General features: G+C 68.6%; 102 protein-coding genes, 1 tRNA gene, 1 other RNA gene and 1 pseudogene (1 of these 105 cut by a window edge). 63 read left to right on the top strand and 42 right to left on the bottom strand.

The features are described from left to right. Window positions 1–199 precede the first annotated feature (199 nt). From zapE to J2850_RS04035, 6 genes are all read left to right on the top strand, one after another. Window positions 200–1,372 carry a cell division protein ZapE gene (gene zapE / locus J2850_RS04060; protein WP_209979003.1) on the top strand — a complete coding sequence of 391 codons (1,173 nt, stop codon included), beginning with the start codon at window positions 200–202 and terminating at the stop codon, window positions 1,370–1,372. 145 nt (window positions 1,373–1,517) lie between these two features. After that, window positions 1,518–5,075 carry a type I restriction-modification system endonuclease gene (hsdR, locus tag J2850_RS04055; RefSeq protein WP_209979001.1) on the top strand — a complete coding sequence of 1,186 codons (3,558 nt, stop codon included), beginning with the start codon at window positions 1,518–1,520 and terminating at the stop codon, window positions 5,073–5,075. Next, window positions 5,075–5,677, top strand: a complete 603-nt coding sequence (locus J2850_RS04050; protein WP_209978999.1) for a hypothetical protein — start codon at window positions 5,075–5,077, stop codon at window positions 5,675–5,677. Before hsdR ends, J2850_RS04050 begins: the two co-directional genes overlap by 1 nt. Window positions 5,678–5,696: 19 nt before the next feature. Continuing rightward, a complete protein-coding gene (locus J2850_RS04045; RefSeq protein WP_209978997.1) occupies window positions 5,697–7,148 on the top strand; it encodes a class I SAM-dependent DNA methyltransferase in 1,452 nt (483 codons plus the stop codon). Beyond that, window positions 7,145–8,650: a restriction endonuclease subunit S gene (locus tag J2850_RS04040; protein WP_209978995.1), complete on the top strand. Its 1,506-nt coding sequence runs from the start codon at window positions 7,145–7,147 to the stop codon at window positions 8,648–8,650. The genes J2850_RS04045 and J2850_RS04040 overlap by 4 nt, the downstream gene beginning before the upstream one ends. A 57-nt stretch (window positions 8,651–8,707) precedes the next feature. Continuing rightward, window positions 8,708–9,757 carry a restriction endonuclease gene (locus J2850_RS04035; protein ID WP_209978993.1) on the top strand — a complete coding sequence of 350 codons (1,050 nt, stop codon included), beginning with the start codon at window positions 8,708–8,710 and terminating at the stop codon, window positions 9,755–9,757. Between the two features lie 37 nt (window positions 9,758–9,794). Here the strand turns inward: J2850_RS04035 and J2850_RS04030 are convergent, their stop codons facing one another. Beyond that, window positions 9,795–11,897, bottom strand: a complete 2,103-nt coding sequence (locus J2850_RS04030; RefSeq protein ID WP_209978991.1) for a methyl-accepting chemotaxis protein — start codon at window positions 11,895–11,897, stop codon at window positions 9,795–9,797. A 750-nt stretch (window positions 11,898–12,647) separates the two neighbouring features. Between J2850_RS04030 and J2850_RS04025 the strand changes: the two genes are divergently transcribed. Beyond that, the gene (locus J2850_RS04025; protein WP_209978989.1) at window positions 12,648–13,361 is read left to right on the top strand and encodes a response regulator; all 714 of its coding nucleotides are present in this window, start codon (window positions 12,648–12,650) and stop codon (window positions 13,359–13,361) included. Window positions 13,362–13,373: 12 nt separating this feature from the next. Here the strand turns inward: J2850_RS04025 and lipA are convergent, their stop codons facing one another. From lipA to J2850_RS03990, 7 genes are all read right to left on the bottom strand, one after another. Beyond that, complete coding sequence (lipA, locus tag J2850_RS04020; RefSeq protein ID WP_209978987.1) at window positions 13,374–14,285, bottom strand: lipoyl synthase; 912 nt, start codon at window positions 14,283–14,285, stop codon at window positions 13,374–13,376. Continuing rightward, complete coding sequence (locus J2850_RS04015; RefSeq protein ID WP_246512784.1) at window positions 14,285–15,400, bottom strand: 2,3-butanediol dehydrogenase; 1,116 nt, start codon at window positions 15,398–15,400, stop codon at window positions 14,285–14,287. Before J2850_RS04015 ends, lipA begins: the two co-directional genes overlap by 1 nt. A 62-nt stretch (window positions 15,401–15,462) precedes the next feature. Continuing rightward, window positions 15,463–16,248 (bottom strand): glucose 1-dehydrogenase, encoded by a 786-nt coding sequence (locus tag J2850_RS04010; RefSeq protein WP_209978985.1) that lies wholly within the window; start codon window positions 16,246–16,248, stop codon window positions 15,463–15,465. 90 nt (window positions 16,249–16,338) lie between these two features. Then, a complete protein-coding gene (locus tag J2850_RS04005) occupies window positions 16,339–17,475 on the bottom strand; it encodes an acetoin dehydrogenase dihydrolipoyllysine-residue acetyltransferase subunit (protein WP_209978983.1) in 1,137 nt (378 codons plus the stop codon). Between the two features lie 163 nt (window positions 17,476–17,638). Continuing rightward, entirely contained in the window at window positions 17,639–18,673 is a 1,035-nt protein-coding gene (locus tag J2850_RS04000; RefSeq protein ID WP_209978981.1) for an alpha-ketoacid dehydrogenase subunit beta, read from the bottom strand. Between the two features lie 37 nt (window positions 18,674–18,710). Next, window positions 18,711–19,706: a thiamine pyrophosphate-dependent dehydrogenase E1 component subunit alpha gene (locus J2850_RS03995; RefSeq protein ID WP_417281578.1), complete on the bottom strand. Its 996-nt coding sequence runs from the start codon at window positions 19,704–19,706 to the stop codon at window positions 18,711–18,713. 32 nt (window positions 19,707–19,738) lie between these two features. Then, window positions 19,739–20,815, bottom strand: a complete 1,077-nt coding sequence (locus tag J2850_RS03990; RefSeq protein ID WP_209978979.1) for an ATP-NAD kinase family protein — start codon at window positions 20,813–20,815, stop codon at window positions 19,739–19,741. A gap of 339 nt (window positions 20,816–21,154) precedes the next feature. On the opposite strand from J2850_RS03990, the gene J2850_RS03985 reads away from it, so the two are divergent. Beyond that, window positions 21,155–22,558: an FAD-linked oxidase C-terminal domain-containing protein gene (locus J2850_RS03985; protein WP_209978977.1), complete on the top strand. Its 1,404-nt coding sequence runs from the start codon at window positions 21,155–21,157 to the stop codon at window positions 22,556–22,558. Between the two features lie 15 nt (window positions 22,559–22,573). Here J2850_RS03985 and J2850_RS03980 read toward each other — a convergent pair whose 3' ends face one another. Then, window positions 22,574–23,053 (bottom strand): YaiI/YqxD family protein, encoded by a 480-nt coding sequence (locus J2850_RS03980; RefSeq protein WP_211113759.1) that lies wholly within the window; start codon window positions 23,051–23,053, stop codon window positions 22,574–22,576. Window positions 23,054–23,216: 163 nt separating this feature from the next. Here J2850_RS03980 and ettA point away from each other — a divergent pair, with 163 nt between their 5' ends. Continuing rightward, window positions 23,217–24,893: an energy-dependent translational throttle protein EttA gene (gene ettA, locus J2850_RS03975; RefSeq protein ID WP_209978975.1), complete on the top strand. Its 1,677-nt coding sequence runs from the start codon at window positions 23,217–23,219 to the stop codon at window positions 24,891–24,893. 117 nt (window positions 24,894–25,010) lie between these two features. Here ettA and J2850_RS03970 read toward each other — a convergent pair whose 3' ends face one another. From J2850_RS03970 to J2850_RS03955, 4 genes are all read right to left on the bottom strand, one after another. Further along, a complete protein-coding gene (locus tag J2850_RS03970) occupies window positions 25,011–26,168 on the bottom strand; it encodes a YsnF/AvaK domain-containing protein (RefSeq protein ID WP_209978973.1) in 1,158 nt (385 codons plus the stop codon). Between the two features lie 4 nt (window positions 26,169–26,172). Beyond that, a complete protein-coding gene (locus J2850_RS03965) occupies window positions 26,173–26,601 on the bottom strand; it encodes a YsnF/AvaK domain-containing protein (RefSeq protein ID WP_209978971.1) in 429 nt (142 codons plus the stop codon). A 17-nt stretch (window positions 26,602–26,618) separates the two neighbouring features. Then, window positions 26,619–26,759, bottom strand: a complete 141-nt coding sequence (locus tag J2850_RS03960) for a hypothetical protein (protein WP_209978969.1) — start codon at window positions 26,757–26,759, stop codon at window positions 26,619–26,621. A gap of 169 nt (window positions 26,760–26,928) precedes the next feature. Next, window positions 26,929–28,437, bottom strand: coding sequence for a pentapeptide repeat-containing protein (locus tag J2850_RS03955; RefSeq protein WP_209978968.1), 1,509 nt, complete (start codon window positions 28,435–28,437; stop codon window positions 26,929–26,931). Window positions 28,438–28,630: 193 nt separating this feature from the next. Between J2850_RS03955 and J2850_RS03950 the strand changes: the two genes are divergently transcribed. After that, window positions 28,631–29,893 (top strand): MFS transporter, encoded by a 1,263-nt coding sequence (locus J2850_RS03950; RefSeq protein WP_209978966.1) that lies wholly within the window; start codon window positions 28,631–28,633, stop codon window positions 29,891–29,893. 129 nt (window positions 29,894–30,022) lie between these two features. On the opposite strand, the gene J2850_RS03945 is transcribed toward J2850_RS03950, so the two are convergent. Beyond that, on the bottom strand, window positions 30,023–30,700 hold the full coding sequence (locus J2850_RS03945) for an MlaC/ttg2D family ABC transporter substrate-binding protein (RefSeq protein WP_246512782.1): 678 nt from the start codon (window positions 30,698–30,700) through the stop codon (window positions 30,023–30,025). Between the two features lie 103 nt (window positions 30,701–30,803). After that, window positions 30,804–31,589: an MlaA family lipoprotein gene (locus J2850_RS03940; protein WP_209978964.1), complete on the bottom strand. Its 786-nt coding sequence runs from the start codon at window positions 31,587–31,589 to the stop codon at window positions 30,804–30,806. A gap of 408 nt (window positions 31,590–31,997) precedes the next feature. Between J2850_RS03940 and J2850_RS03935 the strand changes: the two genes are divergently transcribed. The 9 genes from J2850_RS03935 (at window position 31,998) to J2850_RS03895 (ending at window position 40,959) form a co-directional block, all read left to right on the top strand. Next, window positions 31,998–32,981, top strand: a complete 984-nt coding sequence (locus J2850_RS03935; protein WP_209978962.1) for an ArsR/SmtB family transcription factor — start codon at window positions 31,998–32,000, stop codon at window positions 32,979–32,981. Further along, on the top strand, window positions 32,978–33,880 hold the full coding sequence (gene metF, locus J2850_RS03930; RefSeq protein ID WP_209978959.1) for a methylenetetrahydrofolate reductase [NAD(P)H]: 903 nt from the start codon (window positions 32,978–32,980) through the stop codon (window positions 33,878–33,880). Before J2850_RS03935 ends, metF begins: the two co-directional genes overlap by 4 nt. Window positions 33,881–33,942: 62 nt before the next feature. Beyond that, window positions 33,943–34,413 (top strand): DUF29 domain-containing protein, encoded by a 471-nt coding sequence (locus J2850_RS03925; protein WP_209978957.1) that lies wholly within the window; start codon window positions 33,943–33,945, stop codon window positions 34,411–34,413. Between the two features lie 51 nt (window positions 34,414–34,464). Beyond that, window positions 34,465–37,956, top strand: a complete 3,492-nt coding sequence (metH, locus tag J2850_RS03920) for a methionine synthase (protein WP_209978956.1) — start codon at window positions 34,465–34,467, stop codon at window positions 37,954–37,956. A 67-nt stretch (window positions 37,957–38,023) separates the two neighbouring features. Further along, on the top strand, window positions 38,024–38,356 hold the full coding sequence (locus J2850_RS03915; protein ID WP_209978954.1) for a nucleotidyltransferase domain-containing protein: 333 nt from the start codon (window positions 38,024–38,026) through the stop codon (window positions 38,354–38,356). Between the two features lie 12 nt (window positions 38,357–38,368). Beyond that, a complete protein-coding gene (locus tag J2850_RS03910; protein WP_209978952.1) occupies window positions 38,369–38,749 on the top strand; it encodes a HEPN domain-containing protein in 381 nt (126 codons plus the stop codon). After that, window positions 38,746–39,246, top strand: a complete 501-nt coding sequence (locus J2850_RS03905; RefSeq protein WP_209978950.1) for a thioesterase family protein — start codon at window positions 38,746–38,748, stop codon at window positions 39,244–39,246. The genes J2850_RS03910 and J2850_RS03905 overlap by 4 nt, the downstream gene beginning before the upstream one ends. Window positions 39,247–39,292: 46 nt before the next feature. Next, window positions 39,293–39,832 carry a pentapeptide repeat-containing protein gene (locus J2850_RS03900; protein ID WP_209978948.1) on the top strand — a complete coding sequence of 180 codons (540 nt, stop codon included), beginning with the start codon at window positions 39,293–39,295 and terminating at the stop codon, window positions 39,830–39,832. A gap of 110 nt (window positions 39,833–39,942) precedes the next feature. Continuing rightward, window positions 39,943–40,959: a GGDEF domain-containing protein gene (locus J2850_RS03895; protein ID WP_209978946.1), complete on the top strand. Its 1,017-nt coding sequence runs from the start codon at window positions 39,943–39,945 to the stop codon at window positions 40,957–40,959. A gap of 22 nt (window positions 40,960–40,981) precedes the next feature. Here the strand turns inward: J2850_RS03895 and J2850_RS03890 are convergent, their stop codons facing one another. Next, window positions 40,982–42,085, bottom strand: coding sequence for an NAD(P)H-dependent flavin oxidoreductase (locus J2850_RS03890; protein ID WP_209978944.1), 1,104 nt, complete (start codon window positions 42,083–42,085; stop codon window positions 40,982–40,984). 243 nt (window positions 42,086–42,328) lie between these two features. On the opposite strand from J2850_RS03890, the gene J2850_RS03885 reads away from it, so the two are divergent. Next, complete coding sequence (locus J2850_RS03885) at window positions 42,329–42,838, top strand: hypothetical protein (protein WP_209978943.1); 510 nt, start codon at window positions 42,329–42,331, stop codon at window positions 42,836–42,838. Between the two features lie 244 nt (window positions 42,839–43,082). On the opposite strand, the gene cysC is transcribed toward J2850_RS03885, so the two are convergent. The 3 genes from cysC to J2850_RS03870 are packed head-to-tail and all read right to left on the bottom strand — an operon-like array spanning window position 43,083 to window position 46,451. Beyond that, complete coding sequence (gene cysC / locus J2850_RS03880; RefSeq protein WP_209978941.1) at window positions 43,083–44,948, bottom strand: adenylyl-sulfate kinase; 1,866 nt, start codon at window positions 44,946–44,948, stop codon at window positions 43,083–43,085. A gap of 1 nt (window position 44,949) precedes the next feature. Beyond that, a complete protein-coding gene (gene cysD / locus J2850_RS03875; RefSeq protein ID WP_209978939.1) occupies window positions 44,950–45,747 on the bottom strand; it encodes a sulfate adenylyltransferase subunit CysD in 798 nt (265 codons plus the stop codon). Continuing rightward, window positions 45,747–46,451 carry a phosphoadenylyl-sulfate reductase gene (locus J2850_RS03870; protein ID WP_209978937.1) on the bottom strand — a complete coding sequence of 235 codons (705 nt, stop codon included), beginning with the start codon at window positions 46,449–46,451 and terminating at the stop codon, window positions 45,747–45,749. The genes cysD and J2850_RS03870 overlap by 1 nt, the downstream gene beginning before the upstream one ends. A 266-nt stretch (window positions 46,452–46,717) precedes the next feature. Between J2850_RS03870 and J2850_RS03865 the strand changes: the two genes are divergently transcribed. The 5 genes from J2850_RS03865 to J2850_RS03845 all read left to right on the top strand — a co-directional run bounded on the left by J2850_RS03865 (window position 46,718) and on the right by J2850_RS03845 (window position 51,082). Continuing rightward, window positions 46,718–47,275, top strand: coding sequence for a precorrin-2 dehydrogenase/sirohydrochlorin ferrochelatase family protein (locus J2850_RS03865; RefSeq protein ID WP_209978935.1), 558 nt, complete (start codon window positions 46,718–46,720; stop codon window positions 47,273–47,275). A 145-nt stretch (window positions 47,276–47,420) separates the two neighbouring features. After that, entirely contained in the window at window positions 47,421–47,738 is a 318-nt protein-coding gene (locus J2850_RS03860) for a DUF2849 domain-containing protein (protein WP_246512780.1), read from the top strand. 46 nt (window positions 47,739–47,784) lie between these two features. After that, the gene (locus J2850_RS03855) at window positions 47,785–49,476 is read left to right on the top strand and encodes a nitrite/sulfite reductase (protein ID WP_209978931.1); all 1,692 of its coding nucleotides are present in this window, start codon (window positions 47,785–47,787) and stop codon (window positions 49,474–49,476) included. After that, window positions 49,463–49,963 carry a DUF934 domain-containing protein gene (locus J2850_RS03850; RefSeq protein WP_209978929.1) on the top strand — a complete coding sequence of 167 codons (501 nt, stop codon included), beginning with the start codon at window positions 49,463–49,465 and terminating at the stop codon, window positions 49,961–49,963. Before J2850_RS03855 ends, J2850_RS03850 begins: the two co-directional genes overlap by 14 nt. Window positions 49,964–50,194: 231 nt before the next feature. Beyond that, complete coding sequence (locus J2850_RS03845) at window positions 50,195–51,082, top strand: tellurite resistance TerB family protein (RefSeq protein WP_209978927.1); 888 nt, start codon at window positions 50,195–50,197, stop codon at window positions 51,080–51,082. Window positions 51,083–51,116: 34 nt separating this feature from the next. Here the strand turns inward: J2850_RS03845 and mepK are convergent, their stop codons facing one another. After that, entirely contained in the window at window positions 51,117–51,752 is a 636-nt protein-coding gene (gene mepK, locus J2850_RS03840) for a peptidoglycan L,D-endopeptidase MepK (protein WP_246512778.1), read from the bottom strand. Window positions 51,753–52,318: 566 nt separating this feature from the next. Here mepK and J2850_RS03835 point away from each other — a divergent pair. Next, window positions 52,319–53,602, top strand: a complete 1,284-nt coding sequence (locus J2850_RS03835) for a pentapeptide repeat-containing protein (RefSeq protein ID WP_307353910.1) — start codon at window positions 52,319–52,321, stop codon at window positions 53,600–53,602. 103 nt (window positions 53,603–53,705) lie between these two features. Here J2850_RS03835 and J2850_RS03830 read toward each other — a convergent pair whose 3' ends face one another. From J2850_RS03830 to J2850_RS03820, 3 genes are read right to left on the bottom strand one after another with little or no spacing between them, the layout of a single operon-like run. Then, the gene (locus tag J2850_RS03830) at window positions 53,706–55,424 is read right to left on the bottom strand and encodes a sensor histidine kinase (RefSeq protein WP_209978923.1); all 1,719 of its coding nucleotides are present in this window, start codon (window positions 55,422–55,424) and stop codon (window positions 53,706–53,708) included. 30 nt (window positions 55,425–55,454) lie between these two features. Next, window positions 55,455–56,051 carry a response regulator transcription factor gene (locus J2850_RS03825; RefSeq protein WP_209978921.1) on the bottom strand — a complete coding sequence of 199 codons (597 nt, stop codon included), beginning with the start codon at window positions 56,049–56,051 and terminating at the stop codon, window positions 55,455–55,457. Continuing rightward, the gene (locus tag J2850_RS03820; protein ID WP_246512776.1) at window positions 56,048–58,132 is read right to left on the bottom strand and encodes a PAS domain S-box protein; all 2,085 of its coding nucleotides are present in this window, start codon (window positions 58,130–58,132) and stop codon (window positions 56,048–56,050) included. Before J2850_RS03820 ends, J2850_RS03825 begins: the two co-directional genes overlap by 4 nt. 267 nt (window positions 58,133–58,399) lie before the next feature. Between J2850_RS03820 and J2850_RS03815 the strand changes: the two genes are divergently transcribed. From J2850_RS03815 to J2850_RS03770, 10 genes are all read left to right on the top strand, one after another. Next, window positions 58,400–59,416 (top strand): TRAP transporter substrate-binding protein, encoded by a 1,017-nt coding sequence (locus tag J2850_RS03815; protein WP_209978917.1) that lies wholly within the window; start codon window positions 58,400–58,402, stop codon window positions 59,414–59,416. 201 nt (window positions 59,417–59,617) lie between these two features. Continuing rightward, window positions 59,618–60,187 carry a TRAP transporter small permease gene (locus J2850_RS03810; protein WP_209978916.1) on the top strand — a complete coding sequence of 190 codons (570 nt, stop codon included), beginning with the start codon at window positions 59,618–59,620 and terminating at the stop codon, window positions 60,185–60,187. Continuing rightward, window positions 60,184–61,482, top strand: a complete 1,299-nt coding sequence (locus J2850_RS03805; RefSeq protein ID WP_209978914.1) for a TRAP transporter large permease — start codon at window positions 60,184–60,186, stop codon at window positions 61,480–61,482. The genes J2850_RS03810 and J2850_RS03805 overlap by 4 nt, the downstream gene beginning before the upstream one ends. A gap of 174 nt (window positions 61,483–61,656) precedes the next feature. Continuing rightward, on the top strand, window positions 61,657–63,708 hold the full coding sequence (locus tag J2850_RS03800) for a molybdopterin oxidoreductase family protein (RefSeq protein ID WP_209978912.1): 2,052 nt from the start codon (window positions 61,657–61,659) through the stop codon (window positions 63,706–63,708). A gap of 254 nt (window positions 63,709–63,962) precedes the next feature. After that, the gene (gene recJ / locus J2850_RS03795) at window positions 63,963–65,759 is read left to right on the top strand and encodes a single-stranded-DNA-specific exonuclease RecJ (RefSeq protein ID WP_209978909.1); all 1,797 of its coding nucleotides are present in this window, start codon (window positions 63,963–63,965) and stop codon (window positions 65,757–65,759) included. Between the two features lie 107 nt (window positions 65,760–65,866). Then, window positions 65,867–65,942, top strand: a tRNA-Glu gene (locus J2850_RS03790). Window positions 65,943–66,083: 141 nt separating this feature from the next. Then, the gene (dusA, locus tag J2850_RS03785; RefSeq protein ID WP_209978907.1) at window positions 66,084–67,091 is read left to right on the top strand and encodes a tRNA dihydrouridine(20/20a) synthase DusA; all 1,008 of its coding nucleotides are present in this window, start codon (window positions 66,084–66,086) and stop codon (window positions 67,089–67,091) included. Between the two features lie 391 nt (window positions 67,092–67,482). Beyond that, the gene (gene thrC / locus J2850_RS03780; protein WP_209978905.1) at window positions 67,483–68,904 is read left to right on the top strand and encodes a threonine synthase; all 1,422 of its coding nucleotides are present in this window, start codon (window positions 67,483–67,485) and stop codon (window positions 68,902–68,904) included. Beyond that, window positions 68,901–70,160 carry a M16 family metallopeptidase gene (locus tag J2850_RS03775; RefSeq protein WP_209978903.1) on the top strand — a complete coding sequence of 420 codons (1,260 nt, stop codon included), beginning with the start codon at window positions 68,901–68,903 and terminating at the stop codon, window positions 70,158–70,160. The genes thrC and J2850_RS03775 overlap by 4 nt, the downstream gene beginning before the upstream one ends. A gap of 82 nt (window positions 70,161–70,242) precedes the next feature. Continuing rightward, window positions 70,243–70,833: a GNAT family N-acetyltransferase gene (locus J2850_RS03770; protein ID WP_209978902.1), complete on the top strand. Its 591-nt coding sequence runs from the start codon at window positions 70,243–70,245 to the stop codon at window positions 70,831–70,833. 4 nt (window positions 70,834–70,837) lie between these two features. On the opposite strand, the gene J2850_RS03765 is transcribed toward J2850_RS03770, so the two are convergent. From J2850_RS03765 to J2850_RS03735, 7 genes are all read right to left on the bottom strand, one after another. Further along, on the bottom strand, window positions 70,838–71,116 hold the full coding sequence (locus tag J2850_RS03765; protein ID WP_209978900.1) for a hypothetical protein: 279 nt from the start codon (window positions 71,114–71,116) through the stop codon (window positions 70,838–70,840). Window positions 71,117–71,201: 85 nt separating this feature from the next. Then, on the bottom strand, window positions 71,202–72,521 hold the full coding sequence (locus J2850_RS03760; RefSeq protein ID WP_209978899.1) for a peptidoglycan -binding protein: 1,320 nt from the start codon (window positions 72,519–72,521) through the stop codon (window positions 71,202–71,204). A 30-nt stretch (window positions 72,522–72,551) separates the two neighbouring features. Continuing rightward, on the bottom strand, window positions 72,552–73,691 hold the full coding sequence (locus J2850_RS03755; RefSeq protein WP_370878904.1) for a DNA repair protein RecN: 1,140 nt from the start codon (window positions 73,689–73,691) through the stop codon (window positions 72,552–72,554). Between the two features lie 91 nt (window positions 73,692–73,782). Then, window positions 73,783–74,088 carry an OmpA family protein gene (locus tag J2850_RS31645; protein ID WP_246512775.1) on the bottom strand — a complete coding sequence of 102 codons (306 nt, stop codon included), beginning with the start codon at window positions 74,086–74,088 and terminating at the stop codon, window positions 73,783–73,785. A 642-nt stretch (window positions 74,089–74,730) separates the two neighbouring features. After that, entirely contained in the window at window positions 74,731–75,528 is a 798-nt protein-coding gene (locus J2850_RS03745) for an inositol monophosphatase family protein (protein WP_209978893.1), read from the bottom strand. A gap of 99 nt (window positions 75,529–75,627) precedes the next feature. Further along, window positions 75,628–76,194: an elongation factor P gene (gene efp, locus J2850_RS03740; RefSeq protein ID WP_209978891.1), complete on the bottom strand. Its 567-nt coding sequence runs from the start codon at window positions 76,192–76,194 to the stop codon at window positions 75,628–75,630. Between the two features lie 106 nt (window positions 76,195–76,300). Continuing rightward, on the bottom strand, window positions 76,301–77,083 hold the full coding sequence (locus tag J2850_RS03735) for a calcium-binding protein (protein ID WP_209978890.1): 783 nt from the start codon (window positions 77,081–77,083) through the stop codon (window positions 76,301–76,303). A gap of 175 nt (window positions 77,084–77,258) precedes the next feature. Here J2850_RS03735 and epmA point away from each other — a divergent pair, with 175 nt between their 5' ends. Further along, window positions 77,259–78,329: an EF-P lysine aminoacylase EpmA gene (gene epmA, locus J2850_RS03730; protein WP_209978888.1), complete on the top strand. Its 1,071-nt coding sequence runs from the start codon at window positions 77,259–77,261 to the stop codon at window positions 78,327–78,329. Window positions 78,330–78,400: 71 nt separating this feature from the next. On the opposite strand, the gene J2850_RS03725 is transcribed toward epmA, so the two are convergent. The 6 genes from J2850_RS03725 to J2850_RS03700 all read right to left on the bottom strand — a co-directional run bounded on the left by J2850_RS03725 (window position 78,401) and on the right by J2850_RS03700 (window position 83,339). Next, entirely contained in the window at window positions 78,401–79,729 is a 1,329-nt protein-coding gene (locus J2850_RS03725; RefSeq protein ID WP_209978886.1) for an OmpP1/FadL family transporter, read from the bottom strand. Window positions 79,730–79,940: 211 nt separating this feature from the next. Further along, on the bottom strand, window positions 79,941–80,747 hold the full coding sequence (locus J2850_RS03720; RefSeq protein WP_209978885.1) for a TSUP family transporter: 807 nt from the start codon (window positions 80,745–80,747) through the stop codon (window positions 79,941–79,943). A 34-nt stretch (window positions 80,748–80,781) separates the two neighbouring features. After that, window positions 80,782–81,456: a thiamine phosphate synthase gene (gene thiE / locus J2850_RS03715; protein ID WP_209978883.1), complete on the bottom strand. Its 675-nt coding sequence runs from the start codon at window positions 81,454–81,456 to the stop codon at window positions 80,782–80,784. A gap of 3 nt (window positions 81,457–81,459) precedes the next feature. Then, a complete protein-coding gene (locus J2850_RS03710; RefSeq protein WP_209978881.1) occupies window positions 81,460–82,389 on the bottom strand; it encodes a class I fructose-bisphosphate aldolase in 930 nt (309 codons plus the stop codon). Between the two features lie 166 nt (window positions 82,390–82,555). Further along, the gene (locus J2850_RS03705; protein ID WP_209979399.1) at window positions 82,556–82,801 is read right to left on the bottom strand and encodes a hypothetical protein; all 246 of its coding nucleotides are present in this window, start codon (window positions 82,799–82,801) and stop codon (window positions 82,556–82,558) included. A gap of 112 nt (window positions 82,802–82,913) precedes the next feature. Continuing rightward, complete coding sequence (locus J2850_RS03700; protein ID WP_209978880.1) at window positions 82,914–83,339, bottom strand: hypothetical protein; 426 nt, start codon at window positions 83,337–83,339, stop codon at window positions 82,914–82,916. Window positions 83,340–83,557: 218 nt separating this feature from the next. On the opposite strand from J2850_RS03700, the gene J2850_RS03695 reads away from it, so the two are divergent. Beyond that, window positions 83,558–83,902 carry a type II toxin-antitoxin system HicB family antitoxin gene (locus J2850_RS03695; RefSeq protein WP_209978878.1) on the top strand — a complete coding sequence of 115 codons (345 nt, stop codon included), beginning with the start codon at window positions 83,558–83,560 and terminating at the stop codon, window positions 83,900–83,902. Between the two features lie 119 nt (window positions 83,903–84,021). On the opposite strand, the gene gap is transcribed toward J2850_RS03695, so the two are convergent. Further along, window positions 84,022–85,029, bottom strand: a complete 1,008-nt coding sequence (gene gap / locus J2850_RS03690; RefSeq protein ID WP_209978876.1) for a type I glyceraldehyde-3-phosphate dehydrogenase — start codon at window positions 85,027–85,029, stop codon at window positions 84,022–84,024. Between the two features lie 59 nt (window positions 85,030–85,088). Then, complete coding sequence (tkt, locus tag J2850_RS03685) at window positions 85,089–87,083, bottom strand: transketolase (protein ID WP_209978874.1); 1,995 nt, start codon at window positions 87,081–87,083, stop codon at window positions 85,089–85,091. A gap of 423 nt (window positions 87,084–87,506) precedes the next feature. Here tkt and J2850_RS03680 point away from each other — a divergent pair, with 423 nt between their 5' ends. From J2850_RS03680 to ftsH, 19 genes and pseudogenes are all read left to right on the top strand, one after another. Then, window positions 87,507–87,731, top strand: a complete 225-nt coding sequence (locus J2850_RS03680; protein ID WP_209978872.1) for a hypothetical protein — start codon at window positions 87,507–87,509, stop codon at window positions 87,729–87,731. Between the two features lie 4 nt (window positions 87,732–87,735). Continuing rightward, window positions 87,736–88,044, top strand: coding sequence for a cell division protein ZapA (locus J2850_RS03675; protein ID WP_209978870.1), 309 nt, complete (start codon window positions 87,736–87,738; stop codon window positions 88,042–88,044). Window positions 88,045–88,058: 14 nt separating this feature from the next. After that, window positions 88,059–88,222, top strand: a non-coding RNA gene (ssrS, locus tag J2850_RS03670) — 6S RNA. A 35-nt stretch (window positions 88,223–88,257) separates the two neighbouring features. Continuing rightward, window positions 88,258–88,842, top strand: coding sequence for a 5-formyltetrahydrofolate cyclo-ligase (locus J2850_RS03665; protein WP_209978867.1), 585 nt, complete (start codon window positions 88,258–88,260; stop codon window positions 88,840–88,842). A gap of 22 nt (window positions 88,843–88,864) precedes the next feature. Continuing rightward, entirely contained in the window at window positions 88,865–89,689 is an 825-nt protein-coding gene (locus tag J2850_RS03660; protein ID WP_209978865.1) for a TIGR00282 family metallophosphoesterase, read from the top strand. 167 nt (window positions 89,690–89,856) lie between these two features. Beyond that, entirely contained in the window at window positions 89,857–90,609 is a 753-nt protein-coding gene (locus J2850_RS03655) for a YebC/PmpR family DNA-binding transcriptional regulator (RefSeq protein WP_209978863.1), read from the top strand. Between the two features lie 90 nt (window positions 90,610–90,699). Continuing rightward, window positions 90,700–91,242: pseudogene (ruvC, locus tag J2850_RS31640) on the top strand (crossover junction endodeoxyribonuclease RuvC); the annotation flags it as partial. Between the two features lie 30 nt (window positions 91,243–91,272). Next, entirely contained in the window at window positions 91,273–91,740 is a 468-nt protein-coding gene (locus J2850_RS31635; RefSeq protein WP_417281581.1) for an endonuclease domain-containing protein, read from the top strand. Between the two features lie 3 nt (window positions 91,741–91,743). After that, entirely contained in the window at window positions 91,744–92,370 is a 627-nt protein-coding gene (ruvA, locus tag J2850_RS03645) for a Holliday junction branch migration protein RuvA (RefSeq protein ID WP_209978861.1), read from the top strand. Next, window positions 92,367–93,452 carry a Holliday junction branch migration DNA helicase RuvB gene (gene ruvB / locus J2850_RS03640; RefSeq protein WP_209978859.1) on the top strand — a complete coding sequence of 362 codons (1,086 nt, stop codon included), beginning with the start codon at window positions 92,367–92,369 and terminating at the stop codon, window positions 93,450–93,452. The genes ruvA and ruvB overlap by 4 nt, the downstream gene beginning before the upstream one ends. Beyond that, on the top strand, window positions 93,445–93,927 hold the full coding sequence (ybgC, locus tag J2850_RS03635) for a tol-pal system-associated acyl-CoA thioesterase (protein ID WP_209978856.1): 483 nt from the start codon (window positions 93,445–93,447) through the stop codon (window positions 93,925–93,927). The genes ruvB and ybgC overlap by 8 nt, the downstream gene beginning before the upstream one ends. 72 nt (window positions 93,928–93,999) lie before the next feature. Then, the gene (tolQ, locus tag J2850_RS03630) at window positions 94,000–94,731 is read left to right on the top strand and encodes a protein TolQ (RefSeq protein WP_209978854.1); all 732 of its coding nucleotides are present in this window, start codon (window positions 94,000–94,002) and stop codon (window positions 94,729–94,731) included. Window positions 94,732–94,734: 3 nt separating this feature from the next. Then, window positions 94,735–95,214 carry an ExbD/TolR family protein gene (locus J2850_RS03625; protein ID WP_209978852.1) on the top strand — a complete coding sequence of 160 codons (480 nt, stop codon included), beginning with the start codon at window positions 94,735–94,737 and terminating at the stop codon, window positions 95,212–95,214. A 16-nt stretch (window positions 95,215–95,230) separates the two neighbouring features. Next, window positions 95,231–96,436, top strand: coding sequence for a hypothetical protein (locus J2850_RS03620; RefSeq protein WP_209978850.1), 1,206 nt, complete (start codon window positions 95,231–95,233; stop codon window positions 96,434–96,436). A gap of 2 nt (window positions 96,437–96,438) precedes the next feature. Next, window positions 96,439–97,794: a Tol-Pal system beta propeller repeat protein TolB gene (gene tolB, locus J2850_RS03615; protein WP_209978848.1), complete on the top strand. Its 1,356-nt coding sequence runs from the start codon at window positions 96,439–96,441 to the stop codon at window positions 97,792–97,794. Window positions 97,795–97,944: 150 nt separating this feature from the next. Beyond that, on the top strand, window positions 97,945–98,415 hold the full coding sequence (gene pal / locus J2850_RS03610) for a peptidoglycan-associated lipoprotein Pal (RefSeq protein ID WP_209978846.1): 471 nt from the start codon (window positions 97,945–97,947) through the stop codon (window positions 98,413–98,415). 300 nt (window positions 98,416–98,715) lie between these two features. Continuing rightward, window positions 98,716–99,624 (top strand): tol-pal system protein YbgF, encoded by a 909-nt coding sequence (gene ybgF, locus J2850_RS03605; protein ID WP_209978844.1) that lies wholly within the window; start codon window positions 98,716–98,718, stop codon window positions 99,622–99,624. Beyond that, the gene (gene tilS, locus J2850_RS03600) at window positions 99,612–100,982 is read left to right on the top strand and encodes a tRNA lysidine(34) synthetase TilS (RefSeq protein ID WP_246512773.1); all 1,371 of its coding nucleotides are present in this window, start codon (window positions 99,612–99,614) and stop codon (window positions 100,980–100,982) included. The genes ybgF and tilS overlap by 13 nt, the downstream gene beginning before the upstream one ends. 82 nt (window positions 100,983–101,064) lie before the next feature. Then, on the top strand, window positions 101,065–103,005 hold the full coding sequence (gene ftsH, locus J2850_RS03595) for an ATP-dependent zinc metalloprotease FtsH (protein WP_209978842.1): 1,941 nt from the start codon (window positions 101,065–101,067) through the stop codon (window positions 103,003–103,005). Between the two features lie 147 nt (window positions 103,006–103,152). On the opposite strand, the gene J2850_RS03590 is transcribed toward ftsH, so the two are convergent. Continuing rightward, window positions 103,153–104,196: a hypothetical protein gene (locus tag J2850_RS03590; protein WP_246512771.1), complete on the bottom strand. Its 1,044-nt coding sequence runs from the start codon at window positions 104,194–104,196 to the stop codon at window positions 103,153–103,155. Between the two features lie 261 nt (window positions 104,197–104,457). Next, window positions 104,458–105,306 (bottom strand): enoyl-ACP reductase FabI, encoded by an 849-nt coding sequence (fabI, locus tag J2850_RS03585; protein WP_209978838.1) that lies wholly within the window; start codon window positions 105,304–105,306, stop codon window positions 104,458–104,460. 118 nt (window positions 105,307–105,424) lie between these two features. On the opposite strand from fabI, the gene J2850_RS03580 reads away from it, so the two are divergent. Beyond that, window positions 105,425–106,795 carry a YihY family inner membrane protein gene (locus tag J2850_RS03580; protein ID WP_211113756.1) on the top strand — a complete coding sequence of 457 codons (1,371 nt, stop codon included), beginning with the start codon at window positions 105,425–105,427 and terminating at the stop codon, window positions 106,793–106,795. A gap of 15 nt (window positions 106,796–106,810) precedes the next feature. On the opposite strand, the gene J2850_RS03575 is transcribed toward J2850_RS03580, so the two are convergent. Then, window positions 106,811–107,779: a DnaJ C-terminal domain-containing protein gene (locus J2850_RS03575; RefSeq protein ID WP_209978836.1), complete on the bottom strand. Its 969-nt coding sequence runs from the start codon at window positions 107,777–107,779 to the stop codon at window positions 106,811–106,813. A gap of 51 nt (window positions 107,780–107,830) precedes the next feature. Then, the gene (locus J2850_RS03570) at window positions 107,831–108,304 is read right to left on the bottom strand and encodes an RT0821/Lpp0805 family surface protein (protein ID WP_209978834.1); all 474 of its coding nucleotides are present in this window, start codon (window positions 108,302–108,304) and stop codon (window positions 107,831–107,833) included. Between the two features lie 171 nt (window positions 108,305–108,475). Between J2850_RS03570 and pdxH the strand changes: the two genes are divergently transcribed. The 5 genes from pdxH to J2850_RS03545 form a co-directional block, all read left to right on the top strand. Continuing rightward, on the top strand, window positions 108,476–109,093 hold the full coding sequence (gene pdxH / locus J2850_RS03565; RefSeq protein ID WP_209978831.1) for a pyridoxamine 5'-phosphate oxidase: 618 nt from the start codon (window positions 108,476–108,478) through the stop codon (window positions 109,091–109,093). A 13-nt stretch (window positions 109,094–109,106) separates the two neighbouring features. Beyond that, window positions 109,107–110,024, top strand: a complete 918-nt coding sequence (locus J2850_RS03560; RefSeq protein WP_209978828.1) for a cation diffusion facilitator family transporter — start codon at window positions 109,107–109,109, stop codon at window positions 110,022–110,024. A 234-nt stretch (window positions 110,025–110,258) separates the two neighbouring features. Beyond that, window positions 110,259–111,650, top strand: a complete 1,392-nt coding sequence (locus J2850_RS03555) for a methyl-accepting chemotaxis protein (RefSeq protein WP_209978826.1) — start codon at window positions 110,259–110,261, stop codon at window positions 111,648–111,650. A gap of 120 nt (window positions 111,651–111,770) precedes the next feature. Further along, on the top strand, window positions 111,771–112,595 hold the full coding sequence (locus J2850_RS03550) for an MBL fold metallo-hydrolase (protein ID WP_209978823.1): 825 nt from the start codon (window positions 111,771–111,773) through the stop codon (window positions 112,593–112,595). A 40-nt stretch (window positions 112,596–112,635) separates the two neighbouring features. Continuing rightward, on the top strand, window positions 112,636–113,451 hold the 5' portion of the coding sequence (locus J2850_RS03545; protein WP_209978821.1) for an SLC13 family permease. It continues 411 nt past the right edge of the window; only the first 816 of its 1,227 coding nucleotides appear in the window; it begins with the start codon at window positions 112,636–112,638; the stop codon falls past the right edge of the window.

Here is a 113,451-nt window from a genome sequence, read left to right as displayed (position 1 = left end):
GGAAAGTGCAACCAATCGACGCGGGCTGTCGCCGGCCTTGATCCGCCGACCTTGAACCGCCGCCCTCGACTCGCCGGCCATGCTTCCCGCTTCCCGCTGCCACCAGCCATGCCCGCCACGGCCCTCACGGCCGTTGTCGACCGGAGCCTCATCCGCTAGGTAAGGACCTCCTCCCCGCCAGCCGGACGATGCATTCGCCATGACCGAAGGACCGCTTTCGCTCTACCGCGCCCGCCGCGGCACCGGCTCGCTTCGCCCCGATCCCGACCAGGAGTTGGCGGCGGAGAAGTTCCAGAGCCTGTACCAGGCGCTGAAGGGCTATCGTCCGCAGCACACCGGCGACGGCAAGGGCTCCGGCGGCGGCTGGCTGGAGCGCTTCGGGCTGGGCCGGCTCCGTGCGGCGCCGCCGCCGCCCGACATCGCGTCCACCGCGCCGCAGGGGCTCTACCTCTACGGCAGCGTCGGCCGCGGCAAGTCGATGCTGATGGACCTGTTCTACGAGACGGCGCCGGTCGACCGGAAGCGCCGCGTCCACTTCCACGAATTCATGCTGGAGGTCCACCAGCGCATCCACGACTACCGCCAGACCGGCAAGGGGAAGGGCGACGGGCCGGACGAGGCGCTGCCGGAACTGGCCCGGGCGCTGGCCGACGAGGCGTGGCTGCTGTGCTTCGACGAGTTCCACGTCACCAACATCGTCGACGCGATGATCCTCGGCCGGCTGTTCACCAACCTGTTCGACCTCGGCGTCGTGGTGGTCGCGACCTCCAACTGGCCGCCGGACATGCTGTACAAGGACGGCCTGCAGCGCGAGCTGTTCCTGCCCTTCATCGCGCTCCTGAAGGAGAAGCTCGACATCCTGTCGCTGGACGGCCCGATCGATTACCGGCTCGACCGGCTGAAGGGCGTTCCGATCTACCATCACCCCCTCGGCCCGGCCGCCACGGCGGCGCTGGACGAGGCGTTCAAGGCCCTCACGGGCGGCGCTGCGGGCGAGCCGACCACGCTGACGGTGCAGGGCCGCAAGCTGGAGATCGCCCGCGCCGCCAAATGCGTGGCCCGCGTCGATTTCTGGGACCTCTGCGGCAAGCCGCTGGGAGCCGCCGACTATCTGGCGCTGGCCACCCACTTCCACACCGTGCTGATCGACAACGTGCCGACCATGAAGGACGACCTGCGCAATGAGGCCAAGCGCTTCATGACGCTGATCGACGCGCTGTACGAGCACAAGGTCAACGTCGTCATCGCCGCCGAAGGCCCCCCGGAACGGCTCTATCCGGAGGGCACCCACGCCTTCGAGTTCGAGCGGACGGTGAGCCGCCTAATGGAGATGCAGAGCGAGGACTACCTGAACCGGCAGCATTTGACGTGACGCGCACCGGCGCTCGTCAGGGCGGGGCAGAAGGCGGAAGCCGCGCGGCGACCGTTGCGGTGCCGTTACGATCCAACCCCAGGTCGTTCCCGCAAGGTGACAGGGCTCTCCATGACGTGTAAGCTTGAGCGCTTGCATGAGGTGAATGGTGAGCCGGTCAGCCAACTTCAGCTTCCTCGCGAAACACAGCGTCCAGCTTGAACGGCTTGGTGCGCTCGGTGAGCGCTTCTTCGCCGAGGACGCCAACACCGCGATCCTCAAGATGCGGCAATTCGCCGAGCTGCTGGCCCAACTGACGGCCGCCAAGCTCGGCATGTGGACCTCGCCGGAGGAGACGCAGGACCAGTTGCTCCGCCGCCTGCGCGACCGTGGCGCCCTGCCGCGCGAGGTCGGCGACCTGTTCCACTACATCCGCAAGACCGGCAACGCCGCCAACCACGACCTTGCCGGCGATCAGGCGATGGCGCTGTCCTGCCTGAAGCATGGCCGCACGCTGGGCGTCTGGTTCCATCGTACCGTGACCGGCGACCGCGTCTTCAACCCCGGCCCCTTCGTGCCGCCGCGCGACCCCCGCGCCGAAAGCGCCGCGCTGAAGGCGGAGCTGGACCGGCTGCGCGGGGAACTCCAGGCGCAGCAGTCGGCCCATGACCGTTTGGCAGCCGAGGCGCAGGCCGAAGCCGAGCGCCGCCTGACCGCGGAGGAGCGCGCCGCAAAGGCCGAGGCCGACCGGCTGGAGTGGGAGCGGTTGGCCCAGCAGGTCGAGGCCGACCGCGCCCGCCTGGAAGCCGAGCTGCTGACCAGCGTCCAGGCACAGGCCGCCGCCATGCCGGCGCACGCCATCCAGCAGACCGTCGAGCTGGCGCAGGAGGTCGGGCAGGGCATTGACCTCGACGAGCGCGAAACCCGCCGCCTGATCGATGCCCAGCTTCGCGAAGCCGGCTGGGAGGCCGACAGCGAGGCGCTGAGCTACGCCGCCGGCACCCGCCCCCAGAAGGGCCGCAACCTCGCCATTGCGGAATGGCCCACGGCGGACGGTCGGGCCGATTACGCCCTGTTCGTCGGCCTGACCATCGTCGGCATGGTCGAGGCGAAACGCCGCAACACAAACGCCTCCGAATACATCGAGCGGGCGGCCCGCTACAGCCGCGGATATGGCCGCCGCGCCGACGAAGCGCCGCCGGCCGAAGGGCCGTGGGGGGAGGGCGACGCACGTTATCCGGTGCCCTTCCTGTTCTCGACCAACGGCCGTCCCTTCCTGCGCCAGTTCGAGGAGCTGTCGGGCGTCTGGTTCCGCGACGCCCGCCATCCTCACAACCATGCCAAGGCGCTCGACGGCTGGTACAGCCCGGCCGGCCTGCTGGAGTCGCTGCGCAACGATCCGCGGGCCGCGCAGGACCGGCTTGTCCGCGACCCCTTCGGCTACAATTTCCCGCTGCGCGACTATCAGGAGCGGGCCATCCGCGCGGTGGAGGCCGCCATCGGCGCCGGCCGGCGCGACATCCTGGTCGCCATGGCCACCGGCACCGGCAAGACCAAGACCTGCATCGCGCTGGTCTATCGCCTGCTGAAGGCGCAGCGCTTCCGCCGCATCCTGTTCCTGGTCGACCGCACCGCTCTGGGCGAGCAGGCCGGCAACGCGTTCAAGGAAACGCGGATGGAGCAGCAACAGGTCTTCGCCGACATCTTCCAGGTCAAGGAGCTGGGCGACAGCATCCCGGACGCGGAAACCAAGCTGCACATCGCCACCGTCCAATCCCTGGTCCGCCGCATCCTGGGCAGCGACGCCCCGCCGCCGATCGACGAGTATGACTGCATCGTCGTCGACGAATGCCACCGCGGCTATCTGCTCGACCGTGAAATGGGCGACGAGGAGCTGAGCTTCCGCGACCAGGGCGACTACATCTCCAAGTACCGGCGCGTGCTCGACCGCTTCGACGCCGTGAAGATCGGCCTGACCGCCACCCCGGCCCTGCACACCGTCGACATCTTCGGCGAGCCGGTGATCCACTACACCTACCAGGAGGCCGTCATCGACGGCTGGCTGGTCGATCATGAGCCGCCCATCCGCGCCCACACCGCGCTCAGCCAGGAGGGCATCCATTGGGACGCCGGGGCGGCGGTGGACGTGCTGGACACCCGCACCGGCCAACTGGACCTGGTCCATCTGCCGGACGAGGTCCGCTATGACGTCCAGGACTTCAACCGCCGCGTCCTGACGCGCGACTTCAACCGGGTCATCGCCGAATGGCTGGCCGGGCACATCGACCCCAGCCTGCCCGGCAAGACGCTGGTCTTCTGCGCGACCGACCTGCACGCCGAAACCGTGGTGGCCGCCCTGCGGACCGCCTTCGCCGACCGCTACGGCGGGATCGACAACGACGCCGTCGCCAAGATCACCGGCCGCTCGGACGATCCGATGCGGCAAATCCGCCGCTTCAAGAACGAGGAGCTGCCGAAGGTCGCCGTCACCGTCGACCTGCTGACGACCGGCATCGACGTGCCGGAAATCGTCAACCTCGTCTTCATCCGCCGGGTCAACAGCCGCATCCTGTACGAGCAGATGATCGGCCGCGGCACCCGCCTGTGCGAGGATCTGTTCGGCCCCGGCCGGCACAAGACCGCCTTCCGCATCTTCGACGCCGTCGGCATCTATGCGGCGATGGAGGGCTTGTCGCAGATGAAGCCGGTGGTGACCAACCCGAACATCACCTTCGCCACACTGATGGAGGAACTGGCCGGGGCGACCGGCACGCCCCTGCCGGCGCAGGCGCCACCGGCCCCGGTGCTTCCACTGACTCCACTGACCGGCTTCGCGGAGGAGGGGCAGGCCCCGTTCCTCGGTCCGGATGCCCAGCCGGCACCCGCGCCGGAGGACCCGCAGGCGGCCGAGCGGCGCCGGCAGCAGGCGCGCTGGCTGGTCGGCCAGATCGTCGCCAAGCTGCACCGCAAGCGCCGCAGGCTGACCGAGGCGGGCGAGCGCCGCTTCCGCGACCTTGCCGGCACCGACTCCGAAACCTTCGTCCGTCGCCTGCGTGACGCGGCACCGGAGGAGGCCGCCCGCATCCTGATCGACCACCGGGCGCTGATGGAACTGCTGGACACCCGCATCGGCGACGACCCGATCCATGTCCCGCTTTATGACGGTGCCGACGAGTTCCGGCACGAGGAAACCGGCTACGGCGCCAACATCACCCGGCCGGAGGACTACATCGCCAGCTTCCGCCGCTATCTCGCCGAGACCATGAACCGGGTGCCGGCGCTGAACGCCGTCGCCAACGCCCCGCGCGAGCTGACCCGCGCCCAACTGCGCGAAGTCCGCCTGCTGCTGGAACGCGACGGCTTCGGCGAGGCGGAGTTGCGGGCGGCCTTCCGCGACATGGACAATGCCGATATCGCCGCGTCGGTGATCGGCTATATCCGCCGGGCGGCGCTGGGCGACGCGCTGGTGCCCTATGACGAGCGGGTGGACCGGGCGATGCGCCGGGTGCTATCCAGCCGGCCCTGGACGAAGGCGCAGCGCGACTGGCTGGAACGGATCGCCCGGCATATGAAGAAGGAGGTCGTTATTGACCGCGACACCCTCGACCAAGGCGAGTTCCGCCAGCAGGGTGGCGGGTTCGCGCGGCTGGACCGGGTGTTCGAGGGGCGGTTGTCTAATGTTATGCAAGAAATAGGCGAATTTATCTGGCAAGAGGTTATTTGATGACAAGGAGATCAATAGGCACAGATGGTATTGGGAAAGCAATTCTGGTTGGAGCGAAAGGCGCATTCAAAGATTATCGCAAAATGAGCGGCGGGCATTGGCTTGATGCGGCGCCGGAGTCTTATATCCAGTCATCAATAGCAAATGAAATATCCAGAATGCAATTTCACGGCAAGGGTGTGTACGTAACTCTTGAGGCGTCTACTAAAAGAATTTTAGAAGACTGCAATTTAAAAATTGATAAAAGACGTGTGAAAATGCGTGAAAGACAGAGATTCGATATATTGGTGTGGTCAGAGGATTACTACCCAAGAGCAGTTATCGAAATAAAGAAATGTTGGCATCAGAGTCAATGTATTTCCGACATAAAACGAATCCGCCAATGGTTAAAGGGAGATAACCCCCTTTTAGAGGTAGGTTATATAGTTGCGTATAGCTCGGCAAAGGGAAAGAACGCGCAAGACACACTCACCTCGCGTTTTAAGAAAATCGCTGAGGCTGCAGATGCCATCTGGGCACCATCTGAAGACTATGAAATGGATGACGAGGGGTGGACTTGGGGTGTGGCGTGTATAAGCATGTTTCCTTCCGCCAAAGCCTAAGCCTGACAAAAAGAGAATCATGAACGCTACCAACGACATCGTCTCCAAGCTCTGGGGGCTGTGCCATATCCTGCGGGATGACGGCATCACCTATCACCAGTATGTGACCGAGCTGACCTACCTGATCTTCCTCAAGATGGCGGAGGAGACGGGGGCGGAGGAGCAGTTGCCGCCCGGCTACCGCTGGGGCGATGTCCGCGGCAAGCAGGGCGTCGAGCAGTTGACCTTCTACAAGGAAATGCTGATCCACCTCGGCACCTACGGCTCCGCGCAGGTCCAGTCGATCTTCCAGAACGCCCAGACCAGCCTGCGCCAGCCGCGCATCCTCAAGGCGCTGGTCGAGGCGATCGAGGGGCTGGACTGGTACTCCGCCCGCCAGGAAGGGCTGGGCGACATGTACGAGGGCCTGCTGGAGCGCAACGCGACGGAGAAGAAGTCGGGCGCCGGCCAGTACTTCACCCCGCGTCCGCTGATCGACAGCATGGTGGCGCTGGTCAAGCCGCAGGCGGGCGAGTATGTGCAGGATCCGGCGGCCGGCACCGGAGGCTTCCTGATCGCCGCCGACCGCTGGGTCAAGGCGCATACCAACGACCTGTGGGACCTGAGCGAGAGAGACCAGAATTTCCAGCGCCAAGACGCCTTCTGCGGCATGGAGCTGGTGCCGGACGCTCACCGGCTCGGCCTGATGAACTTGATGCTGCACGACGTCACCGGCGACCTCCAGCTCGGCGACACCTTGTCGGAGCAGGGGGCGCGGCTGCCGAAGGTCAACGTCATGCTGACCAACCCGCCCTTCGGCACCAAGAAGGGCGGCGGCCTGCCGAGCCGCGACGACTTCACCTACCCGACCTCGAACAAGCAGCTCGCCTTCCTTCAGCACATCTACCGCGGCCTGAAGCCCGGCGGCCGGGCCGCCGTCGTGCTGCCGGACAATGTGCTGTTCGAGGACAATGCCGGCCGCGACATCCGCCGGGACCTGATGGACAAGTGCGACCTGCACACTGTCCTGCGCCTGCCGACCGGCATTTTCTACAGCCAGGGCGTCAAGACCAACGTCCTGTTCTTCACCCGCGGCCGCAGCGACAAGGGCAACACCGGCGAGGTCTGGGTCTATGACATGCGCTCCAACATGCCGCAGTTCGGCAAGACCCGCCCGCTGACCCGCGAGCATTTCGCCGCCTTTGAGACAGCCTACGGCGCCGACCCGCTGGGCAAGGCGCCCCGGATGGACGAAGGCGAGCAGGGCCGCTTCCGCCGCTTCACCCGCGAGCAGATCGCCGCGCGCGGCGACAACCTGGACCTCACTTGGCTGCGCGACGAGGGTGCCGAAACCGAACTGCCTGAACCGGACGTGATCGCTGCCGAAATCATCGACACCCTGCGCGTGGCGCTGGAGGAGATGGAGGCGCTGGCCGATCTGCTGGGGGGTGACGAGGTGGCGGACAGTGCCGTGGCGGAGGCTGCGGAATGAGCAGGCGGGAAATGCCGGTGGGGTGGACGTACACGACGCTAGAGAAGTTACTCAGTGCTGAGCGCCCTCTCTGTTACGGAGTCATTCAGCCTGGAGATGATGTCTCTGACGGGAATACGCTTATTCGGGTGTGTGATCTTGTTGATGGCTCGGTGGACACTGAGCGCCTCCGACGTATTGCCCATGACGTCGATCAGCAGTATCAAAGGTCTCGCGTCGAAAATGGGGATATTCTTGTAAGCATAGTAGGGACAATCGGCCGCGTCTCGGTTGTGCCTAGTGAGCTAAGTGGTAGCAACATTGCGCGTGCTCTGGCAAAGCTCTCACCAAACGGCGCAGTGACAAGCGCTTGGCTTGCATATTGGCTTTCGGATGCCGAAATGCAGGACTGGTTGGTGAGGGAGTCTCGCGAGGTTGCACGCAAGACTCTGAACCTTGGCGAATTGGCTCAGGCGCCAGTACGACTAGCCCCGCTCGCTGAACAGCGCCGCATCGTCGAGAAAATCGAGGTACTGGCGACTCGATCGCGCCGGGCGCGTGAGGCGCTGGACACGCTGCCGGCCCTGATCGACCGCTACCGCCAATCCGTCCTCGCCGCCGCCTTCCGTGGCGACCTGACGGCGGAGTGGCGGGAAAAGCAAAATGGTCTTCAGCCGATTTCCGACGCCGAGTTGTCCGGATTGCGTCGGCAGCTTTGGGACGCCGTGCAAAAAGGAGTGAACACTGGGCGAAAATCTCGTTATCAGTCGGCAGAGGATATTGCCCAGGAGGGTGCGGAACTTCCTGAAGGGTGGCGTTGGGTCACCGTGGATGAGCTTTGCCCGATCGTCCAATATGGGACGTCTGCGAAGACAACAGAGCAAGATGGCGTCGTCGTGCTGCGGATGGGAAATATTCAATCGGGAACGATTGTTTTCGATAGCATCAAGAGCCTTCCGGAAGAGCATGAAGAATTTCCCGCCCTTCTTCTCGATAAAGGTGACCTTCTTTTTAACCGAACCAATAGTCCGGAGTTGGTCGGGAAATGCGCCGTATTTGAAGGATATTCGACCTCCTGTTCGTTTGCGTCGTACCTGATAAGGCTCAAGGTCGCAGGGCTTAATCCCCGCCTTCTTGCGGCTTATATCAATTCGCCATTCGGAAGAATGTGGGCACGCGGCGTCGTGAGCCAGCAAGTTGGTCAAGCGAATATCAATGGAAGTAAGTTGAAGGCTCTTGTCGCTCCACTTCCACCAGTTGAAGAGCAGGAGATGATCCTCCGGAAGCTGAAGGCACATGATGAGGCGATCGCGCGTGTAATCGATCAACACCGCGTCGGTGCGACCCGCCTCGCCAACCTCAACCAATCCATCCTCGCCAAGGCGTTCCGTGGCGAACTGGTGCCGCAGGATCCGAACGACGAGCCGGCTTCCGTCCTACTGGAGCGCATCCGCGCCGAACGCGCAGCGGCAGGACCAGCACCCCGCCGTGAGCGGCGGCCGAAGGCGGAGGCCGGCGGCTGACCGTGTCCCGCCCGCCCCGCGCATCCCGTCACCTCCCCCGCCTGCAAAAGACCCCGCATGCCCCCCAAGACCTGGATGGTCCGCGCCGGAAAGCGCGGCGCGCTGATCGACCGCTTCCGCACCGCCGGGCGGATTGCCATCGGTTGGGCAGACCTCGGTTCGCTGGCGGCGGTGGCTGACCGGCCGGCGATGGTGGCGCTGGTGCGGACCCGCTGGCCTGACTGGAACGTCTATGAGGTCGGCAACAATGCCGGCCAACTCCACCGCTTCCGCAGCGACATTCAGGTCGGCGACCGCGTCATCTCCTACGACCCTGACGGCCGCGTCTATCATGTCGGCACCGTGACCGGCCCTTACGCCCATGAACCGGCCTTCGACGCCGATTACCCCAATGTCCGGCCGGTGACCTGGGGCGGCTCGGTTCCGCGGGATGTGCTGGGCGTCTCCGCCAAGAACTTGCTGGGATCGGTCACCACCGTCTTCCAGGTCCCAGCGGAGACGGCCGCCGAAATCGACACTGCGCTGGCTGGCCCGGACGCTCCGTCGGCCAAGCAGGTGGGTGCCGCCGTGCAGGACGGTGCTGACCTCGACGCTGTATCCGTTGCCGACCCGACGGCGGAGGCCGCGGCCGAGCAGGACCTGTTCGAGGATCTTGAAGCGAAGGCGCTGGAGTTCATCAAGGACCGGCTGGTGAAACTCAGCCCGCGCGACATGGAGCTGTTCGTTGCCGGCCTGCTGCGGGCGATGGGCTACAAGACGCGCGTGTCGCCGGTCGGCCCCGACCGTGGCCGCGACATCTTCGCCTCGCCCGACGGGCTGGGGTTGGAGGACCCCCGCATCTTCGTCGAGGTCAAGCACCGCTCCGGCCCCATCGGTGCGCCGTCCGTGCGCTCCTTCCTCGGCGGCCGGCGCCCCGGCGACCGCGGCCTCTACGTCTCCACCGGCGGCTTTGCCCGCGATGCGAAGTACGAAGCCGACCGGGCGCCCATCCCCTTGTCGCTGCTGGACCTCGACGACCTCGTCGCCCTGGCGCTGGAGCATTACGACGGGCTGGACGTCGACTCCAAGCGCCTGCTGCCCCTCAAGCGCCTGTACTGGCCGGCATAGCCGCCCGCCAAGTCTGGGGGCATGGCCGCCGCCACCCTCACGCCGCCCGCACCTCCTCGATGAAGCGCCCGACCGCCTGGCGCAGCGCCTCCGCTTCCCTGGTCAGCCCGTCGGCCGTGGCTAGGACCTGCGAGGCGGCGGCGCTGGTCTCGGTGGCCGCGCGGGTGACGCCGGCGATGGTGGCGGACACCGATTCGATGCCCCCGGCGGCCTGGACGACGCTGCCGGCGATCTCGCGGGTGGCGGCGCCCTGTTCCTCGATCGCCGAGGCGATGGTCGTGGTCACCTCGTTGATCCGGCCGATGGTCTTGCCGACGTCGCGGATGGCCGCCTGGGCGCCGCCGGTGGCCGTCTGGATCTCCTGGACCTTCGCCTGGATCTCCTCGGTCGCCCGGGCGGTCTGGCCGGCGAGGTTCTTCACCTCGCTGGCGACGACGGCGAACCCCTTGCCGGCCTCGCCGGCACGCGCCGCCTCGATCGTCGCGTTCAGCGCCAGCAGGTTGGTCTGGCTGGCGATGGCGGTGATCATCCCCACCACCTGGCCGATCTGCTCGGCCGCGTCGACCAGGCCGCGGATGGTGCGGTCGGTGCTCTCGGCCTGGGTGACGGCATGGGCGGTGACCGTGGTGGAGGAGGCGACCTGCCGCCCGATCTCGCCGATGGAGGCGGACAGCTCCTCCGTCGCGGTGGCGACGCTCTGCACGTTGGCGCTGGTCTCCCCGGACGCCGAGGCGACGAGCCCGGCGCCCTCGCTGGTCTGCCGCGCGGTCTCCGACATCGCCGCGGCGGTGGCGTGCATCTCGCAGGCGGCCGACGCGACGGCCTCGGCGATGTCCTGGGCGCTGGCCTCGAAACCGTGGACGAGGTCGTCCAGCCGGGCGGCGCGGCGTTCCTTCGCCGCCTGCTCGGCGGCCTTTTCCGCCGACAGCCGCTCGGCCTCCTTCAGCCCGTCCTTGAAGACGCGGACGGCGGCGGCCATGCCGCCGATCTCGTCGCTGCGGCCGGCACCTGGGATCTCGGTGTCGAGCTCGCCGCGGGCGATGCGCGACATGGCGTCGGTCATGGCACGGATCGGCCCGGTGACCCGGCGGCGGGTGATGAGGAAGCCGAACAGGGTCAGCCCGACCGCCGCGGCCACCAGCAGGCCGGCGACCGCGGCGTCCCGCGTCGCCCGTCCCAGCTCGCGCTCGGTGCGGCCGACCATCTCCTCCACGGCGGCATGGGCGACGTCGACGATCAGCCCCTGGTTCGCGGTGTCCTCGCGGCGCTGCGTCGCCAGGTCGGTGGCGGGCGCCTCGCCCTTGCGGAGCGCGGCGAGCACCGCCTCGCGCTGTGCCGGGACCGCACCCTCGACGTTGACCTTGGCGGCCTCGACGGCATCGCGCACCGTCTTCGACACGTCGGCCCGCGTGGCCGCCTCCTTCACCAGCGACCAGGATTGCGCCAGCTTGCCGGCGGCCTCGCGGGCGGCGGCCTCGTCCTCCACCGTCCAGGGCGCCCCGGTGGCCATCGCCGTCTGGATGCGCAGCGACAGCGCGCCGATGCCGATGCGGCTCGCCCAGGCGGCGCGCTTGATCTGGAGGTAATGGTCGACAACCGGGTCGTTCATGCGGATGGCGTCGTCGATCAGGTCGGTCGCGGCGGTCAGCGCGTCGAGATGGGCGACGGCCGCGGCGGTCCAGCGGTCGGAAAGCCGCGGATCGCGCGATCCCTTCGGCAGGCGGGCCGCGGCGTCGGCATCGGCACGCAGCGCCGCCAGATCCTGGTGCGTCCTGCGCAGGCGGTCGGCGACCGGGCCGATGCCGGCGATGCCGTAGCCCGAGAAGGCCGCGTCGATCCTGCGGAAGCCGTCCTCGGCCTCCTGCCGGTCGCGGGCGATGTCCGCCTCGGCGGCCGGATCGGGGGCGCCGTCGGCGCCGACCTTGAAGGCGACCAGGGCGCGCTCCAGCCGGACGGCCAGCAGGCTGCGCAGCAGGTCGCGGCTCGACGCGCTGTACTCGGTGACGTCGTAGGCGCTCCGCACGCGCTGGACGACGTCGACCAGCGTATGGGTGCTGGTGCCGATCAGCAGGATGCCGAGGGCGGCCATCACCAGGCCGAGGGTGGCTCGGATCGACAGCGTCTTGCGTGTGGCGGGCATGATGGTCCTCCGGGAGGTAGTCGGCGAGCCTTTCGCCGTCTGGTGCCGGCTGGGTGGTGTCGAGGCGGCCGGGCCGCCGCGCTTCTCGGCAGGACCGGAACTGATATATCAGCAATCCGGTATGATCCCTTGCGGCCTCGGATGGCAATCGGAATCGCTCGGGACAATGTTGGTCCATCCTGCGGCGGATTGCCCCATCCTTCCTCCATGCATAGAAGTGGACGATCACCCCCGCGGTTCAGGGATATTGCTTTGTGTGTATTTGCATAAAGCAGAGCACATATTTCGAAGGCCGGGGTGACCTGAGAGGCCGGTGTCTGAACATTCGGAGCACCGTCCGGATTTTATTGCGGTGCAACACTGCCCGGCCGTCGTGGTCACGGTCCGCTGTCCGTGCGGCGGAGGGGAAGGGCAGGGGGCCGCGCGGGCTTTTTCAGCCGATGCTTAGCGCCGCTCCGGCTCTGTGATAGGAGGTGAGGCCCGTTCCCCATTCCGTTCATGGATGGCCACGCATGGTCCGCCTCCGCTCCGCCGTCGCCCGGAGCCGCCGTCGCCAAAGCCGCTCTTCCCGGCCCATCGGCTTCCGGCCGTGCCGCCTCCGGCCATCTCAGGTCCGCCCACCGGGCTTCCCTGGCGGCGGCCGGTCCGATGAAGGGATGGAACAGGCGCCCGGCGATGTTTCAAACGGTGCAAATGTTCCATTCGCCGGGGGCCGGGGACGCGGGCGCGGCGTTGCCGGGGGGGTGCGCCATGCGGTCTGAAGCCGTGCCGTTGAAGATCCTGGTGGTCGACGACGAACCGCCGATCCGCCGGTTCCTGCGCACCAGCCTGTCGGCCCAGGGCTACACCATCCTGGAGGCCGGGGACGGCGCCGCGGCGCTGGAGGCGGTGCGGCGGCAGTCGCCCGACCTGCTGGTGCTCGACCTCGGGCTGCCGGCGGTCGGCGGGCAGGAGATCGGCGGGCTGGACGTGATCCGCTCCCTGCGGGTGGCCGGGGCGAGCCTGCCGGTGATCGTGCTGTCCAGCCGCGTCGACGAGGCGGGGAAGGTGGAGGCGCTGGACCTCGGCGCCGACGACTACGTCACCAAGCCCTTCGGCGTCGACGAGTTGCTGGCGCGCATCCGCGCCGCCCTGCGCCACCGGTTGCAGCAGCAGGGCGAGAAGCCGCTGTTCCGCAGCGGCGACCTCGCCGTCGACCTGGTCCGCCGCATCGTCACCGTCCGCGGCGAGGAGGTGAAGCTGTCGCCGCGCGAATACGACCTGCTGCGCCTGCTGATCGCCCATGCCGGCAAGGTGCTGACCCACCGCTTCATCCTGAAGGAGGTCTGGGGCGGCGAGACCGACGTGCAGTATCTGCGCATCTACATCCGCCAGCTCCGCCAGAAGATCGAGGCGGCGCCCGAACGGCCCCACCACATCCTGACCGAGACCGGGGTCGGCTACCGCCTGCGGGCGCCGGACTGACGGCGCTGAGTGTCAGCGGCCGGCCGCCCGCCGCCGCAGCTCTTCGAAGTCGCGGCCGGCATGGTGGGAGGAGCGGGTCAGCGGCGTCGCCGACACCATCAGGAAGCCCCTGGCCCGCGCCACCGTCGCGTAGCGCTCGAACTCCTCGGGCGTGACGTGGCGGGCGACCGGGTGATGCTTCGGAGTCGGGCGGAGATACTGGCCGATCGTCAGGAAATCGACGCCCGCCGCCCGGAGGTCGTCCATCACCTGCAACACCTCCGCCGGCTCCTCGCCCAGCCCGACCATGATGCCGGACTTGGTGAAGACCGAGGGATCGCGCTCCTTCACCCGCTCCAGCAGCCGCAGCGACCCGTAATAGCGGGCTCCCGGCCGCACCTCGGCATAGAGCCGCGGCACGGTCTCCAGATTGTGGTTGTAGACGTCTGGCCGGGCGTCCGCCACGGTCTCGACCGCCCCCGGCTTGTTGCGGAAGTCGGGGGTCAGCACCTCGACCGTCGTGGTGGGCGCGGTCTCGCGCAGACGGCGGATGCAGCGGGCGAAATGCGCCGCCCCGCCGTCGGGCAGGTCGTCACGGTCGACCGAGGTGATGACGACATGGGCGAGCCCAAGCTCGCCCACCGCCTCGGCCAGCCGGTCCGGCTCGTGGGGATCGAGCACGTCCGGCCGGCCGGTGGCGACGTTGCAGAAGGCGCAGGCCCGCGTGCACACGCTGCCCAGGATCATCACCGTGGCGTGCCGCTTGCTCCAGCATTCGCCGATGTTGGGGCAGGCGGCCTCCTCGCAGACCGTGTTCAGGCCGTGGCGGCGGACGAGCGACTGCGTGTCCTCGAACGCCGTCCCGGCGGGGGCGCGGGCGCGGAGCCAGCCCGGCCTCTCGGCCCGATGGTCCGGGCGGGGTGCATGCATCGCGGGCAGGGCCATCAGTGGACGAGCTCCGGCTGTTCGGTTGCCGCGGCAACCGCCTGCGGCTGCACGATGATCTTCACGTTGCGGTCCTTGTGGGCGACCAGCTCCTCGAAGCCGCCGCCGACGATGTCGTCCAGCGTGATGCGGCCGGTGATCAGCGGCTGCACGTCGATGCGGCCGTCGGCGATGAAGCGGATGACGTCGGCGAACTCGCCATTGTAGGCCAGCGAGCCGATGACCTGCTTCTCGGTGGCGACGATCTCGAAGAAGTTGAAGGCGCTGGGTTCCTCGAAGATGCCGACCAGCACCGCCTTGCCGGCCTTGCGGATGACATCGATGGCCAGCTTGGCGGTATCGCGGTGGCCGATGCACTCGAACGACACGTCGGCACCATAGCCGCCAGTCAGCGCCTTGACCTCCGCCACCGCGTCGCACTCCTTGGGGTCGAGCACGATGCTGGCGCCGACCTCCAGCGCCTTGGCCTTGCGGGCGGCGGACATCTCAAGGACGATGATCCGTCCTGCCCCCGCCGCCTTCGCGCACATGATGGTGCACAGGCCGATGGTGCCGGCGCCGACCACCACCACCGTCTCGCCGACGATGCCGCCGGCCTTCTTCACCGCGTGCATGCCGACCGCCAGCGGCTCGATCAGGGCGCCGGCCTCGGTCGGGAAGCCGTCGGGCAGCCGGTAAAGCAGCTCGGCCGGGACATTGACCAGGCTGGCGAAGGCGCCGTTGTTCATCAGGCCGGTGAAGGCCAGCTTCTCGCAGATGTTGTACATGCCGTGCTTGCAGTACCAGCACTCGCCGCAATGCTGGCAGGCGTCCGCCGTCACCCGGTCGCCGACTGCGAATCCGCTGACGCCCTCGCCCAGCGCCGCGATCTCGCCGCTGAACTCGTGGCCCAGGATGCACTGGCCCTTCAGGCCGGTCAGCGGGTGCGGCGTGTCGACCGGGATGAAGACCGGGCCGGCGACATATTCATGCAGGTCGGACCCGCAGATGCCGCACCAATGCACCTTGATCTGCACCCAGCCCGCCGGCGGCGCGCCCGGCAGCGGCACCTCCTCGACCCGGATGTCCTTGCGGCCGTGCCAGACGGCGGCCTTCATCGTGGTCATCGCATTCATGGTGTTTTCCTCCGGTTTTATCGTTGTGGGCGCTTTGGATGTCCTGGGCGTTCAGGCGGCGTTCAGGCGAAGACCATCCCGCCATCGACCAGCAGCGACTGGCCGGTCATGAAGTCGCTGTCTGACGAGGCGAGGAAGCGCGCCACCCCGACGAGGTCGTCGGGCCGCGACGGCCGCCCCAGCACCGCGCCGGCGGCGAACATGTCGAAGGCTTCGTTCTCGGACTTGGTGATGCCGGTGTCGCGGAAGCCCTGGTCGATGACCTTCCACATCTCGGTCGCCACCACGCCGGGGCAGATGGCGTTGGCGGTGATCCCTTCCTTGCCGAAGCCGCGGGCGACCGCCTGGGTCATGGCGACGACCGCGAACTTGCTGGCCGAATAATGGGCCAGCGGCTCGTAACCCTGCTTGCCGGCAATCGAGGCGGTGTTGACGAGCTTGCCGCCGCCGCCCTGGCTGCGGAAGGTCTTGATCGCCTCCTGCATGCCGATCATCACTCCGAGCGCGTTGACGTCGGTGACGGTGCGCCAGTCGTCCTCGGTGATGTCGAGGAAGGGCTTGGTCTGGGCGATGCCGGCATTGTTGAACAGCACGTCGAGCCGGCCATGCGCCCTGACCGTCTCGTCGATCATGCGGCGGACGGCGGTGCGGTCGCGGACGTCGACGGTGACGGCGATTGCGCTGCCGCCGGCGGCGCGGATGGCCTCGGCCACCTGTTGGGCGTCGGCCTCGGTGCGGTCGGCGATGGTCAGGCGGGCGCCGTCGGCGGCGAGCGCCTTGGCGATGGCGGCGCCGATGCCGCGGCCGGCGCCGGTGACGATGATGCTCTTGTCCTTGAGGTCAGGCATGAGCGGTCTCCTTCCGGCGCGCGATCGCGGCGCGCCGGTGGCCAGAGGGTCGGGACACTCCGTCGGGGCAGGGGTGAGGCCGGTCGGGCCTCAGCTCGCCTTGCCGATATGCTCCTTCAGCAGCGCGTTCACCTTGCCGGCCGCCTCCATCTGCACCATGTGGCCGGCGCCGGGGATCACGGCGACCTGCGCCGTGTCGGCCAGCGCGCTGGCGTGCGCGGCGGGGATGACGCGGTCCTCCTCGCCCCACACCACCAGGGTCGGCAGGCCGGCGTCGGCGATTTGGGCGGCGATCTGGCCGGCGAGCACACCGGTCTGCCTGCCGTCGGCGAACAGGCTGGCGGACAAGGCCCGCAGGGCGTCGTCGACGCCGTCGAGCCGCTTGTACTTCAAGAGGTCGTCGACCAGCTTGCGGCTGACAAGGCCGCGGTCGGCGAACAGCGTTTCCAGGACGGGTTTCAGGTCGCGGCGTGACGTCGCGCCGACGAAACCCTGGATGTAGCCGTGGTCGATCTGCTCCCCCAGTCCGGCCGACGCGATCAACGACAGCGATGCGACGCGGCCGGGGGCGTCCAGGGCCGTCCGCATGGAGACGGCGCCGCCCATCGAATGCCCGACGAGGTGGGCGCGCTCGACGCCGACCGTATCGAGGAAGCCCAGCACGGCCTGCGACAGGCCGGTCAGGCTGGGGTCGGCGACCTGCTTGGTCGACTGGCCGTGGCCGGGCAGGTCGAGCGCGTAGACGGTGGCGTTCTCCGCCAGCGCGTCGATGGTGAACAGCCAGTTGTCGAGGTCGCCGCCGAAGCCGTGGACCAGCAGGACGGCCGGGCCGCCCTCTCCCCGCTTGGCATAGCGCAGGGTGCCGGCCGGGGTCTCGGCGGTGTGGTATTGCGGGCCGGCTTCGGCCTCGCCGTCGTCTTCGCTGGCGGGGGCGGCATAGGCGCTGATGAAGGCGTCGATGTCGTCGTCCGGCACGTCCGGTTCGGCCAGCACGGCGATCAGCGCCTTGACCGGATAGACGGTGCCGGGCTCGCCCAGCACCCGGCGCAGGACGCCGGTCTCGCCCGCCTCGACGACGTTGGTGATCTTGTCGGTCTCGACCTCCAGCAACTCGTCGCCGATGGAGATGGCGGATCCCGGCCGCTTCAGCCAGCCGGTGACCTTGCCCTCGGACATGGACAGGCCCCATTTCGGCATGACGATGGGCTTGATGCGCTCGTTCAGCATGTGCTTCAGGCTCCTGGGAAGACTTTTTTGTTTGGCGAGGCACGCCCCCTCCCCATCCCTCCCCCGCTTCGCGGGAGAGGGTGCCTTTTGCAAGGCGGCGGCAGTCCCCTCCACCGCCGGAGGCGGGGGAGGGTCAGGGAGGGGGCAAGGACGGGCGCTCAGCTCACGCCGCGATCCGCGGCGACTGGCCGCCGGGTGCCAGGGTGCGGCGGGCGGCGACGGCGATGCTGTCGGCGCTGGGGATGTAGAGGTCCTCCAGCGTCGGCGCGAAGGGCACCGGCGTATGGGGCGCCGTCACCATCTGCACGCCCGCCTTCAACGCGCCGAAGGCGTTCTGCCCGACGAAGGCGGCGATGTCGGTGGCGAGGTTGCAGCGCGGGTGCGCCTCGTCCACCACCACGAGCCGGCCGGTGCGCTCGACGCTTTCGATGATGGTGTCCCAGTCGATGGGCGACAGGGTGCGCAGGTCGATCACCTCGGCCTCGGTGCCGTCCTTGGCCAGCGCCGTCGCCGCCTCCATCGCGCGGTGGACGGTCAGGCCATAGCTGACGATGGTCACGTCGTCGCCGTCGCGCAGGACGTTCGCCTCGCCGAAGGGAATGGCGTAGCTCTCGGCCGGAACTTCGCACTCCAGGCCGTAGAGGTTCTTGTGCTCGCAGAAGATGACCGGGTCGTTGTCGCGGATCGACTGGATCAGCAGGCCCTTGGCGTCATAGGCGTTGCTGGGGCAGACCACCTTCAGCCCCGGAATGTGGGTGAACAGCGGCGTGAGCATCTGCGAATGCTGGGCGGCGGCGCGGAAGCCGGCGCCGATCATGCCGCGGATCACCACCGGGGTTTCCGCCTTGCCGCCGAACATGTAGCGGAACTTGGCGGCCTGGTTGAAGATCTGGTCGAAGCAGACGCCCATGAAGTCCAGGAACATCAGCTCCGCCACCGGCCGCAGGCCGCAGGCGGCGGCACCGATGGCGGCGCCGATATAGGCGGATTCCGACAGCGGCGTGTCCATCAGCCGGTTGCCGTGCTTGGCGTACAGTCCCTTGGTGACGCCCAGCACGCCGCCCCAGGCGTCGTCCTCGCCGTGCGCGCCGGTGCCGCCGACGATGTCCTCGCCCATGACGATGACGGTGGGGTCGCGGCGCATCTCCAGGTCCAGGGCCTCGTTGATCGCCTGCTTCATGCTGATCTTGCGGGACATGTGTTTCCTCCGCGCGTTTCGCGTTTATTGGATTGGCTCAATAGGCGACGTAGACGTCGCGCAGCAGGTCTTCGGCCACCGGCAGCGGTGCCGCCTTGGCGGCGCGCACCGCGTCCTCGATCAGCGCGCCGACCTCGCGGTCGACCGCCTGCAGCTCGTCGCGGCCGATCACGCCTGCCTCGATCACCCGTTCCGACAGGATGGTCAGGCAGTCGCGCGAGGCGCGGATGGACTCCAGTTCGCCCTTGGCGCGGTAGGTCTGGGCGTCGCCTTCGAAATGGCCGTAGAAGCGGACCATGTTGCATTCCAGCAGCGCCGGGCCGCCGCCGTCGCGGGCGCGGCGGATGATCTCGCCGGCCGCCTCGTACACCGCGAAGAAGTCGGTGCCGTCGACCGTGACGCCCGGCATGCCGAAGCCGGTGGCGCGGTCGACGTAGCTGTCGCAGGACACCGCCCATTCCATCGCGGTGGACTCGGCATAGCCGTTGTTCTCCACCACGAAGACCACCGGCAGGTTCCACACCGCGGCGAGGTTCAGGCTCTCCAGGAAGGTGCCCTGGTTCGACGCGCCGTCGCCGACGAAGGTGATGCCGACGCCGCGGTCGCCGCGCACCTTGGCCGCCAGCGCCGCCCCGCAGATCAGCGGTGCGCCGGCGCCGAGGATGCCGTTGGCCCCCATCATGCCCTTGGACAGGTCGGCGATGTGCATCGACCCGCCCTTGCCGCGGCAGGCGCCGGTGCTGCGGCCGTAGATCTCCGCCATCATCGCATGGACGTCGACGCCCTTGGCGATGCAGTGGCCGTGGCCGCGGTGGGTGGAGGCGATGCGGTCGTTGTCGTTCAGGTGCATCATGATGCCGGTGGCGCAGGCCTCCTCGCCGGCATAGAGGTGGACGAAGCCGGGGATGTCGCCCTTGGCGAAATCGACGTGCAGCCGCTCCTCGAACTCGCGGATGGTCCGCATGGTGCGGTAGGCCTGCAGCAGTTCGTCCTTGCCGAGAGGGAAGGGGTTCGCGGACATGGTCGCGGACATGGGGTGTTTTCTCCCTGGTTGGTGTTTGGTGTTCAGAAGGCGGTGGCGGGCACCGGGGTGGCGGTCAGCAGCCGGTTCTGGCCGGCGTGCCGCATGACCGCGGCGACGTTGACCGTACGGAAGGCGCCGTCCCGGAGCGTCAGGGACAGGCGGTCGCGCTCGGTGAAGGACAGTTCGCGTTCCCCGTCGAGCGCGATGGAGCCGGCGGCGACCTCCGGCACGAAGGCGACGTCGGCCGGCATGCGGCGCCAGTCGGTGACGCCGACCCGGGCCATCATTCCCGGCGCGATGGGGGCATGGAGCGTGGTGGTCCCCCGGCGGCCTTCGCCGGCGCCGTCCCCGTCGGCCGACAGGCGCACCATCAGGCCGCCGCTCTCGTCGCGGCCGACGGGCTCCAGCAGGCCGGCGATGGCCGACATGCCGATCACCTCCGGGTCGGCGAAGGTGACGTAGAGCTCGCGGAAATTCTCGGTCCGCCACAGGGCGCGGGCGCCGATGTAGCGTTCCGTCACCAGCGCCACGTCGACCAGCGCCAGGTCGGTGACGGCACCGCCGTTCGCCCCGTTGATAAGGGACACGTCGATGCGCTTGTTGGCGGCGAAGGCGATGTGCGGCGGCACGCGGCCGGTCACCGCAAGCCCGGTGGCGAGCCCGGTGATCGTCGGCTCGCGATGTTCGGGGAAGGCGTTGTTGGTTCCGGTCGAGATGCCGGCGATCGGCACCGTCCCGCAGTCGGCGGCCACCGCCCGGTGGGTGCCGTCGCCGCCCAGCACCACCAGCGCCGCTACCCCCGCCCGCCGCATCTCCACCGTGGCGCGGTGGGTGTCGGCGACGGTGCCGGTGACCGGCATGGCGACGGGGTGGAGGGAAGGGTATATGTCCTCGCCGCGGGATTTCGCCCGCATCACCCCGCGCTCGACGTGGGCACGGATGCCGCCGTTCTCCGGCATCATCAGCACGTCCTGCACCCCGCAGGCCCGCAGGGCCGCCAGCACCCGCAGCAGGATGTTCGCCCGGTCGGCGATCTGCAGGCTGGTGGCGTTGGCGACGACCCGGCGGATGTCCCGGGCGGAAACCGGATTGGCGACGATGCCGACGACCGGAGCCAAGATGGCGTCTCCCCCTCGTTGCGGCGCGCCGTGCGGCGGCGGCCTTTCTGGAGGAGATGGAGCAACTGCCGTGCCAGATGGTCAGTGTGGCGGAAATTCGCTGGTTTCAGCGGTTGCGTCCGCCACACCGGGGTGCGGCGGCGCCACACCTGTTGCACGACCTGTTGCGCCGGCCGTGCAACAGGTGTTGCAGACTGCGGTTTGGCGGCCGGTGCGGCGGTCGGGCGGGGACCCCCGGCATCCCACCCTTGCGCAGGCGTGATCTTGCCAAGCGCTCCGTCGCCGCTTTAGCTTCATTTGGTTATACGAATGAACCACCGACCGGGAAGGAAAAGCCCCATGACCGTCATCGCCACCACCCGGCCGCGTGCGGCCCTGACCGAAGAGGCCCGGGCCGAGCTGGCGGCATTGCTGGGCGATCGGTTCACCACCTCCCTGCCGGTGCGCGAGCATCACGGCAAGGACGAGTCCTACCACGCCCCCTTCCCGCCGGACGGCGTCGCCTTCGCCAGCTCGACCGAGGAGGTCAGCGCGATCGTCCGCATCTGCGCCAAGCACAAGCTGCCGATCATCCCCTTCGGCACCGGGACCTCGCTGGAGGGCGGCATCGCGGCGCTGGCCGGCGGCATCACCATCGACCTGTCGAACATGCAGCAGATCCTGCGCGTCAGCGCGGAGGACCTGGACGTCACCGTCCAGGCCGGCGTGACCCGCAAGCAGTTGAACGAGCATCTGCGCGACACCGGCCTGTTCTTCCCGATCGACCCCGGCGCCAATGCCTCGCTGGGCGGCATGACGGCGACCCGGGCCAGCGGCACCAACGCCGTGCGCTACGGCACGATGCGCGAGAACGTCCTGGGTCTGACCGTGGTGCTGGCCGACGGCCGCGTCATCAGGACCGGCGGGCGGGCGCGCAAGTCGGCGGCCGGCTACGACCTGACCCGGCTGTTCGTCGGCTCGGAAGGCACGCTCGGCATCATCACCGAGGTGACGCTGAAGCTCTACGGCATCCCGGAGGCGATCTCGTCCGCCGTCTGCGCCTTTTCGACCATCAAGGGCGCCGTCGACACGGTGATCCAGACCATCCAGGTCGGCGTTCCGGTCGCCCGCATCGAGCTGCTGGACGAGGTGCAGATCGACGCGGTCAACAAATACTCCAAGCTCGATTATGCGGTGGCGCCGACACTGTTCTTCGAGTTCCACGGCACCGAGGCCGGCGTGAAGGAGCAGGCCGAGATGGTGGCGGCCATCGCGTCGGAGCATGGCGGGATGGAGTTCGCCTGGGCCGTCCGGCCGGAGGACCGCTCCAAGCTGTGGCAGGCCCGTCACGACGCCTATTACGCCGCGCTCGCCTTGCGTCCGGGCTCGAAGGGCTGGCCGACCGACGTCTGCGTGCCGATCTCGCGGCTGGCCGACTGTATCCTGGAGACCAAGCAGGATCTGGCGGAGTCCAACATGCTGGCCCCGATGGTCGGCCATGTCGGCGACGGCAACTTCCACCTGGTCTACGTCATCGACCCGGAAAAGCCCGAGGAGATGGCCGAGGCCCAGCGCCTTGCCGACAAGATGGTCGGCCGCGCGCTGGCGATGGGCGGCACCTGCACCGGCGAGCACGGCATCGGCTATGGCAAGATGGCGTTCCTGGAGCAGGAGACCGGCGACGCCTACGCCGTCATGGGCGACCTGAAGCGGACGCTCGATCCGGACAACCTGCTGAACCCCGGCAAGGTCGTGCGGGTGTAAGGGGGCACTGCCCCCTCAGCGGAACCGTGGCCGCCGCCCCGCCTTCAGCGCCTGCACCGCCTGGTCGAGCGCCTGGAGGAACTGCGACTTGTCGCGCTGGCTCATCGGGGCGTTGCCGCCGCTGACCACGCCCATGTCGCGCAGGTCCTGCATCAGGGCGCGCGTCGCCAGCGCCGAGCCGACGCTGTCGGCGGTGAAGGGGCGCCCGGTCGGGCCGATCACCACGGCGTCGCGCTTGACGCAGCGGTCGGCCAGCGGGATGTCGGCGGTCACCACGATGTCGGTCGCGCCGGCATGGTCGGCGATCCAGTTGTCGGCGGCGTCGAAGCCGTCGCTCACCACCACCAGTTCGGCGATGCAGTCGGTCGGCAGCCGCAGCGGCGCGTTGGCGACCAGCCAGACCTTGCAGCCGGTGCGGCCGGCGACCTTGTAGATCTCCGCCTTGACCGGGCAGGCGTCGGCGTCCACGTAAATGTTCGGGCTTGGGGCGGCCAATCCTGCTCCTCCGGCCGCCGGCCGATTCGGGCCGGGCGGCTCAACATGGTTTCACGCACCGCTCTTATGCGCTAAAACCGGACCCAAGCGACAGGGTGCCGTAGAACCGCAGGGATGGGGGCGGCGCCGGTTTTCACATCTTTTCGGAAGGTCGGAGCGGCGCATGGCGTCCTACCAGTATGTCTATGTCATGAAGGGCCTGACCAAGGTCTATCCTGGCGGCAAGAAGGTTCTCGACAACGTCTGGCTCTCGTTCCTGCCGGGTGTGAAGATCGGCGTGCTCGGCGTCAACGGCGCCGGTAAGTCGACCCTGATGAAGATCATGGCCGGCATGGACAAGGACTTCTCGGGCGAGGCCTGGGCGGCCGAGGGCGCCAAGGTCGGCTACCTGCCGCAGGAGCCGCAGCTCGACCCGACCAAGAACGTCCAGGAAAACGTCATGGAGGCGCTGAAGGAGACGAAGGCGCTGCTCGACCGCTTCAACGAAGTGTCGAACCTGATGGCCGATCCGGACGCCGACTTCGACGCGCTGCTGGCCGAACAGGGCGAACTGCAGGAGAAGATCGACGCCGCCGACGCCTGGGACATCGACCGCACGGTCGAGATCGCCATGGACGCGTTGCGCTGCCCGCCGGGCGACGCCGACGTGACCAAGCTGTCGGGCGGCGAGAAACGCCGCATCGCGCTCTGCAAGCTGCTGCTGGAAAAGCCCGACCTCCTGCTGCTCGACGAGCCGACCAACCACCTCGACGCCGAATCGGTCGCCTGGCTGCAGAAGCACCTGGAGGACTACAAGGGCACCGTCGTGCTGGTCACCCACGACCGCTACTTCCTCGACAGCGTCACCGGCTGGATCCTCGAACTCGACCGCGGGTCGGGGATTCCTTGGGAAGGCAACTACTCGTCCTGGCTGGAGCAGAAGCAGAAGCGCCTGGAGCAGGAAGGCCGCCAGGAGGAATCCCGCCAGAAGCAGCTCGCCACCGAGCTGGAGTGGATCCGGCAGAGCCCGCGCGCCCGCCAGGCCAAGAGCAAGGCCCGCATCACCGCCTACGAGACCTTGCTGGCCGAAAGCGGCAAGGAACAGGCCGGCGAGACGAAGATCGTCATTCCGGTGCCGCCGCGCCTGGGCAACGTCGTCATCGAGGCGGAAAGCATCGCCAAGGGCTTCGGCGACCGCCTGCTGATCGACGGCCTGTCCTTCCGGCTGCCGCCGGGCGGCATCGTCGGCGTCATCGGCCCGAACGGCGCCGGCAAGACCACGCTGTTCCGCATGATCACCGGCCAGGACGGCCCGGACGCCGGCACCTTCCGCGTCGGCGATACGGTGAAGCTCGGCTATGTCGACCAGAGCCGCGACAGCCTCGACGCCAAGAAGACGGTGTGGGAGGAGATCTCCGACGGGCTGGACCTGGTGGAGCTCGGCAAGAAGACCATGCCCAGCCGCGCCTACGTCTCCAGCTTCAACTTCCGTGGTCCCGACCAGCAGAAGAAGGTCGGCCAACTGTCGGGCGGTGAGCGCAACCGCGTCCACCTCGCGAAGATGCTGAAGTCCGGCGCCAACGTCCTGCTGCTCGACGAACCGACCAACGACCTCGACGTCGACACGCTCCGGGCGCTGGAGGACGCGCTGCAGACCTTCGCCGGCTGTGCCGTGGTCATCAGCCACGATCGCTGGTTCCTCGACCGCATCGCCACCCACATCCTGGCCTTCGAGGGCGACAGCCACGTCGAATGGTTCGAAGGCAACTTCCAGGACTACGAGGCCGACAAGAAGCGCCGCCTGGGTGCCGATGCCGACCAGCCGCACCGCATCAAGTACAAGCCGCTGGTGCGCGGCTGATCCTTCACATCGCGCGGTCAAATCGCGCGGCCCAATCGCGCGGCGAGGATCAAGCAACGGAAAAGAGGCGGCCCGCAGGCCGCCTCTTTTCCGTTCTGGGAAGACGGGAGGCGCGCCTCAGCGGTCGAGATCGCTGCGGCGGTCGGTCTTGTCCCGCATGTCCTCCACCTCGACCTCGGTCCGGCGGACGGTGTCGCGGACGGTCTCGGCGCGCTCGGCGACGTCCTTGCGGACGACTACCGTCTCGCGGACATGGGCGGTCTTGCTGACCACCGCTTCCTCGTCGGTCTCCGAGACCTCGATGGTCCGCTCGCGGAAGGCGTCGGCCGGGACCTCGGCGCCGGCACCCTCGACCATGCCGCCGGGCTGGCGCTCGACGGTGACGGTCTCGTCGCGCAGGCGCACCTGTTCCTCGACCGGCGTCTCGACCACATAGCTGCGCACGCGGACGCCGCCGCGCTCGACGCTGCGCTTGCCGACCTGGACCTGCTCCTCCACCAGCGGGATCCGCTCCTCGCGCTCGGCGGTGCCGCGACGGCCGCTCTCCATGCCGGCCTCCGAACCGACGCCCGTGCCGATCCCCGATCCCGTGACGGATCCGGTGACGGGGCCGGTGCTGCGCACGTTGGCCTCGCGCATGGCGCCGGCGGCATCGCTCAGCCGCTCATCCGCGACGGACTGGCCCGGGGTGTAGCGCATGCGCTCCTCGTCGGCCGACCGCTCGTCGTAATAGCCGGCGCTCTCGTCGAAGCCGGTCCAGCCGGAGTTGCGGTAGGCGGTGCCGCGCTCCTCGACATCGACGATGTTGCCGCGCTCCAGAACCTCCATGGCGCGGTCGACATCGTCCTCGTCGACACGTAGCTTCAGCAGCGTGCCGCCGCGGCGCACGCCCTCGGCATAGACCTGCGCGTCATGGTTCGGGACGCCCCAGCCGGCGATGCGGGAGAGCATGCCGCCGGCGGTGGTGCCGGTGGTCGGCGGCACCGTGTTGGGCGAGGCGACATAGCCGGTGGACAGGTCGGTGCGGGCCATGCCCGCGGCCGCACCGATGGAGGAATCGCCGGTCAGGCCGGTGCCGGAACCGCTGCCGCTCCAGTCGGTGCCGCCTGCCTGGCCGCTGCGGGCCAGATCGGAGCTTGCCAGATCGGAACCGGCGAGATCGGCATGGGAAAGGACATCGATGATGCCGGCGTCGAAGCCGGCCGCCTGCAGGTCCTGCGACGCGGCGGTCGCGTCGGACCGGTGGTCGTAGAGGGCAACGATGGTCTTGGACATCGGGCTACTCCTCGGGTTCGGTGTTCGGGTGGGGCCGGGGTGTCGCAATGCGCTCGACCGCGGCCTGTTCGGACCGCAGGATGACGGGCTGTTCGACGTCGACGGTGCGCCGGCTCTTGCGGATGTGCAGTTCCTCGCGGAGCACAAGCCGCCGCTCAACCACCAGGATCTCCTCGACGAGCGGGATCACCGTGACGTCGCCTTCCTGGCGGATCCCCGGATAGGCGTCGATCTCCCGACCGACAGGGACGCGGGTGACGAGCGCCTCTTCATGCTCCAGCGTTTCGCGGACCAGTGTCTCGCGCTCGGCGACCCGGGTCGAAACCCGGACCCGGCTGCGCTCCACGCGCTGCTTCTCGACGGACACCGTCTCGTCGCGCAACGGGACGACCGCTTCCGGCTTGTCCGTCTCCGGAATGTCGGGGGGCACCATGGCGGCGGCGCCGCGGGTCAGCGAAGCAGCAGGTAAAGGACGATCGCGACCACGATCAGGCCGAGGATGATCCACATCCAGTTCATTCCCGAACTGGTTGCTCCGCCGCCGGAACCGTCATACACACCGACCTTCCTGGGCTTCTGTTCGTCTGCCATGGGAGCCTCCTCTCGGGGAATGGACCGGCGGGATGCTCCCGGCCGGCGCTCCCATCAAACAGGACGCCCCAATGATCGTTCCGGAGATTTAACGACCGCTGCAACGCAATAAGTTGAAACGGAAGTGCAACGAATTTCGTGGGAATGCCGGTGTTGGCCGCCCCGGCGGTCAGCCCGCCATTTTCTGGTGCTCGAGAAAGGCGGTCTTCAGCAGAGCCTTCAAATCGTCGCCATACCGATGGAAGCCGACGGACAGTTGCCCGCGCTCTTCGTCGCGGTGCAGGACCACGAGGCGGGCGACCGCCGTGACGTCCTGACGGTCGGCCAGCACGACGCGGGCCGTGAAGGACTGCCCGCGCTGGTAGGGCTGGTTCACCGCCAGCAGGCACAGGCCGCCGACCGACCAGTCGCGCGCCGGGAAGCTGCCGTGCTCGGTATGGACGACCATGCCGGGCCGCACGAAGCGCTTCTGCCGGCGGCGCTCCTCCGGCGGGGGAGCCGGGAGGGGCGAGGTGGCGGACGGCATGTCGATGCCCGCCCCGTCGGTCAGCGCGCCGGTGAAGACGGCACCGCGAACCACCGCCTCGGCCATCCGCGAGTTGCGCAGGTCGGCGTCGGAGAAATCGGCACCGTCGAAGTTCGCCGGCCAGGCACGGCCGCCGGCCAGCGCGACCGGGCGCGCATCCGCCCCGTTCAGCAGGGTGTGGGCGAGATAGGCGCGGCGCAGGGTGGCGCCGCGCAGCACCGCGTCGCGGAGATCGGCCTCGTCCAGGTCGATATAGGACAGCTCCGCCATTTCCAGGCTGGCCCGGGTCAGCCGGGCGCCCGGCAGGCGGCAGCGGCGCAGGCGGGCGCCGGCCAGGCTGCGCCCGTGCAGGTCCGCTCCCGCCACCGAGACGAGGTCGAGGTCGAGGCGCGCGCCGTCGGCGCCGCCGCTCTCCACCCAGAGCTCGTGCCGCTCCACCATCTGCAGGAAGTCGGCCACCGGCATGGCCGTGTAGTTGGGCTGGACGATGGCGTCCGGCGGCAGGGCGAAGGGGATGAAGGTTCGGGTCAGCGTGGCGTGGTCCATCACCGTGTTGCCGAACACCGCCCCGTCGAGATTGGCGCCGCAGAAATCGGTGCCCATCAGCACGGCCGAGGTCAGTTCAGCGCCCGTCAGGTCGGCATCGTTCAGGTCGGCGCCGCTGAGGTCGCAGCCGCTGAAGTTGGCGCCGGCGAGGATGGAACGCTCCATCTTCGCCTCGGTCAGGCGGGTGGTGCCGGTGCCCTGGGTGGTGCGGCGGCGGCCGGCCGCCGGGTCGGCGTCGCCCCCTTCCACCAGTTCGCCGGCACGGAAGTCGGCGCCCCGCAGGTTCGCGTCGGTGAGAACGGCACGGTGCAGGTTCGCCCCCCGCAGGTCGGCGCCCGTCAGAACCGCGCCCGACAGGTTGACGGCCTCCATGTCGGCGCCGAACAGGTCGGCCTGCGACAGGTCTGCCTTCACCATGCGGGTGTTGCACAGGTTGGCTCCGGCCAGCTTGGCGCCCGCCAGCGAGACCCGGTCGAGGTTCAGGCGCGACAGGTCGCGGAAACTGAGGTCGGCGCGCCGGCCGCTGCCGGGCCGCTTCAGCCAAGCCTGGTGCGCCTGGATGATCGTCCGGAGTTCCTCGATCTCTTTCGGATCACGGTCGGCCATGGCGTCGGGATTCCAGCTTCACCCTATGACGAAAGACAGCAGCATCCCCGCCAACATAGCCAGTTCGAACAGTGCCGTCACGGATTCTGAACGCGCCGGTCCGAATCGGCGCGTGCGCCGTTGTGCAGCCGGACAGTACCGCAGGAGGCATGGCCCCGGCGCCGACTGGTTCGATGACATAAGGCGGTGGATCATGGCGTCAGGACGGGTCGGGCCGGAGCGGTCGCTCGACATGCTGAACTTCTTCCTCGCCGACGTTCGCGACGGGTTGGGCCCCTACCTCGCCATCTATCTGCTGACCGTGCAGCACTGGGACGAGGCCAGCATCGGCCTGGTGATGATGCTGGCCGGGCTGGCGGGGATCGCCGCGCAGGTCCCGGCGGGTGCCCTGGTCGACGGGACCCGGTACAAGCGCGCCGTCATCGTGGCCGCCGCCCTCCTCGTCACGCTCGGCTGCGTGCTGCTCCCCTGGATCAACGACTTCGCCGTCGTCGCCCTGCTGCAGTCGGCGGTCGGCGCCGCCGGCGCGGTCTTCCCGCCGGCGATCGCGGCGATCACGCTCGGCCTGCTCGGCCCGCGCGCCTTCGTCCGGCGGGTCGGCCGCAACGAGTCCTTCAACCATGCCGGCAACGCGGTGGCCGCCCTGCTGGCCGGAACGGCCGCCTACTTCTTCGGGCCGGTTGCGGTGTTCTGGCTGATGACGGCGATGGCACTGTGCAGCATCGCGGCCACCGCCACCATCCGCCCGGACGCGATCGACCATGCCGTGGCGCGTGGGCTGCATGCCGCCCAGGCCGGCACCGCCAGGGAGGAGCCGTCCGGGCTGCGGGCGATCCTGGGATGCCGGCCGCTGCTGATCTTCGGAGGCTGCGCCGCCCTGTTCCATTTCGCCAACGCCGCCATGCTGCCGCTGGTCGGCCAGCTCCTCGCGATGCGTGATCCGGGGCTCGGCACCAGCCTTATGTCCTTCTGCATCATCGCCGCGCAGCTTGTCATGGTGCCGATGGCGATGCTCGTGGGGGCGAAGGCCGACCGCTGGGGGCGCAAGCCGCTGCTGCTGGCCGCCTTCCTCGTCCTGCCGCTGCGCGGCTTCCTCTACACGCTGTCCGACGCGCCCGCCTGGCTGGTGGGGGTGCAATTGCTGGACGGCGTCGGGGCCGGGCTGTTCGGCGCGCTGTTCCCGCTGGTGGTCGCCGACCTGACCGAAGGCACCGGCCGCTTCAACGTCAGCCAGGGGGCGATCGCCATGCTCCAGGGCATCGGCGCGGCGCTCAGCACCGGTGCCGCGGGGCTGGTCGTCGTCCGGGCGGGCTACGACGCCGCCTTCCTGGTACTGGCCGCGGCGGCCGGCGTGGCGCTGCTGCTGGCCGCCCTGGCGCTGCCGGAAACGCGGTCCGGTGCCGCGCGGCCGGCGTCGGAGGACCGCGCGGTGCCGGCGGCGACCGGGGCTGAGTGAGGAGCGGGCCGACGGCCGGGAAGGAAGGGCAGGCCGGAAACGACGAAGCCCGGACCATGGCGGACCGGGCTTCGTCATCGAAGGCTATGGCGATCTGACGCTGGGCGATCGGGCCTGGGGCAACCAGACTCAGCCGGCGCGGCTGCCGACCTTCTGGCGCAGGGCCTGGATCAGGGCGTCCACGCGCCCGCCGTTCTGCTCGATCACCGAGGCGAATTCCTGCCGCTGGGTCACGCCCATGCTGACATTCTCCACCACCACGTCGATGATCTTGTAGGAGCTTGCGGCCTTTCGGACGCGCCAGCTTATGTTCACCGGCGGACCGTTGGGGCGGGCGATCTGCGTCGTCACCATGCTGTCCGATTCGCCGGCCGGCGCGGTGCCCGTGATCTTGAAGGTTTCGCCCGAATACTCGACGAAGCGTTCGGCATAGGTGTTGACGATCATCTGCTCGAACAGCTTCTGGTACTCCGCCCGCTGCGCTTCGCTGGCGGAGTTCCAGTAGCGGCCGAGCACCCAGCGGCCGATGTAGGTGACGTCGAAGCCGGCGTTCAGCAGCGTGCGGAAGCGCTGGACCGCCTGGTCGCGCGACAGGCTCTTGTTCGAGAAGGTCGCGACCGTCTCGTCGCCCAGCTTCTGGATGAATGCGGCGGCCCCCTGGTCCGCGCTCTGCGCGGCGGCGGGGGAGATGAGGGTGTGCCCGGCCCAACCGCTCACCGCGAGCAGGGCAGCGCACGCGACGAAATGGCGGCGTGTCAGCATGATAAGGCGAAAAGTGGCGGATGCTGCGGCTTTGTCAACGGTCATTTGACCTTTGTATGAAGGCCGGCTGTATGAAGGCCGTGGCGACCGGGCGCTCCGGCGCCGCCACGGGGGCGGCGCCGGAGGGGCACTGGTCGTCGCGAACCGCTCAGGGCTTCGGGGCGTCGGTGAAGTCCGGGAACTCCGGCGTGGCCGGCGCCTTGTTGTTGCTGATCTCCGCCCGGCGCTGCTGCTGGTACAGGCTGCGGACCGTGGCGTAGAAGTCCACCGAATTGCGGCGCAGGTCGTCGACCTCCCGCAGGATCTGCGACCGGCGGTCGACGGCGCCAACCATGCCGCGGACAAGGTAGACGTCCTTGTGGTCGGTCCCATAGGCCCAGATGCGGAACGGGTCGCCGACGGTGTCCACGGCATAGCCGGCGGTGTCGCGCAGGTTCGACGGACCCAGCAGCGGCAGCACCAGGTACGGCCCGTCGCCGACGCCCCAGACGGCCAGCGTCTGGCCGAAATCCTCCGGCGCGCGGGGGATGCCGGCCTCGGTGGCCACGTCGGCCAGGCCGCCGACGCCCAGGATGGTGTTGGTCAGGAAGCGGCCGGTGGCGTTGGACGCCCCCTCCACGTTGCCCTGGAGCAGGTTGTTGGCGATGTAGAGCGGCGACATCAGGTTGTCGATGAAGTTGCTGATGACGTCGCGCACCGGATCGGGAACCACGCCGACATAGACCTCCGCCGCCGGCCGGATGACCAGGATGTCGGCCGCCTCGTTGGCGGCGAAGACGAAGCGGTTGGGGATCTCGAGCGGGTCGTTCACCCGGTAGGCAGCATCCGTCGCGCCCGAGTCGGCCTGATTGGTCGCGCAGGCCGTGGCCGTCAGGGCGAATGCCACGACGGTGGCCGTACGGAGGAGGGAGCGGGAAAGGCGGGCCAGCTTCATGTGCGACGGCTCTTTGTCTGAGGGCTCGACTCGGGTGGGATTGCCCGGCGGTCCCGGCCACAACCGAGGACTCCGGTGAAGGAAGTCCTCAACCCTGGCAGGGGGAGGGCACGGGCATGGTGAACAATGGGTTGGAAGATCCACAATTTCCACCGCTTCGTGACCTAACACAGGCTTGGCCGTTTGGCCAGCATGTGCGGCCGGGCCGTATCCGTCCCGGCGGCGGCTGTGATGGGATCGCCGCACCACCGCCTCATCCGTGCCGGCAGCGGCGTGCGCATGGCCGGCCGGCCGCGAAGAAAAGCGGTTTACGACGTATAAAGATATCTTTATATCTGTATCCGCGTCGGCGGGCCGCAGGGCTTCGCCGGGCGTGATCCCATCCTGGCCCGAATCGGACGTGAGGCGATGGACGACCTGCTTGCGACGTTGAAGGCGGCGGCGGAGACGACCCGGCTCAGGCTGCTGGCGCTTTGCGCGCATGGCGAGCTGACCGTGACCGAGCTGACCCAGATCCTTGGCCAGAGCCAGCCGCGGGTCTCGCGCCACCTGAAGCTCCTGTGCGATGCCGGCCTGCTCGACCGTTTCCGCGAAGGCACCTTCGCCTTCTACCGCCTCGCCGAGAAGGGGGCCTCGGCGGAACTGGCCCGCGTCCTGGTCGACGCCATTCCCGACGACGACGCCACCTTGAAGCTGGACCTCGAGCGGCTGGAGGCGATCAAGCGCGCGCGCTCCGAGACCGCCGCCGCCTATTTCCGCGAGAATGCCGCGCGTTGGCACGAAATCCGCTCCCTTCACATTGCGGAAGGCGAAGTCGAAGCCGCCCTGCTGCGCCTTTTCCCGGAAGGGGGGGTGGAGGAACTGCTGGATATCGGCACCGGCACCGGTCGGATGCTGGAGGTGCTCGGCGGGCACGTCCATCGTGCGATCGGGGTAGACCAGTCGCGCGAGATGCTGGCCGTCGCCCGCAACCGGCTGGAGGAGGCGGGGCTGCGCCACTGCCATGTCCGGCAGGCCGACATGTACCAGTTGCCGTTCCCCTCCGGCTCGTTCGACGCCGCGGTGATCCATCAGGTGCTCCACTACACCGAATCGCCGGCCGGCGTCCTGGGCGAGGCGGCGCGCGTCCTGCGCCCCGGCGGGCTGCTGCTGGTCGTCGATTTCGCCCCCCACCATCTCGAAGCCCTGCGCGAGGAGCACGCGCACCGCCGCCTGGGCTTCTCCGACCAGGAGGTCGCCGGCTGGTGCCGCCAGTCGGGCCTGGATTGCGGCCCGGTGGTCCACCTTCCGGGCGATCCCCTCACCGTCTCCATCTGGCCGGCCACCCGCGCCGCCGCCGCCCATCCCACGCCCCCGAAAACCGCCTTCTCGTTCAGCGGAGTCCCGTCATGACCGCGCCCATCCCCGCGCTGCCGTCCGTCAGCTTCGAGTTCTTCCCGCCCAAGACGGAGAAGATGGAGCAGAGCCTGTGGCAGTCGATCCGGCGGCTGGCGCCGCTGGCGCCGGGCTTCGTGTCGGTGACCTACGGCGCCGGCGGCTCGACCCGCGAACGCACCCACGCCACCGTCTGCCGCATCCAGGCGGAAACCGGCATCCCGGCCGCCGCCCACTTCACCTGCGTCGGCGCCACCCGCGACGAGATCGACGCCATCGCCCGCACCTACTGGGATGCCGGCATCCGCCATCTGGTGGCGCTGCGCGGCGACCCGCCGGAAACCGCGGGCGGGGTGGGCGGCCGCTACGAGCCGTTTCCCGGCGGCTACGCCTATGCCGCCGACCTGGTGGCGGGGATGAAGCGGATCGCCGACTTCGAGATCTCGGTCGCCGCCTATCCGGAAAGCCACCCGGAGGCGCCCAGTGCGCGGTTCGACCTCGACAACCTGAAGCGCAAGGTCGATGCCGGCGCCACCCGCGCCATCACCCAGTTCTTCTTCGACAACGACGCCTATTTCCGTTTCCTGGACCGCTGCGCGGCGGCCGGCATCCATGTGCCGATCGTCCCCGGCATCCTGCCGATCACCAACTTCGCCCGCGCGGTCGAGTTCGCCGGCAAATGCGGCGCCTCCATGCCGGCGAGGCTGGCAGAAACCTTCGAGGGGCTGGACGACGATCCGGAAACCCGCCAGCTCGTCGCCGCGACGGTGGCCGCCGAACAGTGCCAGGCGCTGCAGGCGCGGGGCGTCAACGACTTCCACTTCTACACGCTGAACCGCTCCGACCTGACCATCGCCATCTGCCGCATGCTGGGCGTCAAGGCGAAGGCCGCCGCTCCCGCCGTGGTGGCCGGGTAGGGCGCCGCCACCATGGTTTCGTGCTAGAGTCGCCGCACATCCGCGGAAGGGGGCATCGCGCCATGGACGGCCGGGCTGGCTACGACACCGACCTCTTCGCCTGGACCGGGGAGCAGGCCCGGTTGCTGCGCGACGCCGCGCAGTCCCGGCCGGGTCCGGGCATCGACTGGGACCACATCGCCGGGGAGCTCGACGCCATGGGTGCTCAGGTCAGGGACGCGGTCCGGCGCCACCTCGCCGCCGTGATCGAGAATCTGCTGAAGCTGGAATACTCCCCCGATCCCCGGCCGCGGCGCCGGTGGTGGATCACGGCGACGAAGGCCCGCCGCCATCTGGAGGAGATGCTGGAGGAGAACCCCAGCCTGCAGCGCTTCCCCGCCGAGATCCTGGAGAAGGCCTGGCTGGACGGTGATGCCGACGCCTGCCTGGACGACGGCATCGACATCGACGCGCTGCCGAAGGAGTGCCCCTACGCTCTGGAGGACCTGCGCGATCCCGACTGGTGGCCGGTGAACCGCCACGGCCTGACCTGACCTTCTTACATCTGCCCCGAACCCGCCAAATAACGGACAAGACGCATTCCCATGGCCCACATCCTCGACACCCTGCGTGACCGCGTTCTGCTTTGCGACGGCGGGTTCGGCAGCCGCATCCAGGCGCTCGACCTCGACGTCGAGAAGGATTACTGGGGGCACGAGAACTGCACCGACATCCTGCCGCTGTCGCGCCCCGACATCGTCCGCGACATCCACCGCGGCTATTTCGAGGCCGGGGCGGACATGGTGGAGACCGACACCTTCGGCGCCTCGCCGGTGACGCTGGGCGAGTTCGGCATCTCCGAGAAGGCGTTCGAGATCAACCAGCGCGCGGTCGAGCTGGCGCGCGAGGCGGCTTCAACCTTCACCGACGGCCAGCCGCGCTTCGTCATCGGCTCCATCGGGCCGGGAACCAAGCTGCCCAGCCTGGGCCACATCGCCTACCAGCCGGCGGAGGACAGCTTCTACGTCCAGGCGGCCGGCCTGATCGCCGGCGGGGCCGACGCCATCCTGGTCGAGACCTGCCAGGATCCCCTGCAGATCAAGGCCGCCGTCAACGGCATCAAGCGCGCCCGGCTGGAGGCGAAGTCCGACACGCCGGTCTTCGTCCAGGTGACGGTGGAGACCACCGGCACGCTGCTGGTCGGCACCGACATCGCCGCGGCGGCCACCGTCATCCAGGCGCTGGACGTGCCCTTGATGGGCCTGAACTGCGCCACCGGCCCGCTGGAAATGAGCGAGCATGTGCGCTGGCTGTCGCAGAACTGGCCGGACCTGATCTCCGTCCAGCCCAACGCCGGCCTGCCGGAGCTGGTCGACGGCAAGACCCATTACCCGCTGCTGGCCAGCGACTTCGCCCATTGGCTGGAGCGCTTCGTGGCCGAGGACGGGGTGAACCTCGTCGGTGGCTGCTGCGGCACCAACGTCCCGCACATCGCGGCGGCCAACCAGATGCTGCGCAAGCTGGCCCCGGCCGGCTCGCACCGCCCGGCGCCGAAGGGCCGCACCGTCCATTGGGTGCCGGCAGTGGCGTCGCTCTATTCCCAGGTCACGCTGCGCCAGGAGAACGCCTTCTTCGCCATCGGCGAGCGCTGCAACGCCAACGGCTCCAAGAAGTGGCGCGAGCTGCAGGAGAAGAACGACTGGGACGGCTGCGTCGAGATGGCCCGCGAGCAGGTCAAGGAAGGCAGCCACTCGCTCGACGTCTGCACCGCCTTCGTCGGCCGTGACGAGGTGGCGGAGATGAACGCGGTGGTCTCCCGCTTCACCGGTTCCGTCACCGCCCCGCTGGTGATCGACTCCACCGAATACAAGGTTCTGGAGCAGGCGCTGGCGCTCTACGGCGGCAAGGCGATCCTCAACTCCATCAACTTCGAGGACGGGGAGGAGCCGGCAAGGCTGCGCCTGACGCTGGCCAAGAAGTTCGGTGCCGCCGTCATCGCCCTGACCATCGACGAGGAGGGCATGGCGAAGACACCGGACCGCAAGCTCGCCATCGCCAAGCGGCTCTACGATCTGGCGGTGAACGAGTACGGTCTCGCCCCGTCGGACCTGCTGTTCGACCCGCTGACCTTCACCATCGCCACCGGCAACGAGGACGACCGCAAGCTCGCCATCTGGACGCTGGAGGGCATCGAGGCGATCGCCCGCGAGATGCCCGGCTGCCAGATCATCCTGGGTCTCTCCAACGTCTCCTTCGGCCTGAACGCCGCGGCGCGCCATGTGCTGAACTCGGTCTTCCTCGACCATGCGGTGAAGAAGGGGATGACGGGCGCCATCGTCCATGTCTCCAAGATCCTGCCGCTGCACCAGATCCCGGAGAAGGAGGTCAGGACCGCCGAGGATCTGATCTTCGACCGCCGCACGGAAGGCTATGACCCGCTCCAGGCCTTCATCGCCCTGTTCGAGGGGCGAAAGGCGGCGGACGCCAAGAAGAAGGCGCGCGCCGAGACCGTGGAGGACCGGCTGAAGGAGCGCATCGTCGACGGCGACCGCACCGGTCTGGAGGACGACCTCGCCGAGGCGATGAAGACCCATCCGCCGCTGGAGATCATCAACACCTATCTGCTCGACGGCATGAAGGTGGTGGGCGAACTGTTCGGCGCCGGCAAGATGCAGCTTCCCTTCGTTCTGCAGTCGGCGGAGACGATGAAGGCCGCCGTGGCGTGGCTGGAGCCGCACATGGAGAAGGTGGAGGGCCAGCAGAAGGGCACGCTGGTCCTCGCCACCGTGAAGGGCGACGTCCACGACATCGGCAAGAACCTCGTCGACATCATCCTGACCAACAACGGCTACAAGGTGGTCAACCTCGGCATCAAGCAGCCGGTCACCGCCATCATCCAGGCCGCCAAGGAGCACAAGGCCACCGCCATCGGCATGTCAGGCCTGCTGGTCAAGTCCACCGTGGTGATGCGCGAGAACCTGGAGGAGATGACCCGCGAGGGGCTGGAGGTGCCGGTGCTGCTCGGCGGTGCCGCCCTGACCCGCGCCTATGTCGAGGGCGACTGCGTCGCCTCCTACGGCTCCGGCCGCGTCGCCTACGCCGGCGACGCCTTCGACGGGCTGACGCTGATGGACAAGGTGGTGGAGGGCAGCTTCGACCAGCAGCTCGCCATCCAGCAGGCCAAGCGCGCCGGCAAGGCGACCAACCGCCGCCGCGTGCTGGGGCAGGCGACCAGCGCCGCCACCGGCCCGGTCGACAAGGACGCCGTGCGCGCCCGCCGCCGCCGGCTGGCCGAGGGCGTGCCGGTGCCGACCCCGCCCTTCTGGGGTCCGAAGCTGATCGACCATGTGCCGCTGAAGACGCTGGTCACCTACCTGAACGAGCGGATGCTCTACCAGCTCCAGTGGGGCTACCGGAAGGACGGCAAGTCCTTCGAGGAGTTCAAGGAATGGGCGAAGAAGGAGCTGCGGCCGGTGCTCGACCGCATCCTGCGCATCGCCGCCACCGAGAACATCCTGCGCCCGACCGCGGTCTACGGCTACTGGAAGGCGGCGGCCGACGGCAACGACGTCATCCTGTTCGAGGAGGACGGGACGACCGAGGCCGCCCGCTTCACCCTGCCGCGCCAGGCCAAGGAGGACGGCGAATGCATCGCCGACTTCCTGCGCGACGTGACCGACCCCGAGCGTGACGTGATCGGCCTCCAGGTCGTCACCATGGGCCAGCATTGCGCCGAGGTGGCGAGGGCATGGTTCGCCGAGAACCGCTACCAGGACTACCTCTACCTGCACGGCCTGTCGGTGGAGATGACCGAGGCGATGGCGGAATATGTCCACGCCCGCATCCGGGCGGAACTCGGCTACGGCGCCGAAGACAGCCGCGACAAGGAGAAGCTGCTGCAGCAGTCCTATCGCGGCAGCCGCTACAGCTTCGGCTATCCGGCCTGCCCGAACCTGAAGGACCAGGAGCAGCTTCTGAAGCTGCTGGACGCCGGCCGCATCGGCATCGAGATGTCGGACGAGGACCAGCTCCATCCGGAGCAGAGCACCTCGGCCATCGTCCTGCACCACCCGCGGGCCAAGTACTTCTCGGTGTAAGGCCCTCGGTCTATCGGATGATCCTCCGCCGCCCGTCCCGTGTTAGGATGGGCGGTGGAGACGTCCCATGACCGCGATCGACGTTGCGCATCACGAGAAGCTGCAGCTCCTGCTGGACCGGATCTTTCCGGCCCTGCAGCCGGAGGCCGTCTATCTGTTCGGCAGCCGGGCGCGCGGCGACTTCGACGAGGACAGCGACTACGACCTGCTGGTGATCGTCCCGGACGACGCGCCGAAGGAGAGGCGGTCGATCCGCTATGCCTATGCAACGAAGATCGGCACCGGCATTCCTGCAGACATCATTCCCTGTACGCGCACCAATTACGAGTCATCCAAGGATGTGGCCGGCACATTGAGTTATGAGGTCAAGCGCCATGGGCTGAGAGTCTATGGAGCATAGGAAGGTTCAGGCATGGCTGGTCGTGGTGGAGCGCGATTTGAAGGCGATCCGCAACAACCTCTATGGTCCCGAGCCGGAGCCCCAGATGGCTCCTACCATTGCCAGCAGGCGGTGGAGAAGCTTGCCAAGACCCTGCTCGTGGCAGCCGGCATGATGCCGCCGAAGTCGCACGATATCGACGTTCTGGTTGCACGGCTTCCAACCGGTCATCCTTTGGCCCCGCGTATCGCCGGACTGGCCCATCTTACCGCATTCATCAGCGCTTCGCGCTATCCGGGAGCCGGCATCTTCGACGATCCGCTGCCCGACCTGCCGATTTCGGAGGTCGTTGGTTGGCTGGCGGACATAGATGCGCTCCGCAGCGACATCCTCCGCTTCCTTGGGCAGCCATGACGACGTCCGACCCCACCACCCCCCTCGACCTCCACCGCGACAACGTGCGGCCGGAGTGGATCGACTACAACGGCCACATGAACGTCGCCTATTACCTGCTGGCCTTCGACCACGCGACGGATGCCGTGCTCGACCGGTTCGGGATCGGCAAGGGCTATGTCGCGGCGGAGAACCGCTCGATGTTCGTCGTCGACGTCCATCTCACCTACGCCCGCGAGGTGACGGAAGGGGTGCCGCTGCATTTCAAATCGCGGTTGCTGGGAGCGGACGCCAAGCGGCTGCACCTGTTCCACGAGATGCGGCACGGCGATGACGGCTGGCTCGCCGCGACGGCGGAGTTCATGCTGCTGCACGTCGATCTGGCGGTTCGTCGGGCCTGCTCCTTTCCGCCGGATGTCGCCGCGGCGCTGGCGGCGCAGGCCGGCGCCCAGTCCGCCCAGCCCTGGCCGCCGCAGGCCGGGCGGGCGGTGAAACGGCTCGATGCAACGGGCAGGTGACCCTGCAACCGTTGAGTTTGCCGCCGATGCCCCCATCTAACGGGGCATGAGCCACCTGTTCGTCGCACCGACCCGCTTCCGCTTTCTCCCGGCCGTTCTTGCGGCGTTTGTCGCCGTTGCCGGGGTCAGCGTGCCGGCCACTTCGGCTCTTGCCGTTTGCACCGACTCCGCCGGGCCGAACGTCAACTGGCGGCGCTGCTCCTTCGAGAGCCAGACGCTGGCCGGGGTGGATCTCAGCGGCGCGATGCTGCGCGATGCGACCTTCCAGCGTGCGACCCTCGGCCAGGCGACGCTGACAGGGGCGGACGGCTACCGTGCCAAGTTCATCAGCGCCCGGGCACCGGGCGCCAAGTTCGACGGCGCGAGGCTGATCGAAGCCGACTTCACGCGTGCCGACCTGACCGGCGCCAGCTTCCGCGACGCCGACCTGCGCAACGCCAAGCTGGTGGGGGCGTCGCTGGCCAGCGCGGACTTCACCGGAGCCAAGCTGTCCGGGACAGACTTCCGCCATGCCGACCTGTCGGGCGCCCGTTGGACGGACGGTACGCATATCTGTGCGGAAAGCTCGCTCGGACAATGCAACTGAGCGCCGTGCGCCGCGACCCTTCACCCCTCCATTACCCTCTTGTCGCAGAAGGGTTTGCCGCGTACGCTTCGAGACCGAATTAATTCCGAAGAACGGCGGCCGGGACGATCATGGAGGACTTCGAGCGTTCCAGCGGCTTGGCCGCCAAGGCCATGGAGCGGATGCTGGCGGAGCGGCTGCCGCCCACCCCGGAGAATTTCACTCTCTGGTACGTGTACTTCAGCGGCGTCAACCCGGACTTGACGCGCGCCATCGACTTGGCCCGCCGCGACGGGCTGACCACATCGCAGGGCCTTTGCGACGAGCTGTACAAGCGCTTCTTCGCCTTGGACGCCGAGGCGCAGGCGATCCGCGAAACCTCCGACAAGGCCCGCTATGCGCTGGGCCGCATCCTTGAGCAGCTCGGCACGGTCGGTTCGGAAACCGAGCGCTACGGCAATGCGCTGTCCGGCTTCCGGGAGGAGCTGGACCAGCCGCTGACCCTGCCGGAACTGCGCGCGATGGTGGCGGCCATCGCCGCGGAGACGAAGGCGATCGTCGACCGCCAAGCCGTTCTGCAGCACCAGCTCCAGGATTCCAGCCAGCAGTTGGCGGAGATGCGGGTCAGCCTCGACAGCGCCCGGCGCGAGGCGCTGACCGACGGGCTGACCGGCATCGGCAACCGCAAGGCGTTCGACCTGATGCTGCAGGAGGCGATGGAGGAGGCGGTGCGGGAGCAGCAGCCGCTGTCGCTGCTGATGCTCGACATCGATCATTTCAAGTCCTTCAACGACACCCATGGCCATTTGGTCGGCGACCATGTGCTGAAGCTCGTCGCCCGCATGCTGACCGAGTGCATCAAGGGCCGCGACACCGCCGCCCGCTACGGCGGGGAGGAGTTCGCGATCATCCTGCCGCGCACCAGCCTGGAGAATGCCGCAAAGCTGGCCGATCAGGTGCGCGCCTTCGTCGGGGGCCGGCAGATCGTCAACAAGGCGCGCAACGCCAATTACGGCACCGTGGCCCTCTCGGTCGGCGTCGCGGCGTTGCGGCCCGGCGACGGCGCCGGGGCGCTGGTCCGCCGCGCCGACCATGCGCTCTATGCCGCCAAGCGCGGCGGTCGCAACCGGGTGGCGGTGGAAACCTGATACCGGCGGAGCGGAGGGCGCGTCAGGCGCGATGGCGTGCCGGCAAGTCGGACAGCACCGACCGCGTCCGGTTCAGCAGCTCCGCCGTCAGCTCCGCCGCCGGGCGCCGTCGCGCCAGCCGCAGGCCCTGTCCGGCCCACAGCGACAGGAACTCCGCCCGGCCGGCCCTGCCGGCGGCGGTGCGCAGTGGCCGGGTTAGCGCATTCTGCAGAGGGAAGGGCAGCACCGCCCCGGCCGCCAGCGGATCCTCCACCACCTCCATGAAGCGGTTGACGATGCCGCGCGCCGGCCGGCCGGAGAAGGCGCGGGTCACGCGGGTCTGGTCCTCGCGCGCCGAAAGGATGGCCTGCTTGTGGGCCTCGGGTGGACCGGCCTCGTCGCAGGTCAGGAAGACGGTGCCCATCTGCACCGCGACGGCACCCAGCGCCAGCGCCGCCGCGATGCCGCGCCCATCCATGATGCCGCCCGACGCGATCACCGGGACGCCGACCGCGTCCGCCACCTGCGGCACAAGCGCCATCGTGCCGACGAGGTTGGCCCCCCGGTCGTTCCAGGCGTCGCCGAGGAAGCTGCCGCGATGCCCGCCGGCCTCGCTGCCCTGGGCCACCACCGCATCGACGCCGGCCTGCTCCAGCGCCACCGCCTCGGCAACCGTTGTGGCGGTGCCCAGCACCCGCATGCCGCGTGCCTTGGCGGCGGCGACGGTCTCGGCCGGCGGCAGGCCGAAGGTGACGCTGTAGAAGGCGGCGCCGCTGTCGAGCAGCGCGGCGAACTGCCGCTCGAACCCGTCGTCGGCGAGGGTGGGCGCCTGCGGCTCCGGCAGCCCCAGTTCCAGATGGAAGGGGGCGATCCGGGCCAGCGCCTCCGCCGTGGCGGGGGAGGGGGCGGGGGCCGGCGTCGGGGCGAACAGGTTGATGCCGAAGGGCAGGGCGGTGCGCCCGCGGATGTCGCGCGCCCGTTCGGTGATCTGCACGTCGGTCAGATAGGCCGCCCCGACGAAGCCCAACCCGCCGCCTTCGTTGACCGCAGCCACCAGCGCCGCCGTATCGCCGCCGCCGGCCATCGGCGCCTGGATCACCGGCGAGCGCAGGCCGAGCCTGTCGCGTGGGTCCGTGTGGGAGGACATGTCCGTCTCCGTCGCTTCGACAACGGCGGCATGCTACGCCCGGTGGCCCTTCACAACCAATGACTTGTTCTGAAGGGATCCTTCACTCGGGATGAACGGACAAGGCGTCTCGTTTGCCGTGACGCTCAGATCCCATCAGGCTGGGCTGCTTGACGGGTACCTATCGTGCGCTCCTCTTGCTTGTTGCTCCTGTCTGCCGCACGTTTTGGGGTTGTGCGGCTACATGGCCGGGAGTGACACCGCATGGAAACTGTGACGATGCAGATTTTTGGAAGAGACGTTCCATCGCCGGACGATATCTGGCAAATCTACAGCCGGGTTGTCCTGACTCCCGAACTCTGGAGGCTCGAAACCTTCAAGGAAGCGGCGTCAAAATGCGGGTTCCGCAGGATTGCCGCTCGACAAGGTTACTTCAGTTTTTCCGGAGATCATCATATGACCGGGCAAGCTCCCTTGGTCGAAGGGTTCGTCGAAGAAATACGTCTATTCATCGGACAGGAGCCGAAAGACCTGCCTGAGCCGCTTTACAAGAAGGACCGTGGGAAGATCGCCAAAATTGCGTCATCCTATTCTGACCGGTTCAAGGAGGAACTCGGTGAGTTCAGGACGGCGAACAAGAACAGGATTTTTGAATGCGACGGTCATCGTGTCCGGGTCTTGCCGGCCGATTGCGTCTGGGTCGTAATCTCCAACCTGTCCAATCTCAAGCATGTGCCGAATGATTGGTGGGCAGCGGAGGCACGGACCTCCTGATCGGTGCCGGTCATCGCCGGGCACTGGAGATCAGGGCTCATATTGCTACCGGAACAAGCGCGATGACGTCCGCCGCCTCGTTCAGGGGGGCAGCCGCCCGACAGGCGCCGGCGCCAACTGGCGGCACCCGGAGGCGCATGACCGACTCAACCGCCGACGGCCGCCCTCCTGGCAATCATGGAAATGAAAAGGGCTCCGGACGCGGCCACCGCCGCCTCCGAAGCCCCCCGCCGCCCCGGTGATCTCAGATCACATAGGTCAGTTCCTTCGACTTCAGGCTGCCCTTGCCCAACGTCTCGTCGACATAGTCGAGCAGCCGCGCCAGCGCTTCGCTGCGGCTCAGCGCGTCGGTGTCGATCACCAGCTCCGGTTGGTCCGGCGCCTCGTAGGGGGCGGAGATGCCCGTGAACTCGGCGATCTCGCCGGCCCGTGCCTTCCTGTAGAGCCCCTTGGGGTCGCGGTCCTCGCAGGTGGCGAGGGCGGCGGCGACATGGACCTCGTGGAAGCGGTCGCCGCCGATCACCCGCGCCCGCGCCCGGTCGGACTTCAGCGGCGAGATCAGCGAGGCGATGACCACCATGCCGGCGTCGGCGAACAGCTTCGCCGTCTCGGCCACCCGGCGGATGTTCTCCGCGCGGTCGTCGGCCGAGAAGCCGAGGCCGGCGTTCAGCCCGTTGCGGACATTGTCGCCGTCCAGCACGAAGGTCTGCCAGCCGCGGTCGAACAGCGCGCGTTCCAGCGCCATCGCCAGCGTCGACTTTCCGGCGCCCGACAGGCCGGTCAGCCAGACGATGCCGCCCTGGTGGCCGTTGGCCTGCGCGCGCTCCTCCTGCGAGACGGTATGCGACACCTCGGTGATGTTGGCCGCAGCGGCGTCCTCGATCTCCACCACCAGGCAGCCGCCGACCACGTCGTTGCCGTCGATCAGCGCCCCGCGGCCGGTGCGCGGCAGGTCGGATGCCAGATCCAGGGCGATCGGCGAGCGGGAGCGCAGGACGACCTCGGCGACCTCGTTGCGGTGGACGGACTTGGCCGGCGTGCTCGACAGGTCCTCGACGTCGATGACCGCCGTCACCTGCTCCACCGTCACCCGGTGCTCGGCGGTGGCGATCTTCAGCGTGTAGGTCTTGCCCACCACCAGCGGCTCCGACACCAGCCAGAACAGGCGGGCGGTCAGGCGATGGGCCAGCGTCGGCGCGTCCTCCGCATGGTGGGCGATGTGGCCGCGCTCTGCGAAGATGCGCTTGTCCAGCGTGATGCCGATGCTCTGCCCGGCCTGGGCCGACAGCACGGTCTCGGGATGGTTCCACGCCTCGATGCTGACCACCCTGGCGCTGGCGCCGGTGGGCGAGAAGTGCAGGGTGTCGCCGACCCGCAGGCGCCCGCTTTCGACGCGGCCGGCCAGGATGCGGCGGTCGTCCGGCTTGTAGACGTCCTGCAGGGGCAGGCGCAGCGGCTGGTCGGGCGAGGTCTGCTGCGGGCGGAAGGCGTCGAGCTGCTCGACCACCGTCGGGCCGAGGTACCAGTCGGCCTGCTCGCTGCGCGCGACGATGTTGTCGCCGTTGCGCGCGGAAACCGGGATCACCGCCTTCGGCTGGAGCCCCAGCTCGGCCAGATACTCCTTGATCTCCTGCGCCACCGCTTCATAGCGGCGGCTGGAGAACTCCACCTTGTCCATCTTGTTGACGACGACCGCCACCTGCCGGACGCCCAGCAGATGCAGCAGGAAGGCGTGGCGGCGCGACTGTTCCAGCGCGCCCTCGTCGGCGTCGATCACCAGCAGGGCGGCATCGGCTTGGCTGGCGCCGGTCACCATGTTCTTCAGGAACTCGGTGTGGCCGGGCGCGTCGATGATGACGTAGGGGCGCTGCTGCGTCTTGAAGTGGATTTGCGTGGTGTCGATGGTGATGCCCTGGTCGCGCTCGGCCTGGAGCGCGTCCATGACGAAGGCCCATTCGAACGGCATGCCGCGCTTGCGGCTCATCTCGCGGACCTGCTCCACCTTGCCGTCGGGCAGGCTGCCGGTGTCGTTCAGCAGGCGGCCGATCAGGGTGGACTTGCCGTGGTCGACATGGCCGACGATGACGATGCGGAGTTGGGAATGCGGCATCTTACATGTACCCCACGCTGCGCAGGCGCTCGAAGCTGTCTTCGGATTCGTTGTCCATCGCCCGGCCGGCGCGTTCCGGAATGCGGGTCACCTGGAGCTCGGCGATGATCTCGTCAATGGTGGACGCGGTGCTGTCGACCGGGAAGGTGATGTTCTTCTCGCCCAGCGAGCGGTAGCGCTTGCCCTCCCTGGCGAAATACAGCGGGACGATCGGAATCCCCTCGCGCTGTGAATAGCGCCAGATGTCCAGCTCGGTCCAGGCCAGCAGCGGGTGGATGCGGACATGGACGCCCTCGGGGAAGCGCGTCTTGTAATGGTCCCAGAACTCCGCCGGCTGGTCCTTCACGTCCCAGTCGCCCTCCAGCGAGCGCGGGGAGAACACCCGCTCCTTGGCGCGGGTCGCCTGCTCGTCGCGGCGGATGCCGACCATCACGCCCTGGTAGGCGTGGTCGCGCAGCAGGTTCTTCAGCCCTTCCGTCTTGCGCGCGGCGGCGCGGGTCAGGGGGGGAAGGGTCTGGTCCATCTCCTCCTCGGGCGGGCACTGCTCGACCTTCAGGTCGAGGCCCCATTCCCTGGTGATGCGGTCGCGGAACTCGTAGACCTCCGGCAGCTCCATGCCGGTGTCGAGCTGCACGACGGGGAAGGGGATGCGGCCGAAGAACGCCTTGCGGCAGAGCCAGAGCAGCGCGTTGCTGTCCTTGCCGATCGACCAGAGCATCGCCAGCTTGTCGATGCGGTTGTAGGCTTCGCGCAGGATGTAGATGCTCTGGTTTTCGAGCTGGTCGAGATCGGCGCTCATCAGGCGATTCCAATCATGGTGGTGTGTATGCCGCATTCGGTCTTGGCGCTGCCGGCCCAGCGGCCGGAACGCGGGTCGGCACCCGGCGCCACGCGCTGGGTGCAGGTGTAGCAGCCGATCGACAGGAACCCGTCGGCCTCCAGCGGGTGGCGCGGCAGGTCGCGCCGGATGAACTCCTCCTCCAGCCGCTCCTTGTCCCATTTGGCCAGCGGATTGACCTTCACGCGGCCGCCCTCGGCCTCGAACAGCGGCAGGGCGGCGCGGGTCGTCGACTGGAAGCGCTTGCGCCCGGTCACCCAGGCCTCCAGCCCGGCGGTGGCCAGCGCGCGCTCCAGCGGCACCGTCTTGCGCAGGTGGCAGCAGGCGTCGAAGTCGCGGGTGAACAGCAGGCCGTCCTTGTCGCCGGTGGCGAGGTCGTCGGCGGTCGGCCCGATCTCCCGCACGTCGGTCAGGCCCAGGCGCGCCACCAGTTGGTCGCGGTAGCGCAGCGTCTCGCCGAACAGCTTGCCGGTATTCACAAACAGGACCGGGAAATCCGGCGCCGCTTCCGCCGCCAGCGCCAGCAGCACCGCGGATTCGGCGCCGAAGGACGAGAGCAGGGCGATGCGCCCGCCGAACTCCCCATGCATGGCGGCAAGCAGCGGCGCTCCTTCCAGCGTTCCGTAGCGCTCCGTCAGCTCCTTCACCCGGTTCGCCGCATCCATCGTCTGCTGCCTTTCGCGGTGGCTTCTATAATCTACATATTAAGTAGATTTATCGTTTCTGTTTGCACATTAACACCACCGGAAAACCCGCGCAACGTAAATACATTCTCTACTTGTTTAATAGGATTATTGTGCGATGCAACGCTTAGTGTGAAATATGTTGATTGTGACGGGTGGGGTGGGCTAAATACCGCCATGCAGGTGAACCGGACCATATCCCTCAAGCGTCGCCCCCCGCATTTGGCCGGGCGGCGGGGAGAGACGCCGTGATCCCGCTGGCGATCGACCCGGCGCGCGTGTCCATCGCGCTGGCCGGCCAGGGTCCCCTGGCGGTGCGGCGCCTGGCGCAACTGCGCGAGGGCGGTGCCGATCCTGCCGTCTATTCACCGGAGCCCGATGGGGAATTGGCGGCGCTGGCCGGCGACCGCCTCTTCCGCGCCCTGCCGCAGGCCGGCGATCTCGACGGGATCGGCCTGTTGTACGTGATGGGCCTCGGCCCGGAGGCGGAGCAGGCGCTGGCGGAACTCGCGCGGCGGCACCGCGTGCTGGTGAATGTGGAGGATGTGGTCCCGCTCTGCGACTTCCACTCGCCGTCGGTGGTGCGCCGCGGCGACCTCGTGCTGACGGTGTCGACCGGCGGGCGCAGCCCGACGCTGGCCAGCCTGCTGCGCCAGCGGCTCGAGGCCCTGTTCCCCGAGGTGTGGGCGGAGCGCCTGCGCGCCGTCGCCGCCCTGCGCGACCGCCGCCGTGCCGAAGGGGCCGCGATGTCCGAGGTCGCCCGCGAATCCCGCGAGATGATCGCGCGGGAGGGGTGGCTGCCGTGAGCGCGCCGTCGGCGGCCCCGCCGAATTCACTGCCGGACCGTCACCGGTTCGGGTAAGACACCAGACGCGTTCAAGCCGGGCGCGTTCAGGAACGACCAGCCAGGAGAGCCAGATGTCGGCCAAGGATCGATCGAAGGAAGGATCGATGAAAGCCATCACCGCCAACCGCCTGCGCGACGGGGAAGTCGTGTTCCTGGGCGACGGCGGCCGGTGGGTCGAGTCCTTCGCCGAGGCCGCGCTGTTCCCGCGCGACGAGGCCGACGGGGTGCTGGCCGCCGCCAAGGAGAAAGCCGAGCGCGAGCGGTTCGGCGTCGACATCTACGCCTTCGAGGTGGTGGAGCAGGACGGCGTCCCGGTGCCGGCGACGATGCGCGAGCGCATCCGCACCGCCGGCCCGACCGTCCGCACCGATCTCGGCAAGCAGGCCTGGGGCAAGCAGGCCTGGGGCAATCAGGCCGCCTGAAGTCACTGAACGTCGGCCGTTGCGGCGGCCCTGAGGGTTTTTCGACATGAACCACATCGCGCCCGGTGCCCGCGCCGGCATCTATCACTACGACGAGATCGACCGGCAGTTCGTCGCCGAGCGGGTCGAGCAGTTCCGCAAACAGGTCGACCGCCGGCTGTCGGGCGAGCTGACGGAGGAGGAGTTCAAGCCGGTCCGGCTGATGAACGGCCTCTACCTCCAGCTTCACGCCTACATGCTGCGCATCGCCGTCCCCTACGGGGTGATGAGCGCCGTCCAGTTGCGCAAGCTGGCCGAGATCGGCCGCCGGTACGACCGCGGCTACGGCCATTTCACCACCCGCCAGAACCTGCAGTACAACTGGATCAAGCTGGAGGACACCCCGGCGATCCTGCATGAACTGGCCGAGGTCGACATGCACGCGCTGCAGACCAGCGGCAACTGCGTGCGCAACGTGACGACCGATCCCTTCGTCGGCGCCGCGAAGGATGAGGTGGTGGACGGCCGCGTCTATGCCGAGATCCTGCGGCAGTGGACGACGATGCACCCCGAGTTCACCTACCTGCCGCGCAAGTTCAAGATCGCCATCTCCGGCGCCGAGAGCGACCGTGCCGCGGTGCGCATCCACGACGTCGGGCTGCTGGCGCGGCGCAACGACAAGGGCGAGCCCGGCTTCTCCTTCTATGTCGGTGGCGGCCTCGGCCGTTCGCCCTTCGTCGGCAAGCTGGTGCGCGAGTGGGTGGCGCAGGAGGATTTCGTCGCCTACCTGGAAGCCATCCTGCGCGTCTACAACCAGTACGGCCGGCGCGACAACATCTACAAGGCGCGCATCAAGATCCTGGTGCACGAGCTGGGGCTAGAGACGTTCACCCGGGAGGTCGAGGAGGAGTTCGCGCGGCTGCGCGGCCCCAAATACCGCCTGGATCCGGAGGTCGTCGAGGCGATCCGCCAGCACTTCGCCCCGCCGCCCTTCGAGGAGCTGCCCGACCATTCCGACGCGCTGGAGCGCGCCCGCGCGGCCGACCCCGCCTTCGCCAACTGGCTGGCGGTGAATGTCGCGGAGCACAAGGCGCCCGGCTACGCCATCGCCACCATCTCGCTGAAGCCGGCCGGCGGCATTCCCGGCGACGCCACCTGCGACCAGATGGACCTCGTCGCCGACCTCGCGGAGCGCCACAGCTTCGGCGAGCTGCGCGTCACCCACGTCCAGAACCTCGTGCTCGCCCACGTGAAGAAGGACGAGCTGTACGACCTGTGGAAGCGGCTGGACGACGCCGGCCTCGGCAGCGCCAACGCCGGCCTGATCGGCGATATCATCGCCTGCCCGGGCCTGGATTACTGCGCGCTGGCCAACGCCCGCTCGATCCCGCTGGCCCAGGCGATCTCCGCCCGCTTCGCCGACCCCGTCCGCCAGCGCACCATCGGCGAGCTTGGGATCAAGATCAGCGGCTGCATCAACGCCTGCGGCCACCACCATGTCGGCGCCATCGGCATCCTCGGCGTCGACAAGAAGGGCACCGAGTACTACCAGATCACGGTCGGCGGCGACCCGACGCTGACCACGGCGATCGGCGACATCCTCGGCCCGGCGGTGACCGAGACCGAGGCGGTGGACGCCATCGAGGCCATCGTCGACGTCTACCTCGCCAACCGCAGGGACGGGGCGGAGCGCTTCGTCGACACCCTTGCCCGCGTCGGCCATGCCCCGTTCAAGGAGAGAATCTATGCCGCTGATTGAGAATGGGCGCATCGGCGAGGATGCCTGGAGCTTCATCCCCGACGGCGAGCCGGTCCCCAACGACCGTCCGGTCATCATCAGCTTCGAGCGCTGGCAGGCGGAACGCGACAGCTTCGAGGGCCGCAACGCCCGGCTGGGCGTGCGGCTGAAGAGCGGCACGCTGGCGGGCGCCATCGCCGAGGATCTCGACCGCTTCTCGCTGGTCGCGGTCGAGTTCGCGAAGTTCCGCGACGGCCGCGGCTTCTCCACCGCGCGCGAACTGCGGGAGCGCTACGGCTACACCGGCGAGATCCGGGCGGTCGGCCATGTCATCCCCGACCAGTACCTGTTCCTGGTCCGCACCGGCTTCACCTCGGTCGAGGCGCCGGAAGGCACCAACCAGGAAAGCTGGGCCAACGCGCTGAAGGAGATCACCATCGCCTTCCAGCCGAGCCTGGACGACACCCAGCCGCTGTCGCTGCTCCGCCGCAAGCTGAAGGTCGGATAAGCCGGCCGCTCTCCCCGCCTGCCGAAATCACAACGAGCGCCGAGTCCCGACGGGAGTGACCCCGGACGGGACTCGGCGCTTTTTCGTTGCCGGTCGGTGCCGGTCGGTGCCGGGCCGTGGGTTTCAATGGCCCGCACCGTCCCCATGTCTACGGCTCCAGTCTACGGCTCCAGTCTGCGGCGCCCGGCGTCGGCCGGGCATGGCAACCGCGACCCGGCAGGGAGAGAAGCAATGAGCAATCTGAGCAAAGTCCTCGGCGTCATCCTGGCCAACGGTCTGGCCGGCCGCACCGGCCGCGGGCCGGCCTTCGCCGCGGCGATGCCCCTGCTGCTCGGCAAGAAGGGCAAGAAGGGCAAGAAGCACAAGGGGGCCTACGGCCACGGCGTCGCCCATGCGCCGTCCGGCGGGATGGGGCTGTTCCAGAAGGCCGGCCTCGCCTCGCTGGCCTATCTTGCCTACCGTGCCTACCAGGACAGCCAGCGGAATGCCGGCCCCGGCCATCCGCCGGCCGGCTCCGGCCACCCGGCGGGGCCGGCTGCCGGCGCAGGGGGGCAGGGCGCCCCGTTCGGCGGCATCCTCGACCGCCTCGGCCTGGGCGGCATCCTGGGTGGATCGCCCGGCGGTGCGGCCGGCGGGATGGCGCGCGGCGGCTTGGCCGGGGGATTGGCCGGCGGCCTTGGCAGTCAATTGGGCGGCCGCATGGCGGGTGGTCTGGGCGACCGTCTGGCCGACGTGCTGCGCGGCGCCCCGCCTGTGCCCGACCCCGGCGCGGATTTGGGCGAGGCCAAGGCGCTGCTGCTGATCCGTGCGATGATCGCCGCCGCCAATGCCGACGGGCGCATCTCCCCCGAGGAGCAGGGGAGGATCCTGGCCAGCCTGGACGCCGCCCAGGCCGACCCGGAGGACCGGCGGATCGTCGAGGCCGAGCTTCGCTCGCCCCGGCCGATGGACGAGATCGTCCGTGAGGTCCGCGATCCCGACACCGCCGAACAGGTCTATCTCGCGTCGGAACTGGCGGTGCGCGGCGGCGGCGAGGTCGACCGGCAGTATCTCGCCTATCTGGCGGCGCGCCTCGGACTGCCGGAGGAGCGGCGCCGCGACCTCGATTCAATGGTCTGAGCGGCGGGAGGGGAGGGGGCGCTGGCGCCCCCGCTCACCAATGGCGCAGTGGGCCGACGTCGACGTGGACGAAATTGCTTTCCGGGTAGTAGCCGACACCGCCGCCGCGCAGGCTCAGCGCCGCACGCTGGAGGTTCCGCGTCGACAGGCCGGGCACCCGCAGGTCCATCGCCATGCCCCGCATATGGAAGCTGTTCTGCGCCACCCCGGAATGATCGGCCTCCCGCAGCATCGCATTGGATTCCGGCGAGCGGTAGCCGGACACGATCTCGATCGGGCCGCGGCGGCCCAGCTTGCGGCTCAGCGAATGGACCAGATCCAGCAGTTTCGGGTCGATAGCGTGGACGGTGTTGTTGCGGTGGTCGCGCAGCAGGCGGCTGAACGCCTTCAGGGCATCACGCTGGTAGCGGCCCTTGACCCAGTATTCGGCGCTCAGCTTCTCGCCGGTGTGCAGGTTCACCATCGACAGCAGGCGGGGCGGGGCGCGCAGGGCGGCGGCCTCCGCCTGCTCCGGCGTCAGCAGCGTTCCCCCTGTGGCGGTCACCGCCGCCAGGCCCAGCCCGGCGCGCAGAAGAGTGCGGCGATCGAGAGGACGGCATTCGGCGGCGCGGCTGCCGCCGACGCTCGGGCGTGCGGTCGTGATCGACCGGGCGTCCGCTTCCTTCATCATGCTTCCTTCATATCCCGTTGTTCCAAAGGCTCCGGCCCGCCTTTGGCGGGCTGTCTCCCTGGATAGGGCCAAGGTGGGTGCCCTGGCCAAGGTCAGGGCGTGTCGCGGGTCGTTACTCCGAAAGGTGGGACACTTTTAGGATGTTTGTGGCCTTTTCTGTCAAGAAACCATTAGTTAATCGATTGTCCTTTTTGCGCGGGCCAAGGGTTTCCGCCAAACACCGGCCAAGTAACCGCCAAGCTCGCGCTGAAGCTGTTCGCGAACCGTTCGCAGGCGGTTCGATTACAGAACGGTAACGGCCGCGACTCGGGTGAGGAGGGGCGGCGGCGATGGCAGCCCGGGGGCATTCACCGGCCGCAAACCCTGCCGAAGGCTATAGACTCGGGAATGCCGAACCTCATCCCCCGAAAGAGGAAACGCAAAAGGAGATTCCTTCAGCCTTCGGTAAGGAATGATCGGCATGATTGTCGCGATATAATCAATTTCGCGGCGTCAACCTGCCCGTGTCCACAGCCTCCACCACCGTTTCAGCCGTATCCTTCTTTCGGCCGGATCAACTGGCCGACGTGCTGGACCGGCATGCCCGCTGGGTCCGGGGACAGCCGGGCGGCGCCCGCGCCAACCTCGCCATGGCCGATCTGGAGGGGGTCGACCTGTCCAGGCGCGACCTGCGCGGCGCCCGCCTCATCGGTGCCCGGCTCGCCCGCGGCCGGCTCAACGGCACCAATCTGGCCGGGGCCGACCTGTTCGGTGTCGACCTGCGCGATGCCGACATCAGCAGCGCCAACCTGGCGCAGACCGACCTGCGCGGCGCCCGCCTGCGCGCGGCGGATTTCTCCAATGCGATCCTCAAGGGGGCCGACCTTCGTGCCGGTTCGCTGGAGCCCGGCGGCCCCCGCCGCGGTGCCGCGGGTGACGGCCCGACTGGCGATGGCCCGGCTGGCGATGGCCCGACTGGCGACGGCGCGGAGGCCGACGGCACGCGCCAGCTCCACGGGATGGCGCTCGCCCGGATGCAGGCGGGCACGGCCGCGGACGTCGGCATCCCGACCGACCTGACCGGCGCCGTGCTGTGCGGCGCCGACCTGTCGGAGGCCGACCTGAGCGGTGCCGTGCTGCAGAATGCCGACCTGTCGGGCGCGGTGCTGAACGGCGCCGACCTGACCGGGGCGCGGCTGAACGGCGCCAACCTGTCGGGCGCGGCATTGAGCGGCACATGCTTCGACAAGGCCGACATGGTCGGCACCCGCATGGCCGACTGCGACCTGTCGGCCACCCGGATCGACATGGCCCAGATGCCCCGGCCCATCGACAGCATGGGGTCGGAAATCCAGCGCGCCATCTTCGACCACGAGCGCTGGATCGACAGCGTCGGGCAGCGCGGCCAGCGGGCCGACCTGGACGGGGCCGACCTCAGCCGCGCCGACCTGCGCAACGTCAATCTCAGCGCCGCGTCGATGCGCGGCGCCGACCTCTCGGCGGCGGCGCTGACCGGGGCCCGCCTCATCATGACCGACCTGTCGGGCGCCAACCTGGAAGGCGCCAACCTGATGGGGGCCGACCTGTCGGGCGCCAACCTCAGCTACGCCCGGCTCGCCGGTGCCGACCTGACACGGGTGCGGCTTGGGCCGGCGGCGATCAAGGATCCCTCCGGGCGCCCCACCGGGCGGTCGTGGGCGGCGAACCTGATGGGGGCCGACCTGCGCCGCGCGTTGATGGTGGGAACCTGCCTCGTCCAGGCCAACCTGTCCGAAGCCAACCTCGACAGCGCCGAGATGGACGGCGCCGACCTTGCGGGCGCCAAGCTGCGGCGCGCCACGCTGCCCGGCCGTCCCCCGCGCCGGGGATAGGACCGGCCCCTCCGCGGCCTTCTCCCCCCTTTCGGCGGAAAGAGGACCCACCCGGCCGCAGGAGACGGGAGCGGGCGTGTTGGACGGCTGCGGCCGGAGGACCCTACGGCAGCCGGATCGTCACCACCGTGCCCGTTCCCGGCGTGCTCTCCACCGTCATGGTGCCGCCATGGGCCTCGACGAAGCGGCGCGCCAGCGGCAGGCCGAGGCCTGTGCCCGCCTCCGCCTTGGTCAGGTAGTTGTGGACCTGGCGGAACGGCTCCATGGCGATGGCGACCTCCTCGCTGGTCATGCCCACCCCGGTGTCGGTGATGGTGATCACCGCTCCGCTGCCTTGCGGCCCGGTGCCGGCCTCCATCCGCACGCCGCCGCCGGGTGGCGTGAACTTGATGGCGTTGGACAGCAGGTTCAGCACCGCCTGGCGCATCCGCACGCCGTCGGCGGTGATCAGCAGGGCGGGGTCGACAGGGGCCAGAGTCAGCGCCACGTCCTTGCGCAGCGCCAGCGCCTCCACCAGGCCGCGGCAGTCGTCCAGCAGTTCGCCGAGCCCCACCCGGCCCGGAAACAGCTCCAGCTTTCCCGCCTCGATCTTCGCCATGTCCAGGAGTTCGTTGACGAGGTCGAGGAGATGGCGGCCGGATTGGTGGATCGCCGCGATATATTCGACATGCTTGGGCGGTGCCGTGCCGAAGATCCCGGACATCAGCGCCTCGGTGAAGCCGATGATGGCGTTCAGCGGCGTGCGCAGCTCGTGGCTCATGTTGGCCAGGAACTCGCTCTTCGCCCGGTTGGCGGCCTCGGCGAGTTCCTTTTCCGATTCCAGCCGGCGCCGCTGTTCCAGAAGGACCGTCTCGCGGGCATGGCGGACCTCCTGCTCGGCCCGCCGGCGGCGGCCGTAGGCCCGCGACACCAGCAGGGCGAGCGCCAGCGTCCCGGCGCAGGCCGCGGCCCCGCCGCCGATGACGGTGACGCGCATGGCGTCGAGCCGGCTCTGCAGCAGATGGGCGGGCACGCCGAGCGCCACCGTCCAGCCGGTGTTGGGGGAGCGGTGATAGATTCCGTAGACGTCTTCGCCGTTCCGGTTGCGGGCGGCGAACATCCCGTCCGTGCTCGCCGACAGCCGCGCCTCCAGCGTCGGCGTGATGTGCTGGCCGAGGAGCGGCGAGGCATCGCGCGAGCGCGCGGCGATCAGCATCGCGGGATCGATGACCACCGCCGTCCATTCCTCCGGCATGTCGCGCGCCGCCAGCGCGCCGGCCAGGCCCTCCAGCCCGAGGGCGAGCGACAGCACATAGCGGACCCGTTCGAGCCTGTCGTCCGGGTCGTAGCGGAAGATGGGCGCACGCAGGATCAGTGCCGGCCGTCCCGGCGGGCCGCCGGGCGGCAGCACGCCGCCGATCACCGCCTGCCCGGTCTCGATCACCCGGCGCGTGACCTCGTCCAGCCGGGGCGCCGGCAGCGGTTCGATGCCGAAGGGATAATGGGTGTGATAGAGGAACCGGAAGGTGGAGGCGTCGATCAGCCCCATGCCGAGCCAGCCGTTCTGGCTGTGGGCCGCCGCCGTCGTCCTCGCATGCAGGGTCCGCAGGTCGTCGGCATCCGCCTGCAGCAGGACGGCCAGGAGCTTGAGCGGGTGCAGTTGGCTCTCCAGCTCGCGGTCAACCGAGACCGACAGCGATCGGGCGACCCCTTGCAGCTCGCCCTCCATCTTCGCCCGCTCGCGCTCGTCGAGCTGCCAGACCAGCACGGCGCCGAACAGCAGCAGGGGCGCGGTCACGGCCAGGCCGATGGCGATCAGGGAACTGGGCAGGCGGAACCGCAAACCGGGGTGCTCCAGCGGCAACGAAAGGGATCAGGGCGTGGCGGCCAGCAGGCGGGTCAGCTCCACCGCGGTCTTCACCCGCATCTTCTCGAACACGTGGCTGCGGTGGACCTCCACCGTGCGCATGCTGATGCCGAGTTCGTCGGCGATGACCTTGTTCAGGCGGCCGGCGACGACCAGCTCCATCACCTGCCGCTCGCGCTGGGTCAGGGTGGCGAGCCGGGCTGCGACCCCGGCCTGGCCGGCCTCGCGTTCGCGCTGCTCGGCATCGAAGGCCAGCGCCTCGATCACCCGGTCGACCAGCTCGTTGTCGTTGAAGGGCTTCTCGACGAAGTCGCGGGCGCCCTTCTTCAGGGCGCTGACGGCGATGGGGACGTCGCCATGGCCGGTCAGGAAGATCACCGGCATGCGGCAGCCCCTGGCCAGCAGCCGGTCGAACAGCTCCAGCCCGCTCATCCCCGCCATCCGGATGTCCAGCAGCAGGCAGCCGGCGGTGTCCGGCCGCCAGCCCTCCAGGAAGGACTCGGCCGACGGCCAGCCGGCGACCGGCACGCTGCGCGACTGGAACAGCCAGCCGAGCGCGTCGCGGATCGCCTCGTCGTCGTCGATGATGTGCAGCGTGGTCATTCGGCGGCTTCCGCGGCGTCGGTGTCGGGGATGGGGGCGTCGGGGGGCGGTGCGGGGTGGGTGGCAGGGTGGGGGGCGGACTGGTGGATCGGCAGCGTGAACAGGAAGCGGGCGCCCCCGTCCGTGCCCGGCTCGAACCAAAGCCGGCCGCGGTGATGTTCGACGATGGAGCGGCAGATGTTGAGGCCCATTCCCATACCTTCGCGCTTGGTGGTGAAGAAAGGGGAAAAAAGGCGTTCGGCGACCTCCGGAGTGACGCCGCAGCCACGGTCGCGGATCTCCGTCAGGAGGACGCCCCCGTCCTCGCAGATCCCCCCCTCGCAGATCCCCCCCTCGCAACTCCCCCCGTCGCTGCGCCGGACGGTCACGGTCAGGCGGCGCTCGGCGCTCGGCGTGCGGGCCATCGCCTCAATGCCGTTGCGCATCAGGTTCAGCACCACCTGTTGCAGCAGGATGCGGTCGCCGGTGACCGGAGGCAGGCCGGGCTGCGCATCGAGCTCCACCCGCACGCCCAGCCGGTCGGCATCGGCGCCGGTCAGGCCGACGCAATCCTCCAGCACCCCGGCGAGCGAACAGGGCACGACCTTGGGATCGCGCTTGCGCACGAAATCATGGATGCGGCGGACCACCAGCCCGGCGCGCTTGGCCTGGGCCGCCAGTTTCTCCAGGGCGGCCGCCACCTCCTCGGTGTCGAAGCGGTCCGACCGCAACCGGTTCAGGCAGCCGGTGCAGTAGCTGGCGATCGCCGACAGCGGCTGGTTCAGCTCATGGGCCAGCGTCGACGCCATCTCGCCCATGGTGATCAGGCGCGAGGTCTGCTGCAGCCGCTCCTGCTGCTGCCGGGCGAGCTCCTCGCTCCGCTTGCGTTCGGTGATGTCGAGGACGGAGCCCATCCAGCCGGTCTGCCGGCCGTTGGCGTCGATCAGCGGCGCCTCGTAGATCAGCGCGTCGAACCGCTCGCCGCCGGCCCGGCGGAAGCGCATCTCCAGGCCGGCCTCCGGCGCCCGCCCGGCCAGCACGTCGCTCAGCGCGGCTTCGGCGCGGTCGATCTCGTCCGGCAGCCAGTAGGGCATCGGCGGCCCGCAGCCCACAAGCTCCTCCTCGCCCAGCCCGACCATCCGGCAGAAGGCCGGGTTGACGTAGGTGATGCGCCCCTCCAGGTCTCGGGCTCGCATGCCGACCGTCAGGCTGTCCTCCATCGCCTTGCGGAAGGCGTGCTCCTCGCGGAGCGCCTCCTCCGCGCGCAGCCGGCCGGCGATGTGGCGGCGCAGCGACCACAGGCTCCACAGGGCCGAACCGGTCAGGGCGAAGATCGCCGCCACCAGGATGGTGCGCGCGACGTTGCTGTCGCTGGGATAGGCGGTGGCCACCAGCGCCACCCCGTGGCCCGGCGGATCGAAGGGGATGACATGGCTGCGTGCCGGGTCGGGGGCCGGCCCCGCCATCGATCCCGGCGCGGTGATGCGCGACTTCGCTCCCAGCACGGCCCCGGTGGCGTCGACCACCTCGAGCTGATAGCGCTGGGCGAACCACCACGGCACATGGTGGGTCAGCATCTGCTCGAACGAGAAGACGCCGACCAGGGTGCCGAAGAGCGCGCCGTCCCGGTAGACCGGCACCGCCACGTCGAACCCACTGTCGGTGGCGTCGATCCGGTATGGCGCGCCGAATGTCCGGAGGCCGGAGGAGCCGGCGATGCGCATGGCGTCGAGGCGCGGCAGCCGTCCGGGTGGGTCCTCCGGTTCCGCATGCGCGGCCGGTGACCGGGCCAGCGGCGGCTCGGCCAGGCGGGTGCTGCCGTCGGCATCCAGCCACAGCAGCCGCTCGATCGCCGGGTTGGTGTTCACCACCAGGCGTGCCATTGCGGCGAATTGGCGCACATCCACGGTGCCGTGGCCCAGGGCCTCGGCCAGCCGCTCCAGCTTGTCCTCGTCGGAGGTGAGCTGGAAATGGAGGTTCTGTTCCACCCACAGGGCGTCCTTGATCAGCGCCAGCGCCTCCTCGTCGCGTTCGTTGCGGTGGAGCACCCACAGGAACGCGCCCAGCAGCACAACCACCAGCGCCATGGCCGCGATCGGCATGACAGGGGGGGCAGCCCGCCGTGTGCGGGCGGCGGAGGCGGCGGTCGGGACGGGGGGATGGTCTGGCATGGTGGCGGCTGCGGGTGCGGGAAGCGTTCGGTGTCGGGAGGATCGGGGGCGGCAACCGATGGTGGATGTGACGGTGGAGGGGACGGATTCTGCGGATATCCACAATAGCCGCAAACCGCCCGGATATGAACAATGCGCCATAAGTGAAAGGCGGAACATTCAGCCTCACGCACAAACGACACCAGAGGGGACGCACCCATGAAACTCGTCAAGCTCCTGTGCGCCGCGGCGGTCGGCTGCCTGATGTCGGCCTCGCTGTCGCCGGCGCAGGCCCAGGATCCGATCGTCATCAAGTTCAGCCACGTCGTCGCGCCGGAGACGCCGAAGGGCAAGGGTGCCGAGAAGTTCAGGGAACTGGCGGAGAAGATGACCAACGGTCGCGTGAAGATCGAGGTCTATCCGAACAGCCAGCTCTACAAGGACAAGGAGGAGCTGGAGGCGCTGCAGCTCGGCGCCGTGCAGATGCTGGCCCCGTCGCTCGCCAAGTTCGGGCCGCTCGGCGCCAAGGAATTCGAGGTCTTCGACCTGCCCTACATCTTCCCGGACAAGGTGGTCCTGCAGCGGGTGACGGAAGGGCCGGTCGGCAAGAAGCTGTTCCAGAAGCTGGAGAGCAAGGGCATCATCGGCCTGGCCTACTGGGACAACGGCTTCAAGATCATGAGCGCCAACAAGCCGCTCACCATGCCGGCGGACATGAAGGGCCTGAAGATGCGCATCCAGTCGTCCAAGGTCCTGGACGCCCAGATGCGCGCGCTCGGCGCCCTGCCGCAGGTGATGGCCTTCTCGGAAGTGTACCAGGCGCTGCAGACCGGCGTCGTCGACGGCACGGAGAATCCGCCGTCGAACATGTACACCCAGAAGATGCATGAGGTTCAGAAGCACGCCACGCTGACCAACCACGGCTATCTCGGCTATGCGGTCATCGTGAACAAGAAGTTCTGGGAAGGGCTGCCGGCGGACGTCCGCGGCCAACTGGAAACCGCGATGAAGGAGGCGACCAAGTTTGCCAACGACATCGCCCAGGCCGAGAACGACACCTCGCTGGCCCAGATGAAGGCCGCCGGCACCACCCAGTTCCACGAGCAGTCCAAGGAAGAGCGGGCGGCCTGGATGCAGGCGCTGAAGCCGGTCCACAAGGATGCCGAATCCCGCGTCGGCAAGGAGCTGATCGAGGAGATCTACAAGGAAGCCGAGGCCGCCGGCTACAAGATGTAAGCGGCGCGGCAACGCCCGATACCCCCTCTCCCGCGCCGCCTGCCGCGCACATTTTCCGGGCCGTTCATTTCCCGGACGCGGCGCGCGGCGCGCAGGGAGAGGGCAGGGGGCCGCGCAAGGCCGCGACACCCCTCCCTTTCCGCCGTGGGAAGGGGACGATCATGCCCCGACGATCTCCGCCGACCTGGAGAGCACCCCGATATGTTCATGAAAATTCTCGACCGTCTTGAGGAGGCGCTGATCGCCTCGCTCATGGCGGGGGCGACGCTCGTCATCTTCGCGGCCGTCGTCCATCGCTACCTGTCCGGCGTCCCGGTGGTCCAGGACTATGTGCTGCACTGGAACCTCGCCTGGGCGCAGGAGCTGTGCATCTACATGTTCGTGTGGATGGCCAAGTTCGGCGCCGCCTACGGCGTGCGCACCGGCATCCATGTCGGCGTCGACGTCATCATCAACCGGATGGAACCGAACCTGCGCGGCAAGTTCGTGCTGTTCGGGCTGGGGGCCGGCGCGCTCTTCACCGGCATCGTCGGATCGCTGGGCGCCCGCTTCGTCTACCACATCTCGGAGACGGACCAGGTGTCGGCCGACCTGGAATGGCCGATGTGGATCATCTACCTGGCGGTGCCGCTCGGCTCCTACCTGATGTGCTTCCGCTTCCTCCAGGTCGCCTGGACCTTCGTCCGCACCGGTGAACTGCCCCATCACGACCATGCCCAGGTCGATGGCATCGACCCGGTCGAGGCCGCCAAGGAAGGAGGTCCGGCATGAACGCCGCCATCATCTTCGGGCTCCTGCTGGCCCTCATGCTCACCGGCATGCCGATCTCGATCTCGCTCGGCCTGACGGTTCTGTCCTTCCTGTTCTTCATGACCGACGTGCCGATCGACGCCGTCGCCCTGAAGCTGTTCACCGGCATCGAGAAGTTCGAGATCATGGCGATCCCGTTCTTCATCCTGGCCGGCAACTTCCTGACCCATGGCGGTGTCGCCCGCCGCATGATCAACTTCGCCACCTCGATGGTCGGCCACTGGAATGGCGGACTGGGGCTGGCCGGCGTCATGGCCTGCGCGCTCTTCGCGGCGGTGTCGGGCTCCAGCCCGGCGACGGTGGTCGCCATCGGCTCGATCATCCTGCCGGCGATGGTGGCGCAGGGGTTCCCGAAGAATTTCGGCGCCGGCATCATCACCACCTCGGGCGCGCTCGGCATCCTGATCCCGCCGTCGATCGTGATGGTGATGTACTGCGTCGCCACCACCGGCCATCCGCAGGCCGCCTCGATCGGCCAGATGTTCATCGCCGGCGTGGTGCCGGGCATCCTGCTGGCCTGCTTCCTCGGCTTCACCACCTGGTTCCGCGCCCGCAAGTTCGGCTATCCGCGCCTGCCCAAGGCCAGCTTGCGCCAGCGCCTGCACGCCCTGCGCGAGAGCTTCTGGGGCCTGCTGCTGATCATCGTCGTCATGGGTGGCATCTACAGCGGCATCTTCACCCCGACCGAGGCGGCGGCGATGGCCGCGGTCTACGCCTTCGTCGTCGCCGTCTTCATCTACAAGGACATGCCGCTGTCGCGCGTGCCGAAGGTGCTGCTGGACAGCGCCAGCATGTCGGCGATGCTGCTCTACATCATCACCAACGCGGTGCTCTTCTCCTTCCTGATGACGTCGGAGCAGATCCCGCAGAACATGGCGGCCTGGATCCTCGACCAGAACATGGGCGTGTGGGTCTTCCTGCTGGTGGTGAACATCATCCTGCTGGCCGCCGGCAACTTCATGGAGCCGTCGTCGATCGTCCTGATCATGGCGCCGATCCTGTTCCCGGTCGCCATGAAGCTCGGCATCGACCCGGTGCATTTCGGCATCCTGATCATCGTGAACATGGAGGTCGGCATGTGCCATCCGCCGGTCGGCCTGAACCTGTACGTCGCCAGCGGCATCACCAAGATGGGCATCACCGAGCTGACGGTGGCGGTGTGGCCGTGGCTGCTGACGATGCTGATCTTCCTCGGCCTCATCACCTACGTCCCGGCGATCACCCTGTGGTTCCCCCGCCTGCTGGGCTTCATGTGAAGCCATAGCCGGCAAGGGTCGTTTCTTTCGCGTGCACCGGGGGCCGCGAAGTCCGGAAGCGGGACTTCGCGGCCCCTTCGCATGTCGGCCCCGATGCTGTTGTTCATTGAAGTGCCGGCGACGCACGGCCTACACTTCGCGCTTTCCCGCCGCCAGCCAGACCAGAGGTTAGCCTTGCCGGCCCAGTTCCTTCCCACCGCCTGTCCGCACGACTGCCCCAGCACCTGCGCCCTGGAGGTGGAGCGTCTCGCCCCCGACCGCATCGGCAAGGTGCGCGGGGCGGCGGAGAACAGCTACACCGCCGGCGTCATCTGCGCCAAGGTCAGCCGCTATGCCGAGCGGGTGCATTCACCGGACCGGCTGAAGACCCCGCTGCTGCGCAGCGGACCCAAGGGATCGGGCCAGTGGCGGGAGATCGGCTGGGACGAGGCGCTGGACCGCATCGCGGAGTCCTTCCTCACCGCCGAGCGGACCCATGGCCCGGAAGCCGTCTGGCCCTATTTCTACGCCGGCACCATGGGGCTGGTGCAGCGCGGCGCCATCCAGCGCCTGCGTCACGCCAAGGGCTACTCCCGCCAGACCAGCACGGTGTGCGACACGCCGGCCAACATGGGCTGGCTCGCCGGCTACGGCGACATCCGCGGCGCCGACCCGCGCGAGATGGCGGAGAGCGACCTGATCGTCAACTGGGGCGGCAACCCGGTGGCGACCCAGGTCAACGTGATGACCCATGTCAGCCGCGCCCGCAAGGGCCGCGGGGCGAAGCTGGTCACCATCGATCCCTACCGCACCGGCACCGCCGAGGTGTCGGACCTCCACCTGATGCTGCGGCCGGGCACCGACGGCGCGCTGGCCTGCGCGGTGATGCATGTGCTTTTCCGCGACGGCCACGCCGACCGCGCCTATCTCACCCGGCTGGCCGGCGACACCGCGCGGCTGGAGGTGCATCTCGCCACCCGCACACCGGAATGGGCGGCTGGGATCACCGGCCTGACCGTCGCGGAGATCGAGGAATTCGCCCGCCTCTACGGCACCACCAAGCGGTCCTATCTGCGCATCGGCTACGGCCTGTCGCGCGCCCACAACGGCGCCGCCCAGGTCCATGCCGTGTCCTGCCTGCCGGTGGTCACCGGCGCCTGGCAGCACAAGGGGGGCGGGGCGCTCTACTGCTCGTCCGGCATCTACAAGCTGGACAAGACCGTGTCGGAGGGGCTGGACCGTCTCGACACGTCGGTGCGCAGCTTCGACCAGTCGCGGATCGGCGCGGTGCTGACCGGCGACCCCCGCGACCTGGCCAGCGGGCCGCCGGTGACGGCGATGCTGATCCAGAACACCAACCCGGTGACGATCTGCCCGGATTCCAACCGCGTCCGCCAGGGCTTCCTGCGCGAGGACCTGTTCGTGGCGGTGCACGAGCAGTTCATGACCGACACGGCCAAGCTCGCCGACCTGGTGATCCCCGCCACCACCTTCCTGGAGCATGACGACATCTACCGCGGCGGCGGCCAGATGCACATCCTGATCGGCCGCAAGGTGATCGAGCCGCAGTTCGAGGCGCGCGAGAACCACTGGGTGATCTCCGAGATCGCGCGGCGGGTCGGCGCCGAGCATCCGGGCTTCGGCATGACCGCGCTGGAGATCATCGACGCCATGCTGAAGGCGTCCGGCCTCGGCGATGCCGAGACGCTGACCGAGCAGCGCTGGATCGACGCCCAGCCCGATTTCGAGACCTCGCATTTCCTCAACGGCTTCGCGCATCCCGACGGCAAGTTCCGCTTCGCCCCGGACTGGAGGGCGCTCGGCCCCTATGGCGGCATGCCGGAGATGCCCGACCACATGGCCCCCGGCCGCGACGCCGACGCCGAACACCCGTTCCGCCTCGTCACCGCCCCGGCCCGCCAGTTCCTCAACACCTCCTTCACCGAGACCCTGACCGCCCAGCGGCGCGAGGGCCGTCCCACCGCACTGATCCACCCCGACGACGCGGTGGCGCTGACGCTCGGCGACGGTGATGCGGTGCGTCTCGGCAACCCGCAGGGCAGCGTCGTCGTCCACGCCAAGCCCTTCGCCGGGGTGCCGCGCGGCGTGGTGATCGTCGAGGGCATCTGGCCGAACAGCGCCTTCGTCGAAGGCATCGGCATCAACAGCCTGACCTCGCCCGAACCGGTCCCGCCGGCCGGCGGCGCCGCGTTCCACGACACCGCGGTGTGGATGCGCGCGGCGTAGGTCCTGCGGCGCTTGCCCCCTCCCTGACCCTCCCCCGCTTCGCGGGAGAGGGAACTCCGCTGCATGTCGGCAAAGCTGTATCCCCGCAAAGCTCCTACCCCCTCTCCCGCGAAGCGGGGGAGGGATGGGGAGGGGGCATCCCGCGCCACCACCCCGCCGGCCCACATCCCACCCCTGCCCACGCCCGCCGTGCAGCGTGCGCCCAGGTCTGCTATGGCTGTGCTCCGTTCCCACAGCCGGACCGCAGCACCGCCATGACCGAAGCCGCCGCCTTCCTCAACGTCGCCCAATCCCTGTCCGGCAAGCGCTGGCAGGCGCGGCCCTGCGACGAGCGGCAGGCGATGGCGCTCACCCAGTCGCGCGGCCTGCCGGAGGTGGTCGGGCGCGTGCTGGCCTCGCGCGGCGTCACCGAGGAGAGCTGCGAGACCTTCCTCAACCCCACCCTGAAGGCGCTGCTGCCCGACCCGTCGCGCTTCCGCGACATGGACCCGGCGGCCGAACGGATCGCCCGAGCGATCCGCGACGGCGAGCCGGTGGCGGTCTTCGGCGACTACGACGTCGACGGCGCCACCTCGGCCGCCCTGCTGCGCCGCTTCTTCCGCTCGCTCGGCGCCGACGTCCGGGTCTACGTCCCCGACCGCATCAAGGAGGGCTACGGCCCCAACGCCGCGGCCATGCTGCGGCTGAAGGGGGAGGGCGTGCGGCTGGTGGTGACGGTCGATTGCGGCGTCTCCGCCTTCGCCGCCCTGGAGGCCGCGGCCGATGCCGGGCTGGAGGTGGTGGTGCTCGACCACCACGCCGCCGAGCCGCGGCTGCCGCCGGCGGTGGCGCTGGTCAATCCCAACCGGCTGGACGAGGACGGCGCCTACCGGACGCTGTGCGCCGCCGGCGTCACCTTCATCACCATCGTCGCCGTCAACCGGGTGCTGCGCCAGTCCGGCTTCTACCGCGACCGCGCCGAACCGAACCTGATGGAGTGGCTCGACCTGGTGGCGCTCGGCACGGTGTGCGACGTGGTGCCGCTGACCGGGCTGAACCGCGCGCTGGTGGCGCAGGGGCTGAAGGTGATGGCGCGGCGCGCCAATCCCGGCCTCGCCGCCCTGTCCGACGTTGCCGGGGTGAAGGAGAAGCCCGACGCCTACCATGCGGGCTACGTCCTCGGCCCCCGCGTGAATGCCGGCGGCCGGGTCGGGGCCTCCGACCTCGGCGCCCGGCTGCTGTCCACCGACGACCCGATGGAGGCGATGGAACTGGCGCAGCGGCTGGAGGCCCACAATGCCGAGCGCCGCACGGTGGAGCAGGCGGTGCTGGACGAGGCGCTGGAGCGCGTCGCCGCCGAGGGCGGGCGCGAGACCGACCTGGTCTTCGTGGCGGGGCAGGGCTGGCATCCCGGCGTCATCGGCATCGTCGCCGCCCGCCTGAAGGAGCGCTACAGCCGCCCGGCCTGCGTGGTGGCGCTGGAGCAGGGGGCCGACGGCACGGTGATCGGCAAGGCGTCCGGCCGCTCGGTGCGCGGCGTCGACCTCGGCGCCGCGGTGATCGCCGCCCGTCAGGAAGGGCTGCTGATCGGCGGCGGCGGCCATCGCATGGCGGCGGGCTTCACCGTCGCCGGCGACAAGCTGGAGCCGCTGCGCGACTTCCTGCACGGCCGCATCTCCGAACAGATGGCCGCCGCCCCGCTGGTGCCGACGCTGGAGCTGGACGGGGCGCTGTCGGTCGGCGGTGCCAATGTCGGGCTGGTGACCATGCTCGACAAGCTCGGCCCCTACGGCACCGGCAACGCCGAACCGCGCTTCGCCGTCGCCGACGCCCGCGTGGTGCGTGCCGACGTGGTCGGCGCCAACCATGTCCGCTGCATCCTGCAGGGCAACGACGGTGCCCGGCTGAAGGCCATCGCCTTCCGGGCGCTGGACAGCGACATGGGCCAGGCCCTGCTGACCGGCCGCGGCACGCCGTTCCACCTCGCGGGCGTGCTGCGCATCGACCGCTGGAACGGCTCGGAAGGGGTCCAGCTTCTGATCGACGACGCCGCGCCGGCCCGTTCCGCCTAGCCTCTTCAACGGTTTGACGGGGTGGGACGCAAAAATTACCGGGGCATGCAAAAAAGCGCTTGCGCTCCCCGGCTGCGATCTTTAGAAAGCGCGTCACCGCGAACGACGTCCCCGTCGTCTAGAGGCCTAGGACACCGCCCTTTCACGGCGGCGACACGGGTTCGACTCCCGTCGGGGACGCCACCTTCTCCAAGGTGCGCGACAAGCTCAGAGGCTCGGCTGCAAAGCCGGGCCTTTTGCGTTTGGCGGCGTGGCGGCCACGCGGTTGCCTGCCCTTGCCGCCCGCGTCACCCTGTCGTCCCGGCCGCCGCGGAGCTGAGCGCTATGACCGTCCCCACTCCCGCCATCCCCCTCAGCGTCGCCCCGATGATGGACTGGACCGACCGGCATTGCCGGTACTTCCACCGTCTGCTGTCGGCATCGACGCTGCTCTATACCGAGATGGTGACCACCGGCGCCGTGCTGCATGGCGACCGCGAGCGGTTGCTGGGCTTCGACGCGGCGGAGCATCCGGTGGCGCTCCAGCTCGGCGGCTCCGACCCGGCCGACCTCGCCGCCTGCGCCCGCATCGCCGAGGAGTGGGGCTATGACGAGGTGAACCTGAACGTCGGCTGCCCGAGCGACCGCGTGCAGTCCGGCCGCTTCGGCGCCTGCCTGATGGCGGAGCCGGACCTGGTGGCGCGGCTGGTCGGCGCGATGCGCGAGGCGGTGTCGATCCCCGTCACCGTCAAGTCGCGCATCGCCATCGACGAGATGGAGGAGTGGCCGACGCTGGACCACTTCATCCGCACCGTCTCGGCCGCCGGCTGCAGCCACTTCATCGTCCATGCGCGCAAGGCCTGGCTGAAGGGGCTCAGCCCCAAGGAGAACCGGGACATCCCGCCGCTGCGCTACGATCTCGTCCACCGGCTGAAGGCCGAGCACCCGCATCTGACCATCGCCATCAACGGCGGCATCAAGACGTTGGACGAGGCGTCGGCGCATCTCGGCAAAGTCGACAGCGTGATGATCGGCCGCGCTGCCTACGAGACGCCCTACATCCTGGCCGACGCCGACCGCCGCCTGATGGGCGGCCCGACCGGTCCGGACCGCCACGCGGTGATCATGGCCATGCTGCCCTACATCGAGGCGCGCATGGCGCTGGGCACGCCGCTGTCGGCGATCACCCGCCACATGCTGGGCCTGTTCCAGGGCCTGCCCGGCGCCCGCGCCTACCGCCGCCACATCGCCGAGAATGCCCACCGGCCCGGCGCCGGGCCGGTGGTGCTGGAGCGCGCTGCCGCCCTGGTGCGCCGTCGTGGACCGGACGAGACGGTGGAGGTCGCGGCCTAGCGCGACGATTCGGCGGGGCAGGGCTGCGCCGGCCCGACCGGTTTGCGCGGTTTTCCCGGCCGCTTTGCCCCGCCTCCCATTCGTGCTAGGAAGGTATGCCCTGCCGCCGACTGCGGAGCCTTTCCATGCCCGGACGCCGGAAACCGCTTGAAATGCCAATAATCGCGCGGGGTTGCAGCCCTGCCCATTGGTCATGTCGTGCCGCTGCGGCGGCATGTGGAACAATGGAACAGGACGCCGATCCTGTTTCATCCGGTTTCAAACGTTCCATCCGCGGTCCATCGGGGAGGGAAACGGCCGGTGCGATTGCCCGGGCGGCCGGCCCCGCACCGCTTGCGTGCGGGCGGGGTCCTCGCTAACTATGCCCACTTCATCGGACGGAGTGGAAACGGTGCGGTACGTCAGCACGCGGGGCGTGGCCCCGGTCCTGGGATTTGAAGACGTTCTCCTGGCCGGTCTGGCCCGCGACGGCGGCCTTTACGTGCCGGAAACCTGGCCGCAGTTCACGGCCGACGACATCCGCGCGCTCCGCGGCCTGCCCTACAGCGAGATCGCCGTCCGGGTGATGCTGCCCTTCCTCGGCGGCGCCATCGCCGAGGACGAGTTCCGCGCCATCGTCCGCGACGCCTATGCCGGCTTCGACCATGCCGCGGTGACCCCGCTGGTGCAGATCGACCCCACCACCTGGGTGCTGGAGCTGTTCCACGGGCCGACACTGGCCTTCAAGGACGTGGCGCTGCAACTGCTCGGCCGCCTGTTCGACCATGTGCTGGCCAAGCGGGGCCAGCGGGTGACCATCGTCGGCGCCACCTCCGGCGACACCGGCTCCGCCGCCATCGAGGCGTGCCGCGACCGCCGGAACGTCGACATCTTCATCCTGCACCCCAAGGGCCGCACCTCGGAGGTGCAGCGCCGGCAGATGACCAGCGTGCTGTCCTCCAACGTCCACAACATCGCGGTGGACGGCACCTTCGACGACTGCCAGGACCTGGTGAAGGCGATGTTCAACGACGGCGCCTTCCGCGACCGGATGGGGCTGTCGGCCGTGAACTCGATCAACTGGGCGCGCATCATGGCCCAGATCGTCTACTACTTCACCGCCGCGGTGGCGCTGGGCGCCCCCGACCGCAAGGTCGCCTTCACCGTGCCGACCGGCAACTTCGGCAACGTCTATGCCGCCTACGGCGCCCGCGCCATGGGGCTGCCGGTGGAGACGCTGGTGGTCGGCTCGAACAGCAACGACATCCTGGCGCGCTTTTTTGCCAGTGGGGCCATGGCCGCCGCGCCGGTCGTGCCTACCTTGTCTCCCAGCATGGACATCCAGATTTCCTCCAACTTCGAGCGGCTGCTGTTCGACCTGCTCGACCGCGACGGCGCCGCGGTGACCGCCGCGCTCAACCGCTTCCGGGCGGAGGGCCGCTTCGAGGTCACCGAGGCGCAGCTCGCCCGGGCGCTGGCGATCTTCTCCGGCCACCGGGTCGACGAGGCCGGCACCATGGCGACCATCGCCGACACCTGGACGGGCAGCCTCTACCTGCTCGACCCGCACACGGCGGTCGGCATCGCCGCGGCCAAGGCCGCGGTGGCGGCCGGCCGGGTCGAGCGGACCGCGCCCATGGTGGTGCTCGCCACCGCCCATCCCGCCAAGTTCCCCGATGCGGTGGAGAAGGCGACCGGCCGCCGGCCGGACCTGCCGCCGCGTCTGTCCGATCTTTATGTGCGCGAAGAGCGCCTGTCCGAACTGCCGAACGATCTGGCGGCGGTTCAGGATTTCGTCACCGCGCGCGCCCGCGCCGCCCAGGAGGCCGCATGAGTTCCATCCGTGTGACGACGTTGCCCAACGGGCTTCGCGTCGCGACCGACACCATGCCCGACGTGCAGTCCGTGTCCCTCGGCTGCTGGGTCGGGGTGGGGACCCGCAACGAGGCGGCGAGCGTCAACGGCGTCGCCCACCTCGTCGAGCATATGCTGTTCAAGGGCACCCGCCGCCGCTCGGCCTTCCGCATCTCCGAGGAGATCGAGAATGTCGGCGGGCAACTGAACGCCTACACCACCCGCGAGCAGACCGCCTACTACGCCAAGGTCCTGCACGAGGATGCGCCGCTGGCGCTCGACATCCTCTCCGACATGATCCAGCACTCCACGCTGGACGCCGAGGAACTGGTGCGCGAACGCACCGTGGTGCTGCAGGAGATCGGCCAGAGTGCCGACACCCCCGACGACATCATCTTCGACCATTTCCAGTCCACGGCCTATCCGGGGCAGGCGATCGGCCGGCCGGTGCTGGGCTCCGCCGAGATCGTCGGCGCCCTGCCGCGCGAGGCGCTGGTCGACTACATCGCCGGCCATTACGGCGCCCCCGGCATGGTGCTGAGCGCCGCCGGCCGGATCGAGCACGACCGGATGGTCGATCTCGCGATGAAGGCGTTCGGCGACATGCCGGGCGGCGCCCCGCCCAAGCCGGAACCCGCCCGCTACACCGGCGGCGATTTCCGCGAGGACCGCGACCTGGAGCAGATGCACCTGGTGCTCGGCTTCGACGGGGTGGGGGTGCACGACCCCGACTTCTATGCCCATTCGGTGCTCTCGACCCTGCTCGGCGGCGGCATGTCGTCGCGCCTGTTCCAGGAGGTGCGGGAGAAGCGCGGGCTGGTCTATTCCATCTACACCTTCACCGGCGGCTACCATGACGGCGGCCTGTTCGGCGTCTATGCCGGCACCGGCGAGGACGAGGTGGCGGACCTTGTCCCCGTCGTCTGCGACGAGATCGCCAAGGTCGGCGCCGACGTGACCGAGGACGAGGTGGCCCGCGCGCGTGCCCAGTTGAAGGCCGGCACGCTGATGGCGCTGGAGAGCACGATGTCGCGCTGCGAGCAACTCGGCCAGCAGATCCTGATCTACGATCGTCCGGTCCCGGTCGACGAGATCGTGTCGAAGATCGACGCCGTCGACCGCGAGGCCGTGGTCAAGGCCGCCGGCCGCCTCCGCGCCAGCCGTCCGACCGTCGCCGCGCTGGGGCCAATCGACAAGCTGGAAAGCTACGACCGCATCGCGGAGCGCCTTGCCTGACCATGACGAGGCTCGCCGCCCTCCTGCCGTCCACGGGCTTTTCCCCCTCTCCCCCACGGGGGAGAGGGAATACGGCCGTCTCATGATCCGCCTTCTCGGCAGCGGGCTCATCAGCCCGCCCGCCATGCGGTTCGACGGGCCGCACTGCTACATCCGCCCGCCGCTGCCGCGCGACTGGCGGGAATGGGCGGATCTCCGCGCCGCCTCGCGCTCCTTCCTGACGCCGTGGGAGCCGACATGGCCGGCCGACGCGCTGACGCGGACGGCCTTCGCCCGGCGGCTGCGGCGGCAGGCGCAGGAATGGCGGGACGACCTCGGCTACAGCTTCCTGATCTTCGACCGCGCCACCGAGTCCCTGGTCGGCGGACTGGGGTTGACCAACATCCGCCGCGGCGTGGCGCAGATGGGCACGCTCGGCTACTGGGCCGGCCAGCCCCACGCCCGCCGCGGCTACGTTTCCGGCGGAACCCGGCTGGCCCTGGACTTCGCCTTCGGCCAGCTCGGGCTGCACCGCATCGAGGCCGCCTGCCTGCCGACCAACCTGCCCAGCCGCGGCCTGCTGGAAAAGGTCGGCTTCACCCACGAGGGCTATGCGCGCGGCTACCTGCGCATCGACGGCGCCTGGCGCGACCACGTCCTCTACGCCATCCTGCGCGAGGAATGGAAGGGCTGAGCGGCTACTTCGACGGCTGATTGTTGCCGTGGCTGTCCGTCGACTGCTGCTCCTGCTTCCTCGCCTCGTCCTGCTTCTTGGACTCGTCCTTCTTCGCCTCGTGATGGCCGACCGCGCAGCCGACGGCCGCACCGGCGACCCCGTGGCCCGACCCGACCATGTGCCCGGCGACGCCGCCGACCGCGGCGCCCTTCAGGCAGCCCTTCGCCTCCGCCGGCTGGGGCAGGGTGGTGGCCGCGCCTGCCAGCAGGACGATCGCCAGGGCAGCAAAGAGTGTTTTCATGATGGGCATTCCTTCGATCCGACGGGTGTGTCGTCGAAGGGAAAACGCCTGCCCCCGGCCACCGGTTCCGGCCGGAGGCCTGCGCTCAGCGCTGGTCCAACTTGATCTCGATGCGGCGGTTCCTCGCCAGCGCCTCGTCCGAACTGCCGGGATCGAGCGGCTGGAACTCGCCGAAGGCGGCGGCGGCCAGCCGTTCCGGCGGGATGCCCTGGTCGATCAGGAACTTCACCACCGAGATCGCGCGGGCCGACGACAGCTCCCAGTTGGAGGAGAACTGGAAGCGCACCGGCTTGATGTCGGTGTGGCCATCCACCCGCAGCACCCAGTTGATGTCGGAGGGGATCGCCTTGCCGATCTCGATCAGCGTCCGGGCGAGGTCGGCGAGGCGCTGCTTGCCGGCCTCCTCCAGCGTGGCGGAGCCGGAGGGGAACAGCAGCTCCGACTGGAAGACGAAGCGGTCGCCGACGATCCTCACGTCCGGGCGGCTGCCCAGCGCCTCACGGACCCGGCCGAAGAATTCCGACCGGTAGCGGGCAAGGTCCTGCACCTTGGCGGCCAGCGCCTGGTTCAGCCGGGCGCCCAACTCGGCGATCTGCACCTTCTGGTCCGCCGATGCCTTCTCCGACACGTCCAACGCGGCGCTGATGCGGGCGAGCTGTTCGCGCAGGGCCAGGAGCTGCTGGTTCAGCAGCTCGACCTGCTGCTTGCTCTTTGCCCCTTCCGCCTGCTCGCCGCCCAGCGACGCCATCAGGTCCTTGATGCGGATGTCACGCTGGTCGATCTCCTTCTGCGCCAGCACCGTCTTGTCGGTGGCGTCGGCGAGCTGCGTCTCCAGGGCCTTGGCCCGGTCGCGCGTGGTGCCGAGTTCCGACAGCAGGGCTTGGCGCTGCTGCTCGGTCAGCTTGGTCGCGGCGACGGCGGCGGCCAGTTCGCCCTCCAGCTTCTGCCGGGCCTCGCGCAGCGCCTTGATGTCGGCCTGGAGGCTGAGGATCTCCTTCAGCTTCAGCTCCAGGCTCTCGCGATCGACGCGGACGTTGCGCTGAAGCTCCTCAAGCGTGCGGGTGGTGCGGTCGCGGTCCTCCTGCAACTGGCCGAGCTGCAGGGTCATGTCGTCGCGCGTGGCGACCGAGCTCTGCAGCTCCGTCGACAGTTGGGTGATGTTGACCCGCAGGTCGGCGTTCGCCTCCCGCTCCATCGCCAGCAGGTCGTTCATCTCCGCGATCTTGTGGTTCAGCGCGGTGAGCTGCTCGTCGCGGCCGGTGAGCGTGGTGGCGAGGTAGAACTGGGCCACCACGAAGACCATCAGCAGGAAGATGACGACCATCACCAGCGACGACAGGGCGTCGACCCAGCCGGGCCAGGCGTTGGCTTCGCGGTGCCCGTTGCGGCGGCTGATGCTGGGCATGCTGTCTCCGTTCGGGTAACCGGCGCCGCGTCAGCGCGGCTGCTGGTCGGCCTCTTCCGCCAGGGCCGCGATGGTGCGGGCCAGCAGCTTGATCTCGCTGCGGATCTCCTGCACCGCCTGGACGCGGCCGTTGGAGGATTCCTCGACGATGCGGGCGAGATAGATGTCCATGTTGCGCAGGTGCTGGCGCGAGGCGTCGTCGAAGCCGCCGGTCGCCGCTTCCGCCAGCCGGTCGAGCAATCCTCTGACCTCGAGCTGGTTCTCGCCCAGCCGAAGCAGGAGCTGCTGCTCGGCGCGCATGTGGTCGGTCAGGCTCGACAGCCGCTCGGTCAGCGCCATCAGGTTGGCGTTGGCGGCGCGCCGTCCTTCTTCCGCCGTCGCGACCGTCCGTTGGAGCGAATCGAGGTTCTCGGCGGTCTGCTCCAGCAGGGCGGTCAGATAGGCGGACGCCGCGTGGTCACCCGACTCCAGGCCGCCGGCCGCACCGCTCGACAGCCGGGTGGCGCTGGACAGCCAGTCCTCCAGATCCTGGAAGAAGCGGTTGTGGGCCTGGCTCGCCTGCAGTTCCAGGAAGCCCAGCACCAGCGAGCCGGCGAGGCCGAACAGCGACGAGGAGAAGGCGGTGCCCATGCCGGCCAGCGGCGCCTCCAGGCCCTGCTGCAGGCGGGAGAACATCGTGCCGACGTCGCCGCCCTGGACCGAAAGGCTGCCGATCACCCCGCTCACCGATTGCACGGTGTGCAGCAGGCCCCAGAAGGTGCCGAGCAGGCCGAGGAAGATCAGCAGGCCGATCAGGTATCGCGAAAGCTCCCGCGATTCGTCCAGACGCGAGGCGATGCCATCCAGCAGCGAGCGCATCGACAGGGCGGATAGCGTCAGCCGGCCGCGCCGCTCGCCGAGCATGCGGGCCATCGGCGCCAGCAGCACCGGCTCCTGCAGCGGCAGCGTGCCGGACTGGTATTGCTCAAGCCACGCCACCTCCGGCCGCAGGATCAGCACCTGCCGGAAGATGAAGGCGATGCCGGCCAGCAGCGTCGCCAGGATGACGCCGTTCAGCGGCGCATTGTTCAGGAAGGCGGCGCGGAGCGCCGGGAACAGCAGGGCCGCCACCGCGCCGACCACCAGAAGGAACAGGATCATCCTGGTCAGGAACCGCTCGGGGCGTGTCATGGGGGCGGAAACCTCCAGCGGTCGGGTCGGGCCTGCGATCGGGGTGTGGGCACTCATGGTGGTCCGGTGCGGCCTTTCGCGCGATTGGGCGCTATTCGTTCAGAAAGACGGCATCGATGCGGTCCGGCGGCCCGGCAGCGTCCTCATCGACCCCGAGGGCGCGCACGTCGACGCGTGCGCTGCGGATGCCGAAGGCCGTGAGCCGTTCCCGCAAGGCCAGGGCCCTGGACAAGGAGCGTTGCCGCGCCTCGCGCGCCGTGTCGGCGGTGCCGCTGGCGTAGGAGCGCAGTTGCAGGCGTGCCGTCTCGCTGGCGCGCATGCGGTCGACGATGCGGTCTATCGTGGAGTCCGCCGCATCGGGCAGGGCGGTGGCGTCGCCTTGGAAGACAAGGCTCAACACGCTCGACGGTGGCGGTTGCAGCGCGGGCGGGGCCGCCTCCGGGGCGGGTGGCAGCGCCGCCGTGTCGGTTCGGGGGGGCGGTGCCGTTCCGGTGGGAGCCGAGGGCAGGGCAGGGATGCCGGCATCCTGGGACGGTGCGGGATCCGGCACCGCCTGTGTCTGAGGCTGCCGGGCCTGAGGCTGGGGCTGGGGCTGGGCCGTCTTCGCGGGTTCGCCCCGCGCCGTCTTGCGCGGTGCGGGTTCTGCAGGACCTTCCGTCAGTTCGGGCGACGGCGGAGCTTCCAGCGGTTGCGGCAGCACGAGGCGCGGCGGTGCCTTGACCGGCGGTGGGGTCCGCAGGCTGGGGCGCGGCGGAACGGAGAGCGGGACCGCATTCTCAAGCGATAGGGCGGCCGGAGTGGCCTTGGATGGCGTCGGGCCACCGGGCGGCGACGCCGCCAGGGCCTGGGCCGGTGGGCAGAGCATCAAGCCCGCGCAAAGCGCGGCTACGGCGCCGGCATGGCGGCTGCGGTCGGCATTTCCCCTGCGGGCCAAGGCATTGCGTCCAATCAAACCTTTGTCCTGCAAACCATACCCTATCGATCGTTCCCGCCACAACCGGCTAAGAGGCAGGTTCCCGCGCAGGAAGCGCGGGAGACCTCAGCCCTTCGCCCCCTTCAGCAGGCGGGAGACCGGAACCTGGAGGTGGCTGTTGGCGGCCAGCACGGAGCCGGTGAACACCGGGTTGCGGCCACCGTCGATTTCGCCGACGAACCCGCCCGCCTCGGTCACCATCAGCACGCCGGCAGCGCAGTCCCACGGTGCCAAGCCGCGCTCCCAATAGGCATCGAAGCGCCCGGCAGCGGTGTAGGCGAGGTCGAGCGAGGCGGCGCCGAAGCGGCGAATGCCGGCGACCTCCTTCATCACCGCTTCCTGTTCCTTCAGGAAGCCGGCATGATCGCCGCGGCCCTTGAACGGAATGCCGGTGGCGAGCACCGAGTCTTCCAGGCGGCGACGTTCGGATACGCGCAGGCGCTGGTGGTTGACGAAGGCGCCGGCCCCCTTCTCCGTCCAGAACATCTGGTCGCCGATCGGCTCGTAGATCACGCCGGCGACGATCTCGCCGCCGCGTTCCGCGGCGATGGAGATCGCCCAGTGCGGAATGCCGTGCAGGAAGTTGGTGGTGCCGTCGAGCGGATCGACGATCCAGCGCGCCTCGGCGTCGCTGCCCTTGGACGCGCCGCTCTCCTCCATCAGGAAGCCGAACTCGGGCCGGGCCTTCTGCAGTTCCTCGCGCAGGGTGCGTTCGGCCTTCAGGTCGGCGGCCGACACGAAATCCGCCGGGCCCTTGCGCGAGACCTGGAGGTGTTCAACCTCGCCGAAGTCGCGGACGAGACCCCGGGCGGCCTTCTCGGCGGCGCGGACCATGACGTTGATGAGTGCGGAGCGGGTGGCCATGGGCGTGGGTGTACCGTTTCGTGCGGGAACTCAAAAAACAATACACCGGCCTCCGCGCGTGGCGAAGGCCGGTGGCTTCAGAAAGTGCCGTGCTGCGGCTCAGTCCTTGGCGCGCTCGACATACTCGCCGGTGCCGGTATCGACGACGACGCGGGTGCCGGCCTCGATGTGGGGCGGAACCAGGATCGACACGCCGTTCTCCAGCTTCGCCGGCTTGTAGGACGAAGAGGCCGTCTGGCCCTTCACCACCGGGTCGGCTTCGACGATCTGCAGCGTGACCTTGCCCGGGATCTCGACGCCCAGCGGGCTGCCCTCATGGCTCTGGACGGTGACTTCCATGCCGTCCTGCAGGAAGACCGCCGGATCGCCGATGATGTCGCGCGGGATGGCGACCTGCTCGAAGCTTTCCTTGTCCATGAAGGTGAAGCTGTCGCCTTCGGAGAAGAGGAAGGTCATCTCATGCTCGTCCAGGCGAGCGCGCTCAACGGTCTCCTGGGTGCGGAACCGCTCGGTCGACTTGTTGCCGGTGCGAACGTCCTTCATTTCCAACTGGATGAAGGCGCCGCCCTTGCCAGGCTGCACGATGGCGGTTTTGGTGATGACCCAGAGCTTACCGTTGTGCTCCAGCACATGGCCGGGGCGCATCGTGTTGGCATTGACCTTCATGGCTTACTCGTGAATTCCAAGATACGGGCGGCCGGACCCTATCAGCTTGACCGCCCGGTGGCAACGGCGCGGAACGTTCATCGCATCCGAAAGCAGCGCCTTCCGTTCAGGCGGTCATGAACCAGTTGGACCGCACTTGGTTGGAATGGATGCCTTCCAGCGTCATGCTGCCGCCGTCGCCGAAACCGATCACGGCATTTCCCGCGGCATCCGACGACACGCCGTAGCCAAGCCCGCCGGACAGGACGATGCGGTCGCCCTGGCTGAACCGGAAGTCCCTGATGGTGTCGTCGCCGCCGCCGGCGGTCGCGACGAACCGGTCGCCGCCGGTGCCGCCGATCAGCAGGTCATTGCCCGTTCCGCCGACCAGCCAGTCGTTTCCCGAACCGCCGTCGAGCGTGTCGTTGCCGCCCAGCCCGAACAGCCGGTCGTCGCCACCCAGCCCGGACAGGCTGTTCACCGCATCGTTGCCGGTGACGACGTTGTCCAAGCCGTTGCCGGTGCCGCGGGCGACGCTTTCCAGCAGCGTCAGGTTCTCCACGTTGTCGGGCAGGGTGGCGTCGATCCAGGCCCTCACTTCGTCGATGCCGCCGCCGCGGAACTCGATGATGCTGTCCTGCGGACGGTCATAGTAATAGATGTCGTTTCCGCTGCCGCCGACCATGATGTCGTTGCCGGCGCTGCCGTCCATGATGTCGTTGCCGCGGCCGCCGAAGAGCCAGTCGTCGCCCCAGCTTCCCCGCAGCTCGTCATCTCCGCCGAGGCCGATGAGCGTATCGTTCCCCTCCATGCCGCCCATGTAGTCGAAGCCGCGGTTGCCGATCATCAGGTCACCCTGGGCGGTGCCGTTCAGCCAGTTGGTGAGGGTCTTGCCGAGGAAAAGGGACATACTGCGCTCTCCATCCGTTCGCGTGTTGGCTTGCCTTGACCATAAATTTCGGACAAATGCCTGTCTTTCGCGCGGGCGGATGATGTCCGCTTCGGGGACGGGTCTTGTGAAAGCGGTGCGCCGATGGTCTGATGCGCGCCCGTTAGCGTCGCCTGCCATCCGAACGAGTGCATCCATGCCGCCGACCCTCTGCCCGCCGGCCGATCTGCCACCCTGGCACCCCGAGTCCCTGGCCGCACGCCGGCCCTTCCTGGCGGCCCGTGGCCGTGTGTTGAACGCCGTGCGCGCGGTCTTCCAGGAGCGTGCCTTCACCGAGGTCAATACCCCGGCCCTGCAGGTCTCGCCGGGGATGGAGCCTCATCTTCAGGCCTTCGCGACCGAGTTGCGCGGAGCCCATCCCGACGATCGCCGGCCGCTCTATCTGCACACCAGTCCCGAATTCGCCATGAAGAAGCTGCTGGTCGCGGGCGTGCCGCGGCCATGGCAATTGGCGCAGGTCTACCGTAACGGCGAGCGGTCGGGCACGCATGCCCCGGAATTCTCCATGCTGGAGTGGTACCGGGCGGGCGAGGGCTATCATGCGCTGGTCGATGACTGCCAGGAACTGCTGCGCGCGGGAGCGGAGGCGGGCGGGCGGCGCGCCTTTTCCTTCCGCGGCATGACCTGCGACCCGTTCCGGGAATGGCGCGTGCTGACGGTGCCGGACGCCTTCGCCGAATATGCCGGCATCGACCTGATGGCGACCTACGACGGCAGCCCGGATCCTGATCCGGCCCTCCTGGCGGCGGCGGCCACGCGCATCGGCATCCATCCGCATGACGGCGACCGCTGGGAAGACATCGTCTTCCGCATCATGTTCGACCGCATCGAGCCGCATCTTGGCAACGGCGTGCCCTGCGTGCTGACCGACTATCCGCTGTGCATGGCGGCCCTGTCGCGTCCGAAGCCCGACGATCCGCGGCTGGCCGAGCGGTTCGAGCTGTACGCCTGCGGGCTGGAGCTTGCGAACGCCTTCGGCGAGCTGACCGACGCAGCGGTCCAGCGCGCCCGCTTCGAGGCCGACATGGCCCTCAAGGAGACGCTCTACGGCGAGCGTTTCCCCGTCGACGAGGATTTCCTCGCAGCACTGGAGTTCGGCATGGCGGAGAGCAGCGGCATCGCCATGGGGTTCGACCGGCTGGTCATGCTGTGCAGCGGGGCCGAGAGTATCGACCAGGTTCTCTGGCTACCGGTGGCGGGCTTCTGAGATGCCGTCCACGCCCCTCTTCGGCGTTGCGGAGGAAGGGCGTGGAGCGGTGTGTCAAGGCGGGAGCCGGATCAGAAGGTGAACTTTGCCTGCAGACCGACGAGATCGATGCTGCTCTTGTACTTGACGTTGAGGTTGCCGCGACCGGCCTCGGCACCCGTCAGGTCATCGGTCAAGGCCACCGAGGTGCCGGGCACGAAGACATGCGAGTAGGCCGCGTCGACCCTGATGCTGTCCGTCACCTGGTAGCCGGCGCCGACCGACAGCCAGTACCGGTTCTGCTCCGGGACGCGCGGCGTGCGGTAATCGATGTCGACAGACCCCTTGTCGAAGGCGACGCCGCCGCGCAGCGTCAGCTTGTCCGTCACCTTGTAGGAGGTGCCGAGCGAGTAGTACCAGGTGTCGTTCCAGTGCTCCTCGGTCAGAGAGCTCAGGGCCGGGTTGGCGATGTTCACCCGCAGTTCGCGGAAGCGCGACCAGTTGGTCCACTGCACGTCGGCCATCACCGCCCAGCGGTCGTTGACCTCGTGATAGAGGCCGATCGACGCGACGTCCGGAGTGGTGAGGTCGGCTTTGGCGCCCTGGCCCGGAAGCGCGCCGGCAAGTGCCGCCGGCAGGCCGGTGAACGAGATGTTGCCGGTCAGCGTGTGGTTCACCGGCGAGCGGTAGGCGAGGCCGATGCGGGTTCCCTTCACCGGTTCGATCAGCGCGCCCAGGGTGAAGCCCCAGCCCCAGTCGTCGCCGGTCACGTCGCTCTTGACGTCGAGGGCGCCAGGCCGGCCGAGGCGGCTGGCACCGAAATCGGAGGCCTGCGACAGCTTGGCCTTGGCGTACTGGATCTGGACGCCGCCACCGACGGTGATCATCGGGTTGATGCGGTAGGACACCGTCGGCGCGAAGTTGTAGGTGCGCAGGTCCGATCGGATGCCGTGGTAGCGCCCGATCCAGGCGTCGCCGTAATCGGTGACCAGGCCCCAGGGGCCGTTGGCCGACAGCCCGAGCTTCAGGTCGTTGTTGACCGAATAGACGAAGTAGCCGGAGGGGATGAGGGCATCCTGGGCGATGTCGCCGGGCGAAGCGTCGCCGCGGATCGCCGTGCCGCCCAGCCGGGCCGCGCGGGTGGCGCTGGCGCTGTCGACCTTGGACTTGACGATGACGCCGGTGGCGGTCTGGACCACTTCGATTCCGGTGACCAGCCCCATGGTCGCCGGATTGTAGAACATGGAGCTGGCATCGCCGTTGGCGCCGGCGGTGACGCCGGCATAGGCGGCGCCCATGCCGGACACGCTCTGTTCCTTCAGTGCGAAGCCCGCGGCGAACGCGGTCGAGGCGATCGGTGCGGTCACCGCGACGGCGGCGACGGCGGTCAGCAGGCGGGTCCTGAGCGCTGTCGGAGACATGTTTCCTTCCCCAAATTGTGTTATTGCCCCAATGATACACAGGCTGACGCTTACGTAAAGCACGGGCAGCGATCATTCAGAGTCTTCCGCAATCAGTGGCGCGACGGCAACACCACGCACAGTTGCGGAAAACCCGGAGCCGGAAGGCGGGAGCGGCGAGGGAAGGAAGACGGCCGCGTCAGTATGACGCAGCGGGAGGGACGCTGCGGCGTCAGGCGATCCAGGAGGTCAGTGCCGAGAACAGGTGACGCAGGATGTTCTGATCGTCGCTCCACACCAGCTTGGCGGTGATCACCACCGACGCGACGACCAGCATCGGCCGCACGATGCGGGCACCGTTGCGGATCACCATGTGGGCGCCGGCCTGCGCCCCGATGTACTGGGCGACGCCCATCAGCAGGCCGACCGTCCACAGCACATGGCCGCCGATGATGAAGAAGATCAGCGAGGCGATGTTGCTGGTCAGGTTCAGCACCTTGGTATGGGCCGTCGCCTTGCGCAGGTTGTATCCGAGCAGGGAAACGAAGGCGATGGCGAAGAAGGTGCCGGTGCCCGGTCCGAAGAAGCCGTCATAGAAGCCGATCCCGGTGCCGATGCTGAGCGCGAAGGCATGTTCGCCGATGCGCTGATGGGCGTCGATGTCGCCGGCCTTGGGTGACAGCAGCAGATAGATCGCGATGCCGATCAGCAGGATCGGGATGACGTCGCGCAGGAAGCTGGGGTCGAGCATCTGGACCAACGTCGCGCCGACGCCGGCCCCGACGAAGGTGCAGGCGATCATCGACCTCATCGCAGCGGGATGGACCTCGCCGCGGCGGACGAACTTGATGGTGGCGGAAAGCGACCCGAAGCTGGACTGCAGCTTGCCGGTCGCCAGCGCTTCGGCCGGGGAAAGGCCGGCGGCGAGAAGGGCGGGGATGGTCAACAGCCCGCCGCCGCCGGCGATCGAATCGACAAACCCTGCAAGCAGTCCGACGGCGAACAGGATGCCCAGCGACTCGGGCGTCAGAAGATCCATGATGGGGGATGGTTCCGGGACTTGAGAGATGCCGTCAGCCTGCCGAGCCGGCAAGCGCCTCGGCGATGGCCGTGTTCAGCGCCTTGACGCCGGCGCCCGGACCCTGCGGGTGGGACCAGACCGCGTTGACCACGGCCAGGAAATCGGCGCCGGCGCTGACCAGTGGCGCACAGTTGTCGGCGGTGATGCCGCCGATCGCGACGCAGGGAACCTCCATCAGCTCCGACCACCAGCTCAGCAGGTCGGGCTCGGCCTTGTATTCCGCCGCCTTGGTGGTGGTCGGGAAGAAGGCGCCGAAGGCGACATAGTCGGCGCCCTCCTCGCCGGCGATCATGGCAAGGTGGCGGCTGTCATGGCAGGTGACGCCGACGATGGCGTCGTTGCCGAGAATCCTGCGGGCATCGCGGTAGGGGGTGTCGGTCTGCCCGACATGCACGCCATCGCATCCCGTTTCGCGGGCCAGCCCGGGATGGTCGTTCAGGATGAAGGCGACATCACGTTCCTGCGCGACCGGACGCAGCAGATCGCAGGCCCGTCGGACATCGTCGTCGGAACAGCCCTTCAGGCGCAGTTGCACGCAGGCGACGTCGCCGCCGTCGAGCGCCTCCGCCAGAAGCGGCGCGAACGCCGCCGGCTCGAAGGCCGGCGGCGTCACGAGGTACAGTCGGCAGGCGGGCGGTTCCGCCTGGGACGGCTTTCCCTTGGCCAAGGATTACTCCCGGCCCTGGTAGATCTTCATGATCCGGTCGAGCAGCTTCAGGGCCTCGTCGCGCGGGCGCTGGAAGGCGTTGCGGCCGATGATCGACCCGTTGCCGCCGCCGTCACGGATGGCGCGGGCATCCTCGAACACCGCATCCTCGCCCTTGGTGGCGCCGCCCGAGAAGACCACGACGCGGCGGCCGTTGAAGGCGCACTGCATGATGTGCTTCACGCGCTCGGCCTGGGTGCCGATGGCGATCTGCTTGGCCTCGTAGACCTTCTTGGCCTCCGCCTGCTCCAGATGGGCCGACGGCAGCTTGACCTTGATGATGTGGGCGCCCAGCAGCGCGGCCATGTGGGCAGCGTAGCCGATCACGTCGATGGCCAGCTCGCCGTCCTTGGTGACGGCGCCGCCGCGCGGGTAGGACCACAGAACGGTGGCGAGGCCGTAGGACTTGGCCTCCTTCGACAGCTCGCGGAACTCCTCGTACTGGGAGTACATGGCGTCGGAGCCGGGATAGATGGTGAAGCCGATGGCCGACGCACCGATGCGCAGCGCATCCTGGACCGAGGCGGTGACGGCCTGGTCGGCCGCTTCCTTCTGGGTGGACAGGCTGTTGGCGCTGTTCATCTTCAGGATCAGCGGAATCGAGCCGGCGAAGGTGTCGGCACCGGCTTCCAGGGAGCCCAGGGGAGCGGCGTAGGCGTTGCAGCCGGCGTCGATGGCCAACTGGTAATGGTAGTGCGGGTCGTAGCCCGGGTCGTTCGGGCCGAAGCTGCGGGCCGGGCCATGCTCGAAGCCCTGGTCGACCGGCAGGATCACCAGCTTGCCGGTGCCGCCGAGCTTGCCTTCCATAAGAATGCGGGCGAGGTTCGCCTTGGTGCCGGGATTGTCGCTCTCGTAGTTGGCGAGAATGTCTTTGACGCGGCGCGTGAGCTTCATTGTGGCTCTTCCCCAGGGGCGTTCTTGGAAATGGCGCCGTCTTAGCCCGGATTCGGCCTCTTTGCAACGGCGGGAGGGGCATAAAGCGGCCATTTGACACGCCCAAACGTCCTAGGGCCTGCGGCCGGGGGCGGCCCATCCGCGCCGGCAGGCGCCACCGGATGGGTTACAGCAAAAGGGAGCGGACAAGCGAGTAGAAGCCATATCCGGCACCGCCCAGCACTGCCCAGGAGCCCGCGGTCAGGCCCACCCAGACTGCCACGAGACGGAGTCCGCGCATCCTTTCGCGCGGGGCCGGAGGAAACGGAGTGGTCCGTTTCGTACCGTCGTCAGCGGCGGTTCCATCGGCTTGCCTCGACAGGCGAGGCGGAACGATCGGCGGATCCGCGTTGGTCAGGGTGGTGATGCTCATGGCGTGCTCTTCCGGCGTCGAAAGGGGAAGGCGGCTGTCACAAAAATATCCTTCTGCTAGGCTACACCACCTTCGCGCAGGCGATATGAGCGAAAAAGCGGTAGCCCCGCTTCTAGTCGGAGCCGTTGCGGCAATGCCGCGACAGCCACTCCCGGCAACGAAGGTCGGGCCGCCCGGCCGCCGCCATGTCAAGGAAGTACGGACACCGGGTCAGCACGACCGCGCCCCGTCGGGATGCGATGGCGGCCAGCCGCTGGGCGACGTCGGGCCGGCCGGTGAACAGCAGCGCCGGCATGCCGGCCGCCAGCGCGCCCTGTGCGGCGCCCGCCCGGTCCGAGCAATCCAGCAGCGCCGTGGCGGCAAGCTCCGGAAATTCCCGCCGCACGCGTGCCAGCAGGCCGAGCAGCCACAGGGGACCGCCGACGCCTTGTCCCATCAGGGCCAGTGGCACCCTCAGCCCGCCGGCTGCGGCACCTGCGGTCAGCGCGTCGTCCAGGCCGCGGACAAGGATAGGGCAGGAGAGGGCGGAATCTGGCATCGGATGCAGGACGGGGTGGCGCGGAAAGAACAGCCAATGTAGCGCGGCCGGCCTGCGGCCGGAACGGACGATCGCAGGCGCCTGCAGCCGGACGGTTGAGAGAATTGAGGCAGGTCAAACCACATGGTGTCGGTGCAGGAGTATAGTCGCTCTTGTCTGGTCCTCGGTATCCCCGCCGGAGACCGTCTCATGGGAATTGCATGCCCGGGAATGCCGCGATGATGGAATACAAGGGTTACAAGGCCCAGATCGACTTCGATAACGATGCTGGCGTCTTTGTCGGCGAAGTCATCAACACCCACGACGGCATCACCTTCTCAGGCCGGTCTGTGGACGAGCTGCAGGGATCCTTCCGTCGCGCGGTCGACGACTATCTCGACCTTGCCTGCGACATGGGTGGGGAAGCGGAGCCGCCCTTCTCCGGCCGCATCGCCGTCCGCATCAACCCGATCCTGCATCGTGCGATCGCCGGCTGTGCCGAGCAGGAAGGCAAGAGCCTGTCGGCCTGGATCGCCGAATGCCTGGGCCGGGCCGCCGGCGTCGCGAACGTGAAGGCGGGGTAGGGCAGCCGGTCCGGCGGTCGGTCGAAGCGCCGTGCCCGCGGCCGTCCGCAGGAGGGCGGCGGCATTAAAAAAGGGGCGCCTCCCCGGGGAGGCGCCCCTTTTCCATGCCGGCTGACGGCTTACTTGGCGTTGGCCATGGCGACGGCGGTGTCGCTCATGCGGTTGGAGAAGCCCCACTCATTGTCGTACCAGGTCATGATGCGGACGAAGTTGCCGTCGATGACCTTGGTCTCGTTCAGGGCGAAGATCGAGCTGTGCGGGTCGTGGTTGAAGTCGCTCGACACCAGGTCCTCGGTGTAGGCGGCCAGCACGTTCTTCAGCGCACCGTTGGCGGCATCGCTGATCGCCTTGGTGATCTCTTCGACCGAGGTGGCGCGCTTGGCGGTGAACTTGAAGTCGACCACCGACACGTTGGGCGTCGGCACGCGCATGGCGGTGCCGTCCAGCTTGCCCTTCAGCTCCGGCAGGACCTTGCCGACCGCCTTGGCCGCACCGGTGGAGGTCGGGATCATGTTCAGCGCCGCGGCGCGGGCGCGGTGCAGGTCCTTGTGGTTGGTGTCGACGATCCGCTGGTCACCCGTGTAGGAGTGGATCGTGGTCATGAAGCCCTTTTCGATGCCGACGAGGTTGTTCAGCACGAAGGCCACCGGGGCCAGGCAGTTGGTGGTGCAGGACGCGTTGGAGACGATTCGGTGCTCGGCGGTCAGCTTGTCGTGGTTGACGCCGTAGACGACCGTGATGTCCTCGTCGGTCGCCGGGGCCGAGATCAGCACCTTCTGCGCACCGGCCTCCAGGTGCTTGGCTGCATCGGCGCGCTTGGTGAAGATGCCCGAGCATTCCATGGCGATCTCGATGCCGAGATCCTTCCACGGCAGCTTGGCCGGGTCACGCTCCTGCACGACCTTGATGGAATGGCCGTTGACGATCAGGACGCCGTCACCGGTCTCGATGGTGCCGGGGAAGCGGCCGTGGACGCTGTCGTACTTCAGCAGGTGCGCGTTGGCCTTCAGGTCGGCCAGGTCGTTGATCGCCACCACCTCGACGTCCTTGCGGCCGCTCTCGTAGATCGCGCGCAGAACCAGACGGCCGATGCGGCCAAAACCGTTGATCGCTACCCGTACAGCCATGACTTCCTCCAGTTGGATTTGGGGCGCCCAAGATCGGCAGGACGCCCCTTCGGCTTCTCTCAGAGACGCGCCTTTACGGCGTCCACGACCGCTTCGGCGGTGATGCCGAAGTGCTTGTACAGTTCCTGGTACGGGGCGGACTCGCCGAAGCCAGCCATGCCGATGAAGACACCCTTTTCGCCCAGCCAGCGGTCCCAGCCCAGCCGGATCGCCGCCTCGACCCCGACGCGCACGCCGGTGCCGAGCACCGACGCCTTGTAGGCGTCATCCTGGCAGTCGAACAGTTCCCAACTCGGCATAGACACAACGGCGGTGCCGATGCCCTGGGCCTGGAGGGCTTGGCGGGCCTCCATCGCCAGCGACACCTCCGACCCGGTGGCGAGGATGGTCGCCTTGCGCCCGCCCTCGGCCTCGGCGAGGACGTAGGCACCGCGGGCGCTGCGGTTCTCTGCCGTGTGCTCGGTGCGCAGCGTCGGGACGTTCTGGCGGGTCAGCGCCAGCACCGACGGGGAGCCGGTGGCCTCCAGCGCGATCTGCCAGCATTCGGCGGTCTCGACGGCGTCGGCCGGGCGCAGGACCAGCAGGTTGGGAATGGCACGCAGCGCCGCCAGATGCTCGACCGGCTGGTGGGTCGGGCCGTCCTCGCCAAGACCGATCGAGTCGTGGGTCATCACGAAGACCGTGCGCTGCTTCATCAGCGCGGCCAGGCGGATCGACGGGCGGCAGTAGTCGGCGAACTGCATGAAGGTGCCGCCGTAGGGGATGATGCCGCCATGCAGCGTCATGCCGTTCATCAGCGTCGCCATGCCGTGCTCGCGCACGCCGTAGCGGACGTAGCGGCCGGCGAACTCGCCCTTGCCCTTGATGTCGGCGGTGTTCTTGACCTTGGTGTTGTTCGACGGCGTCAGGTCGGCGGATCCGCCGATCAGCTCATGGATGGCCGGGACCAGCACCTCCAGCGTGTTGCCGGAGGCGACGCGGGTGGCCCAGCTCGGCTTTTCGGCGCTGACCTTTTCCTTGAAGGCGACGATGGCGTCGGCCAGCGCCGAAGGCACGCCGCGACCGAAGGCCTCGTCGAAGGCCTTGCCGGCGGCCTCGGTCAGGGTGGCGCGACGGCCGCTCCAGTCGTTGTAGGCGTCCGCGCTGCGGGTCCCGGCGGCGCGCCAGGCGGACAGCACCTCCTCGGGCACGACGAAGGCCTCGTGGGTCCAGCCGATGGCCTCGCGCGTCGCGGCGACCTCGTCGGCGCCCAGCGGCGAACCGTGGCAGCCGTGGGTGTTGGCCTTGTTCGGGGCGCCCTTGCCGATGATGGTGCGGCAGGCGATCAGCGTCGGCTTGTCGGTGGAGGTCCGGGCCTGGGCGATCGCCTTGGACACGGCGTCGGTGTCGTGTCCGTCGACGGCGATGGTGTTCCAGCCGTAGGAGCGGAAGCGCGCCTGGGTGTCGTCGGTGAAGCTGAGGTCGGTCGAGCCGTCGATGGAGATGTGGTTGTCGTCCCACAGCACGATCAGGCGGTTCAGCCCGAGATGGCCGGCCAGCGAGCAGGCCTCGTGGCTGACGCCCTCCATCAGGTCGCCGTCCGACGCGATGACGTAGGTGTAGTGGTCGATCAGCTCGTCGCCGAAGCGGGCGTTGGTGATCCGCTCCGCCAGCGCCATGCCGACGGCGGTGGAGACGCCCTGGCCCAGCGGTCCGGTGGTCATCTCGATGCCCAGCGTCGGGTCGACTTCCGGATGGCCGGGGGTCAGGCTGCCCAGTTGGCGGAAGCGCTTGATCTCCTCGATGGTCATCCGCTCGTAACCGGTCAGGTAGGCGAGCGAATAAAGCAGCATCGAGCCGTGGCCGGCCGACAGCACGAAGCGGTCGCGGTCGGGCCAGGCCGGGTTCTTCGGATCGAACTTCAGGAACTGGGTGAAGAGCACCGTGGCGACGTCGGCCATGCCCATCGGCATGCCCGGGTGGCCGGACTTCGCGGCCTCGACCGCGTCCATGGAGAGCGCGCGGATCGCGCTGGCCATCGTGTGGAGGGAGGGCTGGGCGGAGGCAGCGGACATCGGGGCGTTTCCTGCGGAGTCGGGTGCCGCGGCGCGGCATCGGCAACAATGGTTGCGCGGTCGCCGTCGGGGCGCCGCGAAACGGGCGCACCATGCAGAACCGCTGTGCGCAGGTCAACATGGGAATAGGATAGGAATCGGCATGGCAGAGGGCGCTCTTCCGAAAGGGAAGTGCGCACGGCCAACGACGCAAACCAGCCGCCGGCATCCGGGTTCGCCGGTGCCGGTTCCGGCTGCGGCCTTCCGTCACGTCCTGGGATCCGGTATGGGCATTCCGTGGAACAGGTGGTCGTGACGGTTGACGCGGTCCGGCTGCCGGCCCAACTCTATGCGCTCCGAACGGCAGCGGCTCGGCTTGGCGGGTGCCTTGCCCGGGTTCTGCCCGCCGTGCATGACGTGCCCACGAGGTCGAGGTAGACGTCCATGGAATCGCTGACAAACGCTCTCGACCGCCTCGGCCGTGCTGTGGACCGGCTGGAACATGCCGCCTCCGCCCGTGAGGAGAGGGTCGGCCGGCGCGAACAGGAGCTGTCGCAGGCGCTCGAAACCGCGCGGGCGGACCGCGCGACGGCCCAGGCGACGGCGGAGGCCGTGTCCGAGCGGCTGGAGGTCGCCATCGCCCGACTGCAACATGTGCTGGAGAGCTGACGACATGGCCCAGGTCGACATAGAGGTGAACGGCCGTTTCTATCGCATGCTGTGCGAGGACGGGCAGGAGGGGCGGCTGCGTGAACTGGCCGCCTACGTCGACGACCGCCTGCAGCGCCTGACCGGCGGCGGCCGCAGCGGACCGGAAGCGCAGATGATGCTGATGACCTGCCTCGTGCTGGCCGACGAGTTGCAGGAGGTGATGGCCGGCAAGGGCATCGCTCCCGCGGTGGACGAGACCGCGGTGGTCGGACAGCTCGACGCCGTCACAAAACGCATCGAAGAGGTTGCCGCGCGCCTCGAGCGGGCCTAGATTGGTGTACGGAAGGATCGCTGCCTGGTTCGACAGGCCGCATTAATCCCCAGGGCCGATAACCTTGATCTCTAGGGAGCTGTCCCTGTCCGGTCCATTGGGCCGGGTACACGGCGCCCACCTGCTCATGCAGGCCATGGAGGATAGGCACATGGCCAACGGCCGAGGCGGCGCCTTCCACCCTCTTCCGATGCTCCCCGCACGCAGTCCGCGATGACCGATCCGCAAGCCAAGGACGCCGCCCGGCGCGAGGCGCGCGTCCGGCGCGACGCCGTCGACGACGCCGACCGTCCGGCCGCCGCCCTGGCGGTGCGCGACCGCATCGCCGCCTTGGCGCGTGACGGCCATCTGCCGCGCGGCGCCGTCGGCGGCTACTGGCCGCTCGGTTCGGAACTCGACGCGCGGCCGGCTTTGCTCCATCTTAACCGCCTTGGTTATCATGCCTGCCTGCCGGTCTCGGGGCCGCGCGGCACGGCGCTGGTCTTCCGTGACTGGGGGCCGGAGGCTCCGATGGCCGTCGGGCGCTATGGCATCCACGAGCCGGCCGAAGGACGCGCGCTGCGGCGTCCGTCGGTGCTTCTGGTGCCGCTGCTGGCTTTCGACCGCGGCGGCCATCGCCTTGGCTACGGTGCCGGCTATTACGACCGGACGCTCGACATGCTGAGGGATGACGGTGCCGTGCTGGCGGTCGGCGTGGCCTTCGCCGTGCAGGAGGTGCCGGCGGTGCCGGTCGACGGCCACGACGAGCGGCTGGACTGGATCGTGACGGAGCGCGAGACGCTGCGGATCAACAAGTGAGCTTACCGGGAAGGTTGGGGCGATGAGGATTCTGTTCTTCGGCGATGTGGTCGGCCGGGCCGGGCGCGAAGCGGTGCTGGCGCACATGCCGATGCTGCGCGAGCGGCTCGACCCCGACCTGACCGTGGTCAACGGCGAGAATTCCGCCGGTGGCTACGGCGTCACGGTGAAGATCGCCGAGGAGTTCTTCGCTGCCGGCATCGACGTCGTCACGTTGGGCAACCACACATGGGACCAGAAGGAACTGGTCGGCACCATCGAGCAGCAGCCGCGCATCATCCGTCCGCTGAACTACCCGGAGGGGACGCCCGGCCGCGGCTTCGTCCTGCTGCAGGCGCGTGGCGGGCGCAAGGTGCTGGTGGTCAACGTCCTGCTGCGCCTGTTCATGGAGCCGATGGACGATCCCTTCGCCGCCGTCGACCGGGTACTGAAGGCGCATCGGCTCGGGCCGGGCGGGGTCGACGCCATTCTCGTCGACATGCACGGCGAGGCGACCAGCGAGAAGATGATCATGGGCCATTTCTGCGACGGCCGCGCCTCGCTGGTGGTGGGAACCCACAGCCACGTGCCGACCGCCGACCACATGGTCCTGCCGCGGGGAACCGCCTACCAGTCGGACGCCGGCATGTGCGGCGACTATGACAGCGCCATTGGCATGAAGAAGGAGATCGCGCTCGCCAAGATGGTGCGCAAGCTGCCGACCGAGCGGCTGTCCCCCGCGGAAGGCGAGGGCACCGTCTGCGGCTGCTACGTCGAGACCGACGACCGCAGCGGGCTGGCGGTCCGTATCGAGCCGCTGCGCATCGGCGGCCGCCTGAGCCAGGCCCTGCCGGAACGGTCGCAATAGGTGGAGCGGGGCCTCGGCCGCGCCGCAATCTCGCCATATTGACTTTCTAATCCGGTGGGTGTCGTCTCCCGCGCCGAAAAGGTGCGGAGGGGCTGCAGACCTGTTACATGTGTCGTGCGCTCACCCCGCCCGATTGACCAAATTCCGTTTCGAGGCTCGTTCGACCCATGGCCGGTCATTCCCAGTTCAAGAACATCATGCACCGCAAAGGCGCGCAGGACGCCAAGCGGTCCAAGATCTTCAACAAGCTCGCCCGCGAGATCACGGTGGCTGCCAAGAGCGGCCTGCCGGACCCGGCGGCCAACCCGCGCCTGCGCGCCGCCATCCTGGCCGGACGCGCGCAGAACATGCCGCGCGACCGCATCGATCGCGCCATCAAGCAGGGCACGCCCGGTGGCGGCGACGACGCGAACTACGAAGAGGTGCGGTACGAGGGCTACGGCCCCGGCGGCGTCGCCCTGATCGTCGAGGCGCTGACCGACAACCGCAACCGCACCGCCGCGGAAGTGCGCTCCAGCTTCACCAAGTATGGCGGCAGCCTGGGCGAGACCAATTCGGTCAGCTTCATGTTCAACCGCATCGGCGCGATCTTCTACCCGGCCGCCGCGGCCGACGCCGACGCCGTGTTCGAGGTGGCGCTGGAGGCTGGCGCCGACAACGTCGAGTCCGACGAGAACGGCCACGAGGTCACCACGACGGTGGAGAGTTTCGGTGCCGTCCGCGACGCGCTGGAGGCCAAGTTCGGCGGTGCGGAGAGCGCGCGCCTGACCTGGCGGCCGCTGAACACCGTGGCCCCCGGCGAGGATGCCGCCGCCAGCCTGCTGAAGCTGCTGGACGTCCTGGAGGACAACGACGACGTCCAGGTGGTCGAGGGCAACTTCGACATCTCCGAAGAGCTGATGCAGAAGCTGACCGCGTAAGTTCGACGCGGGTCTTGCAAGCGGAGTGCGGGTGCCGTGTTTGCGCGGGCAGGACGGGCAGAGGGGAACGGTGCGGGGATGCCTTCGCCGGTGCGGCTGCTGGGGATCGACCCCGGCCTGCGCCATACCGGCTGGGGCATCATCGACGTGGCGGGCAACCGCCTGAGCCACGTCGCCGACGGCGCGGTGCATTCCGACGAGTCCTGCCCGCTGGCCGAGCGGCTGGTGCAGCTCCACGACGCACTGTCGGCGGTGGTGGAGCGCTACCATCCCGACGAGGCCGCGGTGGAGGAGACCTTCGTCAACAGCAACGCGGTCTCCACGCTGAAGCTGGGTCAGGCCCGTGCCGTCGCCCTGCTGGTGCCGGCCCAGGCCGGGCTGGCGGTGGCGGAATACGCGAACAACATGGTCAAGAAGGCCGTCGTCGGTCAGGGCCGCGCCGAGAAGGCGCAGGTCCAGACGATGGTGCGCCTGCTGCTGCCGGGCTGCGAGATCGGCAGCCCCGATGCCGCCGACGCGCTGGCCGTGGCGATCTGCCACGCCCACCACCGCGCGAGCTGGACGATGTGGCGGCGGGGAGCGGAGGTTTCCAAACCGGCGAAAAGTGCCCTCTCCCGTCCCGGGAGAGGGAGGGGACCCGCCGCAGGCGGGGAGGGTGAGGGAATAAACCTCCCGCTTTCCAGCCAAGCCAAGCGATACCCCTCACCCGAGGAAACCGAGCGTGCCCGCGTGCTTCGCAGAGATTCCACCGAGGTGGAAAAAATGCTGTGGCAGAAGCTGCGGAACGGGCAACTGGGGGCGAAATTCCGGCGCCAGGAGCCCATATTCGGGTTCACCGTCGACTTCGTCTCTCACGATCATCGGCTGATCATCGAGTTGGATGGCGGCCAGCATGCCGAGCAGCGCGCAGCCCATGACGAGCGGCGCACCAGGATGTTGGAGCAGGCCGGTTTTCGTATCATGCGGTTCTGGAACAACGATGTCGGCGACAACCTCGACGGTGTCCTGACGACGATCAAGGCTCGCCTGGACGAAACTTCGGTCCTGCGGCGGCCGGTCGCCGCGGCGAACCCCTCACCCGGCCCTGCGGGCCACCCTCTCCCGGGACGGGAGAGGGACTCGGAGTCCTGATCCATGATCGCCAAGCTGACCGGCATCGTCGATTCCACCGGCACCGACTGGGTCGTGCTCGACGTGAACGGCGTCGGCTACCTGCTGTCCTGCTCCAACCGCACGCTGTCGCGCCTAGCGGTGGGAGAACGGGCGTCGCTGGTGGTCGAGACCTTCATCCGGGAGGAGCGCATCGTCCTGCACGGCTTCGGCGACCAGGCGGACCGGGAATGGTTCAAGCTGCTGACCACCATCCAGGGTGTCGGTGCCCGGCTGGCGCTGTCGATCCTCGGCGTGCTCGACCCCGACCAGCTTACCCGCGCCATCGCCTCGCAGGACAAGACCGCGCTGGTCCGCGCCGACGGCGTCGGGCCGAAGGTGGCGGCGCGCATCCTCAACGAACTCAAGGACAAGGTCGGCAATCTGGCGCTCGGCCCCGCCGCCAGCACCGGCACACCGGCCGGCAAGGGCGCTCCCGCCGCCGTTCCGGGCGCCAGCCCGGCGCTGGCCGACGCGGTATCGGCGCTGGTCAATCTCGGCTATGGCCGGTCGGAGGCGTTCGGCGCGGTCGTCGCCGCCGGGCGGGTTCTGGGCGATGACGCCGGCGTGTCAGACCTGATCCGCCAGGGCCTCAAGGAACTGAGCCAATGAGCGACCCCAATAGCGACCGCCTGGTCCAGCCGGGCCAGGGCCACGGCGATTCGGCCGAGGCGTCGATCCGTCCGCTGTCGCTCGCCGAGTTCATCGGCCAGCGGCAGGCGCGCGAGAACCTGTCGATCTTCATCCAGGCCGCCCGCTCCCGCAACGAGGCGCTGGACCATGTGCTGCTGTTCGGCCCTCCCGGACTCGGCAAGACCACGCTGGCGCAGATCGTGGCGCGCGAGCTGGGAGTGGGGTTCCGCGCCACCTCCGGGCCGGTCATCGCGCGGGCCGGCGATCTGGCGGCGCTGCTGACCAACCTGCAGCCGCACGACGTCCTCTTCATCGACGAGATTCATCGCCTTAATCCCGCCGTGGAAGAGGTGCTCTATCCCGCCATGGAGGACTTCCAGCTCGACCTCATCATCGGCGAAGGCCCGTCGGCGCGGTCCATCCGGATCGACCTGCCGCCCTTCACGCTGGTCGGCGCGACCACGCGCAGCGGCCTGATCACGCGCCCCTTGCGCGAACGCTTCGGCATTCCCGTGCGGCTGCAATTCTACGAGCCCGACGAGCTGGAGTTGATCGTGCGCCGCGCCGCCGGCGTGCTGGGGATGGGCATCACGCCCGAGGGCGCCCGCGAGATCGCCAACCGGTCGCGCGGCACGCCGCGCGTGTCGGGCCGGCTGCTGCGCCGGGTGCGTGATTTCGCCGCGGTCGCCGGGGTGGAGGAGGTCGACAAGCGCGTCGCCGATGCGGCGTTGACCCGGCTGGAGGTCGACCGGCTCGGCCTCGACAGCATGGACCGGCGGTATCTCGGCCTGGTCGCCACCAACTACGGCGGCGGACCCGTGGGCGTGGAGACGCTGGGTGCCGCACTGGGCGAGCAGCGCGACGTGCTGGAGGAGGTTGTCGAGCCCTACCTGATCCAGCAGGGCTTCCTGCAGCGCACGCCGCGCGGGCGCATGCTGACCGACCAGGGCTTCCGCTATCTCGGCCTCAACCCGCCGAACGCACCGGCGCGGCAGCTCGACCTGCTGGACCGGATCCCCGGCCCGGGTGAGCCGGAAGCCGACGGGGGAAACGATGAGTGAGCCCGGTCCGGCCCTTTCCGGCTGGTTCGCGGAGGACGGCACGCACCGTTTCCCGCTGCGGGTCTACTACGAAGACACCGATGCCGGCGGCATCGTCTACCACGCCAACTATCTGCGTTTCGCCGAGCGTGCCCGGACCGAGATGCTCTACCTGATGGGCTTCCGTCAGGTGGAGATGGCCAGGGGGGAGGGCGATGTCACAGGTGTGTCATTTGCGGTACGACGCCTGACCATCGATTTTGACGCGCCTGCCAAGCTGGAGGACACGCTTGAAGTGGAAACCCGAATCGTCGATATCCGCGGTGCCTCCTTCGCAGTTGCACAAGTCATTCGCCGTGGCGGTCGCGTCCTGGCGCGTGCCGACCTGCAACTGGTGACGATCGGACGGGCCGGGCGGGCCGTGCGCCTTCCCGAGCCGGTGCGCGCGGCGATGGAGACGCTGCACCGCAAGCAAGCGCCATTCTCCTCTGCCTGATCCTCTGCCTGACCTTCCCGACGCCCCGTCTTCCAACCCCCTGCCCACAGCGCAACCGCGAGACTGACTGCGATGGACGCCCTGCAAACCGCCCAACTGGCCGGCAACGCCGCCACGACGGCACATGAGATCACGATCCTCGGCCTGTTCTGGCAGGCCGACGCGATCGTCAAGATCGTGATGCTGATGCTTGTCGTCGCCTCGATCTGGTGCTGGGCCATCATCATCGAGAAGCTGATGCGCCTGCGCCGTCTGAACGCCCAGGCCGACGCCTTCGAGGAGGCGTTCTGGTCGGGTGGCTCGCTGGACGCGCTGTACGACCGCATCGGCCAGTCTCCGGCCGACCCGATGGCGGCGACCTTTGCCGCCGGTATGCGCGAATGGCGCCACGCCGCCGACCGCGGCATCGCCGGAACGATGAAGGGCTCGCTGCAGCAGCGGGTGGAGCGGGTGATGGCGGTGACCATCGGCCGCGAGATGGCGCGGGCGGAGCGCTACATGACCTTCCTGGCGTCGGTCGGCTCCACCGCCCCCTTCATCGGCCTGTTCGGCACGGTGTGGGGCATCATGAACTCCTTCACCTCCATCGCCGGCTCGGGCAACACCAGCCTCGCCGTGGTGGCGCCGGGCATCGCCGAGGCGCTGTTCGCCACCGCCATGGGCCTGCTGGCCGCCATTCCCGCCGTTCTGTCCTACAACAAGTTCTCCACCGATCTCGGCCGCTACGCCGATCGGCTGGAGACCTTCTCCGGCGAGTTCTCGGCCATCCTGTCGCGCCACCTCGAGGAGCGGGGAGCCGCCTGAACCATGGCCGGACAACTCGCAGGCAAGTCCCACGGGCGCGGCAAGCGCCGGGGCTATCGCGCGATGGCCGAGATCAACATGACGCCCTTCATCGACGTCATGCTGGTCCTGCTGATCGTCTTCATGGTCGCCGCCCCGATGCTGACCGTCGGCGTGCCGGTCGACCTGCCCAAGACCAACGCAGCTCCGCTGGAGCAGCAGAAGGACCCGCTGTTCGTCACCGTTCAGACCGACGGCCGCGTGTTCGTGCAGGAGACGCCGGTCGAGCTGACCAACATGGTGCCGCTGCTGATCGCCGTCACCAACAACAACCCCGAGGCCCGCATCCTCGTCCGGGGCGACGCCAAGATCGCCTATGGCAAGATGCTGGAAGTGATGGGCACCATGAGCGCCGCCGGCTTCAAGAAGGTCGGGCTGGTCGCCGAGATGCCGAACGGTCCGACCGCGTCCGGTGCGCGGGTCGGGGCCAAGCCGGCACGCTGAGGCGGGCGGAACTCCCATGCGCAAGCCCTTGATCGCCTCGGCGGTGCTGCACGTCGCGCTGGTCGCGCTGATGGTGCTCGGCATGCCGCCCAGCGATCGCAAGCTCGAGATCGCCTCCTCGATCCCGATCGAGATCGTCGACATCGGCGAGGTCACCCAGGCCGCCCGGACCGAGAAGGGCGAGCCGAAGCCGGCCAACGCCGCCCCGCGTCCGCCGACGCCGGAGGCCAAGCCGGCTCCGCCGGCGCCCGAGCCGCCCGACGAGGAGGACGAGCCCCCGCCGCCCCCGCCGCCGCCCGCCAAGACGCCCGAGCCGCCAAAGGTTGCGCAGGTGCCGCCTCCGCCCCGTGAGCCGTCGCCTCCGCCCAAGCCGACTCCGTCTCCGCCACCACCGCCTCCTCCGCCGCCCCCGCCTCCGGATCCGGCGCCTTCGCCGACTCCGAAGCCGCCGGAACCGCCCAAGCCTGAGCCGCCCAAGCCTGAGCCGCCGAAACCGGAACCGCCCAAGCCGGAACCGCCGAAGCACGAGCCCAAGCCTGAGCCGCCCAAGCCGGAGCCTCCGAAGCCCGAACCGCCGAAGGCCGAGCCCAAGAAGCCGGAGCCCAAGGTCGAGCCGAAGAAGCCCGAGCCGGCCAAGCCGGAGGCGAAGGAGGTCGCGAAGGCCGAGCCGAAGAAGACCGAAACGCCGGCCAAGCAGCCGGAAAAGCCGTCGCCCAAGGCCGACCCGCTGTCCGACCTGCTGTCGAACGTCGGGAAGATCAAGCCGTCGGACAATCCGAAGGCCGACGGCAAGGCTTCGGCCAAGGCGGACAGCGATGCCAAGCCCAGCCAGAAGACCGCATCCGCGGCTCCTGCCGGCGCGGCGAAGGCGACCAATGGCCCCGACAGGCCGTTCAAGCCGTCGGGCAAGGCGCTGGATGCGATCCGCGGACAGCTCAGCAAGAACTGGAACTTCGACTCCGGCCGCAAGGACGCCGGGTCGATGCAGATCGAGATCCATGTCGAGGTCGGCCCCGACCATTCGGTGCTCCGCGCCTGGATCGACGAGAAGTACCGGTCGCGCTACATGAGCGACGCCGCCTTCCGGGCGTCGGCCGACGCGGCCGTGCGCGCGGTCAAGCGCTCCAGTCCGCTGGAGCTGCTTGCGAGCGAGTTCACGCCGCAGACCTATGAAGATTGGCGCTTCATCGTGTTCAATTTCGACCCGAGGGACATGTTTTGACCATGACGACGAAGAAGACGAGGCTTCTCCTGAAGCTGGCCGGAACCGCCGGCGCCCTTCTCCTCTCCCTCGGCGTTGCCGCTCCGCAGGAGGCGCGCGCCGAGTTGCGCATCGACATCACGCGGGGTGTGTCGGAGCCGCTGCCGATCGCCGTCACCAGCTTTGCCGGTGCCGGCGGCCGCGACGCCCAGATGGGCGCCGACATCTCCAAGGTGATCTCAGACGACCTGGAGCGTTCCGGCCTGTTCAAGCCGCTGGACCCGCGCGGCTTCCTGCAGACGCCGGACCAGTTGCGCACCGGTGAGCCGCGCTACCAGGACTGGAAGGCACTGGGCGCCCAGGCGCTGGTCGCCGGCAACACGACGACGGGCGCCGACGGGCGCATGAAGGTGGACTTCCGCCTGTGGGACGTCGCCGCCGGCCAGTATATGCAGGGGCTGAGCTACAGCGCTTCGCCGCAGGAGTGGCGCCGCATCGCCCACATCGTCGCCGACGCCATCTACAAGCGGCTGACCGGCGAGGACGGCTACTTCGACACCCGCATCGTCTATGTCGCCGAGTCCGGTCCGGCCAACGCCCGCAAGAAGCAACTGGCCATCATGGACCAGGACAGCGCCAACCATCAGTTCCTGACCGACGGGCAGACGCTGGTCCTGACGCCGCGCTTCTCGCCGACGACCCAGGAAATCACGTACATGTCGTACTTCAACAAGAAGCCGCGCGTGTACCTGTTCAACATCGACACCGGCCGCCAGGAGGTTCTCGGCGACTTCCCCGGCATGACCTTCGCGCCTCGCTTCTCGCCGGACGGCAACCGGGTCGTCATGTCGATGGCCCAGAACGGCAACACCGACATCTACACGCTGGACCTGCGCACCCGCCGCCAGACCCAGTTGACCGACGCGCCGGGCATCGACACCGGCCCCAGCTATTCGCCGGACGGCCAGAAGATCGTCTTCGAGTCCGACCGTGGCGGCAGCCAGCAGCTCTACGTCATGGGAGCCGACGGATCGGGCGTGAAGCGCCTGACCTTCGGCGAGGGCCGCTACGCCACTCCGGTGTGGTCGCCGCGCGGCGATCTGATCGCATTCACGCGCCAGCGTGGTAGCAGCTTTGCAATCGGCGTAATCCGTCCGGATGGGACGGGAGAACGAATCCTGACCGAAGCCTTCCATGTCGAGGGGCCGACCTGGGCGCCGAACGGCCGCGTTCTCATGTACTTCAAGGACTTGCCTTCGGGTGACGGCCGCGGCCGCAACGCGAAGCTGTACAGCATCGATATCACCGGTGCCAACGAGCGCCGTGTCAGCACCCCGCTGGATGCCTCGGACCCGGCGTGGTCGCCCTTGATTCCCTAGTGGAGTAGCCCTATTTTGCGGCAGCGCGGGAGCAATGCTCAAGACAAAGGTCGGCTGTCGTCTTTTCGTCGGGGATTGGCGGAAAGAAGCGGTTCCCGCGTGAGCAATGACCGACCAGTTCAACGAGTGTCGTTCAAGGGGTCCCTGAACATGCGTATGAAGTTCCTCGCTCTCGCCGCCGTGGCGCTGCTCGCCGCTTGCGAATCCACGCCCAACGACGCCGCCAACGGCGCCAACACCGGTGCCCAGCAGACTTCGGTCCGCCCGGGTTCGTCGGAAGATTTCGTCGTCAACGTCGGCGACCGCGTCTTCTTCGGCTTCGACCGCTATGACCTGTCGCCGGAGGCTCGCGCCACCCTCGACCGTCAGGCCAAGTGGCTCGGCACCTACGGCTCGGTCACCGTGACCGTCGAGGGTCACTCGGACGAGCGCGGCACCCGCGAGTACAACCTCGCCCTGGGTGAGCGCCGCGCCAACTCGGTGAAGAACTACCTGGTGGCCCAGGGCGTCTCCCCGAGCCGCGTCAACGTCGTCTCCTACGGCAAGGAGCGTCCGGCGGTCGTCGGCTCGAACGAGGCCGCCTGGTCGCAGAACCGCCGTGGCGTGACCGTCGTCAACTGATGCCGGTTTCCGTCCGGCCCGGAGACGGGCCGGACGGATGGAAGGAACGGGCGTCGCCTCGGGTAACCGGGGCGACGCCCTTTCTTTTTCGGGAGGGCGTCGCCCCGGCTACCCGGCGCTCCGGCGGTGCGCTCCAGGCCGTGGAACCGGGTCTTGGCCATCAGGCGCCGATTCTGCTAAACAGCCGCCATTGCGTCGCCTTGTTCACCGTCCACTGTCGCCGCGGGGATCGCCACCGGGGGCGCGGCGGACGCTTCCCCGCCCCTTGGTCTTCTCAAGATCGTCCAGGATCCCACGCGCATGACCCACATCCGTCCCGTTGCCGCCCTGCTGCTCGGCAGCCTGCTCGGCGCCACTCCCGCCTTCGCCCAATCGCCGGGCGATGCGACGGCCGGTCAATCCGATCGCCTGCAGCGGTTGGAAACCCAGGTCGCGGCGCTGGGAGGCCCGGTGGAGGTCGCGCAGCTTTCCCCGTCGGTCGCCGCGGACTTCGAGATCCGGCTGCAGAACCTTGAGCGGTCAATGTCGGAGTTGACGGGGCGCTACGAGGAAACCAACCACCAGCTCGCACAATTGCGCGAACGGCTGGAGAAGATGAACGGCGACATCGACTTCCGCCTGAAGGATCTCGAGTCGAAGGGCGGCGGCGCCATGGGTGGTGCGATGGCGGGTGGTGCCATGGGCGGCGGTGCGATGGCGGGAGGCGCCATGGACGGCGCGCCGAAGTCCCCGGCCAAGGCCGACGACCGGAAGTCCGCCGACAAGCCGTCCCAGACCGCGGCGGCGGCCCCGCCCGCGGCTCCGCCATCGACCGCCGGGCTGACGCCTGAAAAGCAGTACGAGCAGGCGTTCGAGCTGTTGCGCAACGCCGACTACGACCGGGCCGAAAAGGCGCTGCAGGACTTCATCGCCAAGAACAAGTCCCATGCCTATGCCGGCAACGCGCAGTACTGGCTGGGCGAGAGCTACTATGTGCGCAACCGCTTCCCCGAGGCGGCACAGGCCTTCGCCGAGGTCCTGTCCAAGTACCGCACCAATCCGAAGGCGGCGGACAGCCTCCTCAAGCTGGGCATGGCGTTGCAGCAGATGAACAAGAAGTCCGATGCCTGCACGGCGTTCGGCCAGTTGCTGAACAAGTTCCCGGAGGCGTCCGCCAGCGTGAAGCGCCGCGCCGACACCGAACGCAAACGCATCAATTGCCCGGCCTGATGGCCGGGACGGATCCCGATCCCGCATCCCCGGTTTCGGCGGGCGAGTTCGAGCGCGCCATGACGGCCATCGGCGGCTTCGAGCCGGCTCCGGCCGTGGCGGTCGGCGTGTCCGGCGGGGGCGACAGCATGGCGTTGCTGCTGCTGCTGCGGCATTGGGCCGCATCCTGCGGCGGGTCGCTCCTGGCCCTGACAGTCGACCACGGGCTGCGGGCCGAATCGGGGCGCGAAGCCATGATGGTCGGTGCGGCGGTGCGGCGGCTGGCCGTGCCGCACCGCATCCTGCGTTGGGAAGGATCGAAGCCCTCGGCCGGATTGCAGGCGGAGGCGCGGGCGGCCCGGCACCGGCTGCTCGCCGGGGCGTGCGCCGAGGCGGGGATTCTTCACCTGGCGCTGGCCCACAACCGGGACGACCAGGCCGAAACGGTCCTGTTGCGGCTGTCCCGCGGGTCCGGCATCGATGGGCTGGCGGGCATGGCACCGGTCCGCGCCGAGGGTCTGGTGCGGGTGATGCGGCCGCTGCTCGGCTTTCCTCACGACCGGCTGCTGGCGACCTGCCGGGCGCATGGGGCATCGTGGGTCGAGGATCCCTCGAACGGTGACCGGCGCTTCGCGCGCGCGCGCCTGCGCGCCGCCCGCGAGCTTCTGGGAGCCGAAGGGCTCGATGCCGAACGGCTGTGCGGCGTGGCCCGGCGGGCGGGGCGTGCCCGATCGGCACTCGAACAGGCGACCGCTGATTTGCTGGCGAGCGCCGCGACCCTCCACCCCGAGGGCTGGATCACGATCGACCCGTCCGCCCTGCTGGCCGCTCCGGAGGAGATCGCCCTGCGGGGACTCGCCCGGTGCCTGGTCGTCGTCGGTGGCGGTGCCCGGCCGGTCCGCGACGACGCCGTGGAACGGCTCCTGGCGGGCTTGGCGGCCGGGCAGGCGGGCACGCTGGCAGGCTGCGTGGTGCGGCCGCGGCGGGGCGCGTTCATGATCGCTCGCGAACCGGCCGCGGCGGCGGAGCGCCTGCATCTGGCGCCGGGCGCCCGGGAGCTGTGGGACGGGCGCTTCGACGTGCGGGTGTCGCCTTTGCGGCCGGGTCCGGTCACGGTGGCGGCTCTCGGCTCTGCCGGCTGGCGCGAATGGGGGGTGGAACGTCGGCAATTCGCCGGGCGCGACCTGCCTGCCGCCGTGCGCGAAACACTGCCAAGCCTTTGGTCGGGAACGGAATTGCTTGGGGTGCCCGCCATTCTTCCGATGTCGGGAAGCAACCCGGATGGACAGGTCCCCGCGGACAGCGCGATGCTTGCGCCCCCGTTCCCGTTGGGACGGCAAGCTTTTACGGTTGTTTCGGACCGGGACGGCATTATTTAATCTGGGAACGTGCCCGTAGGAGTCCGGGGTGCGGCCTTGTCGGCGCACCGCATGGCGATGGGTTCGCAGAAAGGCGTGTGACGTGAACAATTTCGGCAAGAACCTCGCGCTCTGGATCATCATAGGGCTGCTTCTCGTGGCCCTGTTCAACCTGTTCCAGAGTTCTTCCACCCGCAGCCCGCAAACGACCGTTCCGTTCAGCGAGCTTCTCGCCGAAGTGGATCGGGGCCAGGTCGCCGACGTGACGATCAAGGGCAGCCAGGTCTCGGGCCATTTCACCGACGGCCGCTCGTTCAGCACCTATGTCCCGCCGGAGGCGGGGCTGGTGGAGCGCCTGACCAACAAGAACGTCCGGATCAACGCGGTCCCCGATGACAGCAACGTGCCGTCGCTGTTCTCGGTGCTGCTGTCCTGGTTCCCGATGCTGCTGCTGATCGGCGTCTGGATCTTCTTCATGCGCCAGATGCAGTCGGGCGGCGGCAAAGCCATGGGCTTCGGCAAGTCGCGGGCGCGCCTGCTGACCGAGAAGGTCGGGCGCGTGACCTTCGACGACGTCGCGGGCATCGACGAGGCCAAGCAGGAACTGACGGAGATCGTCGAGTTCCTGAAGGACCCGCAGAAGTTCCAGCGGCTGGGCGGCAAGATCCCGAAGGGCTGCCTGCTCGTCGGCCCGCCGGGTACCGGCAAGACGCTGACCGCCCGCGCGGTGGCCGGCGAAGCCAACGTCCCGTTCTTCACCATTTCCGGTTCCGACTTCGTCGAGATGTTCGTGGGCGTCGGCGCCTCCCGTGTCCGCGACATGTTCGAGCAGGGCAAGAAGAACGCTCCCTGCATCATCTTCATCGACGAGATCGACGCGGTCGGCCGCCATCGCGGCGCCGGCCTGGGCGGTGGCAACGACGAGCGTGAGCAGACCCTCAACCAGTTGCTGGTCGAGATGGACGGCTTCGAGGCGAACGAAGGCGTCATCCTGATCGCCGCGACCAACCGTCCGGACGTTCTCGACCCCGCGCTGCTGCGTCCCGGCCGCTTCGACCGTCAGGTCGTCGTGCCGAACCCCGACGTTCTCGGCCGCGAGAAGATCCTCAAGGTCCACATGCGCAAGGTGCCGCTGTCGCCCGACGTCGACGCCAAGGTCATCGCGCGTGGCACGCCCGGCTTCTCCGGCGCCGATCTTGCCAACCTGGTGAACGAGGCCGCGCTGCTGGCCGCCCGCATCGGCAAGCGCGTCGTCGGCATGGCCGAGTTCGAGGCCGCCAAGGACAAGGTCATGATGGGTGCGGAGCGCCGCTCCATGGTCATGACCGAGGATGAGAAGAAGCTGACCGCCTACCATGAGGCCGGCCACGCCATCTGCGCCATCCACTGCGCCGACAGCGATCCGGTCCACAAGGCGACCATCATTCCGCGCGGCCGCGCGCTGGGCATGGTGATGCGCCTGCCGGAGGGTGACCGCATCAGCCTGTCCCAGGCCAAGCTGCTGGCCGACCTGACCGTCGCCATGGGTGGCCGCATCGCCGAGGAGCTGATCTTCGGCAAGGAGCGGGTGACCACCGGCGCTTCGGGCGACATCAAGATGGCGACCGAGATGTCCCGCCGGATGGTGACGGAGTGGGGCATGAGCGACAAGCTCGGTCCGCTGCTGTACGGCGAGCCGACGCAGGAGGTGTTCCTGGGGCACTCGGTGACCCAGCACAAGAACATGTCCGACCGCACCGCCCAACTGGTCGACGAGGAAATCCGCCGCATCGTGGACGAGGCCTACGATCGTGCCCGGACCATCCTGACCGAGAACATCGACCAGTTGCACACGCTGGCCAAGGGCCTGCTGGAATACGAGACGCTGAGCGGCGACGAGATCAACCGTCTGCTGCGCGGCGAGCCGATCCTGCGCGACGACGACCGCGAGACGATGTCGGCCGCCCCGCCGCGTCCGACCTCCGGCAGCGGCCGCCGCTCCTCCGTCCCGCCGAGCAGCGGGCAGGAAAGCGGGGGCATCGGACCGGAGCCGCAGGGAACCTGAGGCGAGGCGACTTGAAATGAGGAAGGGCGGCGCTGTAAGGCGCCGCCCTTCTTCGTTTGGAGGGTTTGCGGGGAGGCCTGGTTCCGTCCTTCCCTGTCCCTTTGCCGCCGGCGGCGGGGAACTACTGATGGGGAGGGGGGACCCGCCTCACAACGCCCCCTTCTGCTCGCGCCGGCGGTCCAGCGCCACGTCGAACTGGCGCAGCAGCTTCTGCATCGCTTCGAAATACAGTTTGCGCGACGGCGTGTTCTTCATGCAGCGGGCGTCCAGGTGCGCCACGCTCGTCAACGCGGAGACGCAATAGCCGAGCAGCCAGTAGCGCGAGCGGATGCTGCGCAGGTAGTCGCGGAACGGTTCCGGCTGGCCGTTCATGAAGGCGCTGAAGGAGGTCTCGTAATCGGACAGGATGGTGCGGATGTCGAGCAGCGTCGTCTCCAGCAGCTTGCCCACCTTCTCGATGTGCATCAGCAACTGGGTCTCGTAGGGTTTGTGCATGCGGATGTCGACCGGGATGCACTCCCGTGACTTCAGCCAGGTCAGGATGGTGCGGGCTCGCGGTGCGATGCGGCGCAACTGGTACTCGTAGAAGGTCGTGCCCTTCCAGGCGCTGAAGATGGTGTCGGCTTCCGACCGCTCGATGCCGAAGGCGGAGACGAACAGGCCGGCCTCCTCCAGGTTCGGGTTCCAGATCGCCTCCAGGAAGCGCTCGATGCTGCCGGCGCTGCTCTGGCCGCCGGACAATGCCTTGCGGACGATCGGCTCGATCCGCGCACGGATCAGTCGGCGGAGCTGGTGGTCCTCCTCGTTGCTGATCAGCCAGTGGCGCGGGTCGACGTTGACCTTCTCGGCTTCGAAGCAGGTCTTCAGCAGGAAGGCGTCCAGCGAGGGGACGTCGTCGATCATCGACAGCATCTTCATGTCGCCGATGATGCCGTTCTCCTGCGGGCCGTGCTTGATCCCGAACTGTTCCTCCAGAAGGGTCTGGCTGTTACGCGACCGCAGATAGACGGCGATGCCGCCCGACTCGGGGCTCTTGGCGTTGTGGGGGACGTAGATGCCGGTTTCCACCGGGCGCTCGCCACCCTCCAGCTCGTCGTCCTCGGCGATCGGATCATTGTCGTCGAGGTCGCGGTCGTCGAAGTTGGGATACTTGAACAGGATGCAGTTGTTCAGGCCTTGGGCCTTGAACATGCGCTGCTCCTCGGGGATATCCCGCGTGATGGCGATCAGGTTCATCGACACGCTAGAGCCGCCATAAAGAATTTGCTCAAGGATTGGAGAAACCGAATCCATTTTCTTGCGAGCGCGCATGAATATTACCAATCTCCGCGAATATTTCGCAAATCATAGACGCCGTTCTCGCAAACGCAAAGGGGGATCGGCTGGCCGATCCCCCTTCGCTATCCTGCAATTGCGGCGGTTGCGGTGACGTTCAACCGGCCGCCGCCGGGCTCAGCCGCCCGCCTTGCCGCCGCCCAGCGAGCCGAGCAGGCCGGCGACTTCCGACGCCGCATCCACCGCGACCATGCCGACCGTGTGGTAGCCGCTGTCGACATGCATCACCTCGCCGGTGACACCGGTGCCGAGGTCCGACATCAGGAACAGGCCGGCGCCGCCGACCTCCTGGATGGTGACGTTGCGCTTCAGCGGGGCGTTCAGCTCGTTCCACTTCAGAATATAGCGGAAGTCACCGATGCCGCTGGCGGCCAGTGTCTTGATCGGGCCGGCGGAGATGGCATTGACACGGATGTTGCGGCCACCCAGATCGACGGCCAGGTACCGCACGCTCGCCTCGAGAGCCGCCTTCGCCACGCCCATGACGTTGTAGTGAGGCATGACGCGTTCGGCGCCGTAATAGGATAGGGTGAGCAGGCTGCCGCCGTTCTTCATCAGCGGCACGGCGCGTTGCGCCACCGCGGTGAAGGAGTAGCAGGAGATGTCCATCGTGCGCAGGAAATTGGCCCGCGTCGTATCGAGATACAGCCCGTCCAGCTCGCTCTTGTCGGAAAAGGCGATGGCATGAACCACGAAGTCCAGTTCGCCCCATTCCTTCTCGATCTCTGCGAAGGTGGCATCGACGCTGGCCTCGTCCGTCACGTCGCAGGGCAGCACCAGCTTGGCGCCGACCTGCTCCGCCAGCGGCTTCACCCGCTTCAGCAGCGCATCGCCCTGGTAGGTGAACGCCAGTTCCGCCCCGTGCTGGGCCAGGGCGGAGGCAATACCCCAGGCGATCGAGCGATCGTTGGCCACGCCCATGATCAGGCCACGCTTGCCGGCCATGAGCGGCGTCGGATTGGACATCGGAACCTCGTGAACGACGGATGTTCTGCGGATCTTGCCGCGAAAAGTGCGGCGCATCCTACACGAAAGCGCCCGGCGGTCAAACCGACGCGGGTTGCCGGGCCGCAGGAGGTGCCGCATGGACCGGCGTGAACGGCATGGCGAGGAGGAGGAGCGAGGCCGCGCCGCCGCCGGCCTGCGGGAACTCAGCGGTTTCATCGGTCATTCGATGCTGCGCTTCTACAACGACAACTGCTTCCAAACCGCCGCAGCCCTGACCTACACGACGCTGCTGGCGATCGTGCCGCTGATGACGATCGGCTTCGCCGTCTTTTCCGCCTTTCCAGCCTTCAGCGCCTTGCAGATGCGGATCCAGACGGCGCTCATCAAGAACCTGGTGCCGGAGATCGGCGACGCCATCCTGGAGTATCTCGGCCGTTTCATGGCCAATGCCGGGCAGATGCCGATCTTCGGCGTCGTCGGGCTGACCGTTTCGGCGGTGCTGCTGATCTGGACCATCGAAGGCTCCTTCGCCACCGTCTGGCGGGTGCGCGAGCCGCGGTCCTACGTCACCCGCATCCTGTCCTTCTGGGCCGTGGTGTCGCTGACTCCGTTGTTTGCCGGTGCCAGCCTGTCGCTGTCCAGTTCCTTGTGGACCGCATTGGAACTGGCACACCTGGAGGGGGTGGTCCATCCCCTGGCCGGCATCGGGATGCTGCTGCCGTTCGGACTGCAACTGGTCGGCTGCACGCTGCTGTATGTCATCATCCCCAACCGCGACGTCTTCTGGCTCGATGCGCTGTGCGGCGGTGCCATCGGCTCGATCCTGCTGGAGGGGTCGAAGGCGATCTTCGGCTGGTACATGCGGGAGTATCCGGCCTATCAGACGATCTACGGCGCCCTGTCCGTCGTGCCGATCTTCCTGTTCTGGCTGTATATCGCCTGGTCGACGGTGCTGTTCGGCGCGGTGGTCGCGGCCTCGTTGCCGGAATGGCGGGCCGGCAAGGTCACCCGCGGCGGCATGGAGGGACTTCTGCCGGCCCAGCGGCTGGCCCTGGCCCTGGCCGTCCTGCACGAACTGATGGAAGCGAGCCGGCTGGGCGTCGGCCTGCGGCGGCGCACCCTGGTCGCCAGGGTGCCGGTGGGCACGCTGCTGATCGACGGGATCCTGGAGCAACTGCGCGACGCTCACTGGGTCGCCCATACGACCCGCGACTCCTGGGTGGCCACCCGCGACATGGGCGAAGCGACGCTGCTGGAGCTGATGAAGGCGCTGGGTATCGGGATGCGCGGAACCGTCCATGGGCTGGGCGGGCTGGATCTGCCCTGGCAGGAACGGACCGCCCGCCTGCTGGAGGCGGCCGAGGCGCGGCAGAGCGACCTTCTGAATGTGAGCCTCAAGTCCCTGCTCAACGATCAACCGCCGCCGGAAGGGCAGCCGGCCGGGCAGGGAGCGGGGCAGGGGATGGTCGCGCCCGGGGCCGTCCCGTTGCGTGCGGTCAGGAAATGACGGGCTTGCGGCCCGTCATTCCAACCCGGCCTTCCGCCGCACGTCGTAGCTGCGGGTCTTCGCCCACTGCTCGACGAATTTGACCAGTTCGGCGTCGGGCGGATCCGGCAGGACGACCTTCAGCTTCACGTACTGGTCGCCCGGCTGCTTGGTGGCCTGGTTCATCACGCCCTTGCCGCGCAGCCGCAGGACCGAGCCGGTGTTGGCCCCGGGCGGGACCTTGACCGCCACCTTGCCGCTGATGGTGGGCACATGGATGGTGGCGCCGAGCACCGCCTCGTTCAGCGTGACCGGCACCTCGACATGGATGTCGTGGTCCTGGCGGGTGAAGAAGGGATGGGACTCGACATGGACCTCGACAATGGCGTCGCCGTTCGGCATGCCGCCCATCCCCGGCAGCCCCTGTCCCTTGAGCCGCAGCTTGGTCTCGTTCTCCGTCCCGGGCGGGATGGCGACGTCGATGCTCTTGCCGTTGGACAGGTTGATGCGGCGCTTGGCTCCGGTCGCCGCCTCGATGAAGGGGACGGTGACCGAATAGGAGATGTCGCTGCCCCGCACCCTGGGGCCGGCGGAGCCGCCGGTGGCGCCGCCCGCACCGCCGCCCGCACCGCCCCCTCGGCGGCGGCCGCCGCCGAACAGGTCGGAAAACCAGTCGTCACCGCCGCCGGTGCTGGTGAAGTAGGAATCGTCGGCGGTGCCGCTGTATGCCCGTCCCCGGTTGGACCGGGCGCGCGATCCGAAGCCGGCATGCCGCTCCTGCCCCGACGAGTCGATCTCGCCACGGTCGAAGCGGGCGCGCTTCTCGGAATCCGACAGCAGCGTGTAGGCCGCCGAGATTTCCTTGAACCGCTCCTCGTTGGCGGCATCCCCCGGCTTCAGGTCCGGGTGATGCTCCTTGGCGAGCTTGCGGTATGCCTTCTTGATGTCGTCGGCACTGGCGGACCGGCTGACGCCGAGAACGCTGTAGGGATCGCGCGTTGCCACGGGCAGAAAGTTCCCGCCCCAATGGGGCTCAAGGGTTGCAGGGCGATGCTGTTACGAGTTGTTGATGATCTTCCACGTACCGTCGGCCTGTTTGCAAGCGGTTCCGTAGGCCTGCTCCGTCCGCCCCTGCACCACCACCGTCTGCTGGAACTCGCGGCAGTAGGTGCCGGTGTTGCTGTAGCCCTCACGCGTGGTCACCACGGCGCCGGAATTTCCGGACTGCGGGTTCTGCCAGGTGATGCGGTCGCCGACCGGCGCCGAATAGGCCTGGCGGGCGGCGGTTTCGGCGTAGCCGGCATCGGCCTTGTCGAGCGAGCTGCCGACCTGCTTGCCGATGAAGGCGCCCAGCAGGGTGCCGACGCCGGTCGCCACCAGCTTGCCGGTGCCGCCGCCGATCTGCGAACCGATCAGGCCGCCGGCGACCGCGCCGCCGACCGTGCCGACCGACTCCTTCTGGCCGCCCAGCGAGCAGCCGGCCAGGCTGACTGCGATGATCACGGCCGGAGCGACTTTCTTCACGAACATCCTTGCGCCTCGAAAAGGTTGTGTGCCGCGGCACCTTATCGGTGGCTTCGCGGTGGACAGTGATATAAGCGACCCTATGCTTGCTGTGAATTGTGATGAGGCTGTGACCCTTGTGCAAATGCTCCTGCGGCAATCTCCGGGGGTACGGCCTGAACGACGGGATCTCCAAGTATGACCGAGGCCAGCAACGGCGACATCCGCGACCCCTATGACCTCTTCACCGAATGGATGAAGGAGGCGGAGGGCAGCGAACCCAACGATCCCAACGCGATGGCGCTGGCCACCGCCGATGCCTCCGGCGTGCCATCGGTCCGGATGGTCCTTCTGAAGGGCATCGACCCCCGCGGGTTCGTCTTCTACACCAACACCGAAAGCCGCAAGGGCGAGCAGCTCCTGGCCAACCGGAATGCCGCCCTCTGCTTCCATTGGAAGACCCTGCGCCGGCAGGTGCGGGTCGAAGGCGCGGTTGAGACCGTCACCGACGCCGAGGCGGACGCCTATTTCGACAGCCGCCCGCGCGAAAGCCGCATCGGCGCCTGGGCTTCGCTGCAGTCCCGTCCGCTGGAGGGGCGCTGGGAGCTGGAGAAGCGTGTGGCGCAGTTCGCCGCGAAGTTCGCACTCGGCGCCGTCCCCCGGCCGCCGCACTGGACCGGCTTCCGCGTCCTGCCGGCGCGGATCGAGTTCTGGCGCGACCGTCCCTTCCGTCTGCACGACCGCCTGGTCTACCGCCGGCCGGCAGGTGAGGAGGCCGGCGCTGCGGGCTGGACGACGGAACGGCTCTTTCCATGACCGAGTGCAAGTCATGACCGGGAGCGGGGAGGGCCGGTCGGACAGGCTGCGGCGCTACGCCACCTATGCCAGCGTATCGGTGGCTTCCACCCTGATCGCGGCGAAGCTGGCCGCGTATCTGCTGACCGAGTCGGTCAGCGTGCTGTCGTCGCTGATCGACTCCACCACCGATCTGATGGCATCGATCGTCACCCTGCTGGGCGTCCGCCATGCCCTGCGCCCGGCCGACGCGAACCATCGCTTCGGCCACGGCAAGGCCGAGGCGCTGGCGGCACTTGCCCAGGCCGCCTTCATCGCCGGCTCGGCGGTGCTGCTGTGCGTCGAGGCGGTGCGGCGGCTGATCTACCCCGAGCCGATCGGCGAAGGGACGGTGGGCGTCGCGGTGATGCTTCTGTCGATCGTGCTGACCGCCGGGCTGATCACCTTCCAGCGGCATGTGCAGGCCGCGACAGGGTCCGTCGCCATCGGGGCGGACCGCCTGCATTATTCCGGCGACCTGCTGATGAACGGGGCGGTGATCCTGGCCATCCTGCTGACCGGCCTGACCGGGATCGCCGCCATCGATCCCCTGTTCGGCGTGGCGATCGCCGCCTTTCTCCTGAATGGCGCCCGCGGGGTGGCAAGGCAGGCGCTCGACGTGCTGATGGACCGGGAACTCGGCGAGGAGGAACGCGCGCGCATCGCCGATCTGGTGACGGCCGAACCCGGGGTGCGTGGCATGCACGACCTGCGCACGCGCAATGCCGGAACCGGCCTCTTCATCGAACTGCATCTGGAACTGGACGGCCGCATGACCCTGACCGCGGCCCATGACATCGCCGATCGGGTCGAGCGCCGCCTCAGCGCCGCGTTCGACGGCGCCGAAGTTCTGGTTCACCAGGAGCCGGCCGGATTGGCGGACGAGCGGCTGGACAATCGCATCTCCGGGTGAGGCACACCCGCCAGTCGATCCTGTGCGCAGCCGTGTTGCAGGCAAACCCCTATTTCGGGCCATGGAGGCGTGCGGCAGGATGGCCGGCACGCTTTCTCTTACGTTATGCGACGAAAGGATAGGAAGGCCGGGTGACATGCCGGAGGCCCGTCCATTGCGTAGTCATCGCAAAAGCGCAATAATCGTGCATGGGAGAAAGCGTCTAGCTACAAAACAGCAAGAATGGTGGGGCAAATGGATGGAAGCTTCGGGCTTCGGCCGCATCTGATCGCCGACATCGCGACGGAAGCCGGCAACCTCGGTATCGAGATCGCGGACATCGCCGGTCATATCGAGGATGTCAACGCCCGCGTCACCCACCAGTCGGAGGTCTTCGCGCAACTGCGGGACACCGGGGCCAGGATGTCGCTCAGCACGCGGCGCATCTCCGACGCGTCCCTTGTCGCGCGGTCTGTGACCGAGCAGGCCCGGCAGGAGGTCGACAGTTCCCATGACCGCGTGCAGCAGTCGCTGGCCGACATCCATGGGCTCGTCTCGTCGGTAACGGCGATCGAGGGCCAGATCGGCGGACTGCGCGACGCGCTGGACCGCGTCGGCAAGGTCGCCAAGGAGATCTTCACCATCGCCAAGCAGACCAACCTGCTGGCGTTGAACGCCACCATCGAGGCTGCCCGCGCCGGCGAGGCCGGGCGCGGCTTCGCGGTCGTGGCCAACGAAGTGAAGGCGCTGTCGACCAAGACCAGCGAGGCGACGGCGGAGATCGACGCCACCTTGAAGTCCCTGAACGAGCAGGCGCAGCGCCTGATGGCGGAAAGCGCGGCCAGCGCCGCCAAGGCGCGCGCGGTGAGCGACGGGACCACGGCGATCGGCACGGTGATCGAGACAGTGGGCCGGGCGATGCGCGAGCTGACCGGCGAGACGGACAAGATCGACGCCGCCTCGGCGGAGATCAGCGGCAACTGCGGTGGGCTGGAGCGGGAGATCGGCGACCTCGCGGCCGGCGTCAAGCTGTCCAGCGACAATCTGGCCCAGGCCCGCGACCGGGTGAACAACCTTGTCGGGATGAGCGAGCGGCTCATCGGCGTCACCGCCGAGCTGGACATCGAGACCGTCGACACCCCGTTCATCACCACCGCCAGGGACGCCGCCGGCTGGGTATCCGCCGCCTTCGAGGAGGCGCTCGCCCGTGGCGAGATCGGCGAGGCCGAGCTGTTCGACCGTGCCTATCAGCCGGTCGGCGGCTCCGACCCGCAGCAGTTCACGACCCGCTTCACCCAATTGTGCGACCGCGTGCTGCCGGGCATCCAGGAGCCGGTGCTGACCGCCAACGGGCGCATCGTCTTCTGCGTGACGGTGGACGAGAACGGCTACCTGCCGACGCACAACCGGCAGTTCGGCCAACCGCAGGGCCGCGATCCGGTCTGGAACGCCGCGAACTGCCGCAACCGGCGCATCTTCAACGACCGGGTCGGGCTGGCCGCCGGGCGTAACCTGAAGCCCTTTCTGCTGCAGACCTACCGTCGCGACATGGGCGGCGGCAAGTTCGCCCTGATGAAGGATGTTTCCGCCCCGGTGACCGTCCGCGGGCGCCATTGGGGTGGGGTTCGCGTCGCCTACAAGGTGTGATCGGCCTCACTGCCGGATCGCCCCGCGGAAGCGGGTTCGTGTACAACAGGAGGAAACGCTGTAATCTCGGCCCCACAAGGGATGGGACGGCGCAACATATGCGCTTCGGAGGTGGGGAGAATGGGGTTCAAGGTCACCTTCTGGGGCGTGCGCGGCACGATTCCCTGCCCAATGGCCTCGCATCTCGGCTTCGGCGGCAACACCGCCTGCGTCGGAGTGGTGGCGGGGCAGCAGCATATCATCCTTGATGCCGGCACCGGCGTGCGCATGCTGGGGCGCAAGCTTCTGGCCGAAGGCGTGACCAGCGCCACCCTGCTGCTGAGCCACACCCACCTGGACCACATCAGCGGCTTTCCCTTCTTCCCGCCGGCATACACCAAGGGCTTCAGCCTGCGGGTGATCTCCGGCCATCTGGCCGGCAGTCCCGACATCGAATCGGTGATGGCGCGGCAGATGGCGCGGCCGCTGTTTCCCGTGCCGCTGCGCACCATGGGCGGCGACCTCAGCTTCATCGAGGTGCCGGCCGGTCACAGCTTCAAGCTCGAAGGCGGCGTGCGCGTCCATACGGCGGCGCTGAACCATCCCGACGGCGCGACCGGCTACCGCATCGAATACCACGGGCGCTCGCTGGCCTACGTCACCGATACCGAGCATGTGCCCGACCAGTTGGACCGCAACATCCTGAACCTGGTCGACGGTGTCGACCTGCTGATCTACGATTCCACCTACACCGACGAGGAGTGGAGCCAGCGGATCGGCTGGGGCCACTCCACCTGGATGGAGGCGGTGCGCATCGCCCGCGCCGCCAATGTGAAGACGCTGGCGCTTTTCCACCACGATCCCGACCATGACGACGCGACCATGGAGCGGATCGAGGCCATGGCCAGGGCCGAGTTCCCCGACTGCTTCGCCGCGCGCGAGGGCACGACGATCACGCTGGCATAGCGTCGGCGCCGCAGCACCTCCGTCCTTCCCCCCGGGTATCATGACCGCCACAATCCTCGTTCTGTTCGCCGCCACCTATCTGGGCATGGCCCTGGGGCGGTTCCCCGGCCTGCGCATCGACCGCACCGGAATAGCACTCGTGGCGGCGATCCTGCTGCTCGCCACCGGAGCCCTCGACACGGCCCAGGTCGTGGCGGCCGTCGATTTCCCGACCATCTTCATCCTGCTCGGACTGATGATCCTGTCGGCCCAATATGCCGGCAGCGGCTTCTACGACTGGTGCGCGCTGAAGGTGGCGCGGGCTGCGCGTTCGCCGGCGCGGCTGCTGGCGATCATCGTGGCGGTCGCCGGCGGCCTGTCGGCGGTGCTGGCCAATGACGTCGTCGTCTTCGCCATGACGCCGATGCTCTGCCTCGGCCTCCAGGCCCGCAAGCTCGACCCGAGACCGTACCTGATCGCCCTGGCCGGGGCGGCCAACGCCGGCTCGGCGGCGACGATGATCGGCAATCCGCAGAACATCCTGATCGGCCAGGTCGGGCACCTCGACTTCTGGCGCTTCGTGGCGGTCTGCGGCGGTCCGGCGCTGGTTGCCATGATCATCGTCTACGCCGTCGTCTGGCTGGTCTGGCGTGGCCGTTTCGGCAAGCCGCAGGGCATGGGAGAGGTGGCGCCGGTGCTGCTCGACCGCTGGCAGCTCGGCAAGGGGGTGGCGGCGACGGCGGTCCTGCTCCTGCTCTTCACGCGCGACATCCCGCAGGAGCATGCGGTCCTGCTGGTCGCCGGCGTGATGATGATCAGCCGCCGCATGGCCAGCCGCGACATGCTGGGCATGGTGGACTGGCACCTGCTGGTGCTG

The sequence above is a fragment of the Azospirillum picis genome (genome assembly GCF_017876115.1).
Classification (GTDB): Bacteria; Pseudomonadota; Alphaproteobacteria; order Azospirillales; family Azospirillaceae; genus Azospirillum; species Azospirillum picis.
The sequence above is the reverse complement of the archived record's forward strand: the minus strand, read 5'-3'. Positions and strand labels throughout refer to the sequence as shown.

What these genes read in the sequence shown, in the direction of transcription:
- zapE (WP_209979003.1), top strand. Translation starts at nt 200, where the DNA reads ATGACCGAAGGACCGCTTTCGCTCTACCGCGCCCGCCGCGGCACCGGC.
- hsdR (WP_209979001.1), top strand. Translation starts at nt 1,518, where the DNA reads ATGGTGAGCCGGTCAGCCAACTTCAGCTTCCTCGCGAAACACAGCGTC.
- J2850_RS04050 (WP_209978999.1), top strand. Translation starts at nt 5,075, where the DNA reads ATGACAAGGAGATCAATAGGCACAGATGGTATTGGGAAAGCAATTCTG.
- J2850_RS04045 (WP_209978997.1), top strand. Translation starts at nt 5,697, where the DNA reads ATGAACGCTACCAACGACATCGTCTCCAAGCTCTGGGGGCTGTGCCAT.
- J2850_RS04040 (WP_209978995.1), top strand. Translation starts at nt 7,145, where the DNA reads ATGAGCAGGCGGGAAATGCCGGTGGGGTGGACGTACACGACGCTAGAG.
- J2850_RS04035 (WP_209978993.1), top strand. Translation starts at nt 8,708, where the DNA reads ATGCCCCCCAAGACCTGGATGGTCCGCGCCGGAAAGCGCGGCGCGCTG.
- J2850_RS04030 (WP_209978991.1), bottom strand. Translation starts at nt 11,897, where the DNA reads ATGCCCGCCACACGCAAGACGCTGTCGATCCGAGCCACCCTCGGCCTG.
- J2850_RS04025 (WP_209978989.1), top strand. Translation starts at nt 12,648, where the DNA reads ATGCGGTCTGAAGCCGTGCCGTTGAAGATCCTGGTGGTCGACGACGAA.
- lipA (WP_209978987.1), bottom strand. Translation starts at nt 14,285, where the DNA reads ATGGCCCTGCCCGCGATGCATGCACCCCGCCCGGACCATCGGGCCGAG.
- J2850_RS04015 (WP_246512784.1), bottom strand. Translation starts at nt 15,400, where the DNA reads ATGAATGCGATGACCACGATGAAGGCCGCCGTCTGGCACGGCCGCAAG.
- J2850_RS04010 (WP_209978985.1), bottom strand. Translation starts at nt 16,248, where the DNA reads ATGCCTGACCTCAAGGACAAGAGCATCATCGTCACCGGCGCCGGCCGC.
- J2850_RS04005 (WP_209978983.1), bottom strand. Translation starts at nt 17,475, where the DNA reads ATGCTGAACGAGCGCATCAAGCCCATCGTCATGCCGAAATGGGGCCTG.
- J2850_RS04000 (WP_209978981.1), bottom strand. Translation starts at nt 18,673, where the DNA reads ATGTCCCGCAAGATCAGCATGAAGCAGGCGATCAACGAGGCCCTGGAC.
- J2850_RS03995 (WP_417281578.1), bottom strand. Translation starts at nt 19,706, where the DNA reads ATGTCCGCGACCATGTCCGCGAACCCCTTCCCTCTCGGCAAGGACGAA.
- J2850_RS03985 (WP_209978977.1), top strand. Translation starts at nt 21,155, where the DNA reads ATGACCGTCATCGCCACCACCCGGCCGCGTGCGGCCCTGACCGAAGAG.
- ettA (WP_209978975.1), top strand. Translation starts at nt 23,217, where the DNA reads ATGGCGTCCTACCAGTATGTCTATGTCATGAAGGGCCTGACCAAGGTC.
- J2850_RS03970 (WP_209978973.1), bottom strand. Translation starts at nt 26,168, where the DNA reads ATGTCCAAGACCATCGTTGCCCTCTACGACCACCGGTCCGACGCGACC.
- J2850_RS03965 (WP_209978971.1), bottom strand. Translation starts at nt 26,601, where the DNA reads ATGGTGCCCCCCGACATTCCGGAGACGGACAAGCCGGAAGCGGTCGTC.
- J2850_RS03960 (WP_209978969.1), bottom strand. Translation starts at nt 26,759, where the DNA reads ATGGCAGACGAACAGAAGCCCAGGAAGGTCGGTGTGTATGACGGTTCC.
- J2850_RS03955 (WP_209978968.1), bottom strand. Translation starts at nt 28,437, where the DNA reads ATGGCCGACCGTGATCCGAAAGAGATCGAGGAACTCCGGACGATCATC.
- J2850_RS03950 (WP_209978966.1), top strand. Translation starts at nt 28,631, where the DNA reads ATGGCGTCAGGACGGGTCGGGCCGGAGCGGTCGCTCGACATGCTGAAC.
- J2850_RS03945 (WP_246512782.1), bottom strand. Translation starts at nt 30,700, where the DNA reads ATGACCGTTGACAAAGCCGCAGCATCCGCCACTTTTCGCCTTATCATG.
- J2850_RS03940 (WP_209978964.1), bottom strand. Translation starts at nt 31,589, where the DNA reads ATGAAGCTGGCCCGCCTTTCCCGCTCCCTCCTCCGTACGGCCACCGTC.
- J2850_RS03935 (WP_209978962.1), top strand. Translation starts at nt 31,998, where the DNA reads ATGGACGACCTGCTTGCGACGTTGAAGGCGGCGGCGGAGACGACCCGG.
- metF (WP_209978959.1), top strand. Translation starts at nt 32,978, where the DNA reads ATGACCGCGCCCATCCCCGCGCTGCCGTCCGTCAGCTTCGAGTTCTTC.
- J2850_RS03925 (WP_209978957.1), top strand. Translation starts at nt 33,943, where the DNA reads ATGGACGGCCGGGCTGGCTACGACACCGACCTCTTCGCCTGGACCGGG.
- metH (WP_209978956.1), top strand. Translation starts at nt 34,465, where the DNA reads ATGGCCCACATCCTCGACACCCTGCGTGACCGCGTTCTGCTTTGCGAC.
- J2850_RS03915 (WP_209978954.1), top strand. Translation starts at nt 38,024, where the DNA reads ATGACCGCGATCGACGTTGCGCATCACGAGAAGCTGCAGCTCCTGCTG.
- J2850_RS03910 (WP_209978952.1), top strand. Translation starts at nt 38,369, where the DNA reads ATGGCTGGTCGTGGTGGAGCGCGATTTGAAGGCGATCCGCAACAACCT.
- J2850_RS03905 (WP_209978950.1), top strand. Translation starts at nt 38,746, where the DNA reads ATGACGACGTCCGACCCCACCACCCCCCTCGACCTCCACCGCGACAAC.
- J2850_RS03900 (WP_209978948.1), top strand. Translation starts at nt 39,293, where the DNA reads ATGAGCCACCTGTTCGTCGCACCGACCCGCTTCCGCTTTCTCCCGGCC.
- J2850_RS03895 (WP_209978946.1), top strand. Translation starts at nt 39,943, where the DNA reads ATGGAGGACTTCGAGCGTTCCAGCGGCTTGGCCGCCAAGGCCATGGAG.
- J2850_RS03890 (WP_209978944.1), bottom strand. Translation starts at nt 42,085, where the DNA reads ATGTCCTCCCACACGGACCCACGCGACAGGCTCGGCCTGCGCTCGCCG.
- J2850_RS03885 (WP_209978943.1), top strand. Translation starts at nt 42,329, where the DNA reads ATGGAAACTGTGACGATGCAGATTTTTGGAAGAGACGTTCCATCGCCG.
- cysC (WP_209978941.1), bottom strand. Translation starts at nt 44,948, where the DNA reads ATGCCGCATTCCCAACTCCGCATCGTCATCGTCGGCCATGTCGACCAC.
- cysD (WP_209978939.1), bottom strand. Translation starts at nt 45,747, where the DNA reads ATGAGCGCCGATCTCGACCAGCTCGAAAACCAGAGCATCTACATCCTG.
- J2850_RS03870 (WP_209978937.1), bottom strand. Translation starts at nt 46,451, where the DNA reads ATGGATGCGGCGAACCGGGTGAAGGAGCTGACGGAGCGCTACGGAACG.
- J2850_RS03860 (WP_246512780.1), top strand. Translation starts at nt 47,421, where the DNA reads ATGAAAGCCATCACCGCCAACCGCCTGCGCGACGGGGAAGTCGTGTTC.
- J2850_RS03855 (WP_209978931.1), top strand. Translation starts at nt 47,785, where the DNA reads ATGAACCACATCGCGCCCGGTGCCCGCGCCGGCATCTATCACTACGAC.
- J2850_RS03850 (WP_209978929.1), top strand. Translation starts at nt 49,463, where the DNA reads ATGCCGCTGATTGAGAATGGGCGCATCGGCGAGGATGCCTGGAGCTTC.
- J2850_RS03845 (WP_209978927.1), top strand. Translation starts at nt 50,195, where the DNA reads ATGAGCAATCTGAGCAAAGTCCTCGGCGTCATCCTGGCCAACGGTCTG.
- mepK (WP_246512778.1), bottom strand. Translation starts at nt 51,752, where the DNA reads ATGATGAAGGAAGCGGACGCCCGGTCGATCACGACCGCACGCCCGAGC.
- J2850_RS03825 (WP_209978921.1), bottom strand. Translation starts at nt 56,051, where the DNA reads ATGACCACGCTGCACATCATCGACGACGACGAGGCGATCCGCGACGCG.
- J2850_RS03820 (WP_246512776.1), bottom strand. Translation starts at nt 58,132, where the DNA reads ATGCCGATCGCGGCCATGGCGCTGGTGGTTGTGCTGCTGGGCGCGTTC.
- J2850_RS03815 (WP_209978917.1), top strand. Translation starts at nt 58,400, where the DNA reads ATGAAACTCGTCAAGCTCCTGTGCGCCGCGGCGGTCGGCTGCCTGATG.
- J2850_RS03810 (WP_209978916.1), top strand. Translation starts at nt 59,618, where the DNA reads ATGTTCATGAAAATTCTCGACCGTCTTGAGGAGGCGCTGATCGCCTCG.
- J2850_RS03805 (WP_209978914.1), top strand. Translation starts at nt 60,184, where the DNA reads ATGAACGCCGCCATCATCTTCGGGCTCCTGCTGGCCCTCATGCTCACC.
- recJ (WP_209978909.1), top strand. Translation starts at nt 63,963, where the DNA reads ATGACCGAAGCCGCCGCCTTCCTCAACGTCGCCCAATCCCTGTCCGGC.
- dusA (WP_209978907.1), top strand. Translation starts at nt 66,084, where the DNA reads ATGACCGTCCCCACTCCCGCCATCCCCCTCAGCGTCGCCCCGATGATG.
- J2850_RS03775 (WP_209978903.1), top strand. Translation starts at nt 68,901, where the DNA reads ATGAGTTCCATCCGTGTGACGACGTTGCCCAACGGGCTTCGCGTCGCG.
- J2850_RS03770 (WP_209978902.1), top strand. Translation starts at nt 70,243, where the DNA reads ATGATCCGCCTTCTCGGCAGCGGGCTCATCAGCCCGCCCGCCATGCGG.
- J2850_RS03765 (WP_209978900.1), bottom strand. Translation starts at nt 71,116, where the DNA reads ATGAAAACACTCTTTGCTGCCCTGGCGATCGTCCTGCTGGCAGGCGCG.
- J2850_RS03760 (WP_209978899.1), bottom strand. Translation starts at nt 72,521, where the DNA reads ATGCCCAGCATCAGCCGCCGCAACGGGCACCGCGAAGCCAACGCCTGG.
- J2850_RS03755 (WP_370878904.1), bottom strand. Translation starts at nt 73,691, where the DNA reads ATGACACGCCCCGAGCGGTTCCTGACCAGGATGATCCTGTTCCTTCTG.
- J2850_RS03745 (WP_209978893.1), bottom strand. Translation starts at nt 75,528, where the DNA reads ATGGCCACCCGCTCCGCACTCATCAACGTCATGGTCCGCGCCGCCGAG.
- efp (WP_209978891.1), bottom strand. Translation starts at nt 76,194, where the DNA reads ATGAAGGTCAATGCCAACACGATGCGCCCCGGCCATGTGCTGGAGCAC.
- J2850_RS03735 (WP_209978890.1), bottom strand. Translation starts at nt 77,083, where the DNA reads ATGTCCCTTTTCCTCGGCAAGACCCTCACCAACTGGCTGAACGGCACC.
- epmA (WP_209978888.1), top strand. Translation starts at nt 77,259, where the DNA reads ATGCCGCCGACCCTCTGCCCGCCGGCCGATCTGCCACCCTGGCACCCC.
- J2850_RS03725 (WP_209978886.1), bottom strand. Translation starts at nt 79,729, where the DNA reads ATGTCTCCGACAGCGCTCAGGACCCGCCTGCTGACCGCCGTCGCCGCC.
- J2850_RS03720 (WP_209978885.1), bottom strand. Translation starts at nt 80,747, where the DNA reads ATGGATCTTCTGACGCCCGAGTCGCTGGGCATCCTGTTCGCCGTCGGA.
- J2850_RS03710 (WP_209978881.1), bottom strand. Translation starts at nt 82,389, where the DNA reads ATGAAGCTCACGCGCCGCGTCAAAGACATTCTCGCCAACTACGAGAGC.
- J2850_RS03705 (WP_209979399.1), bottom strand. Translation starts at nt 82,801, where the DNA reads ATGAGCATCACCACCCTGACCAACGCGGATCCGCCGATCGTTCCGCCT.
- J2850_RS03700 (WP_209978880.1), bottom strand. Translation starts at nt 83,339, where the DNA reads ATGCCAGATTCCGCCCTCTCCTGCCCTATCCTTGTCCGCGGCCTGGAC.
- J2850_RS03695 (WP_209978878.1), top strand. Translation starts at nt 83,558, where the DNA reads ATGATGGAATACAAGGGTTACAAGGCCCAGATCGACTTCGATAACGAT.
- gap (WP_209978876.1), bottom strand. Translation starts at nt 85,029, where the DNA reads ATGGCTGTACGGGTAGCGATCAACGGTTTTGGCCGCATCGGCCGTCTG.
- tkt (WP_209978874.1), bottom strand. Translation starts at nt 87,083, where the DNA reads ATGTCCGCTGCCTCCGCCCAGCCCTCCCTCCACACGATGGCCAGCGCG.
- J2850_RS03680 (WP_209978872.1), top strand. Translation starts at nt 87,507, where the DNA reads ATGGAATCGCTGACAAACGCTCTCGACCGCCTCGGCCGTGCTGTGGAC.
- J2850_RS03675 (WP_209978870.1), top strand. Translation starts at nt 87,736, where the DNA reads ATGGCCCAGGTCGACATAGAGGTGAACGGCCGTTTCTATCGCATGCTG.
- J2850_RS03665 (WP_209978867.1), top strand. Translation starts at nt 88,258, where the DNA reads ATGACCGATCCGCAAGCCAAGGACGCCGCCCGGCGCGAGGCGCGCGTC.
- J2850_RS03660 (WP_209978865.1), top strand. Translation starts at nt 88,865, where the DNA reads ATGAGGATTCTGTTCTTCGGCGATGTGGTCGGCCGGGCCGGGCGCGAA.
- J2850_RS03655 (WP_209978863.1), top strand. Translation starts at nt 89,857, where the DNA reads ATGGCCGGTCATTCCCAGTTCAAGAACATCATGCACCGCAAAGGCGCG.
- ruvA (WP_209978861.1), top strand. Translation starts at nt 91,744, where the DNA reads ATGATCGCCAAGCTGACCGGCATCGTCGATTCCACCGGCACCGACTGG.
- ruvB (WP_209978859.1), top strand. Translation starts at nt 92,367, where the DNA reads ATGAGCGACCCCAATAGCGACCGCCTGGTCCAGCCGGGCCAGGGCCAC.
- ybgC (WP_209978856.1), top strand. Translation starts at nt 93,445, where the DNA reads ATGAGTGAGCCCGGTCCGGCCCTTTCCGGCTGGTTCGCGGAGGACGGC.
- tolQ (WP_209978854.1), top strand. Translation starts at nt 94,000, where the DNA reads ATGGACGCCCTGCAAACCGCCCAACTGGCCGGCAACGCCGCCACGACG.
- J2850_RS03625 (WP_209978852.1), top strand. Translation starts at nt 94,735, where the DNA reads ATGGCCGGACAACTCGCAGGCAAGTCCCACGGGCGCGGCAAGCGCCGG.
- J2850_RS03620 (WP_209978850.1), top strand. Translation starts at nt 95,231, where the DNA reads ATGCGCAAGCCCTTGATCGCCTCGGCGGTGCTGCACGTCGCGCTGGTC.
- tolB (WP_209978848.1), top strand. Translation starts at nt 96,439, where the DNA reads ATGACGACGAAGAAGACGAGGCTTCTCCTGAAGCTGGCCGGAACCGCC.
- pal (WP_209978846.1), top strand. Translation starts at nt 97,945, where the DNA reads ATGCGTATGAAGTTCCTCGCTCTCGCCGCCGTGGCGCTGCTCGCCGCT.
- ybgF (WP_209978844.1), top strand. Translation starts at nt 98,716, where the DNA reads ATGACCCACATCCGTCCCGTTGCCGCCCTGCTGCTCGGCAGCCTGCTC.
- J2850_RS03590 (WP_246512771.1), bottom strand. Translation starts at nt 104,196, where the DNA reads ATGTTCAAGGCCCAAGGCCTGAACAACTGCATCCTGTTCAAGTATCCC.
- fabI (WP_209978838.1), bottom strand. Translation starts at nt 105,306, where the DNA reads ATGTCCAATCCGACGCCGCTCATGGCCGGCAAGCGTGGCCTGATCATG.
- J2850_RS03580 (WP_211113756.1), top strand. Translation starts at nt 105,425, where the DNA reads ATGGACCGGCGTGAACGGCATGGCGAGGAGGAGGAGCGAGGCCGCGCC.
- J2850_RS03570 (WP_209978834.1), bottom strand. Translation starts at nt 108,304, where the DNA reads ATGTTCGTGAAGAAAGTCGCTCCGGCCGTGATCATCGCAGTCAGCCTG.
- pdxH (WP_209978831.1), top strand. Translation starts at nt 108,476, where the DNA reads ATGACCGAGGCCAGCAACGGCGACATCCGCGACCCCTATGACCTCTTC.
- J2850_RS03560 (WP_209978828.1), top strand. Translation starts at nt 109,107, where the DNA reads ATGACCGGGAGCGGGGAGGGCCGGTCGGACAGGCTGCGGCGCTACGCC.
- J2850_RS03555 (WP_209978826.1), top strand. Translation starts at nt 110,259, where the DNA reads ATGGATGGAAGCTTCGGGCTTCGGCCGCATCTGATCGCCGACATCGCG.
- J2850_RS03550 (WP_209978823.1), top strand. Translation starts at nt 111,771, where the DNA reads ATGGGGTTCAAGGTCACCTTCTGGGGCGTGCGCGGCACGATTCCCTGC.